This window comes from Streptomyces sp. NPDC000878 (assembly GCF_053599695.1).
This window is the reverse complement of sequence record NZ_JBSFMT010000020.1, coordinates 57,114-143,340: the sequence shown is the minus strand read 5'-3', so window position 1 is coordinate 143,340 and position 86,227 is coordinate 57,114. Positions and strand designations below refer to the sequence as shown.

Below are 86,227 nucleotides of genomic sequence, written 5' to 3'. Positions count from 1 at the left end.
AGCGTGAGGGAAACGCCCGGTTACATTCCGAACCCGGAAGCTAAGCCTTACAGCGCCGATGGTACTGCAGGGGGGACCCTGTGGGAGAGTAGGACGCCGCCGAACAATCTTTGGAGGACCCCTGGTCCCAGCGTTCACGCTGGGACCAGGGGTCCTTTTTTGTTTTAAAATAGCTTGCGGTACCGAAGACAGGAGTCATCCATCATGTCCACCAACTCTCCCGACGAGCGCCCGGAGCGCGACCAGCGCCGCCGGGACAGTGGTGACCGCGGCGACCGTGGCGGGTACCGAAGTGGTCCGCGCCGCGACAGTGATCGCCGTGACAACGACCGTGGTGGTTCCGACCGTGGTGGCCGACCGACGGGTGGTTACGGCCGTCGTGACGACCGGCCGGCAGCTCCCCGTCGTGACGACCGGGGCGATCGGCCCGGTGGCGGTGCCGGTGGCGCCGGTGGCGGGTTCCGTCGGGATGACAACCGCGGTGGTGAGCGCGGTGGTTTCGTCCGCCGCGATGACCGTCGCGACGGCGATCGTGGGGCTCGTCCCGCTTTCCGGCGTGACGAGCGTTCGGACCGGCCGGACCGCTCGGACCGTCCGGCGGGACCCCGTCGTGACGACCGTGGCGACCGTGGTGGTTTCCGTCGGGATGACAACCGTGGTGGTGGCGGTGACCGCGCTGGCTTCGTTCGGCGTGATGACCGCCGTGACGATCGGCGTGATGACCGGCGTGATGACGATCGTGGTGGGTTCCGTGGTCGGAGTGACGACCGTGGGGATCGTGGTGGCTTTGTCCGTCGGGACGATCGGCGTGATGACCGTGGTGGCCGTCCCGCCGCCGGCGGTGGCGGTGGGTTCCGCGGGCGGGACGACAACCGTGGCGACCGTGGGGGCCGTCCTGTAGGCGGCGGTTTCCGGCGTGACGACGACCGCGGTGGGCGTCCTGCCGGTGGTGGCGGTGGCTTCCGTGGACGTGACGACCGCAGGGACGACCGACGTGACGACAGGCGCGATGACCGTCGGGACGGTGACCGTCCCGCCTTCCGTCGTGATGACGATCGTGGTGGGTTCCGTGGTCGGAGTGACGATCGCGGGGATCGTGGTGGCTTTGTCCGTCGGGACGATCGGCGTGATGACCGTGGTGGGCGTCCCGCCAGCGGTGGGTTCCGTCGCGACGACGACCGCGGTGACCGCGACAACCGTGGCGACCGTGGAGGCCGTCCCGCAGGTGGCGGATTCCGGCGTGACGACGACCGCGGGGGCCGCCCTGCCGGCGGTGGCGGTGGGTTCCGTGGACGTGACGACAGCCGTGGTGACCGTCCCGCCTTCCGGCGTGATGACGACCGGCGTGAAGGCGACCGTGGCGGGTTCCGCCGCGACGACAGCCGTGGCCGGGACGACAACCGTGGGGATCGCGGTGGCTTCGTCCGGCGTGACGACGATCGCGGTGGGTTCCGTGGCCGGAGCGACGACCGCGGAGGCCGTCCTGCCGGTGGTGGCGGTGGCTACCGTGGGCGTGACGACAATCGTGGCGACCGTGGAGGGCGGCCCAGCGGGGGCGGCGGCGGTTACCGGGGACGTGACGACCGTCGGGGCGATGACCGGCGTGACGACCGGCGCGGTGGCGGGTTCCGTGACGAGCGTGACCGGGACCGCGAGCCGATCAAGCGGCTGCCGATCCCCGAGGACGTCACGGGCGACGAGATCGACAAGGACGTACGCCAGGAGCTGATGAGCCTGCCCAAGGGGCTCGCGGAGGAGGTCTCCAAGAACCTGGTGATGGTCGCGCGGCTCATCGACGAGGACCCCGAGGGTGCTTACGGGTATTCGCGGGTGGCTCTGCGGCTGGCCTCGCGCGTGGCCGCCGTACGCGAGGCGGCCGGGTTCGCGGCGTACGCGACCCAGAAGTACAGCGAGGCGCTGGCCGAGTTCCGTGCGGCTCGGCGGATGACCGGCAACGTCGAACTGTGGCCCGTCATGGCCGACTGCGAGCGTGGGCTCGGGCGGCCCGAGAAGGCGCTCGACATGGCCGGGGCGCCCGAGGTGCACAAGCTGGACAAGGCCGGTCAGGTCGAGATGCGGCTCGTCGCTGCCGGTGCCCGGCGTGACATGGACCAGCTCGACGCGGCCATCGTGACCCTGCAGAGCCCCGAGCTGGCCTCCAACTCCGTACAGCCGTGGACCGCGCGACTGCGGTACGCGTACGCCGACGCGCTGCTGGCCGCCGGGCGTGAGGACGAGGCGCGCGAGTGGTTCGCCAAGGCCGTCGAGTCCGACAAGGACGGCAGCACGAACGCCTCGGACCGGCTCGCCGAGCTGGACGGGGTGGAGTTCGTCGACGCCTTCGACGAGAGCGAAGACGAGGACGAAGACGGAGTTGCGGACACGGACGAGGATGTGGACGCGGGCGTGGACGGGGTCGAGCTTGTTGACCTCCACGACGAGGACAAGGGCGTCGAGTCTGTGTCTGTCGAGGCCGAGTCCGTCCAGGTCGACTCCGTCGAGACCGGGACTGTCGAATCGGTTGAGTCCGCCGGCGACAGCGCCGATGGTGACGACGATTCTTCGGACGAGCTTCGGTAAGCAGTGACAGTGAAGGGCGGGATCCCGGTCAGGGGTCCCGCCCTTCTGCGTTTCGGCTTGTTTCAGTGCGCCAGGGTGCGCAGGACCAGGCCCGAGGCCGGTTTGGGGCCGAAGGACGTCGACTTGCGGGGCATGGTGATGCCCTGGCGGGCCAGGTCCCGTACGACCTCCTCGCGGACCGGGTGCATCAGGACGGCCGTACCGCCGTCCTGTTCCGCCTTCTCCACGGTTGCCGCCGTGTCGTGGATGTACGCGATGTGCGCCGGTGAGTCCTCGGGGATGTGCCAGATGTGGTCGAGGAGCGTGGCGTGCAGGACCGTCGCGTCCAGGGTGCGCCAGGCCTGCGGGCGGTCGGCCGGGATCGTACGGGTCAGGAGGGCCTCGTCCGGGTGGTCCACGAGGTGGAAGGCGCCGTCGCCGGCCAGGAGGAAGGCGTTGCCTGCGGTGGCCGCCTCCGCGAGGGCGCTGAGTGCTTCGGAGAGGGGGGCCTTGAGGTGACGTACGCGGAAGTGGCCTTCCAGGGACGCCAGGGCCTCGGCGACCGGGAGACCGTGCAGGAGGCGGTGGATCGCGCGGACCCGCAGGGGGTAGCGGGCGGTGTCCACCAGGAGCACCAGGCCGTGGTCCCAGGGGCTGGGGGACGGGTGCTCCGCGCGTAGACGCAGATACGTCGCCCAGCGGTGGTGGCCGTCGGCGATGAGGGCCTGGTGGTGTGTCAGGTCCGTCTGGATCCCGGCGAGTTCGGCGGGGTCGGTGATCGCCCAGAGGCGGTGGCCGAAGCCGTCCTCCGTGGTTGTCGACAGGAGTGGAGGGCGGAGAGCCGCGCGTTCGACCACCGCGCTTGTGCTGTACGGCGACACGCCTGCGGAATCGTTGCTGCGGTAGGTCAATAGGAGGGGTTCCAGGTTCGCGGAGGTGGCGCGCATCAGGGCCGCGCGGTCCGCGACCACGTGCGGCATGACGTCCTCGTGCGGCAGGACGACGCCCTCCGACGGCTCCGACAGGCGCAGGGCTCCTATGACCCCGCGTTGGAGGTGGCCGGTCGTGTCGCGCTGCTCGTAGACGTACAGGGCGGGCTCGGGGTCGGCGGTCAGGATGCCCTCGGAGAGCCAGTCGTCGAGGGTGTCCGCCGCCTGTTCGTTGCGGATGGACGGGGTCGCCGCCTGGGGGAGGATCAGCCGGACGATGTTGTGCGGGTCGGCCGATTCGAGGTGGATCAGGCCGTCCGGGCGCACGATGACGTCGTACGGCGGAGAAGTCACGGCTGCAAGGCTGCCGACCCGGTCGGGGTCGTAGCGCAGGCCCCGGAAGGGGGTCAGTTGAAGGCCCATGCGAGCCGGTACGTCCGCGGGACCTGCAGTGTTCATTGGTGCATCGTAGGGCTGTCAGTGGCATGGGGGATGATCGGGGGAAAGCCGGGCGAACGAGGAGCGATGCACAATGAGCCAGACCGTCAGGACGCGGCCCGAGGGCAGTGCGCGGGCGCTGAGCGAGGCGTACGACACGGCGCTGCTCGACCTGGACGGGGTGGTGTACGCGGGGGGCAGTGCGATCGTGCACGCCGTCGAGTCGCTCGGTGTCGCGCGGGACGGCGGGATGCGGCTCGCCTATGTCACCAACAACGCGCTGCGTACGCCGGACGCCGTGGCCGAGCACCTCACCGAGCTGGGCATAGCGACCGAGGGCTCGGACGTCATCACGTCGGCGCAGGCCGTGGCCCGGCTGATCGCCGACCAGGTGCCGGCGGGCGCGCGCGTGCTGGTGATCGGCGGCGAGGGGCTGCGGGTCGCGCTGCGCGAGCGGGGACTTGAGCCCGTCGAGTCGGCCGAGGACGGGCCGGTGGCGGTCGTGCAGGGGTACGGCGGGCCCGAGTTGCCCTGGGGGCGGTTCGCGGAGGCGTGCTTCGCCATCGCGCGCGGGGTGCCCTGGTTCGCGTCGAACACCGACCTGACGATCCCCAGCGCGCGCGGGATCGCGCCGGGCAACGGAGCAGCAGTGGAGGTCGTGCGCATCGCGACCGGCGCCGAGCCGCAGGTGGCGGGCAAGCCGCTGCCGCCGATGCACCGGGAGACGGTGCTGCGGACCGGGGCCGAGCGCCCATTGGTCGTCGGTGACCGGCTGGACACGGACATCGAGGGCGCGTTCAACGGGGACGTCGACTCGCTGCTGGTACTGACCGGCGTCACGGACGGCGCACAACTGCTGGCCGCACCGCCGCAACACCGGCCCACCTACGTCGACGCCGACCTGCGGGGGCTGCTGACCGGCCAGCCGGAGGTGACGCCCGCGGGCGAGGGTTTCCGATGCGGGGGATGGACGGCGACCGCGGGGGAGGAGCGGCTGGAGCTGGAAGGGGACGGTGAGGCACTCGACGGCCTGCGCGCACTGTGCGCGGCGGCCTGGACGGCGGCGGGCGACGGCGTGTGCGGGCTGGACGGGGGGAAGGCGCTGGCGCGGCTGGGGTTGTGAGGGTCCGCGCCGCGGGGTTGGCCGGGGAGACCCGAGTCGAAGGCTTGGAGCCGGAGGGCTGGGCCGAGAAGCGGGTGTCGGCGGATCGGGAGCCAAGAGACTGGCCGGGAGCCAAGAGACTGGCCGGGAGCCGGGAGCCGGGAGCCGGGAGCCGGGAGGCCAGAGTTGAGGAAGTCGCGCCGGGAGGCTGGCCCCGGGATTCGTGCGCAGCGGCCCCACCCGTGGACGGACGCCGAGGCGATTGCGAGGGTAGGCTAACCTAACCTGGTGTTTGTCGACAGTCCTCCTGAGCAGCGCGCGGAGATTGCCCCCGCGCCCCCGAAGCGTCAGGCGATACGGGCCGTTGGACTCCTCGTCTCTCTGGGGATCCTGGTTCTTGTCGCCCTCGCCAGCATCGCGATCGGGGCGAAAGAGCTGTCCCTGGAACAGGTCTGGCACGGGCTGTTCCAAGACTCGGGGACCTATGGGGACGTTGTCGTCGGTGAGCGGGTCTCTCGGACGCTTCTCGGGCTGCTTGCCGGTGCCGCGCTCGGGTTGTCCGGGGCCGTCCTGCAGGCGCTGACCCGTAACCCGCTGGCCGATCCCGGGCTGCTCGGCATCAATGCCGGTGCCTCGGCCGCTGTCGTCACCGCCATTACCTTCTTCGGCGTCACCTCGCTCGGCGGCTATGTGTGGTTCGCCTTTCTCGGGGCCGCCGCCGTCGGAGCGCTGGTCTGGTTCCTCGGGGGCGGCCGGGGGGCCACGCCCGTGCGGCTCGCGCTCGCGGGCACCGCGATCAGCGCCGCGCTCTACGGCTATCTCCAGGCCGTGATGATCACGGACGACGCGGCGCTGAGCCGGATGCGCTTCTGGACGGTCGGTTCGCTGGCCTCGGCCACCGACGACACCATCACGCAGGTCCTGCCGTTCATCGTGGTCGGTACGGTCCTCGCGCTGTGCCTTGCCCGGCCGCTCAACGCCGTGGCCATGGGCGACGACACCGCCCGCGCCCTCGGCGCCAACCTGAACCGCACCCGCGCGCTGTCCATGGCCGCCGCGACCGTGCTGTGCGGGGCCGCGACCGCCGCCTGCGGTCCGATCGTCTTCGTCGGGCTGATGGTCCCGCACGTCGTACGGTCCTTCACCGGGCCCGACCTGCGCTGGATCCTCCCGTACGCGACTGTCCTGTCGCCGGTGCTGCTGCTCGGCGCCGATGTCATCGGGCGGATCGTCGCCCGGCCCGCCGAACTCCAGGTCGGCATCGTCACCGCGGTCATCGGCGGCCCGGTCTTCATCTTTCTCGTACGACGGCGGAGGACGGCGCAGCTGTGAAGAGCAACTCTCTTGTCCGGCCCGCCCGGGGCGTCGGCCGCGCCGACCGTGTCGTGCGGACCCCCGGCGGGCTCTCCCTCCGGCTGGACGCGCGTGCGCTGGTCGTCGTCGTGGCGCTGCTGCTGGCCGCGCTCACCGCGAGCGTGGTGCTGATCGGCACCGGCGACTTCCCGATTCCCGCCGGGGATGTCATCAGGACGCTGCTGGGCGACGGGAACGCGGGCCAGGAGTTCATCGTCAACGAGCTGCGGCTGCCGCGCGTCCTGGTCGGGCTGCTGGTCGGGGCCTCGCTCGGGCTGGGCGGCGCGCTGTTCCAGTCCATCTCCCGCAATCCGCTGGGCAGTCCGGACGTACTCGGCCTCAGTCAGGGCTCGTCCGCCGGTGCGCTGGTCATGATCGTGCTGTTCTCCGGGAGCGCCGGCGCGGTCACCCTCGGGGCGCTCGTCGGGGGGCTGGTGACCGGGCTCGCCATCTATCTGCTCGCCTGGAAGCAGGGCGTGCACGGGTACCGGCTGGTGCTCGTCGGCATCGGGGTCTCCGCGGTCGTCACGGCGGTCAACGGCTACCTGATCACCAAGGCGGACCTCGTCGACGCGGCCCGTGCGGTCGTGTGGATGACCGGTTCCCTCAACGGGCGTGGCTGGGACCAGGTCTGGCCGCTGCTGTGGCTGTGCGCGGTCCTCGTACCCGTGGTGCTCGTGAACGGGCGGGCGCTGCGGATGACGGAGATGGGCGACGACGTGTCGTACGCCCTCGGGGTGCGCGTCGAGCGCGTGCGGCTGGTGCTGATGCTGGCCGCCGTGCTGCTCACCGCCGCCGCCACGGCCGCCGCGGGCCCGGTGGGCTTCGTGGCGCTGACCGCGCCGCAGCTCGCCCGGCGGCTGACCCGCTCACCGGGACCGAACCTGGTGCCGTCCATGTGCATGGGCGCCACCCTGCTGATCGTGGCCGACTGGGCCTCGCAGCGGCTCTTCGGCGCCGATCAGCTGCCCGTGGGGGTGGTGACCGGGGTGCTCGGCGGGCTGTATCTGCTGTGGCTGCTGGTCACGGAACGGAAGGCGGGGCGGATATGAGCCGGCCGGGCGAGTCAGGAAAGAGCGACTCCGCGAACGAGAACGTCAAGAAGGGCACCAACACCGTGAACCGCCTGTCCGCCGAGAACGTCACCCTCGCCTACGACCAGCGTGTGATCGCCGAGCAGCTGTCGGTGGAGATACCCGACAACTCCTTCACGGTCATCGTCGGCCCGAACGCCTGCGGCAAGTCCACGCTGCTGCGCGCCCTGTCGCGGATGCTGAAGCCCAGCGAGGGCCGGGTGCTGCTCGACGGGCAGCTCATCCACTCGATGCCCCCGAAGAAGGTCGCCCGGACCCTCGGGCTGCTCCCGCAGTCGTCGATCGCGCCCGACGGGATCACCGTCGCCGACCTGGTGGGCCGGGGCCGCTACCCGCACCAGGGCATCCTGCGCCAGTGGTCCCACGACGACGAGCGCATCGTCCAGGAGTCCATGGAGTCGACCGGCGTCGCCGAACTCGCCGATCGCTATGTCGACGAACTCTCCGGCGGTCAGCGGCAGCGCGTGTGGATCGCGATGGCGCTCGCCCAGCAGACCCCGCTGCTGCTCCTCGACGAGCCGACCACCTATCTCGACATCCAGCACCAGATCGACGTCCTCGACCTCTGTGCCGAGCTGCACGAGGAGCAGGGGCGGACCCTGGTCGCCGTACTGCACGACCTCAATCACGCCGCCCGGTACGCCACGCATCTCATCGCACTGCGCGAGGGCTCGGTCGTGGCCGAGGGTGCGCCGGGCGACATCGTCACGGCCGGGCTGGTCGAAGAGGTGTTCGGGTTGCGCTGTCAGGTCATCGACGATCCGGAGACGGGCACTCCGCTGGTGGTTCCGGCCGCGCGCAAGGCCCGTACGAAGGCGGCTGCGGAGGCTTCCTGAGGCCCAGGCTCCTCCCCAGGTCGGCTACAGAAGCTTCCTGAGGCGGAACAGGTCCCGCAGGCCCGCCTCCAGTTTCACGCGGCCCGAGCCCCAGGCCTTCGCGAAGTTCAGCTCGCCGGCGACCAGGGCCACCAGGTCGTCGCCGGACATGGTGAGCCGGATCTCCGCCTTCTCCCGGGGCGGGCCCTGGAAGGTGTCCTGGACCTCGATACGGCCGCCTTGCAGGCGTCCCGCGAAGGTGACGTCCAGATCGGTGATACGGCAGCTCAGCGAGCGGTCCAGGGCCGCCGCCTCGCGTGCGTCCCCGGTCGCGCCCGCCATGTTGTCCGAGAGCTTGTCGAGTGCGCTGCGGCACTCCTCAATCGTGGCCATCGCGAACGACGGTACCTCAGCGGTTCGAGGTAGCGTCGGGGCATGAACGACTCAGTGCCCCCGGCCGAAGGTCCGGCGGAGACACCGGTTCCGGATCCGGCTGCGGATGTGGTTCCGGATGTGGTTCCAGAGGCGGCCGTCGAACCCGGGTACGACTCCGGGCCCGCGGACGACGACCCCGCCGCCCCGGCCCCGCTGAACGTCCCCCGCGCCCCCACGGGCGACGCCGAGGTCGACGCCCTGCTCGACCGGCTCGGTGACGCCGACCACCTCGCCACGGACGGCCATGTCGAGGTGTACGAGGATGTACACCGGGGGCTGCGCGACACGCTCACCGCGCTCGACGCCCGCCCGGGACCTCCGGCGCCCCCGACGACGTACGGCAATAGGAGCTGAACCGAACGTGGCAGGAGTGGCACGCCGCCGTCTTGACGCCGAGCTGGTGCGGCGGAAGCTCGCCCGCTCGCGCGAGCACGCGAGCCAGCTGATCGCCGCCGGGCGGGTCACCGTCGGCAAGGCCGTCGCGACCAAGCCCGCCACCCAGGTGGAGACCGCCGCCGCGATCGTCGTCGTGGCCGACGACAGCGATCCCGAGTACGTCTCCCGGGGCGGCCACAAGCTCGCGGGCGCCCTGGAGGTCTTCGTACCGCAGGGGCTGAAGGTCGGCGGCCGGCGGGTGCTGGACGCCGGCGCGTCCACCGGCGGATTCACCGACGTACTGCTGCGCGCGGGTGCCGCGCACGTCGTCGCGGTCGACGTGGGGTACGGACAACTCGCGTGGTCTCTCCAAAGCGATGAACGCGTCACCGTCAAGGACCGTACGAACGTACGCGAGTTGACGCTCGAAGCGATCGATGGGGAACCAGTGGATCTTGTCGTGGGGGATCTGTCCTTCATCCCGCTCGGTCTCGTGCTGCCCGCCCTTGCGCGGTGTGCGGCGCCCGATGCCGATCTGGTGATGATGGTCAAGCCACAGTTCGAGGTGGGGAAGGAACGGCTGGGGAGTGGAGGAGTCGTACGCAGTCCCGAACTGCGTGCCGAGGCGGTACGTGGAGTTGCCGCCCGCGCAGGCCAGTTGGGCCTGGGCGTACAAGGTGTGACCGCCAGCCCGTTGCCCGGGCCGTCGGGGAATGTCGAGTACTTTCTGTGGCTGCGGGCCGGCGCACCCGAACTCAACCCGGCCGATGTTGACCGTGCAGTGGCGGAGGGGCCTCGTTGACTCAGACCCGAGATCGTACTGTTTTCCTGCTCGCCCACACCGGGCGGCCGGCCGCGATCAGAAGCGCCGAACTCGTCGTCCAGGGGCTGTTGCGCTCCGGAATCGGGGTGCGGGTGCTCGCGGCGGAGGCGGCCGAGGTGCCGCTGCCGCCGGAGGTGGAGCTGGTCGAGGAGGCCACAGCTCAGTGCCTCGACGGGTGCGAGCTGCTCATCGTGCTGGGCGGTGACGGCACGCTGCTGCGTGGCGCCGAGTTCGCCCGGGCGTCCGGGGTGCCGATGCTCGGCGTCAATCTCGGCAGCGTCGGGTTCCTCGCCGAGGCCGAGCGCGACGACCTCGACAAGGTGGTCGACCGGGTGGTGACGAAGGCGTACGAGGTCGAGGAACGGATGACCGTCGACGTCGTCGTGCACCAGAACGGGAACATCGTGCACACGGACTGGGCGCTGAACGAGGCGGCCGTGCAGAAGGTGTCCGCGGAGAAGTTGCTCGAGGTTGTGCTGGAGATCGACGGGCGGCCTGTTACCGGGTTCGGGTGTGACGGGATCTGTCTGTCCACGCCTACCGGGTCCACCGCCTATGCCTTCTCGGCCGGTGGGCCTGTGGTGTGGCCTGAGGTGGAGGCGCTGTTGATGGTGCCGATCAGTGCGCACGCGTTGTTCGCGAAGCCGTTGGTTACTTCGCCGGATTCTGTGCTTGCTGTGGAGGTTCTGCCTCATATTCCGCCGGGTGTTCTGTGGTGTGACGGGCGGCGGACTGTGGAGTTGCCTCCTGGGGCGCGGGTGGAGGTTCGGCGGGGGGCTGTGCCGGTTCGGTTGGCTCGGCTGCACCATGCGTCGTTCACGGACCGGCTTGTGGCCAAGTTCGCGCTGCCGGTGTCCGGGTGGCGAGGGGCGCCTCATTAGCGCTTTGTAGGGGGTGGCGGGGATCTGTGCGCGTGTGCAGGTTCATCGTGGCTTGTCGCGCAGTTCCCCGCGCCCCTAAAAACATCCACTCACCCGGGTGATATGTGAAGGCCGATTGTCATTCGTTACCTGCGGGTTCTCTCATTCGAGGTGGGGGGCGTCGCACTTGGGGTGGCTGACCTCGTATGGTCGTGTTCGTGTTGGAGGAGATGCGGATACGGTCGCTCGGCGTCATCGACGATGCGGTCGTCGAGTTGTCGCCCGGCTTTACCGCCGTCACCGGTGAGACCGGTGCGGGTAAGACCATGGTCGTGACCAGCCTCGGGCTGCTGCTCGGTGGGCGGGCCGATGCGGCGTTGGTGCGGATCGGGGCCAAGAACGCGGTCGTGGAGGGGCGGATCACCGTGCCTCCGGGCGGTGCTGCCGTCGTACGGGCCGAGGAGGCCGGCGCCGAGCTGGACGACGGGGCGCTGCTCATCAGCCGTACCGTTTCCGCCGAGGGGCGCTCACGGGCGCATCTGGGCGGGCGTTCCGTGCCTGTGGGCGTGCTGGCCGAGCTGGCCGACGAGCTGGTGGCCGTGCACGGGCAGACCGACCAGCAGGGGCTGCTCAAGCTGTCCCGGCAGCGGGCGGCGCTCGACCGGTACGCGGGGGACGCGGTCGCCGCGCCCCTCACCAAGTACGGGGAGGCGTACCGGCGGCTGAGGGCCGTCTCCGGCGAGCTGGACGAGATCACCACGCGCGCGCGGGAACGGGCCCAGGAAGCCGACATGCTGCGGTACGGGCTCGATGAGATCGCCGCTGTGGAGCCGCGCGCCGGTGAAGACGTCGAGCTGGCCGAGGAGGCCGAGCGGCTCGGGCACGCGGAGGCGCTGGCCTCGGCCGCGACCGTCGCGCATGCCGCGCTCGCCGGCAATCCCGAGGACCCCGAGGGCATCGACGCCGCCACGCTCGTCGCGGGCGCCCACCGGGCTCTGGAGGCCGTACGGTCGCACGACTCCGCCCTGGCCGCGCTCGCCGACCGGATCGGCGAGGTCGGCATCCTGCTCGGGGACGTCGCCGGGGAGCTGGCGGGGTACGCCGACGACCTGGACGCCGATCCGCTGCGCCTGGCGGCCGTCGAGGAGCGGCGGGCCGCCCTCACCGCGCTGACGCGGAAGTACGGCTCCGATGTGGCCGGTGTGCTGACGTGGGCCGAGGAAGGCTCCGCGCGGCTGCTCGAACTCGACGGCGACGACGAGCGCATCGGTGAGCTGACCGCCGAGCGGGACGCGCTGCGCGGCGAACTGGGCGGGATGGCCCAGGCGTTGACGGACGCGCGGGCCGAGGCCGCCGAGCGGTTCGCCGCAGCCGTGACCGCCGAGCTGGCCTCGCTGGCCATGCCCCACGCGCGCGTGTCGTTCGAGATCCGCCAGACCGAGGACCCGGAGGGGGTTGAGGTCGGCGGGCGTACGGTCGCGTACGGGCCGTCCGGTGCCGACGAGGTCGAACTGCTGCTCGCCCCGCATCCCGGGGCGCCCGCCCGGCCCATCGCCAAGGGCGCGTCCGGGGGTGAGTTGTCCCGCGTGATGCTGGCCGTGGAAGTCGTGTTCGCGGGGACCGATCCGGTGCCCACCTATCTGTTCGACGAGGTCGACGCCGGAGTGGGCGGCAAGGCGGCCGTGGAGATCGGACGGCGGCTGGCCAAGCTGGCGAAGAGCGCACAGGTCGTCGTCGTGACGCATCTGCCGCAGGTCGCCGCGTTCGCCGACCGGCAGTTGCTGGTGGAGAAGACCAACGACGGGTCGGTGACCCGGTCCGGCGTGAAGGTGCTGGAGGGCGAGGAGCGGGTACGGGAGCTGTCGCGGATGCTGGCCGGACAGGAGGACTCGGAGACGGCGCGGGCACACGCGGAGGAGCTGCTGGCGACGGCCCGGTCGGACGGCTGACGTTCGAACAGTTGACGGTTAGTGGGTTCTCTCTCACTCGTGTGGGTGACACCCCGCACCCCTCCGTGGTTCGGAACACCCGTACGTACTGGCATCCTTGAAAGAGCACGGAAAACCCCCTGTACCGGGAGGAAGCCGCGCGGTACACCCCTTCCGCCCGATCCTTCTGTACGTTTCTCCGTGTCCTTCTTCATGTCCCTTCTTCGTGACCGCCCGACGCCGAACCAGGAGCCCCCGGCCACGTGAGCCCCGTGACCAGCCACTCACCGCACGGCCAGTCGCCGCTGCGCACCGTCCAGGTGCTCGGCGGCGGCAACGCCGGCAGCAGCGCGCACGTGCGCTCGCTGGCCGCGGGGCTCGTCGCCAGAGGCGTGCGCGTCAGCGTGTGCGCCCCCTCGGATGCCGACAGCGCCTACGACTTCACGGGCGTCGGCGCCGAACACGTGCCCATCCCGCGCAGCAGCGACCCCGCCTCGGTGGCGGCGCTGCGCGCGGCCTGTTCGAACGCCGACCTCGTGCACGCGCACGGGCTGCACGCCTCCTTCCGGGCCGCCCTCGCGCTCAGCGGGCGTCGCACCCCCCTCGTCGTCACCTGGCACAACCGCGCGTACGCGGAGGGGCCGCGCGCCCAGCTGCTGCGGGTCCTTGAGCGGCGGGTCGTGAAGGCCGCCGCCGTCGTCCTCGGGACCTCCTCCGACCTCGTGGACCGGGCCAGGCGGCGCGGGGCGAGGGACGCCCGGCTGTCCGCCGTAGCGCTGTCCGCGCCGCGCGGGAGCATGGGGTGGGACGAGTCCGAGCGGTCCAAGACACGGGCCGAACTCGGCGCCACCGACCGCCCGTTGCTGATGGCTGTCGGCTCGCTCGACCGGCACCGGGGGTACGACGTCCTGCTGGACGCCGTACACGCGTGGCGTGGTCTCGATCCCGCGCCGCTCCTCGTGATCGCCGGGGAGGGGCCGCTGCGGGCGGAGTTGCAGGGCCGCATCGAGAACGAGGGGCTGCCGGTCCGGCTCATCGGGCGCCGTGACGACGTGAGCGAACTGCTCGTCGCCGCCGATCTCGCCCTTCTGCCCAGCCGTTGGGAGTCGCGTTCCGTTCTCGCCCAGGAGGCCCTCCACGCGCGCGTGCCGCTGATCGCGACCGCCGTGGGCGGCGTTCCGGAGCTGGTCGGGGACGCGGCCGAACTCGTGCCGTACGGCGACGCGGCGGCGCTCGGCAGGGCCGTCGTACGGCTCCTCGGGGATCCGGAGCGCCAGGAACTCCTCCGGGAGCGGGGCGTGCGGCAGATCGCCACCTGGCCCACCGAGGACGAGACCGTCGCCCAAGTGCTCAGCGTCTACGACGAGTTCACCCAGCCCCGGCTGCTCTCCTAGCGGGCGCGCCCGGGTCAGGTCACGTGCCTGCGGGCCCGCAGGGCCAGGCTCAACGCCAGTACCGTCTGCGGGTCGTCCAGGTCCGTGCCCAGCAACTCCCCGATCCGCGCGAGGCGGTTGTAGAGCGTCTGGCGGTTGAGATGGAGTTCACGGGCCGTCTCCGCCTTACGGCCCGCGTGCGCCAGGTAGGTCTCCAGGGTGGGCAGCAGCGGCGGCTTGGAGCGCTGGTCGTGGGCGCGCAGCGGGCCGATCGCGCGGTCCACGAAGGCCGCCAGGTCCGGCTGGTCGCGCAGCCGCCACAGCAGCAGGTCGATGTCCAGGCGCCGGGCGTCGTACCAGGGGCGGTCCGGCAGCCCCTGGGCCGCCGTCGCCGTCTCCGCCGCGTGCCGCAGGCCCGCCGAGGCCGCCGCCCAGCCCCCGGCCACCCCGACCACGACGACCGGCGGCTGCGCGCCCGGGCGCTGCATCCCGGCGCGCTCCACACCGGCCCGTAGTGCCGTCGCGACCCGGTCGGCGACCGCCGGGCGCTCCGACTCCGCGCGCAGGCCCACGAGCAGCGGTACGCGCCCCTCGACCGGCCGTACGCCCAGCAGCAGCGGCACGCCCACCGACGCCAGCTCCTCCGCGACCGCGCGGGCCAGCACCGCCCAGCCGCCGCCCGGTGACAGCGTGTCGCCGAGCCGCATCACCACCGGCAGCAGCGGGCCCGAGCCGGGCTTGAAGCCGAGGACGCGGGCCTGCGCGGGCGCGGCCTCCGCGTCGACACGGCCCTCGGCGAGGTCGGTGAGGAAGTCGCCGCGGCCACGCGCCGCCAGCTCCTCCTCCTGGCGGGCCTGCATCAGGACGACGGCCAGGATGCCCGCGGCCCGTTCGGCGGCGATGCGGTGCACGGGGGCGAGCGGTTCGAGGACGGGCAGCAGGACCAGACGCGCGCGGACCGAACCGGTGCCGTGGCCGCCCCCGGGGACGTCGACGAGCACGGAACCGGCGGGCGGCGGCGCGTCCTTCTGCTGGGCGCGCAGGCCCTCCCACACCTGGAGCGGGTCGGCGCCCTCGGGACCGGCCCCGGCGGCGTACAGGAGCTGGCCGTCCGTCGTCTCCAGGAACACCGGGTTGCCGCTGAAGCCGGCCAGGATGCCGAGGACCTGCGGAATGCCGCCGCCGCCCAGCAGGGCCTCCGTACAGCGCTGGTGGACCTCCTCGGCCCGCTGGAGCAGCGCGTAGTGGCCGTTGACGATCTCGGTGTGGATCTCCTCGGTGACGGCCACGAACGCCACCTCGCGGTGCAGCTGGACCAGCGGGAGACCGGTCGAGCGGGCCGTCTCCACGAGCGCGGCGGGCAGCCGGGTGAAGCGGGGGCCCAGCTCCACGACGAGCGCCGCGATACCCCGCTCGGCGAGCGTACGGACGAACGCGCGCTGCTCGGCCGGGCGGGTGCCGAGCCCGTACCCGGTCGTCAGGAGCAGCTCTCCGCCCTTGAGCAGCGAGGCGATGTGCGGGACCTCGCCCGCGTGCACCCACCGCACGGTCCGCCCCAGCCGGTCGGCGCCCGCCAGGATCTCCGGCAGCCCGCTGCGCAGCCCCGGCAGCTCAAGGGCCCGCCGCACGGTGATGCCGGCGCCCCGGGTCTCCAAACGGCTGTCCGTACGGCTGTCCATGCAGCGGACGCTACCTGCACCGACGTACGGACGACGACTCGCGCATCGGTGGCCGTCGGCAGGTCGGCTACGCCGGAACGATGTTGTGGTTGAAGCGGAACACGTTGTCCGGGTCGTACTGGCGCTTCACCGACGCCAGCCGACGCGCGTTCTCGGCGCCCAGGCCCGCGATCACGCGCTCCGCGCCCTCGTCGCCGATGAAGTTGAGATAGACCGCGCCGCTGCTCCACGGCCGGACGGCGGTACGGACGTCGCGGACCCACTGGACACAGCGCTCGTCGTCCGCCGGGTCCTCCCAGACGCCGAAGGGGTGCACGGCCCAGGGGGAGTCCCGGTAGGGGACCGGGTAGTCGGCCGGGCCGTCGGCGATGGCGCCGCCTAGCGGGAACAGCACGTGCTGGGTCCCGGTGGGCACCGGAAGGGCGTCACCGAGGGCACAGAAGACGTCCACGAAGTCGTCGGGGGCGCTCGTCAGGTACTCCGCCGACCAGTAGTTCCGCATCCCGGGCGGGTCGTCGAGCATGCACTGGAGGTCGGCGTACGGGATCGCGGTGACGATCGCCGCCTCGTGCGGCAGCGCCAGCAGCGGCTCGGCGAGCTTGCGCATGTCGGCCTCGGCACCCGCGTACGTCAGCAGCGCACAGCACAGCAACTGTCCGACCAGATGCGGGGGGACGAACTCCTCGGGCGGGCCGGTGAGATGGATGATCGCGCCGCTCGCCTCGTCCGGGCCGGCCTGGATCACCTCGCGGTAGGTGCGGGTGACCTCGCGGGCGAACTCCGGGAGGTAGAGCAGCAGCGCCATGGAGAACGCGGGCAGCTCGTGCAGTCTCAGGGTGAGCGAGGTGGCGACGCCGAAGTTTCCGCCGCCGCCGTGCAGGGCCCAGAACAGCTCCGGGTTCTGCTCGGCGCTCGCGTGCAGGGCGGTGCCGTCGGCGGTGACCAGGTCGACGCCGATGAGGTTGTCGACGGCGAGGCCGTGGGTCCGGTCGAGCCAGCCGCTGCCGCCGCCGAGCACGAAGCCGGCGACGCCGGTCGTGGAGACCCGGCCGCCGGTGGTCGCCAGCGCGTACGGCTGGGTCGCCCGGTCCAGGTGGCTCATCAGGGCCCCGCCCTGGACCCGTACCGACTGCGCCGCCCGGTAGACGGTCACCTCGTTCATCCGGCGCAGGTCGATCACCAGACCGCCGTCGTTCACGGCCATGCCCGCGACGCTGTGGCCGCCGCCGCGGATGGCGATGGGCAGGTCCAGGTCACGGGCGAAGCGGACGGAACGGGCTACGTCGGCTTCGTTCGCGCACTGCGCGATCACCGCAGGTCGCCGGTCGATCATGGCGTTGAAGACGGCGCGGGTGTCGTCGTACCCGGGGTCGCCCGGGGCGAGTACCTCGCCGGTCAGATCCTCGCGCAGTGCGGTGAGGGCTGCGCCTGCCTTTGAGGGGGAGGCCATGGCGGTCCCCTTCCGATAAGGGGCATTTGGTGCATCCAGCGTATGCGCTTTGCCACGAGGGCGCCGTTTTCAGGTGCGGCGCCGTCGTGACTGGTCGCGCAGTTCCCCGCGCCCCTGAAAGCCTGGGCGTCGGTGTCTAGCCGCCGTACGCTCCCGACGCCGTCAGACGCAGGGCCGTGTCGATCAAGGGGACGTGGCTGAAGGCCTGGGGGAAGTTGCCCACCTGGCGCTTGAGGCGGGGGTCCCATTCCTCGGCCAGGAGGCCCAGGTCGTTGCGGAGGGCGAGGAGCTTCTCGAAGAGTTTGCGGGCCTCGTCGACCCGGCCGATCATCGCGAGGTCGTCCGCCATCCAGAACGAGCAGGCGAGGAACGCGCCCTCGTCGCCCGGCAGACCGTCGAGGTTCTCCTCGCCGCCCGAGGTCGGGTAGCGCAGGATGAAGCCGTCCGAGGTGGACAGTTCGCGCTGGATGGCCTCGATGGTGCCGATCACGCGCTTGTCGTCGGGGGGCAGGAAGCCCATCTGCGGGATGAGGAGCAGGCTCGCGTCCAGCTCCTTCGAGCCGTACGACTGTGTGAAGGTGTTGCGCTCCTTGTCGTAACCCTTCTCACACACGTCCCGGTGGATGTCGTCGCGCAGTTCGCGCCACTTCTCCAGCGGGCCGTCCGCGTCGCCGGACTCGATGAGCTTGATCGTGCGGTCCACCGCGACCCAGGCCATGACCTTCGAGTGCACGAAGTGGCGGCGCGGACCGCGCACCTCCCAGATGCCCTCGTCGGGCTCGTCCCAGTGCTGCTCCAGGTACCGGATCAGCTTCAGCTGGAGCAGGGAGGCGTAGTCGTTGCGGGCCAGACCCGTCATGTGGGCCAGGTGCAAAGCCTCGGTGACCTCGCCGTACACATCCAGCTGGAGCTGGTGCGCGGCGCCGTTGCCGACCCGGACGGGGCCCGAGTTCTCGTAGCCGGGCAGCCAGTCGAGCTCGGCCTCGCCCAACTCCCGTTCGCCCGCGATGCCGTACATGATCTGCAGGTTCTCCGGGTCGCCGGCGACCGCGCGCAGCAGCCACTCGCGCCAGGCGCGGGCCTCGTCGCGGTAGCCGGTGCGCAGGAGGGAGGAGAGGGTGATGGCCGCGTCGCGCAGCCAGGTGTAGCGGTAGTCCCAGTTGCGTACGCCCCCGATGTCCTCCGGCAGGGAGGTGGTGGGGGCGGCGACGATCCCGCCGGTCGGCGCGTACGTCAGTGCCTTGAGGGTGATCAGCGAGCGGACGACGGCCTCGCGGTAGGGGCCGTGGTACGTGCACTGCTCGACCCACTCGCGCCAGAACTCCTCGGTGGCGTCGAGGGACTGCTCCGGCTCGGGCAGCGCGGGCGGCTGCTTGTGTGAGGGCTCCCAGGAGATGGTGAACGCGATGCGGTCACCCGGCGCCACCGTGAAATCGGCGTACGTCGTCAGGGACTTGCCGTACGTCTCGGCGGTGGTGTCGAACCACACCGAGTCGGGGCCCGCGACGGCGACCGTCCGCCCCTCGTGCTTGTGCACCCACGGCACGACCCGGCCGTACGAGAAACGCATGCGCAGGGCCGAGCGCATCGGCACCCGGCCGCTGACGCCCTCCACGATGCGGATCAGCTGGGGGGCGCCGTCGCGAGGGGGCATGAAATCCGTCACGCGGACCGTGCCGCGCGGGGTGTCCCACTCGGATTCGAGGATCAGCGAATCGCCCCGGTAGCGGCGGCGTGCCGCGGTGGGGGGTTCTGCGTCCGTCGCGTGCGCGGGGCCGAGGCGCCAGAAGCCGTGCTCCTCGGTGCCGAGCAGTCCCGCGAAGACGGCATGGGAGTCGAAGCGGGGCAGGCACAGCCAGTCGACTGTGCCGTCCCGGCAGACCAGCGCGGCGGTCTGCATGTCTCCGATGAGTGCGTAGTCTTCGATGCGCCCGGCCACGTGCAACTCCAGTCGAACGGCCACGTCGCCCCCCGTAGGGAAAAGAAAGGGGGGTCTCGCTCTTGCGGTCAAGGGTTCGTTGTAAAGCGTCGTTGAGAGGTGGAGCAAACACCAATCGGTGCTCAACGGACTGACGAGCTCTCGTTGTTCCGGGGTTACGGGCGGGGGTGGTGCCGTGTTGCCGGCCGGGCTCGGCAGCGAGTGTCCGAGGAGCATACGACGCACGCAGATGATCCGCGTGCCGCTCTCGACAACCCGGGTCCGCTGAACGAGTGAAGCTCGGGTGAGCGGGCACAGTTTCGGGTGAGCGCTGGACGAGGTGATGGTGACTCGTGTACGGGATGCGTGTCCGGCTGTGCGCGGAGCGTGGCCGGAAGCCTTCTCCCCGGGTCGCTGATACCCTGGTAGCCCGTGGACCGGTGGGCACGAAACCCCCGAACCGCAGCGACGGCTCCTCCAGTGAAAACCCGGAAATCTCCGGGCCGGGTGGCCGTACCGCACCCCAGACCGCGACCACGGGAGCCCCGCCTTGGCCATGACACCCGCTGCTTTCCGAAACAGCAACGCCACGACGACCAAGCACATCTTCGTCACCGGGGGTGTCGCCTCCTCGCTCGGCAAGGGTCTGACGGCCTCCAGCCTCGGCATGCTCCTCAAGGCGCGCGGCCTACGTGTGGTCATGCAGAAGCTCGACCCGTACCTGAACGTCGACCCGGGCACGATGAACCCCTTCCAGCACGGTGAGGTGTTCGTCACGCACGACGGCGCCGAGACCGACCTGGACATCGGCCACTACGAGCGCTTCCTCGACCGCGACCTCGACGGCTCGGCCAACGTCACCACCGGCCAGATCTACTCGACGGTGATCGCGAAGGAGCGGCGCGGCGAGTACCTCGGCGACACCGTCCAGGTCATCCCGCACATCACCAACGAGATCAAGCACCGCATCCGCCGTATGGCCACCGACGAGGTCGACGTCGTCATCACCGAGGTCGGCGGCACGGTCGGCGACATCGAGTCGCTGCCCTTCCTGGAGACCGTGCGCCAGGTCCGCCACGAGGTCGGCCGGGACAACGTGTTCGTGGTCCACATCTCGCTGCTGCCCTACATCGGCCCCTCCGGCGAGCTGAAGACCAAGCCGACCCAGCACTCGGTCGCGGCCCTGCGGAACATCGGTATCCAGCCGGACGCGATCGTGCTGCGTTGCGACCGCGAGGTCCCGACCGCGATCAAGCGCAAGATCTCCCTGATGTGCGACGTCGACGAGGCGGCCGTGGTCGCCTGCCCCGACGCCCGCTCGATCTACGACATCCCCAAGACCGTGCACCGCGAGGGCCTGGACGCCTATGTCGTCCGCAAGCTGGACCTGCCCTTCCGGGACGTCGACTGGACGACCTGGGACGACCTCCTGGACCGCGTCCACAACCCCGCCCACGAGATCAACCTAGCCCTGGTCGGCAAGTACATCGACCTGCCCGACGCCTATCTCTCGGTCACCGAGGCCCTGCGCGCGGGCGGATTCGCCAACCACGCGCGCGTGAAGATCAAGTGGGTCACCTCGGACGACTGCAAGACCCCGGCCGGCGCCAAGAAGCAGCTGGCGGACGTGGACGCGATCTGCATCCCGGGCGGCTTCGGCGACCGGGGTGTGTCCGGCAAGGTCGGCGCGATCCAGTACGCCCGTGAGCACAAGATCCCGCTGCTCGGGCTCTGTCTCGGCCTCCAGTGCATCGTCATCGAGGCGGCCCGCAACCTGGCCGGCATCGAGGACGCCAACTCCACCGAGTTCGACGCCGCCACCGCCCACCCGGTCATCTCGACGATGGCCGAGCAGCTCGACATCGTCGCGGGCGACGGCGACATGGGCGGAACGATGCGCCTGGGCATGTACCCGGCCAAGCTCGCCGAAGGCTCCATCGTGCGCGAGGTGTACGACGGCAAGGAGTACGTCGAGGAGCGCCACCGCCACCGCTACGAGGTCAACAACTCCTACCGCGCCGAACTGGAGAAGAAGGCCGGCATCCAGTTCTCCGGCACCTCCCCGGACGGCAAGCTCGTGGAGTACGTCGAGTACCCGCGCGACGTGCACCCCTACCTGGTGGCCACCCAGGCCCACCCGGAGCTGCGCTCCCGCCCGACCCGGCCCCACCCGCTCTTCGCGGGCCTCGTCAAGGCCGCCGTCGAGCGCAAGACAAGCAAGTAACCCAAGGGCGATACGGTGACCGGGGTGCGCGCCCTTTGGGGTGCGTGCCCCGGTTTCTTTGGCACGTGCGGGATGCGGGAGGACAAGTCGACATGACCACCATCAAGGACACTCCGGAGGAGTGGGAGATCCGGGCGACGGAGACCCCCTTCGTGGGCAACAAGACCTCCGTGCGCACCGACGAGGTGGTCATGCCCGACGGCTCGGTCGTGGGCCGCGACTACCAGGTCCACCCCGGCTCCGTGGGCGTCCTCGCCCTCGACGACGAGGGCCGGGTCCTGCTGATCCGTCAGTACCGCCACCCCGTCCGCCAGCGGATGTGGGAGATCCCGGCCGGGCTGCTCGACGTACCTGGCGAGAATCCGCTGCACGCCGCCCAGCGCGAGCTGTACGAGGAGGCGCACGTCAAGGCCGAGGACTGGCGGGTGCTGACCGACGTCTACCCCACGGCGGGCGGCTGCGACGAGGCCGTACGGATCTTCCTGGCCCGGAATCTGTCCGAGGCCGAGGGGCAGCGCTTCGAGGTCGAGGACGAGGAGGCCGACATGGAGCACGCGCGCGTGCCCGTCGGTGAACTGGTCCGGGGCATCCTCGCCGGCGAGCTGCACAACAACTGCCTCGTCGTGGGCCTGCTTTCGCTGGTCGCGGCCGAGCAGGGCGACGGACTCGACGCCCTGCGCCCGGCCGAGGCGCCCTGGCCGGCCCGGCCCTTCGAGGCCTGAGACACCGGCGTGGGCCAACTGCCGACTCCGGTGTGACCATCGCCTGATCCGATCGGGCGACCTGCCCGTCGTGCTCCGCACAGATCGTCGCAGAGCGTGAACTAGGCTCTGGAAACGCCCGAACCGGAGTCCCGGCGGGCTTGCGCGTGCAGGTGGACGGGAGTGTGGCCCGTGGCGGATCAGGCGGTGGACACAGACGGCACGAAGCTGTCCGGAAACGATCGGCCGCCCGCTCCCACGGTCAGTCAGTTCCTCGGCCGGACAAGAGAGTTGAAGGAACTGCGCGCCGACATCGAGCGCGCCGGACTCGACACCCTCGCGGGCCGGAAGGCGCCCCGCGCGCGCGTGCTGCTCATCGCGGGCAAGCCCGGCTCGGGCCGCAGCGCCCTCGCCGAGGAGCTGGCCCGGCAGGTCGCGGACAGTTACCCGGACGGTGTCCTGCGCGCCCGGCTCGCCGAACCCGACGGCACCCCCGTACCGACCGAGCGCACCGCTCGCGAGCTGCTGGCCGTCCTGGAGCTGCCCACCCCGCCCGGCGCCGACGAGGACGAGCTGTCCGAGGCGCTGCGCGACGCGCTGGCCGACCGGCGGATGCTGCTCCTGCTCGACGACGCGGCCGACGCCGAGCAGGTCGACGCGCTGCTGCCGGACAACCCCGACTGCCTCGCCGTCGCCGTCTCCGGAGGCCCGCTGACCGGCATCTCCGACGTCCGCCCGTGCACCCTGGGCGGCCTCGACACCAAGTCGGCCGTGGAGCTGCTCGGCCGCTTCACGGGGTCGGTGCGCATCACCGTGGACCCGCGCGCCGCCGAGAATCTCGCCGAGGTGTGCCAGGGGCAGCCCGCCGCGCTGATGCTGGCCGGCGGCTGGCTCGCGGCCCGGCCCAAGGCGGCCGTCTCCGACCTCGCCAAGCAGCTGCACGCCGAGGGCGACGAGGGCACCGCCCTCAGCCGCGTCTTCCGCCTCGTGTACGCCTCGCTGCCCACCCCGGCCGCCCGGATACTGCGACTGCTCGCGCTGGCCCCCGGCGGTCTGGTGGACCCGCAGACGGCCTCCGCGCTGGCCGGCTGCTCGGTCGGCGGGGCCCGCGCCACCCTGGACGACTTCGTCGCCCTGAGCCTCCTGACGGCCGTTGACTCGCCGCTGCCGCAGTACGAGGTCCCCGGCTGCCTGCTGCCCCTGCTGCGCCCCCTCGCGGAGTCCCAGGACCGCCCGGCCGAGCTGCAGCTGGCCCGCGCGCGGATGCTGGAGCGGACGGTACGGCTGCTGGTGTCCTGCCGGGCGATCACCGAGACCGACAGCCCGCTGGCCCGCGAGAAACTCCTCGGCACGCCCGACTCGCTGCGCTTCCCGAACCCGAGGGCGGCGGCGGACTGGCTGACCATCCGCAGGCCCGCCCTGCTCGCTGCCGCCCAGATGGCCGTGGCCGACGGGGAACTGGACACGCTGGCCCGCCGTCTGATGTCCGCCCTGGTCAAGGCCATGGTCGCGCACATCGGCACCCAGGCCGCCGCACCCGACCTGTACGGCGTCCACCGCCTCGTCCTCGATGTCGCCGAACGCCGGAAACTGCCCCGCGAGCGGGCCGCCGCCCTGCTGAACCTCGCCGACCTGGACGCGCAGACCGGACGTACGAACGACGCACTGGCCCGCTACCGGGCCGCCCTGGACGCCGGACGCGAGGCGAACGACCCGTACGCGACCGGGCGCGCGATGGAATCCGTAGGGGGCGCACACCAGGAGCTGGGGGACTACGACCGCGCCGCCGACTGGTACGGGCGTGCGCTCGCCCAGCGCCTGGCGCGCGACGAGCGCGAGGACGCCGCCCGGCTGTACGGCCGTATCGCCACCGCGCACACCTACGCGGGCCGCTACGGCGAGGCACTGCGCAACTGGCGTGCCGCGGTGGCCGGTTACCGCAAGAACGGCGATGTGGCCGCCCACGCGCGCGCGTTGAGCGAGCTGGCGCGGGTCCAGGAGTACGCGGGACGGCCCGAGGAGTCGCTGCGCACCTGCCAGGAGGCGGTGGAGTGGGCGCGGCGCGCCGACGACGTACGGCTGCAGGGAGCGCTCCAGCTGCGGCTGGCCGACACGCTGGAGCACCTCGGCGATCCGGCGGCGGCGCGGCTGCACCGGGGCGCCGCGGAGCGGCTGCTGGGCGACGATCCGGAGCCCCAGGAGAGCGAGCCGGAGTCCCCCGAGGATGATCCGGACCCGGAACACGGTGCTAACACCTACGAAATCCGCAGTACATCAGTCGAAGATTGATGCATTGAAAGGCTAGACACCGAGAACGCCTTCATTAAACTGGCTCTACCGCGCCTTCTCCTGCGGTCTCCTGGTGTGCCCCCGCACGTCCGGGTATGTATTGCTATGCCCCCACACCCTCTGAGCCAAGGACCGTGATCGACGTGAAGGTCGGCATCCCCCGCGAGGTCAAGAACAACGAGTTCCGCGTGGCCATCACGCCCGCCGGTGTGCACGAGCTGGTGCGTCACGGCCACCAGGTCGTCATCGAGCGCGGCGCCGGCGTCGGCTCCTCGATCACGGACGACGAGTTCGTGGCCGCGGGCGCGCACATCCTGCCCACGGCCGACGAGGTGTGGGCTACCGCCGACCTGCTGCTGAAGGTCAAGGAGCCCATCGCCGAGGAGTACCACCGCCTCCGCAAGGACCAGACGCTCTTCACCTACCTGCACCTGGCCGCGTCCAAGGCGTGCACGGACGCGCTCGTCGAGTCCGGCACCACGGCGATCGCCTACGAGACGGTCGAGCTGCCCAGTCGCGCGCTCCCGCTCCTCGCCCCGATGTCCGAGGTCGCGGGCCGCCTCGCCCCGCAGGTCGGCGCCTACCACCTGATGCGCTCGGTCGGCGGACGTGGCGTGCTCCCCGGCGGTGTCCCCGGCACACAGCCCGCGCGGGCCGTCGTCATCGGCGGCGGCGTCTCCGGCTGGAACGCCACGCAGATCGCCGTCGGCATGGGCTTCCACGTCACGCTGCTCGACCGCGACATCAACAAGCTGCGCGAGGCCGACAAGGTCTTCGGCACCAAGGTCCGGGCGATCATGTCCAACTCCTTCGAGCTGGAGAAGGCCGTCCTGGACGCCGACCTCGTGATCGGCGCCGTGCTGATCCCCGGCGCCAAGGCCCCGAAGCTGGTCACCAACGAACTCGTGTCGCGGATGAAGCCGGGGAGCGTTCTCGTCGACATCGCGATCGACCAGGGCGGCTGCTTCGAGGACTCGCGCCCCACGACCCACGCCGAACCGACCTTCCCGGTCCACGGATCGGTCTTCTACTGCGTCGCCAACATGCCCGGCGCGGTGCCCAACACCTCGACCTACGCGCTCACCAACGCCACGCTGCCGTACATCGTGGAACTCGCCGACCGTGGCTGGGTGGCGGCGCTGCGCCGCGATCCCGCCCTCGCCCGGGGTCTCAACACGCATGACGGCAAGGTCGTCTACCGCGAGGTCGCAGAGGCGCACGGGCTGGAGCACGTCGAGTTGGACTCGCTGCTCGCCTAATGGTGTCACCTGACGTTCCCGGCCGTTCCGCAGGGGCTCCCGGTCGACAAAAAGACCAAGTCATCAGCGGGTAAAAGGCGATACGTCAACAGGCATCGTCAACGCCCCGCGCCCCGCCGGACCTTGCCCGACAAGGTCCGGCCGGATGTGTGTATGGTCACTTTGCGACACTCGTTCAACTCGCCTCGAACGTAACGCTTCAACCGATTCGCGCACCGGTGAAACCTGCCGTGCGACGGCCGTACGCCCTTGACAGAGGGATGTTTCATTGCCGACACATCGGGCCCGGTACGGCGGATTGTGTTGCTGCGAACGGCCGACACGCCATAGAGTCGCCAACCGTCGGCATGGTGCCACGCTGACCTATCGAGAAGTTACCTGGTCACCAAGGAGGTAAGACGACTTGTGAATGAGTCGACATTTACTCCCGGGGGTGGTCAACCAGGAATGCCGGCGCGGGGCTCGGGCCCCACGGGGCTCGCGGCTGTCGGCTCCGTCGCGGTCCGCACCTTCGCAGCCCACCAGGGTCACCCGATGCCGGTGGTGACTCAGCCCGCACACATGAGCATGGATGGCCATCACGTGAACGCCATGGCCGGCGACGGTAGTGGCGGGGTCCACAACCACTTCGCCGACTACGACGAACTGCCCGACGGGCACTTCTACGACCCCGACGCCGAGTACGAGCCCGATCCGGAGTACGCGGCCACGCTCGCGCCCGACGCGGCCCGACAGCGCCGTGAGCGCATCGGTCCCACCGGACGCCCGCTGCCGTACTTCCCGATCCCGGGTCCGCTGACCAGTCACGGCCCCGCGACGATCGTCGCGATGTGCAACCAGAAGGGCGGCGTGGGCAAGACCACGTCGACCATCAACCTGGGTGCCGCACTCGCGGAGTACGGACGCCGGGTCCTGCTGGTCGACTTCGACCCGCAGGGCGCCCTCTCGGTGGGCCTCGGCGTGAACCCGATGGAACTCGACCTGACGGTCTACAACCTGCTCATGGAGCGGGGGATGTCCGCGGACGAGGTCCTCCTGAAGACCGCGGTCCCGAACATGGACCTGCTGCCGAGCAACATCGACCTGTCGGCGGCCGAGGTGCAGCTGGTGTCGGAGGTCGCGCGCGAGTCGACGCTCCAGCGCGCCCTGAAGCCGCTCATGGCCGACTACGACTACATCGTGATCGACTGTCAGCCCTCGCTCGGCCTGCTCACCGTGAACGCCCTGACGGCGGCTCACAAGGTGATAGTGCCTCTGGAGTGCGAGTTCTTCGCACTGCGCGGTGTCGCGCTGCTGACGGAGACCATCGAGAAGGTCCAGGAGCGGCTGAACCCGGAGCTTGAGCTGGACGGGATCCTCGCCACGATGTACGACTCGCGCACGGTGCACAGCCGTGAGGTGCTCGCACGTGTCGTCGAGGCCTTCGACGACCACGTCTACCACACGGTCATCGGGCGCACGGTCCGCTTCCCGGAGACCACGGTCGCCGGTGAGCCGATCACCACGTACGCCTCCAACTCCGTCGGCGCCGCCGCCTATCGCCAGCTCGCCAGGGAGGTGCTCGCCCGGTGTCACGCCGAGTGAGTCTGCCGGGGGCCGACGAGCTGTTCCGCACCACCGGGGGCATGGCGCTCCAGTCGTCCACGCCCAGGCGCCAGGCCAACGGCGAGGCCCGCGTGCCGGCGCCCGCCGGCGAGAGCGACGGGGCCGCCGCCACGGAGGACGCGCCGCACTCGGTGCCCGTCCAGGGCGGTGACGGCGACGGCGACGAGCATGTCGCCGCCGGCGCGGACTCGTCCGATGCCGGGGAGTCGCGCAGCCGGGGGGCCACCGCGGAGCGTTCGGGGCGGCGGCAGGGCGAGCAGGAAGGTTCTGCCTCCGGGCAGGGGCCCTCGCCGCAGTCGGTGTCGGCGTCCCGTAAGCGCGGCGGACGGGCTGCCTCGCGGCGGCCCAGCGGGCGCGAGCGGCACGACGAGAAGATCACGGTGTACGTCTCCGCCGAGGAGCTGATGGACCTGGAGCACGCGCGTCTGGTGCTCCGGGGCGAGCACGGGCTCGCGGTCGACCGCGGCCGGATCGTGCGCGAAGCGGTCGCGGTGGTGCTCGCCGATCTGGAGTCCCGTGGGGACGCGAGCATCCTCGTACGACGGTTGCGCGGGCGCTAGCGGTAGCCTGCGGGGCCATGACCTCGAACGACGCCCCCGGCCCCGGCTCCGCCGGTCGTCGGCGTGTGCTGGGGCGGGGGCCGGCGGGCTCGCCGCCGGTTCCGGTCGAGGAGCCCGTCGAGGCTCCCGAGGAGCCGGTACGCGAGGAGCCGGCCGAAGTCGTTCCGGTGGGCGAGGAAGTACCGGGGCCCCCGGTTCCGCCGGTGGAGCCGGTACCCGAGCCGGAGCCCCCGGTTCCGCCCGTGGAGCCGGAGCCGCTTGCCGAGCCTGTCGCGCCCGCCTTGCCTGCCGAACCCGATGACGGGGTCTTCAGGATTCGGCTGGCCAACTTCGAAGGTCCCTTCGACCTTCTCCTCCAGCTGATCTCCAAGCACAAGCTCGACGTCACCGAGGTCGCCCTCTCCAAGGTGACCGACGAGTTCATGGCCCACATCAGGGCGATGGGCCCGGACTGGGATCTCGACCAGACGACCGAGTTCCTGGTCGTCGCGGCCACCCTGCTGGACCTGAAGGCCGCGCGGCTGCTGCCCTCCGCCGAGGTCGAGGACGAGGCCGACCTGGCCCTCCTTGAGGCACGCGACCTGCTGTTCGCGCGGCTGCTCCAGTACCGCGCGTACAAACAGATCGCCGACATCCTCAGCCGCCGCCTCGACGACGAGGCCCGGCGCTACCCCCGTACCGTCGGACTGGAACCGCACCACGCCGAACTGCTGCCCGAGGTCGTCATCAGCATCGGGGCGGAGGGGTTCGCGAAGCTCGCCGTGAAGGCGATGCAGCCGAAGCCCAGGCCGCAGGTGTACGTCGACCACATCCACGCGCCCCTGGTGAGCGTCCAGGAGCAGGCCGGGATCGTGGTCGCGCGGCTGCGGGAGCTGGGCGAGGCCACCTTCCAGGACCTCGTCGACGACACCGATGACACTCTGACCGTCGTAGCGCGCTTCCTGGCCCTGCTGGAGCTGTACCGGGAGAAGGTCGTCGCCCTGGACCAGGAGACCGCCCTGGGGGAGCTGGTGGTGCGCTGGACGGGCGGGGAGGGCGACGAGGCGCCGACGGTCACCGACGAGTTCGACCGGCCGCCAGAGGTGGCGAAGGAGAAGGCGCAGGAGGAGGAGAAGGCGTGAGCGAGGACACCACCGAGGTGCCGGCCGGGCTGCGGACCGTCGCCGATCTCGATCTCAGGCCCGCCCTGGAGGCCGTCCTCATGGTCGTGGACGAACCCGCGACCGAGGAACACCTCGCGAAGATACTGCAGCGGCCCCGGCGGCAGATCGCGGACGCCCTGCGCGCGCTGGCCGACGAGTACACCGTCCAGGGGCGCGGTTTCGAGCTGCGGATCGTCGCCGGGGGCTGGCGTTTCTACTCCCGGCCCGAGTACGCGGCGGCCGTCGAGGGCTTCGTCCTGGACGGCCAGCAGGCGCGGCTCACCCAGGCGGCGCTGGAGACGCTAGCGGTCGTCGCGTACCGCCAGCCGGTCAGCCGCAGCCGGGTCTCGGCGGTCCGCGGAGTCAACTGCGACGGGGTCATGCGGACCCTGTTGCAGCGGGGTCTGGTCCAGGAGGCGGGGACGGAACCCGAAACAGGTGCGATCCTGTACACGACGACGAACTACTTCCTGGAGCGAATGGGCCTGCGAGGCCTGGACGAACTCCCGGAGCTCGCACCCTTCCTTCCGGAGGCGGACGCGATCGAGGCCGAGACGCAGGAAGGTGTTCCGTCGTTCGATCCGGACGCTCCCGATGCTCCGGGTGCAGACGACGCAGACGACTAGACGGAACTTTGATGCGAAGCAGTAGCGGCAGCGGTAGCGGCAAGAGCGGTGGCGGGCGCGGTAACTCTCGCGGCGCCGGCAACGGCGGGGGCGACAGGCGGGGCCAGGGTCAGGGCCAAGGGCGTGGTCAGGGGCAGGGGCGTGGCCCGAGCCAGGGTCAGGGACGTGGTCAGGGCCAGGGTCAGGGACGTGGTCAGGGCCCGAGCCAGGGCCAGGGACGTGGCCAGGGCCAAGGTCAAGGTCAGGGCCAGGCCCAGGAGCGTCCCAGCAAGCCGCGTCCCGAGGAGCGCCGCTACGACGTGGGACCGGCCGCCACCCCGGACGGTCCGAAGTCCGGGCGCGGTGCCTCCGCGCGCGGAGGTGCCAAGGGCGGGCCCAGGCAGGGCCACGTCGGCACCGGACGGGGCCGCTGGGTCCCGTCGACCTCGCGTGAGTACGACGCGCGGGCGGAGGAGCGCAACCGGGAGCGGTACGCCGACAAGAAGGACGTCAATCTGCCCAAGACGTTCCCGGGCGCCGAGCAGGAGGGCGAGCGGCTCCAGAAGGTCCTCGCGCGCGCGGGCTACGGTTCCCGGCGGTCCTGCGAGGAGCTGATCGAGCACTCCCGCGTCGAGGTCAACGGCGAGATCGTGGTGGAGCAGGGGCTGCGTGTCGACCCCGAGCACGACGAGATCAAGGTCGACGGGCTGACGGTGGCCACGCAGTCGTACCAGTTCTTCTCGTTGAACAAGCCCGCGGGCGTCGTCTCCACGATGGAGGACAACGAGGGCCGGCAGTGCCTCGGCGACTACGTGACGAACCGCGAGACGCGGCTCTTCCACGTCGGGCGGCTCGACACCGAGACCGAGGGCGTCATCCTGCTCACCAACCACGGTGAGCTGGCGCACCGGCTGACCCACCCCAAGTACGGCGTGAAGAAGGTCTACCTCGCGCACATCGTGGGCCCGATCCCGCGCGACCTGGGCAAGCAGCTGAAGGAAGGCATCCAGCTGGAGGACGGGTACGCGCGTGCGGACCACTTCCGGGTGGTCGAGCAGACCGGCAAGAACTACCTCGTCGAGGTCACCCTCCACGAGGGCCGCAAGCACATCGTGCGCCGCATGCTCGCGGAGGCCGGCTTCCCGGTCGACAAGCTGGTGCGCGTCGCCTTCGGTCCGATCACCCTGGGCGACCAGAAGTCGGGCTGGCTGCGCCGGCTGTCCAACACCGAGGTCGGCATGCTGATGAAGGAAGTCGATCTGTAGCAGTACCGGGCGCCTCCTGAGCGCCTCTTGTCTCGTCGGCCGGTTCCGGAGTTCTCCGGGGCCGGCCGCACGTGTCTGCCAGGAGGGCCGCCGGCGGACGCCTGGGCGCACTGGAGGGGATGCGGTGCCTTCCGGGTCCCTCTTGGCCTCGCGAACCCTCCTGGGCGCCTGAGGGGCCGCTGAGGGGCTTTTGGCGTATGGGAGTCGTCAAGAAGGCCTGTGCGGCATGCCTGAAGGCTTGTGCGGGGTGCCCGCGCTCTTTATAGTCGGTATGACTATTGGTCATGGTGACCATTAAGGGTGACTGTGGAGGGAGTGGGCGGGCGTGACCGCACCTCTGAACGGAACGGCGCGGGGCCGGGCCCCCGCGGGGTACGACAAGTACGCCTTCGAACCCTTCGCCGTCACCGTCGATCTGGCCGTCCTCACCCTCCGCGCGGGCGCGCTGCACGTGCTGCTCGTCGAGCGCGGCCACGAGCCGTACGCCGGCCACTGGGCACTGCCCGGAGGCTTCGTCCTGCCCGACGAGTCCGCGGAGACGGCGGCCCGGCGCGAACTCGCCGAGGAGACCGGCCTGTCGGACGTGTCCGGGCTGCACCTGGAGCAGCTGCGCACCTACAGCGAACCCGACCGCGACCCGAGAATGCGGGTCGTGTCCGTGGCCTTCGCCGCGCTGCTGCCGCACGCGCCCGAACCGCACGGCGGCGGGGACGCGGCGCAGGCCCAGTGGCTGCGGTACAACGCGCTCGGGCCGCTCGCCTTCGACCACGACCGCATCCTGGCCGACGCCCACGACCGGGTCGGCGCCAAGCTGGAGTACTCCTGCATCGCGACCGCCTTCTGCCCGCCCGAGTTCACCCTCGGCGAGCTGCGGCAGGTCTACGAGACCGTGTGGGGCACCGCGCTCGACCCGCCCAACTTCCGCCGCAAGGTGCTCGCCACGCCGGGCTTCGTCGAACCGGTACCGGGCGCCGCACGTCTCACCGGCGGCCGGGGCAAACCCGCCGCGCTGTACCGCGCGGGCACCGCGACCACCCTGCACCCGCCGCTGCTGCGCCCGACCACGTCGGTGTCGCCCGCCTCGCCTCCGTCGTCGCCTTCGGCCTCCTCCTCATCCGCCTCCTCGCCGTCTCCCGCCTCACCGTCTCCCTCGTCACCGTCACCGACGTCACCGGAAGGACGCCCCGAATGACCACCACGACCGTCAGGAAGCGTGCCGCGAGCGGGGCGTTGATCGGGCTCGCGCTCGGCGACGCCCTGGGCTTCCCGACCGAGTTCAACGACATCCCGTCCATCCTCGCCAAGTGCGGTCCATGGCGGCAGATGGAGCTGCCCACGCCCGCGATCGTCACCGACGACACGCAGATGACGCTGGCGCTCGCGCACGGACTGCGCGCGGCGACGGACCGGGGGCTGCTCACCCCGGCGGGGATGGAACGGCCGGTGCGCCAGGAGTTCGTGAAGTGGTTCCGGTCGCCGGACAACAACCGGGCGCCGGGCCACACCTGCCTGGTCGCCTGCAACCTGCTGGAGAACGAGCGGTTGCCCTGGCAGGAGGCCAGCCAGATCGGTTCGAAGGGCTGCGGCGCCAACATGCGCGTGGCGCCCATTGGCCTGCTCCCGGGTCTGAGCGACGAACAGCGCGCGGGCGCCGCCCAGTTGCAGGCGGCCCTCACCCACGGCCACCCGACGGCCCTGGCCGCGTCCGACCTCACCGCGCACGCCGTACGGCTGCTCGCGCAGGGCGCCGACCCGGGCGTACTGGTGACCCTGCTCCGTACGTACGCGCACGAGAACCGCAGCCGCTACTACCACCGCTGGCTGGGCGACCTGTGGACGCACAGCCACGATGCGAGCCCTGAGGAGTTCATCGCCCGCGGCTGGGACGAGTGCCTGGAGATCCTGGACCGGCTCCAGCGCGCCGTCCGCACCGCCTCGCCCGAGGACGACCCCTGTCTCGCCACCGGCGCCGGCTGGATCGCCGAGGAGGCCCTGGCCACCGGCCTGCTGTGCTTCCTGCTCTTCCCCGGCGACCCCCTCACGGCCCTGCGTCGCGCCGCCTGCACCTCGGGCGACTCGGACTCGATCGCCTGCCTGACCGGAGCGTTTGCCGGTGCCTGGCACGGCACCGATGCGTGGCCCACGCGCTGGGCGGACCGGATCGAGTACGGGGGTGACCTGCAGACGCTGGGGGCACTCTGGGACAGCTGACGGCTGAACGGTGCGGTGTGTCGGTGCGGGCCTTGCTGGGGGCTGTGCCCCCAGACCCCCCTTCGGCCTGAACGGCCTCGTCCTCAAACGCCGGACGGGCTGGAAATACCTGCCGGCGCTTCAGCAGATGCGCGGCGTGTGCGGACCAGGAAGTCCTCCACGCGTCGTCGGTCCGGCTCCTCCGGGAGCGGGCTGTGGTGGGACGCCTGTTCCGCCTCCGTCGCCAGGTGGTTCATCCGGGACTCGATCTCCGCCCACGGCACCTCGCCCCGCTTGACCTCCAGCAGCCGCTCGCGCGCGTCGCCGACGTCGATCGTCAGCGTGCCCGTGCGCAGCAGGTCGCGGCAGCTCATCAGGAGTCGCAGCAGGTGCATCGCGTGCTTCCAGCGCGGGGCGCCGTGGACACGGACGTCCGCCTCCAGCTTCTTGTGCTGGCCGAGCGCGTAGCCCGCGAACGTCTCGTGCGCCTGGCGGGAGAGGAACGCCTCGCGCAGGGCCAGGAGTTCGCGGCCGGTGTCGTCGGCGTACTCCACGAGCGGGGAGTGGAGGCACTCCAGGATGTTCGGGTTGGCGCGCAGAGCCAGTGTGCAGAAGCGTTCCAGCTCCCAGCTGAACTGCTCCTCCGCGGGGCCCTCCACATGCGTGGGCGGCTTCTCGAAGCGCCAGAACAGGGGAGTGGGCGCGAGGAACACCCCGCGCCGGTCCGTGTCGCTGCCGTCCGTCGCCAGGCCGAAGGCGCGCGAACCCATCACACAGGCGTAGACCGTGTGGTCGCGTACGAGGGCTTCGGCGAACGCGGGGGTCTCGGGGGCTTCGGCGGGGGCGGAACGCGGGCGCATTCACGGGAGCGTACGCGCGGCGCTTACGCCAGGAGAATCGAATTTCCCGAGACCGTGATCTTCTTCTCGGCCAGCGGCTGCGTCGCCGGAGGGTTGGCCACCGAACCGTCCGTGATGCTGAACTTGCTGCCGTGGCAGGTGCAGTTGATCGTGCCGTCCGACACGTTCGCCACCGGGCACTTCTGGTGCGTACAGATCGAGGTGAACGCCTTGAACTCGCCCTCCTTCGGCTGTGTCACCACGACCTGCTCGTCCTTGAAGATCTTGCCGCCGCCGACCGGGATGTCGGCCGTCGTGGTCAGCTCCTGCCCGGGGGAGGTGTCCGCGCTGGACTCGGTGGACGAGGATTCGTTGCCGTACTCGCTGCATCCCGCTGTGAGCGCCGCCGCGCCCGTCGCGAGGAGGACCGTGCGTCGCGTCGGGCCTTGCGTCATGTCGTCACTCCGAAATTGCGGAAGAACCAGAGGGCGGATGTGAACCAGACGATCGTCAGGACGGTGAAGACCAGCCCGCCGACGACCGGCAGCAGCCAGCCGGGCAGTCGATCCCAGCGAAGCAGCAGCATCTTTGCACTGAAAGCACCGAAGAAGAAGCAACCCAGGAGGGAGTGCCACATCACGCGTGAATCGTATGTTTGATATCCGAAAGCGTACAGACAGTGCACCGCCACCGGGACCGCTGTCAGGAACGCGATCCGGCCCGACCAGCGGTGCAGCGTTCCCGACCAGCTCGGGCCCGGCAGCTTCCCGTACACCATGGCCGCCGACGCGACCTGGACGAGTGCGAAGCCGAACGCCGTCGTCGCGAGCCAGGACTTCACCGCGCTCGTGCTGCTGAATCCGGCCAGGTTGAAGGCGGTGCCCTCCGGGTCGTGGACCTTGCCGTACACCCCCAGGGCCAGCGCCACGGCGGCGGCGACGAGAGCCGGGACGAGGTAGCGGGCCGCGCTCGGGCCGCCGGTGGCCGGCGGGCGCGGCGGGAAGCTCTGGGTGGCGGCGTTCGGGTCCACGGTCATGTTCGGCTCCCTGTCCCTGTACCTGTCCCTGGTGGCTTGAGGCGGTGCGTCACGGGGTGACCGGGCGGGCCGTCAGCCGCTCGCCGTCGATCGTCACCGCGCCGGTCTCCGGGTCGATCCGGGGCGCGGGGGAGGGCTTGCCGTCGCGGTTGAGGATGCCGACCTGGTCCCCGGTGGACAGCACGATCCAGCCGCCGTCGATCTCGGCGTCCCGGACGGTCGCGGTCGCCCGGTAGAGCCCGGACGGTTTGACCGCCTTGTCGGCGGTGAAGGCGTAGTGCCCGCCCTCGATGTCGACCGTGCCGCGGATGCTCTTGCTCTTGAGGGTGCCGTTCAGTACGGAGCCGCCCTTGCCGGTGAGCTTCATGGAGCCGTCGGCCTCGACATCGCCCTTCAGCCACGACTCCTTGTCACGGCCGTCGCAGAAGTACGCGATCGCCCTGCCGTCGCGCAGCGAGACCGACACCGCGGCGGAGTCGTCGTCCGTACGGCCCGCGTAGTCGGCGTTCGGTGCGGGAGCCTTGGTGGGCGACGGGGACGGAGAAGGGGTCGGTGGTGGAGACGCCTTCGTCTTCGTCGGTGCCGGTGACACCTTGTCGGCGGGTGTGTCCGCCTGGGACGTGGACGCGGGCTTCGTCCCTGTCGTCGCGTTGAGCGACAGCATGAACAGGGCCAACAACAGTCCCGCGAGCAGTGTGAAAAGCGGTCCGGTGCGCTTCATCGGGCCTCCCCCGAGGCGAGCTTCCTGCCATGAGAGCGGACCCGGGCCCCCGCGTCCAGAGCGCGTGGGCGTGTTCGCGGCCCAACTCGCGGATTGGGGCGAATCGGGTGACATTGGCAGGGCCCCGTGCGCGTTGTGGGGCGTGTCTCAGGGGGCGGGCGCCGAACGTCCGCCGCGCGCGGGCTGACTAGGCTGGATGCGCCAAGAGCCGATACGTAGATCCGAATATGCATATCGGCTTCGAATATGTACGTCAGCAAGGAGCATCACTGTGGCGGTACGAGCGGTCCGGGGCGCCGTCCAACTGGATCGGGACGAGGCCGGGCACATGGACGAGCGGGTCAGCGAGCTGCTCACCGCGGTCCTGGAGCGCAACAGCCTCACCGCGGACGACCTGATCAGCGTCTGGTTCACGGCCACCCCCGACCTGCACAGCGACTTCCCGGCCGCCGCGGCCCGCAAGCTCGGCATCGTCGACGTACCGCTGATCTGCGCCCAGGAACTGGACATCGAGGGCGCGATGCCGCGCGTGGTCCGCATCCTCGCCCACATCGAGTCCGACCTGCCCCGTGCCGACATCGCGCACGTCTACCTCGGTGCTGCGGCGGCCCTGCGCAAGGACATCGCCCAGTGAGAACCGCACTCGTCATCGGCACGGGCCTCATCGGTACGTCCGCCGCCCTCGCGCTCGTCTCGCGCGGCGTCGTCGTCCACCTCGCCGACCACGACCCCGAGCAGGCGCGTACGGCAGCCGCCCTGGGCGCCGGTACGGACGAGGCGCCCGAGGGCCCGGTCGACCTCGCGATCGTCGCCGCGCCGCCCGCGCACGTCGCCGGTGCCCTCGCCGACGCGATGCGCCGGGGTGTCGCGCGCGGCTACCTCGACGTGGCCAGCGTCAAGGGCGGACCGCGCCGCGAGCTGGAGGCACTGGGCCTCGACCTGTCCTCTTACATCGGTTCGCATCCCATGTCGGGCCGCGAGAAGTCGGGCCCGCTGGCCGCGACCGGCGACCTCTTCGAGGGGCGCCCCTGGGTGCTGACGCCGACCCGCGACACCGACACCGAGGTTCTCAACCTCGCCCTGGAGCTGGTCTCGCACTGTCGTGCGGTCCCCGTCGTGATGGACGCGGACGCCCACGACCGGGCCGTGGCCCTCGTCTCCCACATGCCCCACCTGGTCTCCAGCATGGTCGCCGCGCGGCTGGAGAACGCGGAGGAGGCCGCCGTACGGCTGTGCGGGCAGGGCATCCGGGACGTGACCCGGATCGCCGCGTCCGACCCCGGTATGTGGATCGACATCCTCTCCGCCAACCCCGGGCCGGTGGCCGACCTCCTCACGGACGTCGCCGCCGACCTGGAGGAGACGGTTCAGGCACTGCGGTCCCTCCAGTCCTCCGACGAGGAGAAGCGCCGCGCGGGCGTCTCCGGGGTCGAGGACGTGCTGCGGCGCGGGAACGCGGGGCAGGTGCGGGTGCCCGGCAAGCACGGGTCCGCTCCGCGGGCTTACGAGGTGGTGGCCGTGCTGATCGACGACCAGCCTGGGCAGCTGGCCCGGATCTTCGCCGATGCGGGGCGGGCGGGGGTCAATATCGAGGATGTGCGGATCGAGCACGCTACGGGGCAGCAGGCGGGGCTTGTGCAGTTGATGGTGGAGCCGAAGGCTGCACCGGTTCTTTCGGCTTCGCTGAGGGAGCGGGGTTGGGCGATTCGGCAGTAGGGGGTGCCCGCCGTTGCTGGGGGCTGTGCCCCCAGACCCCCCTTCGGCCTGAACGGCCTCGTCCTCAATCGCCGGACGGGCTGGGAGGCCGGGCCGGCGCTTGAAGAGGCACCGTACGAGCTGGGAGTGCGAGCCGTCGTCGAGGAGGCACCGCACAAGCCTGGGGCACGCGGCATGGAAACGCGTGCGGCCGGACGAGTGACCCGCACCCAGTAACCTTGTCCGGGGCACCAACCGCCCCCACCCCGCCACCCCGGACCAGGAAGGTGCCCCCACAGTGGAACGCGCCGCAGTGATTGTCGCCATTGACGGCCCCTCCGGCACGGGCAAGTCGAGCACGTCCAAGGCCGTTGCCGCGCAGCTCGGGCTCAGCTACCTGGACACCGGGGCCCAGTACCGGGCGATCACCTGGTGGATGGTGACCAACGGGATCGACATCACGGACCCCTCCGCGATCGCCGCCGTGGCCGGGAAGCCCGAGATCGTCTCCGGTACGGACCCGGAGAACCCGACGATCACCGTGGACGGCACCGACGTCGGCGGCCCGATCCGCACCCAGGAGGTCACCTCCAAGGTCAGCGCGGTGAGCGCCGTGCCCGAGGTGCGGGCCCTGATCACCGAGCTGCAGCGGTCCATCGCGGCGTCCGCCGAGAAGGGGATCGTCGTCGAGGGGCGGGACATCGGGACGACCGTGCTGCCCGGCGCCGACCTGAAGATCTTCCTCACCGCGTCCCCGGAGGCGCGTGCCGCCCGCCGCAGCGGTGAGCTGAAGGGCGCCGACGTCAACAGCACTCGAGAGGCGCTGCTGAAGCGGGACGCGGCCGACTCCAGCCGTAAGACCTCACCGCTCGCCAAGGCGGACGACGCCGTGGAGGTCGACACCTCCGAGCTGACCCTCCAGCAGGTCATCGAGTGCGTCGTCACCCTCGTCGAGGAGAAGCGGGACGCGAAGTGAGCGACCCGTCGAACGTTCCGTCGGAGCGCGGTGCCGAGGTCGGGCGGCGCATCGGCGTCGGCCTCATGTACGGGCTTTGGAAGCCGCGTGTCCTGGGCTCCTGGAAGGTGCCCGCGACCGGGCCGGTGATCCTCGCCGTCAATCACTCCCACAACATCGACGGGCCGATGGTCATCGGCGTCGCACCCCGGGCCTCGCACTTCCTGGTCAAGAAGGAGGCGTTCATCGGCCCGATCGCCACCTTCATGCGCGCCACCGGCCAGCTGGAGGTGGACCGCTCGACGGCCGACCGTACGGCGATCAGCCGGGCCCTGGGTGTGCTGGCGAACGGCGGGGTGCTCGGGATCTTTCCCGAGGGCAGCCGCGGTGACGGCGACTTCGCCTCGCTGCGCTCCGGACTCGCCTACTTCGCCGTGCGCAGCGGTGCGCCCATCGTTCCGGTGGCCGTTCTGGGAAGCACCGACCGGCGCGGACGGTTGATAAAGGCACTGCCCCCGCTGCGCAGCCGCGTCGACGTGGTCTTCGGCGACCCGTTCGAAGCGGGCGACGGCAGCGGGCGGCGTACACGCGCGGCGCTGGACGAGGCGACCACACGTATCCAGAAGCACCTCACCGCGCACCTGGACAACGCCAGACGGCTCACCGGCCGCCGGGAAAACGCCGAGCGCCCCGCTGAGCGCTGAGCGACACTTGAGTACTTGAGCAGTTTGAGTAGTGGATCACCCGATAACGGGGGGTTTCACCGATCACCACGATGAACGAGGTACGGACTTCATGAACGACCACATTCCCTCCGAGGGCTCGGGAGAGTACGAGCACGGAGAGCTTGGCGATGCCGAGTACGCGGAGTTCATGGAGCTCGCCGCGGTGGAAGGCTTCGACATCGAGGATGTCGAGGGCGCGATCGACGAGGCGGGACACGGGCCGCTGCCCGTCCTCGCCGTCGTCGGGCGGCCGAACGTCGGCAAGTCGACGCTCGTCAACCGCATCATCGGGCGCCGAGAGGCTGTCGTCGAGGACAAGCCCGGCGTCACCCGCGACCGCGTCACCTACGAGGCCGAGTGGGCCGGGCGCCGCTTCAAGATCGTCGACACCGGCGGCTGGGAGCAGGACGTCCTCGGTATCGACGCCTCCGTGGCCGCGCAGGCCGAGTACGCGATCGAGGCGTCCGACGCGGTCGTCTTCGTCGTCGACGCCAAGGTCGGCGCCACCGACACCGACGAGGCGGTCGTCCGGCTGCTGCGCAAGGCCGGCAAGCCCGTCGTGCTGTGCGCCAACAAGGTCGACGGACCGAGCGGCGAGGCCGACGCCACGGCCCTCTGGGCCCTCGGGCTCGGTGAGCCGCACCCCGTCTCCTCGCTGCACGGCCGAGGCACCGGCGACATGCTGGACGCCGTCCTGGAGGCGCTGCCCGAGGCGCCCGCGCAGACCTTCGGCGCCGGGGTCGGCGGCCCGCGCCGCATCGCCCTCATCGGCCGCCCGAACGTCGGCAAGTCCTCGCTGCTGAACAAGGTGGCGGGCCAGGAGCGGGTCGTCGTCAACGAGATCGCGGGCACCACCCGTGACCCGGTCGACGAGCTGATCGAACTCGGCGGTGTCACCTGGAAGTTCATCGACACGGCGGGCATCCGCAAGCGCGTCCACCTCCAGCAGGGCGCCGACTACTACGCCTCGCTGCGTACGGCCGCCGCCGTGGAGAAGGCCGAGGTCGCGGTCATCCTGATCGACGGCTCCGAGAACATCTCGATCCAGGACCAGCGCATCGTCACCATGGCCGTCGAGGCGGGCCGCGCGATCGTCCTCGCCTACAACAAGTGGGACACGCTCGACGAGGAGCGTCGCTACTACCTGGAGCGGGAGATCGAGACCGAGCTGGCCCAGGTCGCGTGGGCGCCCCGCGTCAACGTCTCGGCGCGCACCGGCCGCCACATGGAGAAGCTGGTCCCCGCGATCGAGGCCGCCCTCGCGGGCTGGGAGACCCGAGTCCCGACGGGCCGGCTGAACGCCTTCCTCGGCGAACTCGTCGCCGCCCACCCGCACCCGGTCCGCGGCGGCAAGCAGCCGCGGATCCTGTTCGGCACCCAGGCGGGCACCAAGCCGCCGCGGTTCGTGCTCTTCGCCTCCGGCTTCATCGAGGCCGGCTACCGCCGCTTCATCGAGCGCCGTCTGCGCGAGGAGTTCAGCTTCGAAGGCACGCCGATCCACATCTCGGTGCGGGTGCGCGAGAAGCGCGGCAAGAAGAAGTAGCGGTACGACGTTCTACGTGACTGAGGGCGGCTCCGGATCGGAGCCGCCCTCAGTCACGTGCAGGTGGTGGTGCTCACAGGCCCCGGCGCGGGCCCGGTGGCAGCGCCGCCGGGATGTGGGTCATCCCGGTGTAGTGCTGCTGCCGGGCGCCCGTCTGCCACACGGCGGTCGCGGTCGCCGTCTGCGTCTGCCCCTGCTGCGCGTCGAGTTGACCGACCCGCTGCCACACGGACGGCTGGCCGCCGCCGGTGCGCGCACTGAACGCCCCCGCGCTGTAGGCGCTGTACGAACCCGACCCGAGCGAGCCGCCGTACGAGGCATGGCCGTTCGGGCTGCTCCCGAAGGCCGTGAAGTTCAGCTCCTCCTCGCCACTGCGGTCACCGGGCCGCGACCGAAAGGACTTGCCGTACTCGGCATAGAGCGCGTCGTAGATCGGCGTCGCCGACGGGCCGCTGGAGTAGGACTGGCGGCGGGGAACATCGTAGGTGTGCACACACCTCCAAACGACCCCAAAGCCGAACAGATGCGGCCACTATCCCGATTTTGCAGGGCGCGAAGCGCCCGCAAAAGGGGCGCGGGGAACTGCGCGACAAGCCACACGCGACCGAGAGCCGCCAACGCACCGAACCACCCCACCCCTACAGCGTCACGTCCCCGCCAGCGGCAACGCACTGGCAACCAACTTGCCGACCCCCGCCGCCTTGTCCAACGCGCCCCGCAGCAGATCCTCCCGGGGCTGGCGCCCAATGGACCCCACCGGCGCCGCGAACATCAGCACCTGCTGATGCTTGTTGGCGGCGGCCCGCCAGCTCTCCGTGACCTGGAGCGGCTGGTGCGCCTGCCACCAGGCCACCGCCGAGCCGCCGTTCGGACCAGGCTGGAGTACGGCGTGCAGCTGCCCCGCCGCGAGCAGCACCGACCAGCCGTGCAGCACGGGCGGCACCTCCGTCAGCTCGGTCAGCGGCATGAAGCCCTGCTCGATGAGGAGCGGCAGGAAGTCGTCGCCGGCGCCGGTCGTGCCGGGGCGGACGATCGGGGCGGTCGGTTCGACGACCAGGGCGGGGTGCAACTCGCCCTCGATCAGGACGAGTCCGCTGGTGACCCCCAGCACGGCCTGCTCGGGCGGGGAAGTCGGGGCCTCCTCGTCGGCGTTGATGGAGCGGACCGCGCCCTGGAGCTGCTCCTCGGTGACCTGGACGACCTGCGACGGCAGGCAGCCCGCGTGGGCGAAGGCGAGGACGGCGGTCTCGTCCCCGATGAAGAGGACGGTGCTGGTGCGCTCCTGGGCGGAGTCGCCCGGCGTGCGGCAGGAGGTGCAGTCGTAACTGCCCGGGGCGTTGTCGCCGGCGAGCAGCCGGTCGGCTTCTTCGTCGCCGATCTCGGCGCGGACCTCGTCGCTGACATCGAGCATGCGCGGCACGGGTGGCTCCCTCGGGATGCGGTACGTGGCGGGGCCGGGTCGCCCCCGGCCGGTGGGCCCGGACAGTCCGGGCTCATGAAGATGACAACGGGCGATCTGTGGCGGGGGTCACGCTGCATGCCGAACGGAATCGAACCATCACATGCACACGGTCACGTTGGGTACGGAATCGGACACTCCATGTCAAGTAACGGACAGGTTACGGAAGTTGGTTTGGTGAACTGACTCACAGTTTGTCCGAGTAGCTGGTCGACAAATCAGGAAATGCACGAATGAAGTGGGTGGCCGGAATTCGCCGATACCTACGGTAACCCTGAACTGGCCTGGGAGAACGGGGAGTTGGTTGATAACGCCTCGTCAGGGTCCATAGATTCCTCCGCCGTGTGCACCTAGCACCGCTCGGGTGGGTCCGCCGGCCGCGCAGAACCAGACATCGCGCAGCACCACCGCCGACGGACGGGGCGGAGTGTGCCGACCGCGTCGATGCGCGGCCGACGCGTTCCGGTCAGGGGGAGCCCGGGTCCGTAGAGAGGGATCTACATGTCCGAATGTGCCGATAGTTACACCCGTAAGACGCGCAAGACGGCGGTCCTCGCCGGGGCGGCCCTGCTCGCCCCTCTTGGACTGCTGGCCGCGACCGGCAACGCCGCGGCGGCGGACAGCGGGGTGTGGGACCGCATCGCCCAGTGCGAGAGCGGCGGCAACTGGCACATCAACACCGGCAACGGCTACTACGGAGGACTCCAGTTCTCCGCGAGCACCTGGCGTGCCTACGGCGGTACGGCCTACGCGGCCACCGCCGACGGGGCCACCAGGAGCCAGCAGATCTCCGTCGCCACCAAGGTCCAGGGCGCCCAGGGCTGGGGCGCGTGGCCAACCTGTTCGGCGCGCGCCGGAGCCTCAGGGAGCGCTCCCGCCGCATCGGGCTCCGACTCGGGCGGCACAGAGTCGACGAAGAAGGCGACGAAGAAGTCGACCAAGAAGGCGACCGGTTCCGGTGAGTCCGCCGCGTCCAAGGCCCCGTCGAAGGCGCCCGAGCGTGCGCCTGCGCACACCGGCCGCAGCTCGTCCCGGGGCGACGGTGACTACACCGTCCGCGCGGGCGACACCCTGAGCGGCATCGCCGCCCGGTACACGACCACCTGGCAGCACCTGTACGCCGCCAACAAGGCCGTCATCGGCGACAGTCCCGACCTGATCGTGCCCGGACAGAGGCTCGACATCTGAGCCGCTCCCCCTGCGTCGGGCACGGTGCCCCACCCGGTCCGGACCGGGTGGGGCACCGGCGTGTCACCTCGACGGGCCGGCGAGTTCGGCGGCCTCTCCGCCGAACACGACCGCGCCCCGGCGGAGTTCGTACACGAGGGCCCGATGGCCGTGGAGGACGGGCGGCAACCGCTGCTCGGCGACGATCACGCAGGCGTCCAGCGCGCTCAGCAGCCCGTACGTGTGGGCCGCGACCGCCGGTGACATGCCCTGCGCGGGCTCGTCGACGAGCACCACGCGCGCGCGTGCCAGCAGGGCGCGGGAGAGCGCGAGCATGCGCTGCTCGCCGCCGGAGAGGGTGCCCGCGCGGCGCGACAGCAGAGGCTTCAGCTGCGGGTAGGCGTCGAGCGCGGCGGCGGGGTCGGCGGCCGTCAGTTCCAGGTTCTCCCGGACCGTCAGCGACCCGAACACGGCCTGCCGTTCCGGCACCAGGCACAGTCCGCGCCGGGCCCGCTCGTACGCCGGTACGCGGGTCACGTCGACCCCGTCCCAGACCACCGCGCCCCCGGACAGCGGCACCGCTCCGGCGAGGGCGCGCAGGGCGGTCGTACGGCCGGAGCCGTTGCGGCCCAGCAGGACGGTGAGGCCCGGACCGGGGGCGGTGAGGGAGACGCCGTGCAGGGCCTCCAGCGGGCCGTACCGCACGCGCGCGTGCCGCAGGGCGAGGGTGGTCATCGGCCCACCGTCGCTTCCAGGGCGGCGAGGACCTGGCCGGGCGGCCCGGACGCGACGATCCGGCCCGCCGTCAGGACGTGGACCTCGTCGGCCAGGTCGGCGACCAGGTCGAGGTCGTGCTCGACGACGAGCAGGGCGGTGCCGTCGGCGGCGAGGGCCCGCAGCACGCGGGTCAGCGCGGCGACTTCGGCGTTGTCGAGACCGGCGGAGGGTTCGTCGAGGAGCAGGACGCGCGGGCTCCCGGCGAGTGCGCGGGCCAGTTCGACGCGGCGCAGGGTGCCCGTCGGCAGGTCGGCGGCGGGCAGCGAACGTACCGGTCCGTCGAGGCCCAGGAGCCGCAACGCCCGTTCCACCGCCGCCGGATCGGTGACATGGCCCTGTTCGGCGCCCACGCGGACGTTCTCGGCCACCGTCAACGACGGGAAGACGGCCAGCTGCTGGAAGGTCCGGGCGACACCGAGCCGGGTGCGGGCATGGGCGGAGAGCCGCGTGATGTCCCGCGCCCCGAAAAGCACCTTCCCGCGCGTGGGACGCACGGTTCCGGCGAGACAGTGGAACAGGGTGCTCTTCCCGGCCCCGTTGGGCCCGACGACCGCGGTGACCCGGCCCGGCCGGACGTTGAGATCCACCCCGTCGAGCGCGGTGAAGCCGTCGTAGTGGACGTGGAGGCCGCAGGCGCGGAGGAGCGGTGCGGGGGAGGAGCCCCTGGGAGCGGCGGCGGCCCGAGGAAGCCGTTGGGGAGACGGGGCGGTCGGGGGAACCGGGAGGGCTGGAGCGGGCGGGCCGGCGGTCGGCCGTGCGCCCTCGCCCACCAGCCGTCCGTGCGGTGCGGCCTCCGGCTGCCCGTGCCGTGTGCCCCCCGATCGTCCACGCCCTGCGGCCTTCAACCGCCCCCGCGCGGCAACACCCAGAGGCGTCAGCCGCGCCGCCCGTCCCGGCCGCAGCCGTCCCGTCAGCGTGCGCAGGGCCTCGTACGGGCCGCCCGGGAACCGGCCCACCAGGGCCGCCAGGACGCCGATCAGGGCCGCCGCCACGCCACCCCGCGCGCCCGCGTCCAGGCCCACCAGCAGTGCCGCGGCCGTCAGTGCGCCCAGGGTGCTGTCGGCGCCCAGGACCACCACTGCGGCGAACCACAGCAGCCCGCGTACGGGGTCGAACGCGCCGGGGTCGAAGGCGCGCAGGCCCATCGTGAGGAGCGAGCCGCCCAGGGCGGCCAGGGCGGCGCCCGTGACGAAGGCCAGCAGCTTCAGGGACGGGACCCGTACTCCCGCCGCCGACGCGCCCGGCTCGTGGTCCCGCATCGCGGCCAGGGCCCGGCCCGTGCGGCCCGTCCGCAGGAAGCGGGTGGCCAGCAAGGCGACCGCCAGCAGCGCCAGTTCCAGGACGTAGTACGCGCGGTCGCCCTCGAAGCCCGCCGGGCGGTTCACCGTCAGGCCCGAGGTGGCGTACGGCTGCGCGAAGACGAAGCGGCTCACCCCGACGCCCACCGCGAACGTGGCCAGCGCCAGCGCCAGACCGTGGCGGCCGATCGCCGGCCAGCCCGTCAGCAGGCCCAGGGGAGCCACCAGGAGCACCGCCACCGCCAGCGCGGCCAGTTCGGGGAGCCGGGGCAGGCCCGGGAAGCGGCCGGCCGCCAGCAGGGCCGTGAAGAGGGCGCCCAGGCCCGCGTACGCCGCCTGGCCCAGCGAGATCTGGCCACCGCGGCCGGTCACCACCACCAGGGACAGCAGCACCACGCCCAGCGCCGGCACCTGGACCGACGTATGCAGGTCGGAGCCCGCGAAGCCCAGGGGGAGCAGGAACAGCACCCCTGCCACGATCCACGCGCCCGGCGGGGTCGGTGTGCGGGTCGTCGCCGCGCGCGGGAGCGCGTCGCGCGTGCCGATGCCGGGCAGGACCAGCGCCGCGACCAGCAGCGCGACCACGAAGAGGTTGGTGCCGACGGCCTGGAGCAGCGGCTGGGCCCAGCCCGACGGGTGAAGGCGCGTCAGCTGGCTCTGGGCGACCCCGATGCCCAGGGCGACCAGCACCGCCACCGGGAGCGAGCGCATCCGGGCCGCCACCGCGACGGCCACCACCTCCATCACCAGCAAGGGCATGCCGTACGGGTCGAGGCGGACGTACGGGGCCAGCAGTACGCCCGTCAGGCCCGCGGTGAACGAGCCGAACGCCCAGCCCGCCGCGGCCACCCGGTCCGCGTCGACGCCGTTCAGCACCGCCAGCTGCCGGTCGTCGACCACGGCGCGCAGCTCCCGCCCGAACCGCGTCCACCGCGTGACCACGCCCACGGCGACGGCCAGCACCAGGGCCACCGCCAACTGCCCCCACGGATCGGCCGACACCAGCTCGGGCGCGTCCGCCCGCGCCCCCGGGCCCCACACCAGCGCGGCCCCGCCCACCAGCAGCACGAACACGCCGATCGACGCGACCAGGGTCTGCGCCGGATCGCCGCCCAGGACCGCGAGCGGCCGGAACACGAACCGTTCCAGGGCCATCCCGATGGCGGGGGCCAGCACGCACAGCGTCACCAGGGCGCCGAGCCACAGCGGCCAGCCCCACTCGACCGTGCACTGCCGCAGCGCGTACGCGCACACCATCGCGATCGCGCCGTGCGCGAAGTTCAGCACGCCGGTCGCGCGGTGGGTGACGATCAGACCGATGCCGGTGAGCGCCGCCGCGCTGCCGATCGAGAGACCCGCGAGGGTGAGGTCGTACGTCAGGGACGCCATCGGTCAGTCGTCCGCCGAGTCCGGCTCGCAGATCGGGCAGGGGGCGAGTTCGCCGGTCGCCAGGAGCTTGCCGTCCACCGGCACCGCCTCCGGCTTCCCGGCGACCAGCGGGCAGTCCGCGCGGTGCCACAGGGTGCCGCCCGGCACCATCAGCAGACGGCCGCTGACGGCCACGGGAGCGGTGACCGGCTCTCCGGGGGCCTCGGCGGGCTCTACGGCCACCAGGAGGCCGTACAGCTCCTCCACGCGGGCCGCGGCGAGCGCGTCGCGGCTGTGGGCGAGGAGAACGGCGCCCGCGACGATCAGGGCGGCCCCGGGGACCGTGCAGGACGCGAGGTACGGCAGCTGCCGCTCGGCGAACCGCTCGCCCGAGACGCCGTACCAGCCGAGCACGCACAGCACCGCGCCCGCCGCCAGCGCGGCCCAGCCCGTCCAGAGGACGGGACGCACGGTCCGCAGTTGAGCCGATCGAGCTGTCTGCATCCTTGGCTCCCACACGTCGTGTGTCCTGGCTGTGTCCGTCCAAGCCGGCCAATCGCTTGCACTATGCCCGCTGTCAGCTGACCCTGAAAGCACCGGGCACGCCTGGCCCGGACCGACACCCGGTGGTGAGCCAGATGGTTCTCGGGAGCGACCTCAGGCGGGGGAACGCACGGCGGGGCACGGCCATCACGGCCGCCCTCCTGCTCTTCCTCGGCCCGGCCCTCGCGGCGTGCAGCGACGACGGCGGCGGCGGCGGAGGTGACGCGACGACGTCCACCCCGTCCGTGTCCACGGAACCGACGGACGCGGCGGAACCGACCGAGACGTCCGCCGAGCCGACCGGCGACGGTCCGGCCGACCCCGTCGCGGCCGAGAAGGAGATCCGGCAGAACTGGGTGAAGTTCTTCGACCCGGCCGTCTCCCTCAAGGACAAGCAGGCCGTCCTGGAGAACGGCGACAAGCTGGGCCTGCTGCTCCAGGCCTTCAGCGGCGACCAGCGGGGCGGACAGGTCGAGGCGAAGGTCGACGAGGTCGAGTTCACCTCGCCCACCGCGGCCAACGTGAGCTACGCGCTCCTCCTGGAGGGCGCCACGGCCCTGCCCAACGCCTCCGGCACCGCAGTCGAACAGGACGGCACCTGGAAGGTCACCGTCAGTACGCTCTGCGCGCTGGTCGGGCTGAGCGGCAATGCGTCGACGGCTCCGGGGTGTTGAGTCGGCGGCCCTGGGGCTGCTCCTCCTCCTGAGCGCGGCCTGCGGCAGCCGCCTCCCGGAGAGCGACTTCGAGCACCGCGGTACTTCGACGACAACGCCGTCGGCCGGTACGACGCCCCTCCGCGTCGGCATCATCGCCAGCGCCACCAGTCCGGTCGGCGCCGCCGCCTTCACCGGCCCCCGCGACGGCGCGAAGGCCTGGTTCGAGCGGCTCAACGCGCGCGGGGGCATCGACGGCCGCCCGGTCGAGGTCCGGCTGTGCGACGACGGCGGCAGCGGAGTCGGCAACAACGAGTGCGTGCACAAACTGATCGACGAGGACAAGGTGGTCGCCCTGGTCGCCACCACCGCCCTCGACTACGCGGGCGCCGACCTCGTCTCCCGCGCGCGCGTGCCCGACATCGGCGGCCAGCCCATCGGCGCGGCCTACGACACCTACCCGCACCTGTACAGCGTCTACGGCAGCCTCGCGCCCCGGAACGGCACCCCGGGCTGGGGCGGGCAGCTGTACGGCGGCACGGAGGTCTACCGGTACTTCGCGCGGGAGCACGGGGCCCGTACGGCCGCCGTCGTCTCGTACAACCAGGCCGCCTCGGCCGCGTACGCCCGGCTGGTCGCCCAGGGTCTCAAGGCCGAGGGCTACGACGTGGTCACCGAGCAGGTCGACTTCGCGCTGCCCAACTTCCGCGCGGCGGCGGCCGACCTGAAGCAACAGGGCGCCGACCTCGTCTTCGACGCCCTCGACACCCACGGCAACGCCCAGCTGTGCGAGGCGATGGACGAGGTCGGCGCCGAGGTCACCGCCAAGGTGACGAACGTACAGAACTGGACCTCCGCCGTCCCCGAGGACTACAAGGACTCCCCGCAGTGCCGCAACGCCCTGTGGGCGACCGGGTCGAGCCGCAACTACGAGGACACGGAACAGGCGGCCGTACGGGAGTTCCGGGACGCGACCGAGGGGCTCAAGACGCATTCCCAGTGGCAGCTGGAGGGCTGGGCGGCGGCGAGGTGGTTCACGGACGCGGCGAGGTCGTGCACGGGAACGGGCATGACGCGCGCGTGTGTCGACGACTTCATGAACCGCAGCGAGGGGTACACGGCCGACGGGCTGCTGATCCCGGTGCGGTTCGAGCGGCTGGCCGAGCCGCCGAAGACGCGCCGGACGTGTCTGTCGGTGGCCCGGTGGCAGGACGGGAAGGGCTGGGTCTCGCAAGGAGACATGAACGCCGACTGCTTCGACGTACCGCAGCTGGCGTACCGGCCATGACTGTTGAGGACAGTGGCTGTCCGCGACCGCTGGCAGACTCGGTCCCATGTTGGAGACCTCGGCACGACTCCTGCGCCTGCTCTCGCTGCTCCAGGCCCACCGCGACTGGTCCGGCGCCGATCTGGCCGACCGGCTCGGGGTCACCCCGCGGACCGTGCGCCGGGATGTCGACCGGCTGCGTGAGCTGGGGTATCCGGTGAACGCGAGCCCCGGCACGGGCGGTGGCTACCAGTTGGGCGCGGGCGCCGAGTTGCCGCCGCTGCTGCTGGACGACGACGAGGCCGTCGCCGTGGCCGTCGGGCTGCGGACCGCCGCCGGGCAGGGCATCGAGGGCATCGGCGAGACCTCCGTACGGGCACTGGCCAAACTTGAACAGGTGCTGCCCGACCGGCTCCGCCGGCGTGTCGGGGCCCTGAACGCCTTCACCGTGCCGATGCTGCGCGGGCCGCAGCCCTCCGCCGTCGACCCGGCCGTCCTCATCGAACTCGCCCACCTCTGCCGGGACACGGAGCGGCTGCGCTTCGAGTACCGGGGACACGAAGGCGCCGTCTCCCGCCGTACCGTCGAACCGCACCGCCTGGTGTGCACCGAGCGGCGCTGGTATCTGGTCGCCTGGGACGTCGACCGGGCCGACTGGCGGACCTTCCGCGTGGACCGCATCACGCCGAAGCCGCCGCACGGACCGCGCTTCGCCCCGCGTACGCCCCCTGCCGACGATCTCGCCGCCTATGTCTCCCGAGGTGTCTCCACGCGCGCGTACGCCTCGCACGCCGTCGTCCGGCTGCTGGTGCCCCTCGCGGAGGCCGCCGAGCGGATCTCGCCCTCCGCCGGGACGCTGGAGCCGGACGGCGAGGAGGCCTGTCTGCTGCGCACCGGGGCCGCGAGCCTCGATGTGATGGTCGTCCACGTCATGCTGATGGGCTTCGAGTTCGAGGTGCTGGAACCCGAGGAACTCGTCGATGTGATCAGGACCGCCCGGGACCGGCTGTCCCGCGCGGTCGCACGATGAAGTCGTGGTGCGGGGGTTGTGTGTGGAAGTCGTGCGCGTTCCATGTCTTCTTTCGCCGGGGTGGCGCGGAGATGTGTGGCATCAGCATGTATGGCGCGTGTAGGGAGCGCGTAAGGCGCTGGCGTGGAGATGAGCGGCGCAATTCGCTGTCCCCGAGTCGTCCTTCCGGCGTTCTTGGACGGGGTTTATCGGGGGCTCTCCGAGGGATGGCGAATTACCTGCGCGTGATGATTATCGCTTGAAACGGGTGTCGTGATCTTGTGACAGAAGCGTGACCGCAGTTGTACCGAGAGATACGTGGCTGTCCGGGGCCGGGCTTCCCCCGGCCGCCCGTGGGCGCCTACGGTGACGGGCATGGCATCGATTCCCAGGCCCGAAGAACCCCAGGACCATCCGGACTCGTACATCGGCCTCGACTCGACACGGGCCGAGCGGCTCGCCCGGGAGCGCGGCTGGTCCGCGGTGCGGTCGCTGCCGCCCGGGGCGATCATCACCATGGAGTACCGGTCGGGGCGGCTCAACTTCGAGATCGCCGACGGCAGGGTGACCCGCTGCTGGAAGGGCTAGGGCCTGTCCGGCGGATCAGGCTCCAGGCCCGCCGGCGCGTCCCTGTGGCTCAGCCGCTGCCGGGCAGCGGGCGGGCCGAGGGGGTGCCGGTGCCGCGCGGGGCACGGTCCGCGTGCGGTGGGCGACGGCTGCCGGCCGGGGTCACCGGGGTGCGCTCCGAGCGCGCCGCGTGCGGATGGACGGGGTGGGCGGGCGCCCGGGACGAACGGGCCGCCGGGGTGGTGTTCTCGCGGGCCGTGGCCTCTTCCTCGGCGGTCGCGTGCGGCCCCAGCAGCGCGGGCGTGCCGACCCGGGCCGGTACGGGCGCCGTGCCGATGCCGGTGCCACGGGCGCGCCAGCGGTCGCGTAGCGACAGGAGCCAGGTCTCGGCGCGGGGGATCAGCGGCTCGAACCACGGCAGCGCCAGCAGGACCAGTAGACCCGCGACCCAGCCCAGGACGACATCGCTCAGCCAGTGCGTACCGAGGTAGACCGTGGTGAGGCCGACGCCGAGGGACATCAGCGCCGAACTGGCGGACAGCCAGCGCCTGGCCAGCGGGCCGGTGGCCAGATAGGCCAGGATCCCCCAGGTCACCACGGCGTTCGCGGTGTGACCGCTGGGGAATATATCCCCGCCCATGCCCATTTCGTTCGAGCCGATGGTGGTCGCGTAGTGCGGTCCGAGCCGGCCCATGCCGATCTTGGCTGCACCGACCGTGATGTTGAGCAGCAGCAGTGCGACGCCGAACACGAGCAGCGGGCGCAGGGTGTGCTGACGCCAGGCGCGCCAGCCCAGCCAGGCCGAGATCATCACGGCGGTGGGGCCGCGCTGGCCGAGCACCACGTAGTAGTCGAGGAACGCGTGGATCTCCGGCCACTGCTGGTAGGGCCGGAAGAACATGACCTGCCAGTCGAGCCGGACCAGCCACGAGGTGATCACGACGGCCCACACGGTGGCGAGATAGAAGGCCAGGGTCGCGACAAGGAGCGCGATCCTGTGCCGGCTCATCTTCGGCACATCCATGTGGGTCGGCCGTTCCGGTTCCCGGTCCAGCCTCGCGAACACCCGGTCCAGACGGGCGAGGTTTCCTTCGGTACTCACTCAATCGACGTTACAGCGAGTGAGCGCAGTTCTCCGCCCAATCTGCGGCTTTGTAATGACGATGTGATGTGGGATTCCTCTCAGGATGATGTTTAATTCCGCAGAATCGCTATTGAGAGGCGCACCTTCCCTTCTTTTTCATTGATCATGCGGCGGGCTTGTTTTATGGCCCTTTCGAATTAGTTCACCGTGCGGTCGTCCGGAATTCGCCCACCGGTCAGGGCGGACCGGAGCCGTTCAGCCAGAACGCCCCGTAGACCGCCGAGGCCACCGCGACGACGCCCGTCACCAGTGCCGATCTGGACGTACGCAGCCGGGCCAGCGCCCGGGCGAGCGGCAGCAGGAGGGGGAAGGCGGGCAGCAACAGGCGCGGTTTCGAGCCGAAGTAGCTCGACGCGCACAGGGCGAGCAGGGCGACGACACCCGCGTACACCAGCAGCGGCAACGGCTGGCGCTGCCGTACGCAGGTGACGTACAGCCAGATCAGCAGGCCCACGCCGACGATCAGTCCGACGCCGGCCGGCGCCGACGGGAACGACGTGAACTTGTCGGCGACGAAGCGGGCGAAGGCGGCGCCGCCGTCGAAACCGTTGCGCCAGCCGGCCTGGACGTCGAGATAGCCCAGGGGGCCCTTGCCGGTGCGATGGCCGACCCACAGGACGTATCCGGCGGCGCCGAGCGGCGCGATGAGCATGGCGAGGGCGCGTCGCCAAACGGGCGCGCTGTCCGATGCGGGCGCGCCTCGGTCCCGTACGTACGAGACGCCTCGGTCCCGTACGTACGAGGCGATGGCCGCCGTCCACACCGCCGCCACCACCGCGAGGCCCACCGGGCGGGTCAGGCCCGCCAGCAGGGCCAGGGTGCCCGCCGTCAGCCAGCGGCCGGTGAGGACCGCGTACAGGGACCAGGCGGCCAGCGCTGTGAACAGTGACTCGCTGTACGCCATCGACTGGACGATCCCGACCGGCAGCACCGCCCACAGCAGCACCGCGCAGACCCCGGCCCGGCGGCCGTACACGTGATCCGCGACCGCGAACACCCCCCACGCGGCGGCGATCGACGCGAGGACGCTCACCGCGAAGCCCGAGTCGGCGTACGACATCGGGGTAACCGAGGCCAGAAGCCGTTCCAGCCAGGGGAGCAGCGGGAAGAAGGCGAGGTTCGAGTGCACATCGCCGTTGGGGAGACGCACTTCATAGCCGTAGCCGAGTTCGGCGACCCGGGTGTACCAGACCGAGTCCCAGCGGGCGGTCAGCAGCTTGTACGCGCTCTTGTCCCGCGCCGCGCTCCACACGGCCAGCGCGACCAGGCCCAGCAAACGGACGGCCGCGTACCCGAGGAGGGCGGGCGCCGCTCGGCGGAGCGTGGGAAGCGCGGGGGGCGGGCGGGTTCCAAGATCTGTCACCGGTCGATTATCGAGGGCGTACGGAACGCGGACGGGCGCGGAGGCGGGCGGCCCGCCGGGTGCGTGGTGTACACCACACGGGTTCCGCGGGCGCGTGAGAGGTCCGCCACTTTTCGCCGCTGCGAACTCGCGTACGCTGTCGGACCACTCGCTATTCGCCGCGCGGACTGAGGACACCGCTCCTCCTCAGCCGGAGCCCCGGGGAGTCCCCACCCCGCGGACCGCCGAACGCGAGGGAACCTTGGAGGTACGTACATGTCCGGGACGACCAGGGCTGCCGCTGCGCTGCGCCGCCGGGCGGCCGGGGCCGGTGCCGGAGCCAACCGCTGGGTCGTCCTTCTCGTCCTCTGCACCAGCCTGCTGCTCGTCGCGGTCGACGCGACCGTGCTGCACGTGGCGGTACCCGCCGTCAGCGAGGATCTCCGGCCCGGCGCGATAGAGCTGCTCTGGATCGTCGACGTCTATCCGCTGGTCTGCGCCTCGCTGCTGATCCTGTTCGGCACGCTGGGCGACCGCGTCGGCCGGCGCCGGATCCTGCTCCTCGGGTACGCGCTGTTCGGCGTCGCCTCCGCTCTGGCCGCCCTCGCCGACAGCGCCCAGGTGCTGATCCTGGCCCGGGCGCTGCTGGGTGTCGGCGGCGCGATGATCATGCCCGCGACGCTCTCGATCCTGCGCCAGGTCTTCCCCGACCGGCACGAGCGGGCGCTGGCGATCGGCGTCTGGAGCGCGGTGGCCGCGGTGGGCGCGGCGGTCGGGCCGCTGCTCGGCGGGTTCCTGCTGGAGCACTTCTGGTGGGGCTCGGTCTTCCTCGTCAACATCCCGCTGATGCTGGTCAGTCTTCCGGTCGGCCGGCTGCTGCTGCCCGAGTCGCGCGGCGAGCGGGACACCGGTCCCTGGGACGTGGTCGGCGCGCTGACGGCGGCGGGCGGGCTGTTCGGCGTCGTGCTGGGCGTGAAGCGGCTGGGCGGCGGAGAGGGCGCCGGGAACCTCCTGACGGTCGTGCCGCTGGCGGCGGGTGTCGTGCTGCTGGTGGTGTTCGTACGGCGGCAGCGGCGGCGTACGCATCCGCTGGTGGACCTGGGGATGTTCGCCCGGCCGGCGTTCAGTACGTCCGTCGGGTGCATCGTGCTGGCGATGCTCGCGCTGGTCGGCCTTGAGCTGATCGCGGCGCAGTATCTGCAACTGGTGCTGAAGCTTTCCCCGTTGGAGACGGGGCTACGGCTGCTGCCGCTGACGCTCGCGGCGATGGCGGCCGGGCTGGTGGGGGCGCGGCTGCTGCGGCGGTTCGGGCCGCGGACGATGGTGAGCGCCGGGTTCTGCCTCACCGCGGCGGCGGTCGTGCTGCTGATGGCGATGGGCGGGCGGGACAACCCCGGGTTGCTGCTGTCCGGGTTCGTGCTGCTCGGCTTCGGCCTGGAGACGACGCTTTTCGGGGCGTACGAGTCGATGCTGGCCGAGGCTCCGGCGGCGCAGGCGGGTGGGGCGGCGGCGATCGGCGAGACGTCGTACCAACTGGGCGCGGGGATCGGGATCGCGCTCCTGGGGAGTGTGATGAACGCGGCGTACGCGCCGGGGGTGGGGTCGGTGCCGGGGGTTCCGGCGGGGGCGTCGGCTGCGGCGGGGCATTCGCTGGGCGAGGCGTACGAGGTTGCCGGGCGGCTTGGGGGGTCGCCTGGGGCGGCCCTGCGTTCTGCGGCTCGGGATGCGTTTGTGCACGGGTTGCATGTGACGTTGCTGGTGAGTGCGGGGTTGTTGGTGTTGGGGGCGGTGATGGCGTTGCGGTTGCCGCGGGTCATGCAGTGTGAGGGGGTTGGGCTGGCTGCGGTGCCTGGTCCTCGGGAGGTTGCGGGGAGTCGGGTGTCGGTGTGAACGGGGGGTTCGCCCACCCGCCCGCCCGTGCAGGTCGATCGAGACGTGGGCGTCTCCTGCGGGGGCTGAGGTCCGTCGGCGGCTGCGGGTCAGAACCTTTCCCACCCGCCCGCCCGTTCGGCTCGTCCAGTTGCGGGGCTCTGCCGTGGGGGGTGGGGGTTCGTTGGCGGCTGCGGGTTAGAGCCTTTCCCGCCCGCCCGCCCGTTCGGTCCGTCCAGTTGTGGGGCTTTGCCGTGGGGCGTCGGGGAGCGTTGGCGGCTGCGGGTGGTTCTGTGGGTCGCTGCCGACTTTGCGGGTATCTCCCGGACGGGAAGCTCACACCTTGTCGCGTGAAGGGTTCTGGCCCGCAGTCGCCGACGGGCCTTCGCCCCTGCGGCAGAGGCCCGCGTCTCGGTTGGCCCGCACGGGTGGGCGGGTGGGAAAGACCGTAGGCGACGACCGATCTCGCCCTCACCCGTGGACGTGCGGCATGCTTCGTCGTAGCGTCGGGGGTGTGTAACTAGCGGTGCTAGTTAAAGTTATCGGAGGCTTCCCTGTGGCTGCGTTCGCGAAGCTGCCCCCTTTTGATCCCGCCGACCCGCTCGGGCTCGACGACACGCTCGACGCGGAGGACCTGGCGATCCGGGACACCGTGCGGGCCTGGGCTGCGGATCGGGTGCTGCCGTATGTCAGTGAGTGGTTCGAGGCGGGGGAGCTGCCGGACATCAAGGGGCTTGCCCGGGAGCTGGGGGGTATTGGTGCCCTCGGGATGTCGCTCACGGGGTATGGGTGTGCCGGTGCCTCCGCCGTGCAGTACGGGCTTGCCTGTCTGGAGTTGGAGGCCGCCGACTCCGGGATTCGGTCTCTTGTCTCCGTGCAGGGGTCCCTCGCCATGTACGCCATCCATGCCTTCGGGAGCGAGGAGCAGAAGCAGCACTGGCTGCCCCGGATGGCCTCCGGTGACGTCATCGGCTGCTTCGGGCTCACCGAGCCCGACCATGGGTCCGACCCCGCCGGTATGCGTACCTACGCCAAGCGTGACAGCGGTGGTGGCGGTGACTGGGTGCTCGACGGGCGGAAGATGTGGATCACAAATGGGTCCGTCGCCGGTGTCGCCGTTGTTTGGGCGCAGACCGGTGACGGGATCCGTGGGTTCGCCGTGCCCACCGACAGCCCCGGGTTCTCCGCGCCCGAGATCAAGCACAAGTGGTCCCTGCGTGCCTCTGTCACCAGTGAGCTGGTGCTGGACGGCGTGCGGTTGCCCGCCGATGCCGTACTTCCTGGTGTCACCGGGCTTCGTGGGCCCCTCAGCTGTCTCTCCCACGCCCGGTACGGGATCGTCTGGGGTGCCATGGGGGCGGCCCGGTCCTGTTTCGAGGCCGCCGTCGACTACGCGAAGACGCGCGAGCAGTTCGGGCGGCCCATCGGGGGGTTCCAGCTCACCCAGGCCAAGCTCGCCGACATGGCGGTCGAGCTGCACAAGGGGATTCTGCTCGCCCACCATCTGGGGCGGCGCATGGACGCCGGCCGCCTGCGTCCCGAGCAGGTCAGCTTCGGCAAGTTGAACAACGTACGCGAGGCCATCGACATCTGTCGTACGGCCCGGACGATCCTCGGCGCCAACGGGATCTCGCTCGAATACCCCGTGATGCGGCACGCGACGAACCTCGAGTCGGTGCTCACGTACGAGGGCACCGTCGAGATGCATCAACTGGTGCTGGGCAAGGCGCTCACCGGGCTTGACGCCTTCCGCTGACCTGAACAGCGGGCGGCGTGGCCGGTGAGCGGCCTTGCCTCAGCTCTGGTTGAAGAAACCGTCCGCCCGGTGCGGCTGGGCCTCTCCGCTCACGATCTCCGTGTCGGAGGGGGTCAGCAGAAACACGCGGTTGGACACCCGCTCGATCGAGCCGCGCAGGCCGAAGATGAGGCCTGCCGCGAAGTCGACGACGCGCTTGGCGTCGGCGGGCTCCATGGCCGTGAGGTTCATGATGACCGGGACGCCGTCCCGGAAGAGCTCGCCGATGGCGCGGGCGTCCCGGAAGCTGTCCGGGGTGACCGTGCCGATGCGGCGGCCCTTCTCCTCGGCCACCTCGCCCGCGACCTTGACCCGGGGGTCCGTGACCCAGGCATCCCCGGGCTGCTCGGTCCCCTCGGAGTAGTCGTCGTCGTAGTAACGCTCGTCATCGTTGTCGTCGACGAGGCCAAGCCAGGCGCTTGCCTTGCGTACCGATCCCATGGACGCCTCCTCTCACAGCGGTCCTTCTTGCTTTCCGCATCCCTATCGTCATCCATGATGCGGATGGCGCGCCAAGTGAATAGACGCCGCGCGGGGGTTTCGTGACGGTACTGGTGCACAACCATTTCGTCGAGAGGCCCCGCGCCGCAAGGGTCTTACTGTGTGCGGCTGCTGACTGAGAGTGAAATATGATTCTTCGTGGCGTATGGGTGAGCGTTGGGACGTATGGGTGAATGGGCGCCCTGTCCGCATTCCTGACGGAGCCTCAGATGCGGTCGGCGGAGGTCAAGTCGCCGCCGAGTCGTCTCCTGGCCGTCCGTGAGCCGCAGCTGACGCCGGCTCAGTCTTCCGTGATCTTGGGACTCATTGGTGACGAAAGATCATCGGTGATGAAGGGAAAAAGAAGAGAAGAAGGGGAGGGGCGCGTGAGGGGAGGGGTGTGCGCGGGTGTGAAGGCGCGTGCGAGGCGTGAGGTGTGCGGAACGTGCGGGAGAACGCGAAAAGGCGCCCGTGCGGGCGGGCGCGCAGGGGGGTCAGCTCAACAGGAGGAGGACCACACTCGACCAAAGTCGATGTGGGAGCGTTTGACCAGCCACTGCTGCGGATGCATGGGGTAAGTGGAACAGGCATCCGGTTCGGCGTCAACGAGATGAGACGAACCGCTCACAGTTCGGACAGCCTTGACAGTGAGGGGAAACGGCACCGTACAGTCGGTGGACGGCCCTGCTGAGGGGCTCGGCCGTATCGCCGTACCGCGCGCCAGGCATTGTGCCGCCGCGCTCTGCGACGCCCGTGTGAAGGCACCACCGTGTTCGACCTATCGCGTCACGGAGCCTTTGCATGTCCTCAGACACCTCGGCCATATCGGCCCCATCGGTACCAGCGGCCTCATCGGAAAATGCGGGCCGCTCTGCGAGGCCGACTCTCGTCATCGTAGGGGCCGGTCCGCGGGGGACCGGTCTTCTGGAGCGGATCGCCGCCAACGCGCCCGAGCTGTACGGGGATTCGGGCCTCGACATCCATCTCGTCGACCCCCATCCACCGGGCGCGGGCCGGATCTGGCGCCAGGAGCAGTCCCCGCTGCTGTGGATGAACTCGCAGGCCCAGGACGTCACCATGTTCACCGACGAGACGGTGGCCATGACGGGCCCGGTGCGTCCGGGACCCACGCTGCACGAGTGGGCGGACATCGACGGCCGGGTCTTCTCGGACCGGCAGCGCCTCGGCGCCTATCTGAACTGGGTGTACGAGGACACGGTGGCTGCCCTGCCGCCAGGAGTCCGCGTCCTGTACCACGCCGGGCGTGCGCTGCGGGTCGGCGGGCCGCGCGAGGGGCGCCAGCAGGTGTGGCTGGAGGGGCGCGCCCGGCCACTGCTCGCCGACCTCGTCGTACTGACGCTCGGCCATCTCGACGCCGAACTCGACGCCGAACAGCGCGAGTTGGCCGCGTACGCGCAGGCGAACCGGCTCGTTCATCTGCCGCCGGACTTCACCGCCGACAGCGATCTGTCCGCGCTCACGCCCGGTGAATCCGTCCTCGTGCGCGGCTTCGGGCTCGCTTTCGTCGACCTCATGGTGCTGCTCACCGAAGGGCGCGGTGGGCGTTACGAGGGCGATCCTTCCGGTGCTGAAGGGGAGTTGACCTATCTGCCGTCCGGGCACGAGCCCGTGCTGTACGTCGGCTCGCGGCGCGGGGTGCCGTACCACTCGAAGATCGGCTACGACTGGACAGGTGAACGGCCGCCCCTGCCACGGTTCTTCGGGCCCGCCGAGGTGGACGCCCTGCTCGCGCGTCCTGACGGCTTCGACTTCCGGCGGGACGTATGGCCGCTGGTGGAGAAGGAGTTGGGGTTCGCGCACTACCACCGGCTGTTCACCGTCCACCCGGAACGCACCGGCGGCGCCTGGACGGACTTCGAGGAGAAGTACGCCGCCGCGGACCGGGCGGAGCGGGAGGTGCTGGTCGCCTCCACCGTGCCCGACCCGGCCGACCGGCTCGACCTAGACGCCCTCGACCGGCCGCTGGAGGGGGTGCGGTATCCGTCGTACGAGGCGCTCCAGGAGGGGCTTCGGGCATACATCCGGGACGATCTGACCCGGCATCACGATCCCTCGTACAGCCAGGACTTGGCCGTCTTCCTCGGGTTGCTCTCCGTCTACGGGCAGCTGGTGCGCCTCGGGGACATCGGGTCCTGGTGGCACGGCTTCTTCAGCTATCTCGCCTCGGGGCCGCCCGGACCCCGGCTGCGGCAGATGCTCGCGCTGTCCCGGGCCGGCATCCTCAACTTCCTCGGCGCCGACACGGTCGTCACCGCCGAGGACGGGGTGTTCCGGGCGAGCGGCACGAGCGTGCCCGGTGCCTCGGTGGAGGCCCGCGCGCTAGTCGAGGCGCGGCTGCCGGAGCCGACGGTGGAACGCGCCCGCGACATCCTGCTGCGCGAGCTGTACGCCGACGGGGCCGCCGTCACGCCCGAGGGGCTGCTGGCCGTGGACCCCGGTGACGGGCGGCTCCTGGACGGGGACGGCCGGCCGCATCCACGGCGGTTCGCGCTCGGTCCGCACACCGAGGCGCGGGGCTCCGGGGCGTTCACCCGGCCGCGTACGGGGGGTCCCGCGTTCCGGCAGAACGACGCGACCGCGCGCGCCGCGCTGTCCTTTCTGCGGGCGCTGGACTGTCGCGAGCGCGGCGAGGTGCGTGGCGCCGAGCACGATGCCGAGTCCGGTCACGCGCGTGGCGCTGAGTCCGTTGTCGGGCGCGGCGCCGAGTCCGCTGTCGCGTCCGGTGCCGGGCTTGGTGTCGGGATCGGTGTCGGGCGCGATGCCGAGTCCGCTGCCGCGTCCAGTGTCGGGCTTGGTGTCGGGTCCAGCGCCGAGCGGGATGCCGGGTCCCGTGCGGGGCTCGGTGTCGAGTCCGGTATCGAGCCCGGCGCCGGGCCGAGCGCCGGACCGGGTGCCGAGGGCGGTGCTGATCGCGGTGTCGACCATGACGCCGACCGCGATGCCGACCGGGGCGCCGGTCGCGGCACCGAGCGCGGTGCTGATCACGATGCCGGTCGTAGTGCCGGTCGCGCTGTCGAACAACAGGGTGCCGAACCGGGCGCCGAGCGCGACACCGCCGCCTGAAGTCTTGCTTTGCCCCGCGGGTGCTGTGAGCACCGACGAAAGGTTCACCCCATGACCTCAACGCACGGTCGGGGGCTGCTGCATCTGGCCGCCGCCGTCGACCAACAGGGACTGTTCGACGCCGACTTGTACGTCGAGTCGGCGCGGCTCGCCGAGCGCGGCGGGCTCGACTTCGTGACGCTCGGGGACTCCTTCGCGCGCCCCGGCCCCGACGCGCTCGGGGTGCTCGCGCGGGTCGCGCCCGCCACCGCGCGGATCGGTCTGGTGCCCACCGTGACGACCACGCACACCGAGCCCTTCCAGGTGCAGGCGGCGGTGGCGACCCTCGACTGGGTCAGCGGTGGCCGGGCCGGCTGGCAGCTCGACGTGTCGGCGACCGAGGCCGAGGCCCGGCTCTTCGGCCGCCGCCGTGCCGAACCCGGCGACGCGCTGTGGCGGGAGGCCGGTGAAGTCGCCGACGTGGCGGCCCGGTTGTGGGACAGCTGGGAGGACGACGCCGAGATACGCGACGCGGCGACCGGCCGTTTCGTCGACCGGGACAAGCTGCACCACGTCGACTTCCAGGGCGCCGGGTTCTCCGTCAAGGGCCCGTCCACCGTGCCGCGGCCACCCCAGGGTCACCCCGTCCGCGTCGTCGACGCCACCGAGGGACAGGCCCGTGAGACAGCGGCCCGGTACGCCGACGTGGCGCTCGTCCGGGCCGTGAGCGCCGCCCAGGCCGGTGCCGTACGGGACGAACTGCGCGTCGCCGCCAAGGACTTGGGGCGCGATCCGGACGGGCTGCGGGTCCTCGCGAGCCTCGTCGTCGACCTCGGCGGGGGCGAGCACGCGGCCGAGCCGGGGCACGGGGGCGGTGGTCCCCGGCCGAGCATGCACGGCCCGCTGTACCGGGGCGGGCCCGTCGACCTCGCCGAACTGATCACCGCCTGGCACACGTCCGGCATCGTCGACGGCTTCCATCTCGTCCCCGCCGAGCCGCGCCGCGACCTGGAGCGGCTCGTCAACGGAACGGTGGCGCTGCTCCAGCACCGGAGCCTGTTCCGTACCTTCTACCCGGGCCGCACTCTCCGGGAGCACCTGGGGCTGGCCCGGCCCGCGAACCAGTACGCCGGGTCGGTCCCGGTCGCCGGGAGCGCGTCATGACCGTACGGGCGCCGGGGCGTCGGCAGATGCACCTCGCGGCGTACGTTCCGGGCGTCGACAGCACCACCGTGTGGGCCGATGCGAGGGCGGGGTCGCAGATCGGGTTCGCGTCCTTCGAGCGGCTCGCCCGGACCGCCGAGCGCGGGCTGTTCGACTTCTTCCTCCTCGCCGAGGGGCTGCGGCTGCGCGAGCACAGGGGCCGGATCCATGACCTGGACGTGGTCGGACGGCCCGAGTCGATCACCGTGCTGAACGCGCTCGCCGCCGTCACCGAGCGGATCGGGCTCGCCGCCACGGCCGACGCGACCTTCAACGAGCCGTACGAACTCGCCCGCAGATTCGCCACGTTGGACCATCTCAGCGGCGGTCGGGCCGCCTGGCACGTGGTGACCTCCTCCGATGGCCTCACCGGCGAGAACTTCCGGCGCGGCGGCTTTCTCGACCCGGCCGAGCGGTACCCGCGCGCGGCCGAATTCGTCGAAGCGGCACGGGAGTTGTGGGACTCCTGGACACCGGACGGGGTGTCCCGGCCCTTCTCTCACAGGGGCCAACACTTCGACATCGCGGGCGAGTTCGGCGTACCGCGCTCACCGCAGGGGCAGCCGGTGGTGATCCAGGCGGGGGACTCGGAGGAGGGGCGGGAGTTCGCCGCTTCGGCCGCCGATGTGGTCTTCGCCCGGTACGGGGGTCTGGAAGCCGGGCGGGCCTTCTACGCCGACGTCAAGGGGCGGCTCGCGAAGTACGGGCGGGCGCCCGGTGACCTGAAGATCATGCCCGGGGTGACCTTCGTACTCCGGGACACCGACGCCGAGGCGCGGGAGAAGGCCGCCGAGATCCGTCGGCAGCAGGTCTCGCCGCGGCACGCGATCCTCGCCCTGGAGCGGATCTGGGGCACCGACCTCTCCTCCTACGACCCCGACGGCCCGCTGCCCGACTTCGATCCGGTGCCGGTGCCCAAGCCTGCCCTGGCGCAGGGGCGGGTCGGGAGCGCCGACCCGGTGCGGGTGGCCGAGCGGTGGCGGGCCCTGTCCCGGGCGAAGGGGCTGTCCATCCGGCAGACCGTCATCGAGGCGAGCGGCCGGCACTCCTTCGTCGGCACCCCGCGGTCGGTCGCCGACGCACTCGACACGTTCGTACGGGAGGAGGTGGCCGACGGGTTCGTCCTCGTCCCGGATCTCACCCCGGGCGGCCTGGACGAGTTCGTGGACCTGGTCGTGCCGCTGCTCCAGGAACGTGGCGCGTTCCGTACGGAATACGAGGGGGTCACCCTGCGCTCGCACCTCGGGCTGGGCGAACCCGTATGGACGGGCTGACAGGGCGTCGCGCCGACAAAGATGACATACAGGTTGTGTACGGGCCGCGCACAGAAAGCGTGGTCCGGGCGTGTGCCGATGGCGGCGCACGGAGTGTTTCCAGGGAGTGAGCTGGAGTGGGTTCATGACGGTGGACGCGTCCGAGGCGTGGCAGAAATGGCACGAACGGCGCATCGAGACGGTGTCGGCGCCCTGCGGGCCCCTCTCACTCATCGGTACACACTGGGTCGAGGGCTTTCCGGACGGTCGACTTCCGGCCATCCCCGGGCGGTGGATGTCCGACGGTGACGGGGTCGTCCTGACCGCCGTGGCCCCGGACGGGCTGACGCTCGACGGCGAGCCCTTCGCCGGGGAGGTCCGGCTGACCGCCGGCCAGGGCCCGGCGGGCGCGGCCCGGGTCGGCCTCGGCGAGCGACGCCTGGTCGTACTGGTGCGCGAGGGCAGCTGGGGTGTGGGCCGTCTTCGCCGACTCGGCCAGCGGCGACGGCAGTTACCGCTTCTGGTTTCTGCGCCCGCCGCTCCGGACGCCGAGGGGCGCACGACGGTGGACTTCAACCGGGCCCTGCTCCCACCGTGTGCTTTCGTCGACCAATTCGTCTGCTCCTTTCCCTCGCCGGGGAATACGCTGGTCGTCGCGGTAGCCGCGGGGGAGCGCAACGTTCGCCAGAACTTCGTTCGAACAGCGTGAGGCCGAAAGGCGCCCTTGCGTCGGTCGGTGGTACGGCCGAATACTCCCACCCAGCGCTTGTCAGGGTCACAGCATGTTCGGAATCCGGACAGAACAGTCCCTGACTGCGCCTCACGGGCCCCGACCCCACGCGGGCCCCCGACTTCCCATGTGGAGGAACGACAAGTGAGGATCAAGCGCACCACCCCCCGCAGTGGCATCACGAGACGGACCCGGCTGATCGCCGTCAGCACCGGACTCGTTGCCGCGGCAGCAGTCGCGATCCCCAATGCGACCGCCGCCGACGTCACCACCTTCAGCACCGCCCAGCTCTCGAAGGCGAGCAGCTCGGTGCTCAAGGCCGACATCCCGGGCACCGCCTGGGCCGTCGACGCCAAGACGAACCGCGTTGTCGTCACCGTCGACACCACGGTCTCCAAGGCGGAGATCGCGAAGATCAAGCGGCAGGCGGGCACCACCGCCGGCGCCATCACCATCAAGAAGACCCCGGGTACGTTCAACAAGCTGATCTCCGGCGGCGACGCTATCTATGCGAGTAGCTGGCGCTGCTCCCAGGGCTTCAACGTCCGTAGCGGCTCCACGTACTACTTCCTGACCGCGGGTCACTGCACCGACGGCGCGGGCAACTGGTGGTCCAACTCCGGTCGTACGACGCTGCTCGGCGCGACCTCGGGCTCCAGCTTCCCGACCAACGACTACGGGATCGTCCGGTACGCGACCAGCTACCCGACGAGTTCGATCGCGGGCACCGTCGGCAGCGTGGACATCACCAGTGCCGCCACCCCGTCCGTGGGTACGACGGTCTACCGCCGCGGCTCCACCACCGGCACGCACAGCGGCCGGGTGACCGCCCTGAACGCCACGGTCAACTACGGCAGCGGTGACATCGTCTACGGCATGATCCAGACCACGGTCTGCGCCGAGCCCGGCGACTCCGGCGGCCCGCTCTACTCCAACGGTGGTGTCGCCTACGGTCTGACCTCGGGCGGCAGCGGCAACTGCACCTCCGGTGGTACGACCTTCTTCCAGCCCGTCACGGAGGCCCTGAGCGCCTACGGCGTCAGCGTCTTCTAGGGCAGATAGGGCAGATCGGTCGTCTTGCGGCGACCGGTCACGGCGCCACCCGTTTTCGCACCACCTGACCTGCAGCCGGCAGCAGCAGGAGAGCCCCCGTACGCAACTCGCGTGCGGGGGCTCGCTCTTGTGTGCCCGACGGAGTTACCTTCGGAGTACAGGAAGTATCGCCAGTACGGGAAATATCGGCATTACGGGAAGTCTCCCCTGCATACGCCCACTTCGGACCCTGGGGGCCGGCATGGTCGAGGAGCTGGTGACGGCGGGAGTCGCGGTCGCGTCCGTCGGAGTGATGTACGTGGCAGCGGCGGCGCGAGTCGTCAAACAGTACGAGCGGGGTGTGGTGTTCCGGCTCGGCCGGCTCACGTCGAACGTGCGCGGACCCGGGTTCACCGTGATCGTGCCCTTCGTGGACAAGATCCGCAAAGTCAACATGCAGATCGTGACGATGCCCGTGCCCGCGCAGGAGGGCATCACGCGGGACAACGTCACGGTCCGGGTCGACGCGGTCGTCTACTTCAAGGTCGTCGACGCGGCCGAGGCGGTCGTCCAGGTCGAGGACTACCGGTTCGCGGTCTCGCAGATGGCGCAGACCTCGTTGCGTTCGATCATCGGCAAGAGCGATCTCGACGATCTCCTCTCCAACCGCGAAAAGCTCAACCAGGGCCTGGAGTTGATGATCGACAGTCCGGCGATGGGCTGGGGTGTGCAGATCGACCGGGTCGAGATCAAGGACGTGTCCCTGCCGGAGACCATGAAGCGCTCGATGGCCCGGCAGGCCGAGGCCGACCGTGAACGCCGGGCCCGGATCATCAACGCGGACGCCGAGCTGCAGGCCTCGAAGAAGCTGGCGGAGGCCGCCGAGGTGATGTCCGAGCAGCCCGCGGCCCTCCAACTCCGGCTGCTCCAGACGGTGGTGGCGGTCGCGGCCGAGAAGAACTCGACGCTCGTCCTGCCGTTCCCGGTGGAGCTGCTCCGCTTCCTGGAACGGGCGCAGCAGCCGGTGCAACAGCCGGTACAGCAGCCGGTGCAACAGTCGGCGCAGCAGTCTGCCGGGCCGCCGGTGGCGCCTTCGGCGGCGCAGTCGGCGATCGCTGAGCGGTCAGAGCGGTCCGATCAGTCCGAGCAATCGCTGCAGGAGCAACTTCCGTCCGCCGCGTCCCTGTTGGAACTGAGCCCCGAAGGGGCGAATTCAAGACAGGACTAGACCTCACCGTCTGCCCACTCGTTACCCACTCGTGGTGTTTGCAGTGCGAATTCATGTGAGGTAACTGTGTGATGACCGTGGACAGTCAAGGTGGGTTTGCCGGTGGGGGCGCACGCCCGTTTATCTACGCGCGTCCTGAAGTCGACCTTGTGTGCTCCCCGGACGTCTCGGAATAGTGGGTGCCGTTCGACCGGCCAAGGAGGTCCCCACAACCTCCGGCCGGACCCCCCACAGGAGGACGTAAGTTGAAGCACCGACGCATATCCAGGCGCCGTGCCACCGTGGTAGGTGCGGGCATCACCGCACTCGTCGCCGCGGGATTGACCTTCCAGAGTGCGAACGCGAGTGAGGTCACCAAGTCCGCCGAGCCCAAGGTCCTTTCGGTCCTGGCGGCCGGAAAGATCGCCTCGACGCTCGGCAAGGACCTCGGCGCCGACGTCGCGGGAACGTACTACGACGCGAAGACGAGGACCCTCGTCGTCAACGTGCTCGACGAAGCGGCGGCCCAGTCCGTCGAGTCGGCCGGCGCCAAGGCCCGGATCGTCGAGAACTCCGTCGCCGAACTCGACAGCGCCCGTACGACCCTGAAGCGGGACGCGACCATCCCCGGCACCTCGTGGGCGGTCGACCCGACAGCCAACAAGGTCGTCGTCACCGCCGACCGCACGGTCTCCGCGGCCGAGTGGGCCACGCTCACCAAGGTCGTCGACGGCCTCGGCGGCACGACCGAACTCCAGCGTACGAAGGGGGAGTTCAGGACCTTCGTCGCCGGTGGCGACGCGATCACCGGCAGCGGTGGCCGCTGCTCGCTCGGCTTCAACGTCGTCAAGGGCGGCGAGCCGTACTTCCTGACCGCCGGGCACTGCACCGAGTCGATCTCGACGTGGTCGGACTCGTCCGGCGTGATCGGCGAGAACGAGTCGTCCAGCTTCCCCGGCAACGACTACGGCCTGGTCAAGTACACGGCCGACGTGGCCCACCCGAGCCAGGTCAACCTCTACAACGGCAGCTCCCAGCAGATCACCGGCGCGGCCTCGGCCACCGTCGGTCAGTCTGTGACCCGCAGCGGCTCCACGACCCAGGTGCACTCCGGCACGGTCACCGGTCTGAACGCGACCGTGAACTACGGCAACGGCGACATCGTCAACGGGCTCATCCAGACCGACGTCTGCGCCGAGCCCGGTGACAGCGGCGGCTCGCTCTTCTCGGGCAGCAGTGCGATCGGCCTCACCTCCGGCGGCAGCGGTGACTGCGACTCGGGCGGGGAGACCTTCTTCCAGCCGGTCACGGAGGCGCTGTCGGCCACCGGTACGCAGATCGGCTGAGGCTTCTCCGCACACGATCCCTTTCCCGGCCTGATCGGTCCGGGACGATCCCGCCCCTGGGTTTCCGGGGGCGGGATTTCGTTGCGGTCGCCGCACAGCCCAAGGGGCTGACCCAGGGGGAGATGGGGCGCTGGTTCTTCGAGACGCCGGGGCGTTCTGGTCGGAGAGCCTGCGGCCCGGCCCCGCGCGCGTGGTCAGCCGTACCGGAGATGTCCCCGCCGTCGGCCCGGGCGGGCGTCCGGAGCAGGTAACTGACGGGCAGCGCTGCCCTCGGTCGTTCGATGCCGATGGGCGCAAACCGCGAGGTCCTCCCGTATGCGGCAATCGAACGAGTGTGCGACCCTTGGGTTATGGTGAGGGCCTCGTGGGACGGGACGGACGGAGGGGGGCTTGTGGGTAGCAGGAGGTGTGTATGTCGTTTACGCACCTCCATGTCGCCAGTGGCTACTCACTGCGCTACGGCGCCAGCCAGCCGCACGCGCTCGCGGAGCGGGCGGCGGAACGTGGACTGGACGCTCTCGCACTGACCGACAGGGACTCCCTCGCCGGTGCCGTGCGCTTCGCGAAGGCGTGCGCGCGGGCCGGAGTGCGGCCGTTGTTCGGTACTGATCTGGCGGTTCCCGGGGCGCCGGGGGCCCGGTCGGCCGGGGCGAAGCGGCAGCGCACTCCGGCCAAGGGCGGTGCCTTCGTGACGGAGGCGCCGTTCCGGGCGGTGTTCCTGGCCCGGTCCGCGTCCGGCTGGGCCGAGCTGTGCCGTCTGGTGTCGATCGCGTCGGCCGCGTCAGCTGCGTCGTCAGCGTTGTCCACGTCGTCCGAAGGGATCGGCTGGGAGGATCTCGCCGGTGGCGGCGATGGGCTGTTCGTGCTGCTCGGGGCGGGTTCCGAGGTGGGCCGCGCGCTGGCGGCGGGGCGGCCGGACCGGGCGGCGCTGTTGCTGGAGCCGTGGCGGGAGCGGTTCGGGGAGGCGCTGCGTCTGGAGGTGGTCTGCCATGGGCGGCCCGGCACCGGACCGGGGTCGCTGCGGCTGGCCGCGCGGATGGCGGGCTTCGCCGTCGAGCAGCGGGTGACGGCGGTGCTCAGCAACGACGTCCGATATGCCGACCCGCGCCAGCGGGAGGTCGCCGACATCCTGGACTCCGCGCGTCTGCTCGTGCCGATCGACACCCGGGACGCGGCCCGGCTGGACAGCGGGCAGCGCTGGCTGAAGGACGCCGGGGAGATGGAACGGATCGCCGGGCGCGTCGCCGAGGCGATGGGCGGGCGTGGCGCTGAGGCGCAGCAGTTGCTGAAGGCGACCGAGGAGACGGCGGCGGCCTGTGTGGTCGATCCGGGTGAGGCGTTCGGGCTGGGACGGCTGAATCTGCCGGAGCCCGAGCTGGTGGGCGCCAGTACGGAGTCGGCCGACCGGGTACTGGCCGAACGGTGCGCGGCGGGGATGATGAACCGCGGCTACCACCGGGAGGTGGCACGGTGGGACCGGCTGGAGGACGAGCTTCGGATCATCGCCGGGCACGGCTTCGCCGGCTATTTCCTCACCGTCACCCAGGTCGCGGCGGAGGCTCAGGAACTGGGCATCCGGGTCGCGGCGCGCGGCTCGGGGGTCGGCTCGCTGGTCACCCACCTGCTGGGGATCAGCCCGGTCGACCCGGTGGCGCACGGCCTGGTCATGGAGCGGTTCCTGTCCGCGCGGCGGTCCGCGCTGCCCGACATCGACCTGGACGTGGAGTCGGCCCGCAGGCTCGAGGTCTATCAGGCGGTGCGCGAGAGGTTCGGGGCCGAGCGGGTGGCGACGCTCGCGGTGTACAAGACGTACCGGGTGCGCGGGGCGATCGAGGACGTGGCGCGGGCGCGGGGCGTGGACCCCGACCGGGCCGCTCGGCTCGCCAAGGAGTTTCCGCACATCCGGGCCCGGGACGCCCGGGCCGCACTGGCCGAGCTGCCGGAGCTGCGCGAGGTCGCCGGGGAGGACCACGGCCGGTTGTGGGAGCTGGTGGAGATGCTGGACGGGCTGCCGAACGAGGCCGCGATGCACCCGTGCGGGCTCCTGGTGTCCAACGCCGGGCTGCTGGCGCGCACCCCGGTGATGCCGACCACCGTCGAGGGCATCGCCATGGCCCAGTTCGACAAGGAGGACATCGAGGACACCGGCCACCCGAAGATCGACGTCATCGGCGTACGGATGCAGTCGGCGCTCGCCCACGCGGTCGCCGAGATCGAGCGGGTCACCGGCGAGCACCTCGACCTGGACGACCCCGCACAGGTGCCGCCCGACGATCCGGCGACCTACGACATGATCGTGTCCGGGGACACCATGGGCACGTTCCAGCTCGAAAGCCCGGGCCAGCGCGAGCTGGTCAGGAACCTGCGCCCGCGCTCCTTCCTCGACCTGATCATCGACATCAGCCTGTTCCGGCCGGGCCCGGTGGCCGCGAACATGGTGCACCCGATGATCGAGGCCCGCGACGGCCGGACCCGGCCCCGCTATCCGCACCCGAGCCTGAAGCCGATCCTGGAGGAGACCAAGGGGCAGGTGGTCTTCCACGAACAGGTCATCGCGATCATGACGACGATGACCGGCTGCGACCGCGGCATGGCCGACGAGGCGCGCCGCGCGCTGTCCGACCCGGACCGGCACGGCCGTATGCGGGCCTGGTTCGCCGCCGAGGCCCGTACCCGTGGCTACCAGGCGCAGGTCGTCCGGGAGGTGTGGGAGATCCTGGAGAGCTTCGGGAGTTTCGGCTTCGCCAAGGCGCATGCGGCGGCCTTCGCGCAGCCCGCCTACCAGTCCAGCTGGCTCAAGGCCCACCGCATGGCGGCCCTGCTGGCCGGGCTGCTCACCCACGATCCGGGGATGTACCACAAGCGGGTCCTGGCCGCCGACGCCCGTCGGCACGGGGTGCCGTTGCTGCTGCCCGACATCAACCGTTCCCAGGCCGCACACATAATCGAACTGGTATCTGATAGGTGGGGAGTTCGGATCGGACTGTCCCAAGTACGCGGTATCACCGAGGCCGAGACCGAACGCATCACCGGCGGACAGCCCTACACCTCACTGGGCGACTTCTGGCAACGCGCCCGGCCCAGCAGGCCGTTGGCCGAACGCCTGGCCCGGGTCGGGGCGATGGACTCCTTCGGGCCCCGGCGTGAACTGCTGCTGCGGATCGCCGAGTTGCACCGATCGGGCCGGGGGCACGGCTCCGCCTCGGGGCAGCTCCCCATGGACGACGATCCGGGCGCTTCGACGGATGGCGGTACGGCAGACGGCGGTGCGACGGATGGCGGTACGACGGCGGGGCTGCCGGTGATGAGCGCCTCCGAGCAGCTCGCCGCGGAACTCGACGTACTCGGCATGGACGTCTCCCGCCACCTGCTGGAGGACCACCAGTCCCTGCTCGCCGACATCGGCGCGACCCCCGCCGCCGATCTGCCGCACCTGCGGCACGGCACCCCCGTCCTGGTCGCCGGGGTCAAGGTCGCCACCCAGACCCCGCCGATCCGCTCCGGCAAGCGCGTCGTCTTCGCCACCCTCGACGATCCCACCGGCCTGTCCGACCTGGCGTTCTTCGAGGACAGCCACGCACGCTGCGCCCACACGGTCTTCCACAGCGGCCTGCTGCTGGTACGCGGGACGGTGGCCCGCCGCGCACCGCGCGCGTTCAGCATCACCGGAACCGCCGCCTGGGACCTGGCCGAACTCATCGACCTGTACCGGGACGGGGGCCCGGCCGCCGTCGCCGACCACCTCACCCGTCCGACGACCGGTGTCGGCCCGGCCGCCGCACACCGGACCATCACCCAGCCCACCGGCTACGAACTCCACCCCTGGGCCGACCTGCAACCCCCCGGCGCCCCGGTCGTCAACGGACGGACCTTCCACCACTCCAGCCCCGGAAGCGCGGGGTGACCGGCCAATGATCCTCTACGTCCACTTCGGCGGCCCATGCTCCGAAGAAACGTTCCGTCAACTCCTGGACCTGCTCGGCGAGATCACCCCGGTCGTCCAGGCACTGCCGCCCGACGCGGCGTTCGCCGACGTGTCGGGGAGCACGCGGTACTTCGACCGCGACGCGACCGGGCTGGCGGCCCTGATCCGGATGCGCGCCGCCGCGGGCTGCGACGCCGACTGCACGATCGGCGTCGCCCCCAACCCGCTGCTCGCCCGGCTGGCAGCCACCCGAGGAGCACCCGGAGCCATCCACACCGTCCCCGACAACTCTCAGGGCATCACCGCTTTCCTCGCGGGTCTGCCGGTCGCCGCCCTGCCGGACGTGGGACCGGCGACCGTACGCACCCTGACCTCGTACGGCCTGACCACCCTCGACACGATCACGGTCGCCCCGCTGGCCACACTGCAACGCATCCTGGGCACGGTCGCCGGGCGCCAACTGCACCAGCGGGCGGCCGGTATCGACCCCACCCGGGTCACCCCCGGCGCCCCACCGCGCTCCCTCTCCACCGAGCACCGTTTCGGGCGGGACGAACTCGACCCCGGCCGGCAGCGCGGCGCCCTGTCGTACCTGGCCGAGCGCCTCGGGGCCCAACTCCGCGGCGAGCGCCAGGTCTGCCGGTCCCTGACCCTGACCGTCCGGTACGCCGACCACTCGACGACCACACGCAGCCGCACCCTGCCGGAGCCCACCGCGCACGGCCCCCAACTGCGGTCCGTCACCTACGCGTTGTACGCGGCCCTCGGCCTGCAGCGAGCCCGGGTCCGCGGCATCACGCTGCGCGCGGACGGCCTGTTCGACGCGGACTCGGCCACCCGGCAACTCACCTTCGGCACGGGCGACGACAAGGCCCACCGGATCGAGGCAGCGGCCGACAGGGCCCGGGCACGCTTCGGGCCGGGCGTGGTCCGGCCCGCCAGTACGGCCGGAATGGCCTGACCGCGTGTGGAGGGCCTCCTGCGGGGAGTCCGTGGACGCCGGCGTCGGCACCGGGGCGGCGCCGGGCACGGCCGTCACGTGCGCGGTCCCCGGTCGGCCGGTCGGCCGCCGTTGGTCACGGTCCGTGCGTGGTGCGGGGGAAGTGGTCGATTTCGGAGCGGGCGGGGCCGGGCCGGGGAGTGTTTCGGTGGTGGGGGTGCGCAGTCCGTCGAGGAGTACGCCGATGCGGCGGTCGGCGAGGTCCGCCGTGGCGTCGGCGTTCCCGGTGCCGGGGAGCCGAGTGGCACGGGAACGGCGCCACACGGCTGTCGGCGTCGGCCGTGCCGTCGCATCCGCGCCCGGGGCTTCCGGTCCTCCGACGTCAGTGACAGGCGGGGCGGCGGGCGGGTCGGGCGCCGGGGCCCGGACGCCGGTCGGCGCCGGGGCGGGCGGACCTGGCCGGGGCGGCACGCGTGCACGGCTACCGGGCGGCGCTGGACGAGGCGGGGATCGGCTACGACCCGGCGATCGTGCGCTCCGCCGACTTCGACTACACCGAGGCGCTCGCCGTGAGCCTGCAGATCCTGCGGACCCGGCGATCCGCCCACGGCCGTCTTCGCGGCCAGCGACGCGCAGGCGCTCGGCGTGCTGAAGGTCGCCCGGCAGCAGGGACTGTCCGTACCGGAGGACCTGTCGGTCATGTCCTTCGACGACACGCTGGTGGCGGCCATGGCCTGCCCGCCGCTGAGCGCGGTGCGCCAGCCGTTCGAGGAACTGGGGCGGGAGGCGACCCGGGTGCTCATGGATCTCGCCCAGGGCAGGCCGCCCGCGTCCCCGCGCATCGAGCTGGCGACGGAACTGGTGCTGCGGACCTCGACGTCCGTCCGACACCGAGTCAATACCCCGTAACCCGTTATCGCGCGAAACCCTTTCGCAATGTGCCGGTGACAGCGCGGTGTCGCTTGCGAATACTGGCGTCCTCCCCGCATGCCCTCTGCATCCCCTCGCAGCACCCCCTTTCAAAGGAACGTCGTTGAAAAGATCCTGGGCGCGAAAGGCTTTCGCTTCGGCGACCGCCTTCGGCATAGGCGTGGCATTCGCCGTCGTCTCCGCGACGAACGCGTCGGCATATCAGCCGAGTCCCGCGAATCTGTATACGGCGGACAACACCGCCGCGTGCAACAAGAACCCCTGCGTGCTCTACCCGAAGTCGGCCCAGCTGCCGAGCGGACGGATCGTGGCGGCGTTCGAGAACAGCCAGAGCGCTCCGGTGGGGCAGACGATGCCCCTCTACAAGAGCGACGACGACGGTACGACGTGGGCGAAGCTGGCCGACATCAAGGCCCCCGCCTACCTCTCCGGCGACTCCGCGTACGCGAAGTACACGAGCAACTGGACCAACCCGTATCTGTACGTGCTTCCGCAGGCCGTCGGCTCCCTGAGTGCCGGCACGCTGCTGCTCGCGAGCATCGTCTCGGGCGACGACCAGTACTACCAGGAGCAGAAGGCGGCCAACTCCAGCTGGACACCGTCCGGCGACGGCGACCGCAAGGACGTAGCACTGGCCCTGTACGCCAGCACCGATGACGGTGCGACCTGGAGCTTCAAGAACGTCATCGAGGCCGGCGGCTGGCAGGGCGGCAGCGCGGGAGCCGTCGGCCGGGTCTCGGCCGCCAACACCGAGGCTCAGGTCGACCCCATCTGGGAGCCGCACCTGCTCGCGCACAACGGCAAGCTCATCGCGTACTACTCCGACGAGAAGGACTACACCGGGTACGACACCACCACCGGCGCCCCGACCCTCGACCCGGACAACGACACGGCGACCGACTCCGGCGGCCAGGTCCTCCTGCACCGGACCTGGGACGGCGGCAGCGGCTCGGCGTGGAGCAGCCCGGTCGTGGACGTCCCGGGCTCGACCGTGAGCATGGGCGGCGGCAAGACGGAGATCGGCGGCGGCCGGCCGGGCATGACGACCATCGCCCCGACGACCGACGGCAAGTGGCTGCTGACGTACGAGTACTGGGGCGGCGGCACCAACGTCCGCTACCGGATCTCCGACGACCCGCTGAAGTTCTTCTCCGCCACGGACGCCGCGATCACCGCGCTGCCCGTGCCCTCGGGCGGGAACACGCTGTCCACCGGCGGCAGCCCGGTGCTCCTGCCGATGCCGGACGGCCGGATCGTCTACAACGCCTCCGGCAGCGGCAGCGTCTGGGTGAACGAGTCCGGGCTGAGCACCGGCACCTGGAAGCAGTACCAGACGCCGATCGCCGCCGGGTACAGCCGCAACCTGCAGTACGTCGACGGCACGGGCCGCGTCCTGATCCTCCAGGCGTCCTGGAGCGGCGGCAGTGTCGGCCCCGTCAAGTACGCCGAGGTCGACCTCGGCCGCTCCGACGGCGCCTACTACAGCCTCGTCAACCGGCTGACCGGCCAGGTGCTGAGCACCGCCTCCGCGAAGACGCAGGACGCGAACCTCACCGGGAACACCCCCGACCTCGTCCTGGGCGCGGACTCCGCCGCGAACACCCAGCGCTGGCACCTGACCGCCAAGGGCAGCGACGTGACGCTGCTCAACAAGGCCGGGGGCCGTGCGGTCGCCATCTGGAGCGGCACCGCCACGGCCGGGCAGAAGCTGACCCAGTGGGTCGACGACGGCGCCACCGACAAGCAGTGGACCCAGGTCGCCGCGACCACCAGCGGGTACTACAAGCTCCGTTCGGTCCGTAACACCAGTCTGTACATGACCGGCGCGACCTCGGGCGGCTCCGTCACTCTGGCGGCGTCGACCGACGACGGCTCGCAGGACTGGCATCTGGTCCAGGACCCGCTGCCCACGGACTCGGCCTTCACCCTGAAGGGCACGTACTCCGGCCGCTGCCTCGACGTCCCGAACGGCCAGACGGGCGTCCAGGTCCAGGTCTACGACTGCTCGGGCAACGCCAACCAGGCCATCACCCGGACCGCGGCCGGCGAACTCCGCGTCTCCGGCAAGTGCCTCGCGGCGGACGCCGACGGCACCACCACGGGCACCAAGGTCATCCTGTGGGCCTGCAACGGCAAGAGCAGCCAACAGTGGTCGTTCCGGGTCGACGGCACCATCGTCAACCGCTCCAACGGCCTGGTCATCGACGTGACCGGCTGGGGCACGGCCAACGGCTCGAAGGTCCAGTTGTGGACGGGCCTGGGCAATGCGACCCAGACGTGGGCCCGGAGTTAGCGCTCCGCCTGAGCGCTCCGCTGGAGGCCTGGTGTGTCGGCTGCGGGTCCGTTGTGGCTGGTCGCGCCCCGCGGCGGAGCCGCAGATCGACACAGCCCCGCGCCCCTAGGGGCGCGCTGCGCGGCCCCGCCCGCCTTGAAGGCGGCGCGGACGTGGAAACGGACCACGGCCTGTTCGCCGGGGGCGAGTTGGACCTTGCGAAGCCGAGCAGGGAACGCACCGGCCGGGTCACCTGGGCCACCGGGTCGACGGCGTACAACTGGACGGTCTCGGCACCCGCGACCGCCCCCGTGTTCCGTACCCGCGCGCTGACGGTGAACTCCCCGTCCGTCGGCACCTGTTCACGGTCGACGGCGAGCAGGTCGATGTCGAAGTTCGTGTACGACAGCCGGTGTCCGAACGGGAACGCGGGCGTCGGATCGAGGTTGGACAGGGAAGCTCTGCCGGTCGCCGAGCGGCGGGTGGAGGTAGGTGTAGGGCGGCTGCCCGCCGGGCAAGTTGGGGATCTGCACGGGCAGCTTGCCGCTGAAGTTGGCCCGGCCGGACAGGAGTTGGGCGACGGCCCGGCCGCCCTCCTCGTCCGGCAGGAACACCTGCACCATGGCCGAGGCGGTGGCCGCGAACCGGCCCACGGCATAGGGCCGGCCGCTGCCCGCGCCTTGCCCGCGTCCTGTCCGAGCCCTGCCCGCGCCGCCCTGTCCACGCCCGGTGCGCGGGGGCGGCCATGGCGCGGTCCCTCCCGACGCACTGCCGGGCTGGGCGCGCCCATGCCAAACTGGTGCGCCCGGGCCCAGTGCGCGTACTGGTGCGGGAGTTGGGCTCGGACCGGCACCCGGAGGTGGCAGTTTTGGCAGGGCGCCCCAGTCGGGATGATCCACGTCACGCCGGCCGGGACGAACCGCACGGTGAACCGCCGCCGCGTCCGGCACCGCCGTACGCCCCTCGCCCCGCCCCCGACTTCGTCGGCCGTGAGGCCGAACTCCTCGCTGTGTGCGAGGCGTTGGCGAACGGGCCGGCGCTCGTCGTGGTGGAGGGCGAGGCCGGTGTCGGGAAGACCCGGCTTGTGCGCGAGGCCGTCGCCCGGGCGGTCGGGCGCGAGGCGGTGATCGCCACCTGCCCGCCGCTGCCCGAACCGTTCACCCTCGGCGCGGTCGTCGACGGCATCCGCCGCCGCGTCCCCTCCCCGCCCGCCGGACTGGAACTGAGCCCGCTGGCCGGGGCGTTACGGCCGCTGTTCCCCGACTGGACCGACCGGCTGCCGCCCCCGCTGGACGTGCTCGACGATCCCCACGAGACCAGGCACCGGATCCTCAGCGCGCTCACCGAGCTGCTGGGCCGCCTCGACATCGGAGTGCTGGTCGTGGAGGACGCCCACTGGGCGGACACCGCGACCCTGGAGTGGCTGCTCACCCTCACCGCCGCCGGCCGGCCCGACCTGTCGATCGTGGTCTCCTTCCGCCCGGACGAGGTGCCGAACGGCTCGCTCCTGACCCGGCTGACCTCCCGCGTGCCCTCGGACGTCACCATCGTACGGCTGGCACTGGGGCCGCTGGACCTGGCGGACACCCGCGAGCTGGTCGCGTCCATGTTCGACACCTCGGCGGTGTCCGCCGAGTTCGTGTCCTTCCTGCACCGGCACACCGACGGCATCCCGCTCGCCGTGGAGGAGTGCGTCCTCCTGCTGCGGGACCGCAAGGACATCGTCCACCGCGACGGCACCTGGATCCGCCGGGTGCTGACCGAACTACAGGTCCCGGCGACCCTGCGGGACTCGGTGCTGGAGCGGGTGGAACGGCTCGACGCCCCGGCGCGCAGGGTGCTGGAGGCCGCCGCCGTCCTGGACGCGCCGTCCGAGGAGGCGCTGCTGAGCGCGGTCGCGGACCTGGCCCCCGAGGCCGGCCGCGCCGGGCTGGCGGCGGCGCTCGGGTCGGGGCTGCTGCGGGAGGAGACACCCGGCGCCTACGCCTACCGGCACGCCCTGGACTGCCTCGCCGTACGCGGGGCGATCCCCGCACCGGACCGGCGCCGGCTGCACGGCAGGGCCGCGGCCAACCTGCGCGGGCTGCGGCCCGAGCCCGTCGCACGGCTGGCCTGGCACTGCCGCGAGGCGGGCGACATCGCCGGGTGGTGCCGGTACGGGGAGGCCAGCGCCGACGTGGCCCTGGAGTCCGGCGACGACCGTGCCGCGGTCGTGACCCTGCTCGGGCTGCTCACCGCGCCGGACCTCGCGACGGCGGACCGGTCGCGCCTCGCCCGCAAGATGGGCGGCGCGGCCGTCTTCGGCGCACGCGACGTCAGCGATCTCGCGCGGGCCGTCCTGGACGCCGTACGAAAGGTCCTGTCGTACGAGGATCTGCCGCGTCAGGAGCGCGGTGAGACCAAGCTGCTGCTCGGCCGGCTGCTGCGGGACGCCGGTCAGGAGGCCGCCGCGTTCGACGAGATCGAGGACGGTGTCGCCCACCTGGGGGACCGGCCCGAACTGGCCGCGACGGCGATGTCCGTCCTGGCCATGCCGCTGGTGCCGGAGTGGCCGGCGGCCCGGCACCGTATGTGGCTCGCGCGGGCGACGGAGCTGCTGCCCCGGATCGAGTCGCCGTCCGACCGGCTCCGGGTGCTGACGAACCGTGCCTCGGCCCTGCTCCTGCTCGGCGAGGAGGAGGGCTGGCGGGCGGCCGACGAGATCCAGCGGGCGGCGGCCGACGCGCCCCCGGCGGAGCGCAGGCTGCTTGCCCGGTTCCTGTTCAACGCCGGTCAGACGGCGGTCGTCTGGGGCGACTACGCCGGGGCCCGGTCCCGGCTGACCGCGGCGACGGACCTCGGGGAGTCCGTCGGGTACCGGCGGCTGCTGAGCGTGGTCCGGGTGCCGTTCGCGTATCTGGACTGGTGCACCGGCGAGTGGGCGGGCCTGGACGGGACCGTTGCCGCGCTGGCCGCCGACCGGGACGTCAACACCTACGGTTCGCGGCTGGCCCGGCAGATCCAGGCGATGCTGGCACTTGCCGGGGGCGGTGGCGCGGCGGCCCGGCGAGGGCTGCGGAAGGTCGTCGACGAACTCGCCGAGGGCAGCCTGTGCGAACCCGAGGCCGGGCTCTCGGCGGCGGCACTCGCCCGGTCGTACCTGGCCGACGGCGACTGGGCCGCCGCTCTCGAAGTCACCGGCCGGGTCCTGGAGTTGATCGAACGCAAGGACGTCTGGCTGTGGGCCACCGACATCCTCCCGGCCCACCTCGAAGCCCTGGCCGGAGCCGGCCGCATCGACCGGGCCGACGAACTGCTGCGCCGGTACGCCGACGGGACCGAGGGCCGCGACGCGCCCGCTGCCGTCGCGGCCCTGTCGTCCGGCCGCGCGATCCTGGCCGAGGCCCACGGCGAACCGGCCCTGGCCGCCGAGGCGTTCGCGACGGCGGCCTCGGCGTGGGCTGCCCTGCCACGCCCGTACGACGAGTTGCTCGCCCTCGAACGGCGGGGCCGGTGCCTGCTCCGGCACGGCGACACCGGGCAGGCGCTCGCGCAACTGGGCGCCGTGCAGGAGCGGTTGTGGACGCTGGGCGCGCGCACGGACGCGGACCGCGTCGCCCAACTCCTGCGCGAGCACGGGGTGGAGGTGGCCCGTGCCTGGCGCAGGGGGCCGCGCGGCTACGGCCCACGGCTCTCCCCACGGGAACAGCAGGTCGTGGCCCTGGTCGCGCAGGGGATGACCAACAGGGAGGCGGCGCAGGCGTTGTTCGTCTCCCCGAAGACCGTGGCTACTCAACTCAGCGCCGCCATGCGCAAGTTGGGGGTGTCGTCGCGGGCGGCCGTGGTCCGGGCCGCCGTCGAGACCGGCGTACTGCTGCTGGAGACCGGGGACTCGGCACCGCACGGCTAATTTTTCGGTCACCTGCCTGATCGCCCTGCGGCCGGTCGCGTACGAGGCTGGTGTGCCATGCGAGTCGACCCGCAGGAGCCACCGCACGCCGAGGAACAGAGCGAGCAGACCGTAGAGAACTCAGCGGACGCACAGGGCGCCCCCGGGCGGCCTTGCGCCCAGGAGCCCTCCGACGAGGCGGAAACCCTCCCCGAGAGCTGCGACGACGACCGGTTCGAACCCCTCTGAGTCACCGTCCCCCACCACCTTCGGCACTGCCGACGCCTCGGAAAGGAACACCTTGATACCCCCCACCCCCGATCACCGCCACGGCCGGCGTCCCAGATCCCCCCGCCCGGCCATCGCCCTCACCGCCTCCCTCATGGCCGCCGCCCTTACCGCCGCCGTCCTCGCCGCCTCACCTCCCGCCGGTGCCTCCGACACCGCGACGGAGGTGGGGAGCGACGGCCGGACGTCCATCACCCTGATCACCGGCGACGTCGTCGAGGTCACCGAACTCGGCGGTGGCCGGCGCTCGGTGCAGGTGGAGGCCGGAGAGGGCCGCTCGGATGTCGTCTTCTACCAGCGGGAGGACGCGGGCGAGTTCAGCGTCATCCCCTCGGACGCGGTGGGCCTGGTGGCCGACGGCACCCTGGACGCCCGGCTGTTCAACGTCACCGCCCTCACCCGGGCCGGGTACGACGATGCCGAACTCGACGCGTTGCCGCTGATCGTCGAGCACACCGGGGACCGTACGCCCGCCAAGCTCGCCCAGGCCGACGGTGCGACGGTCGGAAACACGCTGCGGAGCATCGACGCGACCGCCGTCGAGGAACGGCACGACAAGGCGGGCGAGTTCTGGGCGGACATCGTGCGCGAGCCGGCGTCGGCGTCCGCGATGAAGCTGGAGTCCGGCCTGTCCAAGGTGTGGCTGGATGCCCCGGTGGACACCCGCGACGACGTCGGCAACGCCCAGATCGGCGTCCCGGCGGCCCGGGCGGCGGGCTACACCGGCGCGGGCGTGAAGGTCGCCGTGCTCGACAGCGGATGGAAGCACGACCACCCCGACCTGCGGGGCAAGGTGACCACGGAGCACAACTTCATCAACGGCTCCGACAACGCCGAGGACGACAACGGCCACGGCACCCATGTGGCCGGCATCGTCGCCGGGAGCGGAGCCGCCTCGGACGGCCGGTACGAGGGTGTGGCGCCCGGCGCCGACCTGCTGATCGGCAAGGTCATGGACGCCGGCGGCTCCGGCTTCAGCTCCGACATCATCGAGGGCATGGAGTGGGCGGTGGCGCAGGGCGCCGACGTCGTCAACATGAGCCTCGGCTCCCGGCTGCCGAGCCCGGGCACGGACCCGTTGTCCCAGGCGGTGAACTCCCTGTCGGCGCAGGGGGATTCACTGTTCGTGGTCGCCGCCGGCAACTCCGGTCCCGGTACCACCACCATCGGGGCGCCGGCCGCCGCCGACGCCGCTCTCACCGTCGGCGCGGTGGACTCCACGGGCGCGCTCGCGTCGTTCTCCAGCCGCGGCCCCCGCCTCGGGGACGGTGCCATCAAGCCGGACATCACCGCCCCCGGCGTGGCCGTGATCTCGGCCCGGGCCAAGGGCACCGTGATCGGCGACATCGACCCCGCAGGCCCGCAGGGCCCGATCGACGACAACTACACGGCGCTGTCGGGCACTTCGATGGCGACCCCGGCGGCAGCGGGCGCTGTGGCCCTGCTCGCCCAGGCGCACCCGGACTGGGGCGGCGAGCGGCTCAAGGACGGGATCAAGTCCACGGCGAGTCCGCAGCCGGACCAGAGCGTCCACGTCCAGGGCAGCGGCCTCGTCGACGTGGCCAGGGGTACGAGCAGAACGGTGACCGTGTCCCCGGCCGGCCTGAACACGGGGCCGTTCACCTGGCCGCACACCGCGAACCCGGCCGAGACGAAGGCGATCACCTACCGCAACGACACCGACGCGCCGGTCACCCTGACGATCACTCCGTCGCCGGACGGAGCGACACCTCCCGAGGGTCTCCTGAGCCTCTCCGCCACCGAGGTCACCGTGCCGGCCGACGGCGAGGCCACGGTGGACGTGACGATCGACCCCTCGGCCGGAATCCCGTCGACCGGCGCCTCGTACTCCTGGCGACTCGTGGCGGCGACGGCCGACGGCGGCACCCGGGTCCAGACGACGCTCGGAGCACAGTTCGAGGAGGAGAGCTACGACCTCGACCTCACGGCCCTCGACCGCAACGGAAGCACGCCGCTGGCGCCGTACCGGGCCGTGATCGCCGTCGATCCTCTCGACCGGACCGGCGCCTCGGTCTTCGGGCTGGTCAGCACGGTCCAGCCCGAGGGTCGCCTCAGGCTGCCCAAGGGCAGGTACGGTCTCACCGCCCTCACCAACACCGTGGATCCGGACACGAAGCTGCCCACCGACCTCACCCTGGAGAGCCGGCCGGGTTTCGCGCTCGACCGGAACACCGCGATCGAGTTCGACGCCCGCAAGGCCGAACCGGCGTCCGTCGGCGTCCCGGACGACACGGTCGCGCCCTGGTTCCGTGAGTTCGGCGGCCAGCACACCTCCGTCGACCCCTCCGGCGCACGGGAGACCTCGGGCCTCGGCGTCTTCACCCCGTACTACTCGACGACGCGTCTGTCCGCCGTACCGACCCCGGCCGCGGACCGGGACGGTTCCTACCGCTACTTCTACCGAACCACCCTGGCGGCACCGGCGGAGCCCGGCGCGTTGATCGGCGGTCCGGTCTACGCGCTGGTGGAGGACAAGGAAGGAGGCATTCCGAGCCGTCTCTCCTACGAGGTCCCGCTCCGGCGACTGGCCAAGGTGGAGGCCTCGTACGGCAAGCGTGACGGTTCGCGTGCCGGAGGGGCCCGGATCATCTCGGGATTCGTCGGGGGGCAGACCAGCCTGATCACGGTGGTGCGCAATGTACCGCTCGCCGCCACGCGGGTGGAGTACTACAGCGCGGACCCGGATGTCTCATGGACCGGAATCCTCGGGCACTACATGACTCCGGACGACGGCAGTTACTACTCGCTCGGACGGCAGCACTCCAACCCGCGTACCTACAAGCCGGGTACGACCACGAAGGAGACCTGGAACCATCCGGTGGTCGGCCCGGCGCTGCCCTCGAACGGACAGTTCCTGACCCGCACCGGAAACAGCATCGCACCGGCGTTCTCCCTCTGGGGAGACTCGGACCCGAGCCACTACAACTGGAACGACCGCGCGTTCAGCCAGGCCGTGGCGACCCTCTACCGGGACGGCACCGAGGTGGGCAGGCTGAACCGCCCCTGGCCGGACGAGAAGAACTTCGACAACTTCACCAACTTCTGGACCGTGCCGTCCGAAGCTGCCGACTACCGGCTCGACGTCTCCGCGTCCCGCAACACCAGTTGGCACGGCCAGCGCTCACAGCGCGTCCAGGCGAGCTGGACGTTCCGGTCGGCCGACACCGACGCGACCGCCCCGCTGCCGCTGACCGTGCTGCGCTTCCAGCCGCCGACCGACCCGAACGGCATCGCCCCGGCGGACACGGAGTTCACGATCCCCTTCGTCGTGCAGCAGCAGGGTCCCCGCCGCCACCGGGGCCTCGACACCGTGAAGGTCGAGGTGTCGTACGACGACGGCACGACCTGGACGACCGTCCCCACGAAGCTCCGGGGCACCACCGGGCGGGCCGTCCTGACCCACCCGGCGGCCTCCGCCACCAGCGGCTGGGCGACCCTGCGTGCCAGCGGTGAGGACCACTCGGGCAACACCTTCAGCGAGACGATCACCCGGGCGTACCCCATCGGCTGACGGACCGACGGACCGACGGAACACGGACCGGCCCGGGGCCGGGTGGGAGCGAACCACGCCTCCACCCGGCCCCGGTCAGCGCACGTCTCGTACCGGCAGGACGACCGCCGAGGGGTGCGCGGGATCGTGGAAGACCTGCTGGTCGGCGGCGCGCAGGGTGGTGGCGGTATCGCGGTACTAGCTCGACTCGTCCTCAGGGGCAGAGGTGTCCGTGTCGGGGGATTCCGCGATCGTCGCCGCTGTCGCCTGTCCGGCAGTCTGTCCGGCTGTGTGTACGGCGGCCGACTGCGCGGCTGTCGTCGTGGCGCGTTGCGCGGTCTCCAGGGCGTGCAGACGGCGCTTGATGTCCCGCAGCTCGGTGAGGAGGGTGTCGGGGCGGTTGATCCGGGTCATGGGGTGCTCCTGGTGGGTGTGACGGTCAGCTGGACCTGTTCCTCGCCCGCGTCGTTGCCCGGGGTGACCTCGATGCCCGTGATCCGTACGTCGAACTGGACGCCCTCGGGAAAGAACACGTCCTTGATGACGACGGTGGCGTCGTCGCCGACCTGGTACGAGCCGAGGACGGGGTCGAGGTCGGCACGCACCGTCAGCTCGGGCAGGACGACGGGCGCCGAGACGGCGGTGAGCGCCGAGCGGGCCTGGGAGAGCAGCAGGGCCGGGTCGGTGAGATGGACGTAGGAGACCTCGGTCTCGGTCAGGGGGCGCCCGGTGGCGCGGTCCTCGGCGACGGCGACGAGCTGGCTCGTCTCGCCCTGCTCGCCCAGGGCGAACACCCGGCTCGCGGTGGAGGCGCCGTCCGCCGGCCAGGTGTAGCCGATCAGGTTGGCCCCGTACTCCCACACGTGCGGGGTGCCCTGCTGGCCGAGGCGGGGCGTGCCGACGCGCAGCCTGCGGACGGGGCGGCCGTCCGGGCCGTACGTCATGTCGAGGAGGAAGTCGGGTCCGTGCTCCAGGCTGGCCAGTTCGCGCAGCGCCTCGCCGGTGCTCTTGAGGCCGCTGCCCGGGTAGGTGAGGGTGAGGGGGATGCCGGAGAGGGCGGTGGCCTCCGGGCGTACCCGGATGTCGCCGCCGGGATGGGCCTGGGCGATGGCGACGAGTTCGCGGACGACGTCCGACTGGTCGCGGTCGGTGAAGGTGACGTTCACGGCGCCCAGGTCGGTGATGTCCGGGTCGAAGTCGGCGGGCAGGACGCGCCGGTGGTCGAAGTAGGAGAGGAAACCGGCCGCCCCGATCTCCAGGTGCCGGTCCGCGGACGTGTACTTGACCGTCCACACGACCCCGCCCCAGACGAGCACACCGTCCCGCTCGACGTAGAGGGCGGCGCGTCCGGGCTCGGTGAGTTCACGGGGGTGATGGACCGTCACCCTCGGGTCGCCCAGGGGGAGTCGGCCGCGGAACTCGCCGGCCTCGTTCAGCTCGGTGCTGAACGTGACGTCGTACAGCGGGAGTTCGTCGGTGATGGCGCCGGTCGCGAGGTCGGCGGTGTAGTAGGTGTAGCGGGTCGGTCGCAGGGCCATCAGCCCACCAGCCACGTGGTGCTGAGGTAGATCAGCTGCTTGGCCGGGAGCGGGGAGTCCTGGGGGTACAACGCCACACCGCCGTTGGGGTCGAGCAGGAGTTCGAGGCCGCGTGTAGTGCCGCCGATCACCGTGTACCAGTGGTGCCGCATCGCCGGGCGGAAGCCGGGCGGGACGGAGATGAGGGGGGTGCCCGGGGCCGTCAGCGCGACCGGGCTCTGGACGGCGCCGCGCAGATGGACAGTGGAGCCGACCCGGCGTACGGCCGGTGTCTCGCCGTTGTACACCGTCCAGTTGGGGAGAAGGGGGAGGTTGCTCCAGCCGGTGTCGTCGTTCACCGCGCGCCAGGCGGAGCCGTTGTAGAACTCCAGGAAGTTGCCGTCGAACCGGTGGACGTACATGCCCCGGTAGGGGTCCGGGGGCCGGTTGGCCTCGCCCCAGAGCGGGACGATGCCGCCCACGGCGGTCGTGTAGTGGTACGGCGTCAGGTTCTGGATGTCGGCGTTGGTGATCGCGGTCGCGCCCTTCGCGACGACGATCCGGGCGAGATGGATGTGGTCGCCGCTCACCGTGGGATCCAGCGGGGGAGTGGCGGCCCGCCCGGTGACCAGTTCGACGCTCATGCCGGTACGGTCGTCGCCGTACTGGATGTCGCGCTGCCGGGCGACGATCAGGTCGTGCCGGGGGTCGGCGCTGCCGGCCGGTGCCGTGCCCAGCACGTCGATGGTCTTCGGCTGGTCGAGCGTGGCGAGATACGCGCCGGCCGAGGTGGCCCTCGTACCCTGGATCACCGCCTGGAACGGGTTGACGGTCACCTTTCCGGACGGGGTCGCCGTCTGCTGGACGCTGCCGGGGTCTCCCGCGGCCGGCTTGATGCCGCTGCGGGCCTGGACCGGGCCGGCGCCCGGGGCGGCGAACACGCCGGTGGCGAGGCGGGCGTCCTCCGCGTCGATGACGCCACCGGAGATCCAGGCGGAGTCGCGTTCCGGTGTGGGCGTGCTCATGGTGATGCCTCTCCTCGATGGGATGTCACGTGACGGGGAACGCCACCACGCGCAGGCCGGTGAAGACCGGGGAGCCCGTCGACACGGTCGCGGTGCCGGTCGTCATGCCGCCGCCCCGGCCGATGGTCTGCTGGAGCACCCAGGGCGTCGTCGTCGCGGGGATCAGCTGGTGGCCGGTCGTGACGGTGGTGGTGAGCTTCGTGGCGCCGCCGTGGAAGGTCGAGCAGGCGAGGCCCGCGCCGTCCGGGCCGCGCACCACGTGGTCCCAGCGCTCGTCGCCCGAGGTGGACACCATCACCTGCGCCGAGAAGGAGAGCAGCCGGGGGTAGGGCGCGGCCGGGACGCTCACCTGGTTGAAGACGAAGGAGGCGGCGCCCGCCGAGCCGGTCTGCGGCCAGCCCGTGTCAGCCGGGCCGAAGAACTGCACCGAGCCCGTCATGGCGGGACGCCAGGCGCTGCCGACGCGTACGAGGTCGAGCCCGGTTTCGAGGTCGTACAGGCGCTGCCCCGAGTAGCCGTCGGCCGGGAGGTTCTCGTGGGTCTGGAGGGGGAGCACTCCGCCGGCGGCGACGGTGGACACGCGCAGGTCCTTGATGTCGGCCTGGGTGATCGCGCCCGCGTTCGCCCGGACGGTGATCGCGGCGAGCGGGAGGTGGTCGCCGGTCACCGTGGGCGCGACCGGGGTCACCGCGGGCGCCCCGGCGACCACCCGTACGAGCATGCCGTCGCTCTCGTCGCCGTACTGCCGGTCGGTCTGCTGGGCCACGATCAGGGCGATGCGCGGGTTGGACGAGTTCGCCGGGGCCACGCTCAGGACGTCGAGGGTCTTCTTCTGGGCCAGCGTGATGAGATACGCGCCCGCCGCGGTGGTCCGGGTGCCCTGGATGACGCCCT

At 71.4% G+C, this 86,227-nt stretch carries 67 protein-coding genes, 1 rRNA gene and 3 pseudogenes (1 of these 71 running past the window's edge); 49 read left to right on the top strand and 22 right to left on the bottom strand.

What is annotated here, in order from left to right; genetic code table 11:
- The 3 genes and pseudogenes from rrf to ACWDR4_RS20175 form a co-directional block, all read left to right on the top strand.
- Window positions 1–105: ribosomal RNA gene (gene rrf, locus ACWDR4_RS20185) — 5S ribosomal RNA — on the top strand; the annotation flags it as partial.
- A 198-nt stretch (window positions 106–303) separates the two neighbouring features.
- Window positions 304–1,089 (top strand): annotated as a pseudogene (locus ACWDR4_RS20180) (hypothetical protein); the annotation flags it as partial.
- A 639-nt stretch (window positions 1,090–1,728) separates the two neighbouring features.
- Entirely contained in the window at window positions 1,729–2,580 is an 852-nt protein-coding gene (locus tag ACWDR4_RS20175; RefSeq protein WP_450410221.1) for a hypothetical protein, read from the top strand.
- A 62-nt stretch (window positions 2,581–2,642) separates the two neighbouring features.
- Here ACWDR4_RS20175 and ACWDR4_RS20170 read toward each other — a convergent pair whose 3' ends face one another.
- The gene (locus tag ACWDR4_RS20170; RefSeq protein ID WP_450410209.1) at window positions 2,643–3,947 is read right to left on the bottom strand and encodes a DUF1015 domain-containing protein; all 1,305 of its coding nucleotides are present in this window, start codon (window positions 3,945–3,947) and stop codon (window positions 2,643–2,645) included.
- A gap of 73 nt (window positions 3,948–4,020) precedes the next feature.
- Between ACWDR4_RS20170 and ACWDR4_RS20165 the strand changes: the two genes are divergently transcribed.
- From ACWDR4_RS20165 to ACWDR4_RS20150, 4 genes are all read left to right on the top strand, one after another.
- Entirely contained in the window at window positions 4,021–5,049 is a 1,029-nt protein-coding gene (locus tag ACWDR4_RS20165; RefSeq protein ID WP_450410207.1) for an HAD hydrolase-like protein, read from the top strand.
- 267 nt (window positions 5,050–5,316) lie between these two features.
- Entirely contained in the window at window positions 5,317–6,360 is a 1,044-nt protein-coding gene (locus ACWDR4_RS20160; RefSeq protein WP_450410205.1) for a FecCD family ABC transporter permease, read from the top strand.
- Window positions 6,357–7,433, top strand: a complete 1,077-nt coding sequence (locus ACWDR4_RS20155) for a FecCD family ABC transporter permease (protein WP_450410203.1) — start codon at window positions 6,357–6,359, stop codon at window positions 7,431–7,433. Before ACWDR4_RS20160 ends, ACWDR4_RS20155 begins: the two co-directional genes overlap by 4 nt.
- Window positions 7,430–8,311 (top strand): ABC transporter ATP-binding protein, encoded by an 882-nt coding sequence (locus tag ACWDR4_RS20150; protein ID WP_450410201.1) that lies wholly within the window; start codon window positions 7,430–7,432, stop codon window positions 8,309–8,311. The genes ACWDR4_RS20155 and ACWDR4_RS20150 overlap by 4 nt, the downstream gene beginning before the upstream one ends.
- Window positions 8,312–8,335: 24 nt before the next feature.
- Here ACWDR4_RS20150 and ACWDR4_RS20145 read toward each other — a convergent pair whose 3' ends face one another.
- Window positions 8,336–8,683: an alkyl sulfatase C-terminal domain-containing protein gene (locus ACWDR4_RS20145; protein WP_450410199.1), complete on the bottom strand. Its 348-nt coding sequence runs from the start codon at window positions 8,681–8,683 to the stop codon at window positions 8,336–8,338.
- A 42-nt stretch (window positions 8,684–8,725) separates the two neighbouring features.
- Between ACWDR4_RS20145 and ACWDR4_RS20140 the strand changes: the two genes are divergently transcribed.
- The 5 genes from ACWDR4_RS20140 to ACWDR4_RS20120 all read left to right on the top strand — a co-directional run bounded on the left by ACWDR4_RS20140 (window position 8,726) and on the right by ACWDR4_RS20120 (window position 14,105).
- The gene (locus ACWDR4_RS20140; RefSeq protein WP_450410197.1) at window positions 8,726–9,079 is read left to right on the top strand and encodes a hypothetical protein; all 354 of its coding nucleotides are present in this window, start codon (window positions 8,726–8,728) and stop codon (window positions 9,077–9,079) included.
- A gap of 7 nt (window positions 9,080–9,086) precedes the next feature.
- The gene (locus tag ACWDR4_RS20135) at window positions 9,087–9,902 is read left to right on the top strand and encodes a TlyA family RNA methyltransferase (RefSeq protein WP_450410195.1); all 816 of its coding nucleotides are present in this window, start codon (window positions 9,087–9,089) and stop codon (window positions 9,900–9,902) included.
- Window positions 9,899–10,804 (top strand): NAD kinase, encoded by a 906-nt coding sequence (locus ACWDR4_RS20130; RefSeq protein ID WP_389357815.1) that lies wholly within the window; start codon window positions 9,899–9,901, stop codon window positions 10,802–10,804. The genes ACWDR4_RS20135 and ACWDR4_RS20130 overlap by 4 nt, the downstream gene beginning before the upstream one ends.
- Window positions 10,805–10,989: 185 nt before the next feature.
- Window positions 10,990–12,732 carry a DNA repair protein RecN gene (recN, locus tag ACWDR4_RS20125; protein ID WP_450410192.1) on the top strand — a complete coding sequence of 581 codons (1,743 nt, stop codon included), beginning with the start codon at window positions 10,990–10,992 and terminating at the stop codon, window positions 12,730–12,732.
- Window positions 12,733–12,974: 242 nt separating this feature from the next.
- Window positions 12,975–14,105 (top strand): glycosyltransferase family 4 protein, encoded by a 1,131-nt coding sequence (locus ACWDR4_RS20120; RefSeq protein ID WP_450410190.1) that lies wholly within the window; start codon window positions 12,975–12,977, stop codon window positions 14,103–14,105.
- Between the two features lie 14 nt (window positions 14,106–14,119).
- Here the strand turns inward: ACWDR4_RS20120 and ACWDR4_RS20115 are convergent, their stop codons facing one another.
- The 3 genes from ACWDR4_RS20115 to ACWDR4_RS20105 all read right to left on the bottom strand — a co-directional run bounded on the left by ACWDR4_RS20115 (window position 14,120) and on the right by ACWDR4_RS20105 (window position 19,152).
- Window positions 14,120–15,763, bottom strand: coding sequence for a PucR family transcriptional regulator (locus ACWDR4_RS20115; RefSeq protein WP_450410188.1), 1,644 nt, complete (start codon window positions 15,761–15,763; stop codon window positions 14,120–14,122).
- 67 nt (window positions 15,764–15,830) lie between these two features.
- Window positions 15,831–17,213, bottom strand: coding sequence for an FAD-binding oxidoreductase (locus ACWDR4_RS20110; protein WP_450410186.1), 1,383 nt, complete (start codon window positions 17,211–17,213; stop codon window positions 15,831–15,833).
- A 136-nt stretch (window positions 17,214–17,349) separates the two neighbouring features.
- Window positions 17,350–19,152 (bottom strand): glycoside hydrolase family 15 protein, encoded by a 1,803-nt coding sequence (locus tag ACWDR4_RS20105; protein WP_450410219.1) that lies wholly within the window; start codon window positions 19,150–19,152, stop codon window positions 17,350–17,352.
- A 535-nt stretch (window positions 19,153–19,687) separates the two neighbouring features.
- On the opposite strand from ACWDR4_RS20105, the gene ACWDR4_RS20100 reads away from it, so the two are divergent.
- From ACWDR4_RS20100 to ACWDR4_RS20050, 11 genes are all read left to right on the top strand, one after another.
- Complete coding sequence (locus ACWDR4_RS20100; RefSeq protein ID WP_450410184.1) at window positions 19,688–21,355, top strand: CTP synthase; 1,668 nt, start codon at window positions 19,688–19,690, stop codon at window positions 21,353–21,355.
- A gap of 92 nt (window positions 21,356–21,447) precedes the next feature.
- Window positions 21,448–22,077 carry an NUDIX domain-containing protein gene (locus tag ACWDR4_RS20095; RefSeq protein ID WP_450410183.1) on the top strand — a complete coding sequence of 210 codons (630 nt, stop codon included), beginning with the start codon at window positions 21,448–21,450 and terminating at the stop codon, window positions 22,075–22,077.
- 171 nt (window positions 22,078–22,248) lie between these two features.
- Window positions 22,249–24,345: a tetratricopeptide repeat protein gene (locus ACWDR4_RS20090; protein ID WP_450410181.1), complete on the top strand. Its 2,097-nt coding sequence runs from the start codon at window positions 22,249–22,251 to the stop codon at window positions 24,343–24,345.
- 143 nt (window positions 24,346–24,488) lie between these two features.
- A complete protein-coding gene (gene ald, locus ACWDR4_RS20085) occupies window positions 24,489–25,604 on the top strand; it encodes an alanine dehydrogenase (RefSeq protein WP_450410217.1) in 1,116 nt (371 codons plus the stop codon).
- A gap of 447 nt (window positions 25,605–26,051) precedes the next feature.
- Window positions 26,052–27,188: a ParA family protein gene (locus ACWDR4_RS20080; RefSeq protein ID WP_389357801.1), complete on the top strand. Its 1,137-nt coding sequence runs from the start codon at window positions 26,052–26,054 to the stop codon at window positions 27,186–27,188.
- Window positions 27,173–27,769, top strand: a complete 597-nt coding sequence (locus tag ACWDR4_RS20075) for a hypothetical protein (RefSeq protein WP_450410179.1) — start codon at window positions 27,173–27,175, stop codon at window positions 27,767–27,769. The genes ACWDR4_RS20080 and ACWDR4_RS20075 overlap by 16 nt, the downstream gene beginning before the upstream one ends.
- 17 nt (window positions 27,770–27,786) lie before the next feature.
- On the top strand, window positions 27,787–28,890 hold the full coding sequence (locus ACWDR4_RS20070; RefSeq protein WP_450410177.1) for a segregation and condensation protein A: 1,104 nt from the start codon (window positions 27,787–27,789) through the stop codon (window positions 28,888–28,890).
- Complete coding sequence (gene scpB / locus ACWDR4_RS20065) at window positions 28,887–29,537, top strand: SMC-Scp complex subunit ScpB (RefSeq protein ID WP_450410175.1); 651 nt, start codon at window positions 28,887–28,889, stop codon at window positions 29,535–29,537. The genes ACWDR4_RS20070 and scpB overlap by 4 nt, the downstream gene beginning before the upstream one ends.
- Window positions 29,538–29,548: 11 nt before the next feature.
- Window positions 29,549–30,781: a pseudouridine synthase gene (locus tag ACWDR4_RS20060; protein ID WP_450410173.1), complete on the top strand. Its 1,233-nt coding sequence runs from the start codon at window positions 29,549–29,551 to the stop codon at window positions 30,779–30,781.
- Window positions 30,782–31,106: 325 nt separating this feature from the next.
- Window positions 31,107–31,973: an NUDIX hydrolase gene (locus ACWDR4_RS20055; RefSeq protein WP_450410171.1), complete on the top strand. Its 867-nt coding sequence runs from the start codon at window positions 31,107–31,109 to the stop codon at window positions 31,971–31,973.
- Window positions 31,970–32,992: an ADP-ribosylglycohydrolase family protein gene (locus tag ACWDR4_RS20050; protein ID WP_450410169.1), complete on the top strand. Its 1,023-nt coding sequence runs from the start codon at window positions 31,970–31,972 to the stop codon at window positions 32,990–32,992. The genes ACWDR4_RS20055 and ACWDR4_RS20050 overlap by 4 nt, the downstream gene beginning before the upstream one ends.
- Before the next feature lie 83 nt (window positions 32,993–33,075).
- On the opposite strand, the gene ACWDR4_RS20045 is transcribed toward ACWDR4_RS20050, so the two are convergent.
- From ACWDR4_RS20045 to ACWDR4_RS20030, 4 genes are read right to left on the bottom strand one after another with little or no spacing between them, the layout of a single operon-like run.
- Window positions 33,076–33,831, bottom strand: a complete 756-nt coding sequence (locus ACWDR4_RS20045; protein WP_450410168.1) for a nucleotidyltransferase domain-containing protein — start codon at window positions 33,829–33,831, stop codon at window positions 33,076–33,078.
- A gap of 23 nt (window positions 33,832–33,854) precedes the next feature.
- Window positions 33,855–34,265, bottom strand: a complete 411-nt coding sequence (locus tag ACWDR4_RS20040) for a Rieske (2Fe-2S) protein (RefSeq protein ID WP_450410166.1) — start codon at window positions 34,263–34,265, stop codon at window positions 33,855–33,857.
- Complete coding sequence (locus ACWDR4_RS20035) at window positions 34,262–34,846, bottom strand: DUF6529 family protein (protein WP_450410165.1); 585 nt, start codon at window positions 34,844–34,846, stop codon at window positions 34,262–34,264. Before ACWDR4_RS20035 ends, ACWDR4_RS20040 begins: the two co-directional genes overlap by 4 nt.
- A gap of 49 nt (window positions 34,847–34,895) precedes the next feature.
- On the bottom strand, window positions 34,896–35,567 hold the full coding sequence (locus ACWDR4_RS20030) for a hypothetical protein (RefSeq protein ID WP_450410163.1): 672 nt from the start codon (window positions 35,565–35,567) through the stop codon (window positions 34,896–34,898).
- Window positions 35,568–35,838: 271 nt separating this feature from the next.
- Between ACWDR4_RS20030 and aroH the strand changes: the two genes are divergently transcribed.
- The 5 genes from aroH (at window position 35,839) to der (ending at window position 40,485) form a co-directional block, all read left to right on the top strand.
- Window positions 35,839–36,201, top strand: a complete 363-nt coding sequence (gene aroH, locus ACWDR4_RS20025) for a chorismate mutase (RefSeq protein ID WP_369032928.1) — start codon at window positions 35,839–35,841, stop codon at window positions 36,199–36,201.
- On the top strand, window positions 36,198–37,283 hold the full coding sequence (locus ACWDR4_RS20020) for a prephenate dehydrogenase (protein WP_450410161.1): 1,086 nt from the start codon (window positions 36,198–36,200) through the stop codon (window positions 37,281–37,283). The genes aroH and ACWDR4_RS20020 overlap by 4 nt, the downstream gene beginning before the upstream one ends.
- A 277-nt stretch (window positions 37,284–37,560) precedes the next feature.
- The gene (gene cmk, locus ACWDR4_RS20015; RefSeq protein ID WP_450410160.1) at window positions 37,561–38,238 is read left to right on the top strand and encodes a (d)CMP kinase; all 678 of its coding nucleotides are present in this window, start codon (window positions 37,561–37,563) and stop codon (window positions 38,236–38,238) included.
- The gene (locus tag ACWDR4_RS20010; RefSeq protein WP_450410158.1) at window positions 38,196–38,921 is read left to right on the top strand and encodes a lysophospholipid acyltransferase family protein; all 726 of its coding nucleotides are present in this window, start codon (window positions 38,196–38,198) and stop codon (window positions 38,919–38,921) included. Before cmk ends, ACWDR4_RS20010 begins: the two co-directional genes overlap by 43 nt.
- A 91-nt stretch (window positions 38,922–39,012) precedes the next feature.
- Window positions 39,013–40,485 (top strand): ribosome biogenesis GTPase Der, encoded by a 1,473-nt coding sequence (gene der, locus ACWDR4_RS20005; RefSeq protein WP_450410156.1) that lies wholly within the window; start codon window positions 39,013–39,015, stop codon window positions 40,483–40,485.
- A 73-nt stretch (window positions 40,486–40,558) separates the two neighbouring features.
- Here der and ACWDR4_RS20000 read toward each other — a convergent pair whose 3' ends face one another.
- On the bottom strand, window positions 40,559–40,978 hold the full coding sequence (locus ACWDR4_RS20000) for a hypothetical protein (protein ID WP_450410155.1): 420 nt from the start codon (window positions 40,976–40,978) through the stop codon (window positions 40,559–40,561).
- Between the two features lie 153 nt (window positions 40,979–41,131).
- Complete coding sequence (locus ACWDR4_RS19995) at window positions 41,132–41,905, bottom strand: hypothetical protein (RefSeq protein ID WP_450410154.1); 774 nt, start codon at window positions 41,903–41,905, stop codon at window positions 41,132–41,134.
- 540 nt (window positions 41,906–42,445) lie between these two features.
- On the opposite strand from ACWDR4_RS19995, the gene ACWDR4_RS19990 reads away from it, so the two are divergent.
- A complete protein-coding gene (locus ACWDR4_RS19990; protein ID WP_450410152.1) occupies window positions 42,446–43,132 on the top strand; it encodes a LysM peptidoglycan-binding domain-containing protein in 687 nt (228 codons plus the stop codon).
- Window positions 43,133–43,195: 63 nt separating this feature from the next.
- Here ACWDR4_RS19990 and ACWDR4_RS19985 read toward each other — a convergent pair whose 3' ends face one another.
- Genes ACWDR4_RS19985 through ACWDR4_RS19975 form a run of 3 tightly spaced genes read right to left on the bottom strand, consistent with a single transcriptional unit; the run spans window position 43,196 to window position 47,058 of the window.
- Window positions 43,196–43,846 (bottom strand): ABC transporter ATP-binding protein, encoded by a 651-nt coding sequence (locus ACWDR4_RS19985; protein WP_450410151.1) that lies wholly within the window; start codon window positions 43,844–43,846, stop codon window positions 43,196–43,198.
- On the bottom strand, window positions 43,843–46,575 hold the full coding sequence (locus ACWDR4_RS19980) for an ABC transporter permease subunit (protein ID WP_450410149.1): 2,733 nt from the start codon (window positions 46,573–46,575) through the stop codon (window positions 43,843–43,845). Before ACWDR4_RS19980 ends, ACWDR4_RS19985 begins: the two co-directional genes overlap by 4 nt.
- Window positions 46,576–46,578: 3 nt before the next feature.
- Window positions 46,579–47,058, bottom strand: a complete 480-nt coding sequence (locus tag ACWDR4_RS19975; protein WP_450410147.1) for a hypothetical protein — start codon at window positions 47,056–47,058, stop codon at window positions 46,579–46,581.
- A 134-nt stretch (window positions 47,059–47,192) separates the two neighbouring features.
- Here ACWDR4_RS19975 and ACWDR4_RS19970 point away from each other — a divergent pair, with 134 nt between their 5' ends.
- From ACWDR4_RS19970 to ACWDR4_RS19955, 4 genes are all read left to right on the top strand, one after another.
- Entirely contained in the window at window positions 47,193–47,771 is a 579-nt protein-coding gene (locus ACWDR4_RS19970) for a hypothetical protein (protein ID WP_450410146.1), read from the top strand.
- Window positions 47,746–49,038, top strand: a complete 1,293-nt coding sequence (locus ACWDR4_RS19965) for an ABC transporter substrate-binding protein (protein ID WP_450410145.1) — start codon at window positions 47,746–47,748, stop codon at window positions 49,036–49,038. The genes ACWDR4_RS19970 and ACWDR4_RS19965 overlap by 26 nt, the downstream gene beginning before the upstream one ends.
- 46 nt (window positions 49,039–49,084) lie before the next feature.
- Window positions 49,085–50,047, top strand: a complete 963-nt coding sequence (locus ACWDR4_RS19960) for a helix-turn-helix transcriptional regulator (RefSeq protein ID WP_450410143.1) — start codon at window positions 49,085–49,087, stop codon at window positions 50,045–50,047.
- A 354-nt stretch (window positions 50,048–50,401) separates the two neighbouring features.
- Window positions 50,402–50,614 carry an I78 family peptidase inhibitor gene (locus ACWDR4_RS19955; RefSeq protein WP_450410141.1) on the top strand — a complete coding sequence of 71 codons (213 nt, stop codon included), beginning with the start codon at window positions 50,402–50,404 and terminating at the stop codon, window positions 50,612–50,614.
- Window positions 50,615–50,663: 49 nt separating this feature from the next.
- Here the strand turns inward: ACWDR4_RS19955 and ACWDR4_RS19950 are convergent, their stop codons facing one another.
- Window positions 50,664–51,695: a phosphatase PAP2 family protein gene (locus ACWDR4_RS19950; RefSeq protein WP_450410139.1), complete on the bottom strand. Its 1,032-nt coding sequence runs from the start codon at window positions 51,693–51,695 to the stop codon at window positions 50,664–50,666.
- 217 nt (window positions 51,696–51,912) lie between these two features.
- The gene (locus tag ACWDR4_RS19945) at window positions 51,913–53,100 is read right to left on the bottom strand and encodes a mannosyltransferase family protein (protein ID WP_450410137.1); all 1,188 of its coding nucleotides are present in this window, start codon (window positions 53,098–53,100) and stop codon (window positions 51,913–51,915) included.
- Between the two features lie 255 nt (window positions 53,101–53,355).
- On the opposite strand from ACWDR4_RS19945, the gene ACWDR4_RS19940 reads away from it, so the two are divergent.
- Both ACWDR4_RS19940 and ACWDR4_RS19935 read left to right on the top strand, forming a co-directional pair.
- Window positions 53,356–54,969, top strand: coding sequence for an MFS transporter (locus tag ACWDR4_RS19940; RefSeq protein ID WP_450410135.1), 1,614 nt, complete (start codon window positions 53,356–53,358; stop codon window positions 54,967–54,969).
- 535 nt (window positions 54,970–55,504) lie between these two features.
- Window positions 55,505–56,704: an acyl-CoA dehydrogenase family protein gene (locus ACWDR4_RS19935; RefSeq protein WP_450410133.1), complete on the top strand. Its 1,200-nt coding sequence runs from the start codon at window positions 55,505–55,507 to the stop codon at window positions 56,702–56,704.
- Window positions 56,705–56,743: 39 nt separating this feature from the next.
- Here the strand turns inward: ACWDR4_RS19935 and ACWDR4_RS19930 are convergent, their stop codons facing one another.
- Window positions 56,744–57,184 (bottom strand): cell division protein SepF, encoded by a 441-nt coding sequence (locus ACWDR4_RS19930; protein WP_389357744.1) that lies wholly within the window; start codon window positions 57,182–57,184, stop codon window positions 56,744–56,746.
- Window positions 57,185–58,024: 840 nt separating this feature from the next.
- On the opposite strand from ACWDR4_RS19930, the pseudogene ACWDR4_RS19925 reads away from it, so the two are divergent.
- The 11 genes and pseudogenes from ACWDR4_RS19925 to ACWDR4_RS19875 all read left to right on the top strand — a co-directional run.
- A pseudogene (locus ACWDR4_RS19925) lies at window positions 58,025–59,854 on the top strand (FAD/NAD(P)-binding protein); the annotation flags it as partial.
- Between the two features lie 504 nt (window positions 59,855–60,358).
- Window positions 60,359–61,450, top strand: a complete 1,092-nt coding sequence (locus tag ACWDR4_RS19920) for an LLM class flavin-dependent oxidoreductase (protein WP_450410130.1) — start codon at window positions 60,359–60,361, stop codon at window positions 61,448–61,450.
- Window positions 61,447–62,763 carry an NtaA/DmoA family FMN-dependent monooxygenase gene (locus ACWDR4_RS19915; RefSeq protein ID WP_450410128.1) on the top strand — a complete coding sequence of 439 codons (1,317 nt, stop codon included), beginning with the start codon at window positions 61,447–61,449 and terminating at the stop codon, window positions 62,761–62,763. The genes ACWDR4_RS19920 and ACWDR4_RS19915 overlap by 4 nt, the downstream gene beginning before the upstream one ends.
- A 124-nt stretch (window positions 62,764–62,887) precedes the next feature.
- Window positions 62,888–63,451 (top strand): annotated as a pseudogene (locus ACWDR4_RS19910) (DUF1684 domain-containing protein).
- A gap of 165 nt (window positions 63,452–63,616) precedes the next feature.
- The gene (locus tag ACWDR4_RS19905) at window positions 63,617–64,525 is read left to right on the top strand and encodes a S1 family peptidase (RefSeq protein WP_450410126.1); all 909 of its coding nucleotides are present in this window, start codon (window positions 63,617–63,619) and stop codon (window positions 64,523–64,525) included.
- Window positions 64,526–64,766: 241 nt separating this feature from the next.
- Entirely contained in the window at window positions 64,767–65,732 is a 966-nt protein-coding gene (locus ACWDR4_RS19900) for a slipin family protein (RefSeq protein ID WP_450410124.1), read from the top strand.
- Window positions 65,733–65,977: 245 nt separating this feature from the next.
- Window positions 65,978–67,057: a S1 family peptidase gene (locus ACWDR4_RS19895; protein ID WP_450410122.1), complete on the top strand. Its 1,080-nt coding sequence runs from the start codon at window positions 65,978–65,980 to the stop codon at window positions 67,055–67,057.
- Between the two features lie 412 nt (window positions 67,058–67,469).
- Window positions 67,470–70,961, top strand: coding sequence for a DNA polymerase III subunit alpha (locus tag ACWDR4_RS19890; RefSeq protein WP_450410120.1), 3,492 nt, complete (start codon window positions 67,470–67,472; stop codon window positions 70,959–70,961).
- Window positions 70,962–70,968: 7 nt separating this feature from the next.
- The gene (locus tag ACWDR4_RS19885) at window positions 70,969–71,943 is read left to right on the top strand and encodes a DNA polymerase Y family protein (RefSeq protein WP_450410118.1); all 975 of its coding nucleotides are present in this window, start codon (window positions 70,969–70,971) and stop codon (window positions 71,941–71,943) included.
- A gap of 624 nt (window positions 71,944–72,567) precedes the next feature.
- Complete coding sequence (locus ACWDR4_RS19880; RefSeq protein WP_450410116.1) at window positions 72,568–72,831, top strand: substrate-binding domain-containing protein; 264 nt, start codon at window positions 72,568–72,570, stop codon at window positions 72,829–72,831.
- Window positions 72,832–73,012: 181 nt separating this feature from the next.
- Window positions 73,013–75,145: an RICIN domain-containing protein gene (locus tag ACWDR4_RS19875; protein ID WP_450410114.1), complete on the top strand. Its 2,133-nt coding sequence runs from the start codon at window positions 73,013–73,015 to the stop codon at window positions 75,143–75,145.
- 341 nt (window positions 75,146–75,486) lie between these two features.
- Here ACWDR4_RS19875 and ACWDR4_RS19870 read toward each other — a convergent pair whose 3' ends face one another.
- Entirely contained in the window at window positions 75,487–76,023 is a 537-nt protein-coding gene (locus tag ACWDR4_RS19870; protein ID WP_450410112.1) for a glycoside hydrolase family 3 C-terminal domain-containing protein, read from the bottom strand.
- Between ACWDR4_RS19870 and ACWDR4_RS19865 the strand changes: the two genes are divergently transcribed.
- From ACWDR4_RS19865 to ACWDR4_RS19855, 3 genes are all read left to right on the top strand, one after another.
- Complete coding sequence (locus ACWDR4_RS19865) at window positions 75,993–79,013, top strand: helix-turn-helix transcriptional regulator (RefSeq protein WP_450410110.1); 3,021 nt, start codon at window positions 75,993–75,995, stop codon at window positions 79,011–79,013. The genes ACWDR4_RS19870 and ACWDR4_RS19865 overlap by 31 nt on opposite strands.
- 57 nt (window positions 79,014–79,070) lie before the next feature.
- Window positions 79,071–79,241, top strand: coding sequence for a hypothetical protein (locus tag ACWDR4_RS19860; RefSeq protein ID WP_450410108.1), 171 nt, complete (start codon window positions 79,071–79,073; stop codon window positions 79,239–79,241).
- A gap of 133 nt (window positions 79,242–79,374) precedes the next feature.
- On the top strand, window positions 79,375–82,812 hold the full coding sequence (locus ACWDR4_RS19855; RefSeq protein WP_450410106.1) for a S8 family serine peptidase: 3,438 nt from the start codon (window positions 79,375–79,377) through the stop codon (window positions 82,810–82,812).
- Between the two features lie 177 nt (window positions 82,813–82,989).
- Here the strand turns inward: ACWDR4_RS19855 and ACWDR4_RS19850 are convergent, their stop codons facing one another.
- The 4 genes in view from ACWDR4_RS19850 to ACWDR4_RS19835 are tightly spaced (at most 25 nt apart) and all read right to left on the bottom strand, a layout consistent with a single transcriptional unit that may run on beyond the window.
- Window positions 82,990–83,205: a hypothetical protein gene (locus tag ACWDR4_RS19850; RefSeq protein ID WP_450410104.1), complete on the bottom strand. Its 216-nt coding sequence runs from the start codon at window positions 83,203–83,205 to the stop codon at window positions 82,990–82,992.
- A complete protein-coding gene (locus ACWDR4_RS19845) occupies window positions 83,202–84,329 on the bottom strand; it encodes a hypothetical protein (protein ID WP_450410102.1) in 1,128 nt (375 codons plus the stop codon). The genes ACWDR4_RS19850 and ACWDR4_RS19845 overlap by 4 nt, the downstream gene beginning before the upstream one ends.
- Window positions 84,329–85,333 carry a hypothetical protein gene (locus ACWDR4_RS19840; RefSeq protein ID WP_450410101.1) on the bottom strand — a complete coding sequence of 335 codons (1,005 nt, stop codon included), beginning with the start codon at window positions 85,331–85,333 and terminating at the stop codon, window positions 84,329–84,331. The genes ACWDR4_RS19845 and ACWDR4_RS19840 overlap by 1 nt, the downstream gene beginning before the upstream one ends.
- Window positions 85,334–85,358: 25 nt before the next feature.
- Window positions 85,359–86,227, bottom strand: partial view of a hypothetical protein gene (locus ACWDR4_RS19835; protein ID WP_450410100.1) — the 3' portion only. The gene runs 211 nt beyond the window's last position; the window shows 869 of its 1,080 coding nt (coding positions 212–1,080); its start codon lies off the right edge, out of view; it ends in the stop codon at window positions 85,359–85,361.

Bases quoted from the DNA above. Each gene is read 5' to 3' on its own strand.
- ACWDR4_RS20175 (WP_450410221.1), top strand. From the start codon at position 1,729: ATGAGCCTGCCCAAGGGGCTCGCGGAGGAGGTCTCCAAGAACCTGGTG.
- ACWDR4_RS20170 (WP_450410209.1), bottom strand. From the start codon at position 3,947: ATGAACACTGCAGGTCCCGCGGACGTACCGGCTCGCATGGGCCTTCAA.
- ACWDR4_RS20165 (WP_450410207.1), top strand. From the start codon at position 4,021: ATGAGCCAGACCGTCAGGACGCGGCCCGAGGGCAGTGCGCGGGCGCTG.
- ACWDR4_RS20150 (WP_450410201.1), top strand. From the start codon at position 7,430: ATGAGCCGGCCGGGCGAGTCAGGAAAGAGCGACTCCGCGAACGAGAAC.
- ACWDR4_RS20145 (WP_450410199.1), bottom strand. From the start codon at position 8,683: ATGGCCACGATTGAGGAGTGCCGCAGCGCACTCGACAAGCTCTCGGAC.
- ACWDR4_RS20140 (WP_450410197.1), top strand. From the start codon at position 8,726: ATGAACGACTCAGTGCCCCCGGCCGAAGGTCCGGCGGAGACACCGGTT.
- recN (WP_450410192.1), top strand. From the start codon at position 10,990: ATGGTCGTGTTCGTGTTGGAGGAGATGCGGATACGGTCGCTCGGCGTC.
- ACWDR4_RS20115 (WP_450410188.1), bottom strand. From the start codon at position 15,763: ATGGACAGCCGTACGGACAGCCGTTTGGAGACCCGGGGCGCCGGCATC.
- ACWDR4_RS20110 (WP_450410186.1), bottom strand. From the start codon at position 17,213: ATGGCCTCCCCCTCAAAGGCAGGCGCAGCCCTCACCGCACTGCGCGAG.
- ACWDR4_RS20100 (WP_450410184.1), top strand. From the start codon at position 19,688: ATGACACCCGCTGCTTTCCGAAACAGCAACGCCACGACGACCAAGCAC.
- ACWDR4_RS20095 (WP_450410183.1), top strand. From the start codon at position 21,448: ATGACCACCATCAAGGACACTCCGGAGGAGTGGGAGATCCGGGCGACG.
- ACWDR4_RS20080 (WP_389357801.1), top strand. From the start codon at position 26,052: ATGCCGGCGCGGGGCTCGGGCCCCACGGGGCTCGCGGCTGTCGGCTCC.
- ACWDR4_RS20070 (WP_450410177.1), top strand. From the start codon at position 27,787: ATGACCTCGAACGACGCCCCCGGCCCCGGCTCCGCCGGTCGTCGGCGT.
- ACWDR4_RS20060 (WP_450410173.1), top strand. From the start codon at position 29,549: ATGCGAAGCAGTAGCGGCAGCGGTAGCGGCAAGAGCGGTGGCGGGCGC.
- ACWDR4_RS20050 (WP_450410169.1), top strand. From the start codon at position 31,970: ATGACCACCACGACCGTCAGGAAGCGTGCCGCGAGCGGGGCGTTGATC.
- ACWDR4_RS20045 (WP_450410168.1), bottom strand. From the start codon at position 33,831: ATGCGCCCGCGTTCCGCCCCCGCCGAAGCCCCCGAGACCCCCGCGTTC.
- ACWDR4_RS20040 (WP_450410166.1), bottom strand. From the start codon at position 34,265: ATGACGCAAGGCCCGACGCGACGCACGGTCCTCCTCGCGACGGGCGCG.
- ACWDR4_RS20035 (WP_450410165.1), bottom strand. From the start codon at position 34,846: ATGACCGTGGACCCGAACGCCGCCACCCAGAGCTTCCCGCCGCGCCCG.
- ACWDR4_RS20030 (WP_450410163.1), bottom strand. From the start codon at position 35,567: ATGAAGCGCACCGGACCGCTTTTCACACTGCTCGCGGGACTGTTGTTG.
- der (WP_450410156.1), top strand. From the start codon at position 39,013: ATGAACGACCACATTCCCTCCGAGGGCTCGGGAGAGTACGAGCACGGA.
- ACWDR4_RS19990 (WP_450410152.1), top strand. From the start codon at position 42,446: ATGTCCGAATGTGCCGATAGTTACACCCGTAAGACGCGCAAGACGGCG.
- ACWDR4_RS19985 (WP_450410151.1), bottom strand. From the start codon at position 43,846: ATGACCACCCTCGCCCTGCGGCACGCGCGCGTGCGGTACGGCCCGCTG.
- ACWDR4_RS19980 (WP_450410149.1), bottom strand. From the start codon at position 46,575: ATGGCGTCCCTGACGTACGACCTCACCCTCGCGGGTCTCTCGATCGGC.
- ACWDR4_RS19975 (WP_450410147.1), bottom strand. From the start codon at position 47,058: ATGCAGACAGCTCGATCGGCTCAACTGCGGACCGTGCGTCCCGTCCTC.
- ACWDR4_RS19970 (WP_450410146.1), top strand. From the start codon at position 47,193: ATGGTTCTCGGGAGCGACCTCAGGCGGGGGAACGCACGGCGGGGCACG.
- ACWDR4_RS19965 (WP_450410145.1), top strand. From the start codon at position 47,746: ATGCGTCGACGGCTCCGGGGTGTTGAGTCGGCGGCCCTGGGGCTGCTC.
- ACWDR4_RS19960 (WP_450410143.1), top strand. From the start codon at position 49,085: ATGTTGGAGACCTCGGCACGACTCCTGCGCCTGCTCTCGCTGCTCCAG.
- ACWDR4_RS19955 (WP_450410141.1), top strand. From the start codon at position 50,402: ATGGCATCGATTCCCAGGCCCGAAGAACCCCAGGACCATCCGGACTCG.
- ACWDR4_RS19940 (WP_450410135.1), top strand. From the start codon at position 53,356: ATGTCCGGGACGACCAGGGCTGCCGCTGCGCTGCGCCGCCGGGCGGCC.
- ACWDR4_RS19930 (WP_389357744.1), bottom strand. From the start codon at position 57,184: ATGGGATCGGTACGCAAGGCAAGCGCCTGGCTTGGCCTCGTCGACGAC.
- ACWDR4_RS19920 (WP_450410130.1), top strand. From the start codon at position 60,359: ATGACCTCAACGCACGGTCGGGGGCTGCTGCATCTGGCCGCCGCCGTC.
- ACWDR4_RS19915 (WP_450410128.1), top strand. From the start codon at position 61,447: ATGACCGTACGGGCGCCGGGGCGTCGGCAGATGCACCTCGCGGCGTAC.
- ACWDR4_RS19900 (WP_450410124.1), top strand. From the start codon at position 64,767: ATGGTCGAGGAGCTGGTGACGGCGGGAGTCGCGGTCGCGTCCGTCGGA.
- ACWDR4_RS19890 (WP_450410120.1), top strand. From the start codon at position 67,470: ATGTCGTTTACGCACCTCCATGTCGCCAGTGGCTACTCACTGCGCTAC.
- ACWDR4_RS19885 (WP_450410118.1), top strand. From the start codon at position 70,969: ATGATCCTCTACGTCCACTTCGGCGGCCCATGCTCCGAAGAAACGTTC.
- ACWDR4_RS19860 (WP_450410108.1), top strand. From the start codon at position 79,071: ATGCGAGTCGACCCGCAGGAGCCACCGCACGCCGAGGAACAGAGCGAG.
- ACWDR4_RS19855 (WP_450410106.1), top strand. From the start codon at position 79,375: ATGGCCGCCGCCCTTACCGCCGCCGTCCTCGCCGCCTCACCTCCCGCC.
- ACWDR4_RS19850 (WP_450410104.1), bottom strand. From the start codon at position 83,205: ATGACCCGGATCAACCGCCCCGACACCCTCCTCACCGAGCTGCGGGAC.
- ACWDR4_RS19845 (WP_450410102.1), bottom strand. From the start codon at position 84,329: ATGGCCCTGCGACCGACCCGCTACACCTACTACACCGCCGACCTCGCG.
- ACWDR4_RS19840 (WP_450410101.1), bottom strand. From the start codon at position 85,333: ATGAGCACGCCCACACCGGAACGCGACTCCGCCTGGATCTCCGGTGGC.